Consider the following 111,726-nt stretch of genomic DNA (forward strand, 5'->3'; position numbering starts at 1 on the left):
CCCGTCTGCTCGCCGAGTTCGGCACGACGGCGCGCTGCGACAAGGGCCAGGCGCTCTACACCGGGGCCGAGGCGTTCTGGCAGGGCATGGCGGGCATCGCCGATGTCGACGGGGACCAGCGCGTCACCCGTGAGGAGTTCGTGGGCGGGGCCGTGAAACGGCTGCGCGACAACCCGGAGCGCTTCGCGGAGATCGCCCGCCCCTTCCTGCGCGCGGCGATCGCCGTGGCGGACCGGGACGGCCAGGGCGCCGCTTCGGTGGCCGCCATGGAGCGGGCGCTGCGGGTGCTGGGTGCCGACGCCGGGACGGCCGAGCTCGCGGCGCGGAGCCTGGACGCGGACCGGGACGGCCGGATCACCGAGGACCAGGCGGTGTCGGCGTTCGCCGACTACTTCACGGTGTTCGCCCCGGACGCGTAGGACCGGGAGGGGCGGGGCGGCGTCGGTCCCGGAGGCGCGCCGCCCCCGCCCCTCCCGTCAGGCGAACTGTTCGCGCAGCCGGTACTTCAGCACCTTGCGCAGGGTCTCGTTGCGCGGCAGCGCCACCACCACCTCCAGCCGCTCCGGCAGCTTGTGCACGGAGAGCCCCTCGGCCCGCAGATACCCCGTCACCTGCGCCAGCGTCAGCGGCGTGGCACCCGCCGGCTGTTCGACGACCGCGCAGACCAGCTCGCCCCGTTCCGGGTCCGGGAGCCCGATCACCGCGGCGTCCCCGACGTCCGGGTGCCCGTGCAGCAGGTCCTCTATCTCCTTGGCGGAGATGTTCTCGCCCTTGCGGATGATGATGTCCTTCAGGCGCCCGGTGAGCACCAGGTGCCCGCTCTCCCGGACATGGCCGACGTCGCCGGTGATCAGGAAGCCCTCCGCGTCGAACGCCGCCGCGGACGCCGCCGGGTCCAGATAGCCCGAGCAGACGGCCTCCCCGCGCAGCCGCACCTCGCCGTCCGTGCCGTGGGGCAGCGGCTTGCCGTCCTCGTCGGTGATCCGGATCTCCATGCCCGCCGGTGGCCGCCCCTCCGTCTCGGCGAGGTGTTCCACCGTGTCGTCGGGGGCGCCCATCGTGATCATGGGGACCTCGGTCATCCCGTACCCGTGGGTGAGCTGGACGCCCAGTTCCCGTACCGCGGCGTGGTAGATCTCCGGCGGCTTCGGCGCCCCGCCGCCCGCCAGCAGCCGCAGGGTGGGGATCAGTCCGCGGTCCGGGTCCTTGCGCTGCTCGGTCAGGAACATCGAGTAGAACGCCGTGGAACCGCCCGCGACCGTCACCCCGTGCCGGCGGTAGCCCTCCAGCGCGTCCGGCATCGCGAAGTGTTCGAAGAGGACCGCCGGGAAGCCGTACAGGAGCAGCATCACCGAGTAGTCGGGCCCGGCGACATGGGCGAAGGGGAAGGCCATCGAGCCGATGTCGTCGGCCGACAGGTGCAGCGCGTGGGCCAGACAGGAGCCGCCCGCGATCAGGCTGCGGTCGGTGTGCAGGACGCCCTTCGGGTCGGAGGTGGTGCCCGAGGTCCAGTAGATCCAGCGGATCGCCGTGCCGTCCGAGGGGGGCGGCGGGAGCACCGACGGATCGGCGTCCGGCAGCGAGGTGTACGCCTCGAACACCGTCAGCGGCCGGTCCGCCGCCAGCCGTGCGGCCATCGCGGTGTGGTCGAAGCCGCGCCAGGTGCCCGGTACGGCGAGGAACTCCGCCTTCGACTCGCGCAGCGCGAACCCCACCTCGCGCTCCCGGTAGAACGGGATGACCGGCGACTGCACCGCCCCGATCCGGGTCAGCGCGAACGACAGCAGCACCGTCTCGATCCGGGTCGGCAGCTGCCAGGCGACGACGCCGCCGGGGCGCACGCCCATCTCCCACAGCCCGGCCGCGACCCGCTCGCCGCGGGAGCGCAGCTCGCCGAAGGTCAGGGTGCGGTCGTCCTGGATCAGGAACGGACGGTCCGGGGTCAGGGCGGCCCGGCGTTCGACGAGTTCCCAGAAGGTGCCCGATGCACCCAGGGCGTGCGCGGTTTCGGTCACGGCAACCCCTCACAGCTGACGGAGAGTCAGATAGTGCGGAGAGCGTAGAGCGCTGCGCCTTGTCGGTCCAGGGGTGCGGGGCTAGCCTGAGGTCGACCGTATCTGACGGGTCATCAGAAAAGTGCGCGCCGAAGGGGACACCATGACGGAACTGCCTCGGATCGTCAGCGTCGACGACCATGTGATCGAGCCGCCGCACCTCTTCTCGACCTGGCTGCCCGCCAAGTACCGCGAGCGCGGCCCGCAGCCGCTCACCGCGGGCATCGGCGAGCTGGCGTACACGGGCGGCAAGTACGTCATCACGATGGACCCGGACGGCCCGCCCACCGACTGGTGGATCTACGAGGACCTGAAGTTCCCGTACAAGCGCAACATCGCCGCCGTCGGCTTCGACCGTGACGACATGACGCTGGAGGGGATCACCCGGGCGGAGATGCGGCCCGGCTGCTGGGACCCGGCCGAGCGGCTCAAGGACATGGACCTCAACCATGTCGAGGCGAGTCTCTGCTTCCCCACCTTCCCGCGCTTCTGCGGCCAGACCTTCGCCGAGGCCCACGACAAGGAGGTCGCGCTCGCCTGCGTGCGCGCCTACAACGACTGGATGGTGGAGGAGTGGTGCGGCGACAGCGGCGGCCGGCTCATCCCGCTCTGCATCATCCCGCTCTGGGACATCGACCTGGCCGTCGCCGAGATCAGGCGGAACGCGGCACGCGGGGTGCGGGCGGTGACCTTCTCGGAGATCCCCACCTACCTCGGGCTGCCGTCGATCCACACCGGCTACTGGGACCCGTTCTTCGCCGTCTGCCAGGAGACCGGCACCGTCGTCAACATGCACATCGGGTCCAGCTCCCAGATGCCCGCCGCCTCACCGGACGCCCCGCCCGCCGTGCAGGCCAGCCTCTCCTTCAACAACGCCATGGCCTCGATGATGGACTTCCTGTTCAGCGGGGTCCTGGTGAAGTACCCCCGCCTGAAACTCGCCTACAGCGAGGGCCAGATGGGCTGGATCCCGTACGCCCTGGAGCGCGCCGACGACGTCTGGGAGGAGCACCGGGCCTGGGGCGGGGTGCGCGATCTGATCCCCGAGCCGCCGTCCACGTACTACTACCGGCAGATGTTCTGCTGCTTCTTCCGCGACAAGCACGGCGTCGCCTCGCTCGACGTCGTCGGACGGGACAACGCCACCTTCGAGACCGACTACCCGCACGTCGACTCGACCTTCCCGCACACCAAGGAGGTCGCCCTCGACCACGTCAAGGGACTGGACGACGAGACCGTCTACAAACTGATGCGCGGAAACGCGATCCGGATGCTCGGTCTGGACCTGGACCGGGACCGCGAGAAGTAGGCCCGCGATGGACCTCGCGTACACGGAGGAGGAACAGGAGTTCCGGGCGCGGCTGCGCGAGTGGCTGGCCGCGGTGCTCCCCGGACTGCCGGCGAAGCCCGCCCCGGACGACTGGCCGGGGCGCCGCGCGTACGACACGGCCTGGCAGCGGATGCTGTACGACGCGGGCTACGCGGGTCTGCACTGGCCCGTCGACGCGGGCGGCCGGGGCGCGACCCCGACCCAGCACCTGATCTTCCTGGAGGAGACGGAGTTGGCCGGGGCCCCGTACGTCGGCGCGAACTTCGTCGGGCTGCTGCACGCCGGCCCGACGATCGCCGCCGAGGGCACCGCGGAGCAGCGGGCCCGCTGGCTGCCGCCGGTGCTGCGCGGCGACGAGATCTGGTGCCAGGGGTTCAGCGAGCCCGACGCCGGGTCGGACCTCGCCGCGCTGCGGACCAGGGCGGTGCGCGACGGCGACCACTACGTGGTGAGCGGCAGCAAGATCTGGACCTCGCACGCCGAGGTCGCCGACTGGTGCGAGCTGCTGGTGCGTACGGACCCGGCGGCGCCCAGGCACCGCGGGATCAGCTGGCTCGCGATGGAGATGGACACCCCCGGGGTCACCGTCCGCCCGCTGCGCACCCTCGCCGGGTCCACCGAGTTCGCCGAGATGTTCCTCGACGAGGTGCGGGTGCCGGTCTCCCACCGCGTCGGCGCGGAGAACGACGGCTGGCGGGTCACCATGGTCACCCTCTCCTTCGAGCGCGGCACGGCCTTCGTCGGCGAGGTCGTCGCCTGTCGTCGCACCCTGGCGGCACTGGCGGCCGAGGCCCGGCGCACCGGAGGCTGGGACGACCCGGTGCTGCGCCGCAGGCTGGGCAGGCTGAACGCCGAGTTCCGGGCGCTGTGGCGGCTCACCCAGTGGAACGTCGGCGAGGCGCAGCGGGCCGGGGCCGGCGGCGTGCCCGGGACCGGCGGCTCGGTCTTCAAGCTGCGCTACTCGCACGCCCGCCAGGAGCTGTACGAGGCGGCGGCCGAGGTGCTCGGCGCGGACGGCGCGGACCTGGACCGGGAGTGGGTCCTGGACCGGCTCTCCTCGCTCTCGTACACCATCGCCGCAGGCACCTCGCAGATCCAGCGGAACATCGTCGCCGAACGCATACTCGGCCTGCCGAAGGGGCGCTGACGCACTCATGGACTTCCAGCTCTCGGACGACCAGCGGGCCCTGCGCGCGGGGGTGCGGGAACTCCTCGCCGGGCGGTTCGGCAGGGACCGGATGCGGGCCGCGCTCGACGCCGGCGCCGGCACCGACCGGGCGCTGTGGCGGGAGCTCGGCGAAGCCGGGTTCTTCGCGCTGCGGCTGCCGGAGGCACAGGGCGGTGTCGGTCTCGGGCTGCCCGAAGCGGTCCTGCTCTTCGAGGAGGCGGGGCGCTCGCTGCTGCCGGGGCCGCTGATCGCCACCCATCTCGCCGCCGGTTCGGCGAAGGGCGCGGCGAGCGGCGAGACGGTGGTCGCCGTGCTCGACGCGGGGCGGCCGGTGGCGCACCTGGGGGAGGCGGACGCGCTGCTCGTCCTCGCCCCGGGGTACGCGCCGCGGGCGGCGGGCGGCACGCTGCGGGACGCCGCACCGGTGCGGGACGCGGCCGGCCCCGTACGGTCGGCCGACCCGTTCACCCCCCTGTGGCGGGTCACCGAGCCGGTGGAGGCGGGCGAGCCGCTGCCCGGGGGCGGGCGGCTGCGCGAGGAGGGCGCCCTGCTCGCCGCCGCCGAACAGCTCGGCAGCGCCGCCCGGACGACCGAGATGGCGGTCCAACACGTCGGTACGCGCGAACAGTTCGGCGCGCCCATCGGCTCCTTCCAGGCGGTCAAACACCTGTGCGCCGGAATGCTGGTCCGTGCCGAACTGGCCCGCAGCGCCGTGTACGCGGCGGCCGTGACCGCGGACCCGGTCGAGATCGCGGGCGCCAAGCTGCTCGCCGACGACGCCGCGGTCCGCAACGCGCGCGACTGCCTCCAGGTGCACGGCGGCATGGGCTTCACCTGGGAGTCGGACGTGCACCTGCACCTCAAACGGGCCTGGCTGCGGTCCGGGCAGTGGCTGACGGCCGCGGCGGCCGAGGAGGTGCTTGCGGGGGACCTGTGCTGAAGCCGGACGGGTTCCGTGCAGGTCTCCGGCGCCCGGACGCGGGTCACCCCCCGACCCACGCATGTCACAGGCAGCGGTAGGAGCCTCACGCTGCGGAGTTACGCAGTGCAGTCGGCGGGCGCGGGCGCCGTCCCGCGCCCTTCACGTATTTCCGTCACGGGGTGGAGTCGGTGCCCGGCTCGGGTACGCTCCGTTGGATGCGACAGGAACTGGAACCGGGCGATCCGGGTGTTGCCCGTGCGGCGACTCCGGTCCGGGAGAGGTGCCCTGCTCGCGTTCCAGGCAGAAGCGCCGGGCGTGCCCGGGAGGCGGCTCCCGCGGCCTCGACGCGCCTCTGTTCGACTCCCCGCAACGTGCGTCGCACAGTATGCACCACGCGTACTCCTTCGCGCTGGAATATGCCCGAAGCGCTTGTTGCGGTGACTGTACGTCAACCATGCTGTCTCGCAGGGGAGTCACGTTCCGTGACCCCGAGGAGGCGCGAGGCGATGTGTCCGCCGGTTCGGATGGTGTGAGCGGTGCAGGTGCTTCAGGTTCAGCTGGAGGTCGGGCCGGATCCCGCGGAGGTCGGGCGGGCCCGTAGATGGGCCCGGTCGAGACTGGTCGGGTCCGGGATAAGGGACGACGAGCCGCTGGCCGAGACGCTCATCCTGCTGATCTCGGAGCTGGTCACCAACGCGGTGGTGCACACCGGGTGTCCGGCCGTGCTGCGCATGCTGTTCGGCCCGACCGGCGCGGCCGGTGCGGCCGGCACCGTCCGGGTCGAGGTGGCCGATGCCAGCTGCCGCCCGCCGCAGCAGCGGCACGCGGCGGGCGAGGACACCAACGGCCGGGGCCTGGAGCTGGTCGACGGCCTCGCCGACCGCTGGGGCTGGCAGCCGGAGGGCGCGGGCAAGCGCATCTGGTGCGAGGTCGACCGGGGTGCGCCGCTGATCCAGCTGCCGTCGCACCCCGGCGCGCAGGGCGCGGGCGACGCGGACCGCGAGGTGCGCAAGGTCTCGCGCGCCGTGACGCATCTTGCATAAAGGTTAAAGCAGTTGCTCCCGGCGGGTCAGAGGATCGCGACGGGCGCCACCGGAGTGCCGGTCGCGCCGACGAACGGCTCCGGCATGGCGGAGAGCAGGAAGGCGTACCGCCGCTCCTGCGCACAGGCGGTGGACAGCGCCTCCAGGTTCCAGTTCTGGCCCTGGAGCATGCCCATCTCGACCAGGTGCAGCGCGTGCACCCCCAGCCACAGATCGTCGATCTCCGGCGGGAAGATCTCGAAGGTCAGGGTGTCGTTGGCGACCGCCGCCACATCGCGGGCGCGGAACCACTCGGGCGTCCGGACCGAGAGGCCGGGCGAGGGATAGCCGTACGCGTGCCTGTCGCCCGCCAGCAGGACCTGCACCTGCCCGGTCCGTACGAGCACGATGTCGCCGGACCGCACGCGCACCCCCGCCAGCTCCTCGGCGGCCTCCAGGTCCTCGGGGGTCACGGCGTGGTCGCCGGGCAGCCGGTCCGCGCCCAGGGCGCGCGCCACGTCGAGCAGCACCCCGCGCGAGACGATGTGCGGTGCCTTGTCGATCCCGCTGAACTCCGCGCCGCCGTGTGCGGTGATCGTCGTGGCCGGGCGGCCGTTGTAGATCTTCCCCGAGTGCGAGGCATGGGTCAGGGCGTCCCAGTGGGTGGCCGTCTGCAGGCTCAGGACCGCGGTGTCGTCGCTGGTGGCGACGGTGCCGGGGCCGAAGAGCTCCTGGTTGATCTGGACCATGGTGTGCAGCGGATTGATCCGCCCGGGGATCAGCCCGCTCTGCACGCCGTCCTGCCGGAGGGGGAGCGCGAGCGGTATCCGCAGGCCGCTGCGGACGGTGGCGGCGGCCTCACGCACCACGGCGTCGGTGATCAGGTTGAGCGTCCCGGTCTCGTCGTCGGCGCCCCAGCGGCCCCAGTTGTTGACCCGCTTCGCGATGTCGTGGAACTCGGCCGGCAGTGACATGGCGCCTCCTGGGGCTTGTGCTCGTGGACCTGATGGCCCATAAAATCTAACGGTCCGTCAGAAACCGCGGGAAGGGGCCGGGCATGGGGAACTTCTTGGCAGGCAAGGTGGTGGCCGTGACGGGTGCCGGACGCGGCATCGGGCGGGCGGTCGCGCTCGCGGCGGCGGCCGAGGGGGCGCGGGTCGTCGTCAACGACTACGGCGTCTCCATCGAGGGCGGCGAGCCCAGCAGCGAGGTCGCCGAGTCCGTCGTGAAGGAGATCGAGGCGGCGGGCGGCGAGGCGGTGGCCGTCGCCGACGACATCTCCACGATGGCGGGCGGGCAGCGGATCGTCGACACGGCGCTCGCGCGGTACGGGCGGATCGACGGGGTCGTCTGCGTGGCCGGCATCCTGCGGGAGCGGATGTTGTTCAACATGTCCGAGGAGGAGTGGGATCCGGTCGTCGCCACCCACCTCAAGGGCACCTTCACCGTCTTCCGGGCCGCGTCGGCGGTGATGCGCAAACAGGACGGCGGCGGCACCCTGATCGGCTTCACCAGCGGCAACCACCAGGGCAGCGTCGCCCAGGCCAACTACAGCGCAGCGAAGGGCGGGATCATCTCGCTGGTGCGGAGCGCGGCGCTCGGCCTGCACAAGTACGGCGTCACGGCCAATGCCGTCGCCCCGGTCGCCCGGACCCGGATGTCCGCCAACGTCCCCATGGAGCTCAAGGAGATCGGCGAGCCGGAGGACGTGGCGGCGCTCGTCGTCTACCTGCTCAGCGAACGGGCCCGCCAGGAGAAGATCACCGGTCAGGTGTACACCGTCGCGGGGCCGAAGATCGCGGTCTGGGCCCAGCCGAGGGAGCTGCGGGCCGGATACGTGGAGGGGGCGTGGACCCCGGAACGGATCGCGGACTTCCTGCCGGGGACGGTGGGCACCGACCCGATGCCGATGCTGGCGCGGCTGGAGGAGATGGCCGCGGCGGCCGCGGCGAAGGCCCGGCCGAACGCGTGAACACCATCGCCGAGCGGGTGCTCGGCCTACCGAGGGAGCCGAGATGAGAGGCGTCGTCTTCGACGGCAAGCGGACCGAGGTCGTCGACGATCTGGAGATACGCGACCCGGGCCCCGGCGAGGTGCTGGTGGCGGTGGCCGCGGCCGGGCTGTGCCACAGCGACCTCTCGGTGATCGACGGGACGATCCCGTTCCCGGCGCCGGTGGTGCTCGGGCACGAGGGCGCGGGCGTGGTCGAGGCGGTCGGCGCGGGCGTCTCCCATGTGGTGCCCGGCGACCACGTGTCGCTGTCCACGCTGGCCAACTGCGGGGCCTGCTCCCAGTGCGACCGGGGGCGCCCGACCATGTGCCGCAAGGCGATCGGGATGCCGGGGCGGCCGTTCGCACGGCGCGGGAATCCGCTGTACCAGTTCGCGTCCAACTCGGCCTTCGCCGAACGGACCCTGGTCAAGGCCGTGCAGGCGGTGAAGATCCCGGCGGACATCCCGATGACCTCCGCGGCGCTGATCGGCTGCGGGGTGCTGACGGGTGTCGGAGCCGTGCTCAACCGGGCGAAGGTCGACCGGGGCGACACGGTCGTGGTGATCGGCACCGGCGGCATCGGGCTCAATGTGATCCAGGGCGCCCGGATCGCGGGCGCGCTGACGATCGTCGCCGTCGACGCCAACCCGGCGAAGGAGGCGGCGGCCCGGCAGTTCGGCGCGACGCACTTCCTGACCTCGGCGGACGGCGTGCGGGAGATCCTGCCGGGAGGCGCCGACCACGCCTTCGAGTGCGTGGGCCGCACGGAGCTGATCCGTACCGCGATCGACCTGCTGGACCGGCACGGCCAGGCGATCCTGCTGGGCGTCCCGGCCGCGACGGCGGAGGCCTCGTTCCTCGTCTCGTCGATGTACCTGGACAAGTCGATCCTGGGCTGCCGCTACGGCTCCTCGCGCCCGCAGCGGGACATCGCCCTCTACGCGGAGCTGTACCGGGAGGGCCGGCTGCTGCTGGACGAACTCGTCACCGAGACCTACCCGGTGGAGGACTTCGCCAAGGCGGCCGAGGACGCGCATCAGGGGCGCGTGGCGCGGGGCGTGCTGGTGTTCTAGCGGCAGTGCCGTGCAGTTGGCGCCGGGTGTCCGCTGCCAAGAAACGCGGGTGGCCGGCCGGGTGGCTCCGTGGGGCGGAGCCTCGGCACACCACCGGCACGGCGGTGAGACACCGCCGTGCCGTGGGGGCCGCGGAAGAGAGCGGCCGGTGCGGCCGCCCCCGCCGGACGGCGTTCCGTGCGGGGCGTGACCCGGACGGAACGCCGTTCGCCGGGCAGGGGCGCGGAGCCGAGGACCGCTACGGCCGGCCGCCGCAGCCGCAGGCGTTGTGTCGTCCGCCGTGCACCGCCGCGTAGGCCGACGGGCGGGGCCCGGTGGCGGCCCGGTCGAGTCGCGCGGCCGCGGCCCGGCCCGCCGGAGTGCGCGCGTCGTGGACGACCCGGCCGCCCACCAGGGTCAGTTCGACACGGGTGTCGCTGATGTCCGCCACCGGGCAGCGCGTCACATCACGGTCGAGAACGATCAGATCCGCGGCCAGACCGCGCCGGACCGTTCCCGTCAGATGGTCCATGCCCAGCTGCCATGCCGTCCCCCGCGTGTGCATGCGCAGCGCCGACGTACGGCTCAGCCCCTCCAGCTCCCGGTAGAGCGGCCCGTCGCCCTCCGCGCCCGTGCGATCGATCGCCGTACGGACCTGGTTCCACACCTGGAGCGGGTCCACCGGCCAGTCCGAGCCGCCCGAGAGCCGGGCCCCGTGCCGCTCCAGGGAGCGGGCGGGGTACATCCACCGGTGCCGCTCGGGCCCGATGTACGGCAGGAGGGCGTCCATCGTCCACGTGTCCTGTTCCGCCCACTGGAGCTGCATGCAGGCCACCACGTCCAGTGCGGCGAACCGCCCCAGATCCGCCGGGTCCACCAGCTGGAGGTGTGCGACGGCGTTCCGGGTGTTGCGCAGCCCGGTCGTGCGCCGGGCGTACGCATATCCGTCGAGTGCCGTGCGCACCGCGCGGTCGCCGAGCCCATGGGCGTGCATCTGCCAGCCGGCCCGGTTGAAGGCCGCGGTCAGCCGCCCGTAGTCCTGCCCGGAGACATACAGTTCGCCCCGGTTGTCCGTCGGGTGTCCGGAGCCGTCCAGATAGGGCTCCAGGAGCGCCGCGGTCTGCGCCGGGTACTCGATCACCCCGTCGAGGAACACCTTGCTCGTCCCGAACCGCAGCCCGGGTACGTCCCGGAACGCGTGCTGCAGCCCGCGCGCGTAGGCGAGCGCCGCCGCCGGGTCCTTCGTCAGGTCCGTGTCGAGCTTGATCGCGGGGACGATCCGCTGCGGCAACTTCCCTGCCTTCGCGAGGGCCTGATACGTCATCAGCTCACCCCGCCCGACCGCCGCGTCCATCATCGTGGTCACCCCGGAGGCGGCCGCCTGGGCGAGGACCCGTGAGCAGGCGGCGACCAGTTCGGCCTCGCTCGGCTCCGGGATGTGGCGGGTCACCAGGACCTGGGCGTCGTCCTTGAGCACCCCGCTGGGCTTGCCGTCCGGCCCCTTCACGATCTTTCCGCCCACCGGGTCGGGGGTCGTCGCGGTGATGCCTGCGATCTGAAGGGCGCGGGCGTTGACCCAGGCGTTGTGGCCGTCGCCCCCGAGGAGGGCGATCGGGCGACGGGTGGGGAGGGCGTCGAGCAGGGAGTGGTGGGGCAGGGTGCCCTGCGGCAGCAGCCCGACCGGGTTCCAGTCCGAGACCACCAGCCAGCCGTCGGGCTCCTGGCCGGGCGTGTCCTTGAGGAAACCCGTGAGGATCGCCAGGAGTTGCTCGGCGGTCGTCTCGGCGCCCTCCAGGGAGGGGCGCAGCGAACGCTCGCCCGCGCCGAGCGGGTGTACATGGCCGTCGTGGATGCCGCTCATCACGGTGGCCCCGCGCGCATCGACGACCTCGGTGTCCCGTCCGGCGAGGCGGCGCAGTTCGCGATTGCGGCCGGTGGCGAGAATCCGGCCGTCGCGCCCGACGGCCACGGCCTCGACGGGGCGGGCGCCGGGCAGCCCGGTGAACACCCGCGCGTTGTGGATGACCATGGCCGCGGAACCGCGGTGCGCGGCGCCCCGCTGCGCGGCGGCCGCGGGGCCGGCCGCCGCACCCACCAGTCCGGCCGCACCCGCGGCGAGCACGCTCCGCCGCGCAAAAGTAGAAGTCATGACTGCTCCAAGGGTTGGGCTGCGTTAACCGTGGCCGGACCCTCATTGATTAACGCCGTAACCAGAACCCACCCCGTACGACGGAATCCGCACCGCGATCCCTACGATGGCGCCATGTCAGGGCCCACCCTCGCCGATGTCGCCCGTGCCGCGGAGGTCTCCACCGCCACCGTCTCGCACGCTCTCAACGGAACCGGCCGGCTCGCCGACGCCACGCGCCGCCGGGTCCGCGAGGTGGCCACCGCGCTCGGCTACGGCGCCCGGCGGACCCCGCAGACCGGAGGGGCCCTGGGCGTGGCCGTCACGACCTACGCCGGGTCGGCCTGGAACTTCCTCGAAGTCCCGTACTTCGCCCGGCTCCTGACCGCCGCCACGGCCACCGCGCACGCCCACGGCTACGCCCTGACCATCCTCCCCGCCGCCCGCGGTGCCGAGACGCTGTGGCACACCCTCACCGTGGACGGCATGCTGCTTCTCGACAGCCCCGCGGGCGACCCGGTGCTGCGTGCTCTGCGGGCCCGAGGCATCCCGCTCGTCTTCGACGGCCGGCCCGTCGATCCGAGGCCCGGGGACGTCTGGGTCGACAACGACCACACCGCCACCACTCGCGAGGTCCTCGGCCACCTGGCGGCCTCGGGCGCCCGACGGATCGCCCTGCACGCCGGGTACGGCGACGAGCACTACACCCGGGCCGTGACCCGCGCGTACGAGCAGTGGTGCCGCGAGCACGGCCACCGGACGCTGTTCCTCACCTGCGACCCGTACGACACCCCGGGCCACGCCTTCGACGCCGTCTTCGCCGCCCGCGCCTGCGACGCGGTCTACACGATCTACGACCCCGGCGGCCGCCAGGCTCTGGCCGCCGCGGCCCGTTACGGCCTGCGGATCCCCGACGACCTCCTCCTTGTCTGCGCCAGCGAGGACCCGGCCTACGCCGAGAACGATCCGTCGGTGAGCACCGTGACCCTGCGCCCCACGACGATCGCCGAGACCGCGGTGACGGCCCTGGTCTCCCGTCTTTCTCCCACCGCCACGCCACCAGCCCCTGGCGCCCTGACCGTTCCGGCGGTCCTGCGGCCCCGAGGCTCCTCACGCCGCCGCACCCGGCCCGGCCGACAAGGGCCACCGTGATCCCGAAGGACGGCCCGGACACGACCGGAGCGCCGCGACTCCCGCCACCTGGCCGATCGACGGGTCCGTCGACTCCAGCAGCTGCCGGGCCCGCTCGACCCGCTGCCGGGCTCGCGTGTCCCGGCACCGCGCCCGGCAGTGTTGCCGTCGGTCAGCCGCCGAAGGCGCCGCTGTCGCGCGGGGTGACGTCGGGGCGTGTGTTCACGGACCACATGTGGGTGCACTGCGGACACTGGAGATGGACGACCGGTCCGTTGTTGGAGATCAGGTAGCGCCAGTGCTCACGGCAGTTACGGGGGCCGGCGCAGTTCTCGCAGTGACGGGCGTCGTCGCAGACGGGGCAGGGCATCCAGGCGCGTCGGGCCACGTCCGCCTGCGGATCAATGGGCAGTCGCACGGCCCGGCCCCCTTCCCGGCAGGACGCCGGCCGCCACCAGCAGGTCGTAGGTGCGCTGCTGTTCGGCGTCCAGGCCCGAGTAGAGGAGCGCGTACGCCTCTTCCTCGCCCTGGAGGGCGGCGATCGGGTCCCAGTCGGGCCCGAGCGCGGTCACGACCTCGGCCCGACGCCGAGCTTCCTCGAACGTCAGGTCGATGGTGAAGGGTATGAGGCTGTCTGGATTTCCCTTTTTCATGGCGAAACTCCCGAAGTGCCGGTGATGCTTCACATGCCTATCAGGCGGAAGCGGTGGCAGGGAAGGGTGACCTAAGTCGCTCCGGGGCGGAGTGGCCCCCGGCCCCTGGGGAAGAAATCCCCGGATCGGTGGGGCGGGGTGGGGCGTTGCCGGCGACGGGCCCCGACGGCGGATGCGGTCCACGAGCGGCGCTGTGACGCACTTCATGGGGCCGTCCAGGACGTGGGGGCGGGGCGGTCCGAGCGGTGCGGAGGGGCGACGGCCCGCGCGCCCGGTCAGGCCTTCCCTGCGCGGAACGTGCGCCGGTACACCGTCGGCGACACCCCCAGCGCCGCCTGGAGATGCTGCCGCAGTGACGTGGGCGTCCCGAAGCCCGCGTCCCGCGCCACCTGGTCGATCGACAGATCCGTCGACTCCAGCAGGTGCCGGGCCCGTTCGACCCGCTGCCGGGTCAGCCACTGGACGGGGCTGACCCCGACCTCCTCCCGGAACCGCCGGGTGAAGGTGCGCACGCTCATCGACTCCTGCTGCGCCATGTCGCGCAGCAGGATCGGACGCTCCAGCCGCCCGAGCGCCCAGCTGCGCGCGGTGGTCGTGGTCGCGAACCGGGCCTCGGGAAGGGGACGTTGGATGTACTGCGCCTGACCGCCGTCCCGGTGCGGGGGCACGACCGTGCGGCGGGCGACGTCATTGGCTACGGCGGTGCCGTGGTCCCGGCGCACGATGTGCAGGCAGAGATCGATCCCGGCGGCGACCCCGGCGGAGGTCAGGACGTCCCCGTCGTCGATGAACAGGACGTCCGGGTCGACCCGCACCTCGGGGAAGACCTGCTGGAAGTGGTCGGCGTGCGACCAGTGGGTAGTGGCGGGGCGCCCGTCGAGATATCCGGCGGCGGCCAGCACATAGCTGCCCGTGCAGATCGAGACCATCCGGGTCCCCGGCCTGATGCGGGCGAACGCGGCGGCCAGTTCGTCGGTGAGCCTGCCCTCGTCGAAGACGGGGCCGAGTTCGTAGCTGGCGGGAATCACCACCGTGTCGGCGGTGGCGAGTGCTTCGGGGCCGCGTTCGACGGTGATCGTGAAGTCCGCGTCGGTACGGACCGGGCCCGGCGGGCGGACGGAACAGGTCACGACTTCGTACAGGCTGCGGCCCCGTTCGTGCGGCTCGATGTCGAACGCGCGGCCGAATATCCGCTGGGGGATGCCCAGTTCGAAGGGCAGCAGCCCGTCGAGGGCCAGGACGGCGATTCGGTGCGGCATTGGCGGACTCCCTTCACCCCTAGTGGTATAGACCTCAACCCTGATACATGTCACTCCTGTGAAGGAAAAGTCAGCGCAATACCTGCGCATTCCCGCCGCCGAACACGATGGCGTGCAGCCCCTTCCGACCGGTTCCCACGAGGTGCGCGCAAAGGGCGGCGGACTCGGTGGCGACCAGGCGGAGGGGCTCTGGAGCCGCAACTTCCGGTTCTTCTTCGTCGCCCGTACCGCCGCGCTCTTCGGCGACGGCATGATCCCGGTGGCCCTCACCGCGGGACTGCTGGGCGCGGGGCGCCCGCACTCCTCGGTGGGGTTCGCGCTCGCGGCCTGGATGGGGCCGCTGGCGCTGTTCGTGCTCTTCGGCGGCGTACTGGCGGACCGGTTCACCCCCCGCCGGATGATGATCATCGCGGATGCGCTGCGGCTGGTCGGGGCCTCGGTGCTGGCGTTCTCCTTCGCCACCGGGAACCCGCCGCTGTGGGCGGTGTACACGCTCAGCGCGGTGGCCGGTGTGGGCGCCGCGCTCTTCCAGCCGGGCGTCGCCTCGACCGTGCCCCGGGTCGCCTCGGACGTGCAGCGGGGCAACGCCGTGCTCAGGGTCTCCGAGGCGCTGATGACCATGGCGGGTCCGGCCTTCGCGGGCATGCTGGTCGGACTGGCCAGCGCCGGCGCGGTCTACGCGGCGAACGCGTCGACGTTCCTGGTCTCCGGTCTCTGCCTGTTCCTGATGAGGCTCGCCCCGGCCCCGTCGGACGACGCGCAGCGCGGCGGCTTCGTCGCCGAACTGGTCGACGGGTGGCGGGAGTTCCGGGCCCGCAGCTGGCTGTGGGGGGTGATCGCGATCTGGACGGTGTACGGCTTCACGGTGCTCGGCCCGATGCTGCCGCTCACCGCGGTCGAGGTCACCGAGGCGCACGGCTCGGGGACGTACGGCCTGATGATGGCGGTGAACGGCGCGGGCAGCGTCGTCGGCGGGCTGCTCGCCCTGCGGCTGAGACCCCGCCGCCCGCTCGCGGCGGGCGCCGTCGCGCTGACCGGGGTCTGTGTGAACCTGCTGGTGCTGGGCCTCGGGCTGCCGGTGCCCGCGCTCGGGGCGGGGCAGTTCACGGCGGGCGCGGCATTCGCGTTCTGGCTGGTGATGTGGTCGACGACGGTCCAGACCCATGTGCCGCCCGAGGCGCTGAACCGCCTGCACGCGTACGACGTGGCGGGCTCGCTGCTGATGCTGGCGGCGGGCCGGGCCCTGGCCGGACCGGTCGCGGACCGGGTGGGCGCGCCCGAGCTGCTGCTGGCCGGAGCGGTGATCAACCTGATGGTGGTGGGGGTCCTGCTGGTGGCCCGGCCGATCAGCCGGCTGGAGCGGATCGCGTGAGCGGGGGCCGGGGAGTCCGGACGGCCCTGGGCGCCCGTGCGGTCGCGGCCGGCGCCGCGGCGCTGACCGTGCTCGCCGGGCTCGCGGTCAGGGCGTTCACGGAGGGAGACCTCGCCAAGTACGCCGGGGACGCCCTCTACACCGTGCTGATCTGCGCCCTGGTCGCCGTGATCGCCCCCGGCGCGCGGCCGGCCGTCATGGCGGGGACGGGGCTGGCGTTCAGCTGGGCGGTGGAGCTGCTGCAACTGACCGGGGTGCCCGCGGAGCTCTCCCGCCACAGCACGGCGGCGCGGCTGGTGCTCGGCTCGACCTTCAACGCACCCGATCTGCTCTGGTACGCGGTGGGCGCCGGGTGCGCCTGGGCGGTGGCAACGCTGGTCACTTCTCCCGGCTGCGCTCCTCGGACTTCTGCATCTCGATGACCTCGAAGACATGGGAGCTGGTCTGCCTGCGCACACTGCCGGCGACCAGCAGCCCCGCACCGAGGACGGACAGGGGCGCGGAGATCCCGAGGACGGTCAGCTGCTTCGGCACCTCGGTGTCCACCTCGCACATGGACGACATGGTGCGGTAGCAGTACATGTCCCGCTGGTCCGCCAGCAGGAAGCCCAGCCAGACCCAGAGGCCGCAGGCGATGAGCAGCAGTACGGCGCCCCAGGTCTGCATCAGCGCGGAGCGGTGGTGGAAGTGCTGGCGTGCTGCCCACTGCATGGAATCCCCCGGATCGGTGCGTGACGGGCCCGGCGGGCCCGGCCCGTCGGCCGACTGGCGATCGTACGCGCATACGGGCCCGTGGGCGGGCCCGTCCGACCGGGCCGGAGAGCGGCGATCCCGATGGCCGCGTCCGGGCCGGAAAGCGATGCCTCCGATGGCCCGATTCCTGCGAAGGGTGTCCTTCCGGCCACTCGTGAGGAGTCCTGCCGGAGCCCGATGCTGAGTGACGTGACCCAGACAACCGAAAGCGCCGCCCGGGACGACGAGCGGCAGGCCACCGCCCCGGCAGCCCCCGGGCGCCCCTCCCGCCGACGTGTTCACCGCGCCTGGATCGTCGCTGTCGTCACCTTCGTGACGATCATCGGCGGCGCCGCGTTCAACTCCCTCCCCGGCCTCCTCATCGACCCGCTCAACACGGAGTTCGGCTGGTCGCGCGGGGAGATCGGACTCGCCGTCTCCCTCGACATGGCGCTGTACGGGCTCACCGCACCGTTCGCCGCCGCGCTGATGGACCGCTTCGGCATCCGCCGGGTGGTCGTGGTCGCCCTCAGCGCCGTGGCGGCCGGGGCGCTGGCCTCCGTATGGATGACGGCCTCCTGGCAGCTGCTGATCTACTGGGGCCTGCTCGTCGGCCTCGGCACCGGCTCCATGGCGCTGGCGTTCTCCGCCACCGTCACCAACCGCTGGTTCGTGGCCCGGCGCGGCCTGGTCACCGGCATCCTCACCGCGGCCGGCGCCTCCGGGCAGCTGGTCTTCCTGCCGCTGTGCGCCTGGATCGTCGTGAACCACGGCTGGCGCCCCGCCTCGGTGACGGTGGCGCTCGCGGCCCTGGTCGTCGTCCCGTTCGTCTGGTTCCTGCTCCGTGACCACCCGGCCGACGTGGGCCTCGCCCCGTACGGCGGCGGCTACGTGGAGAAGCCGGCGCCCGCGCGCGGGGCGGCGAGGCGGGCCGTGCGCGTGCTGGCCGACGCGGCGCGCACCGGGCCCTTCTGGCTGCTGGCCGGTTCGTTCGCGATCTGCGGGGCCTCGACCAACGGCCTGATCCGTACGCACTTCGTGCCCTCGGCCCACGACCACCACATGCCCGTCACCGCCGCGGCCTCGTTGCTCGCCGTCATCGGCGTCTTCGACATCATCGGCACCGTCTTCTCCGGCTGGCTCACCGACCGCTTCGACGCCCGGCGGCTCCTCGCCGTCTACTACGCGCTGCGCGGCGTCTCGCTGCTCTTCCTGCCGATGCTGATGGAGCCGACGGTGCGGCCGCCGATGGTGTTCTTCATCGTCTTCTACGGCCTGGACTGGGTGGCCACCGTCCCGCCGACGCTGGCCCTGTGCCGCGAGCAGTACGGGGAGGACAGCGCCATCGTCTTCGGCTGGGTGCTGGCCTCCCACCAGGTGGGTGCGGCGCTGGTGGCGTTCCTGGGCGGAGTGGCGCGCGACGCCTTCGGCTCGTACGACGTGGTCTGGTACGCGTCCGGGGCGCTGTGCGCGATGGCGGCACTGATGGCACTGGTGATCCGCCGGGTGCGGGAGCCCTCGGCCCCCGTCGCCGGGCTCGGCTGACCGGCGGGGGTGTCCGGGCGGTCCGGGCCGCTCACCCGTCGAGCGGCCCGAACCGTCCGAACACCCCCCGGTGGAACAGCAGCGGATCCGCCCCGTCCACCGCGCCCAGCGCCTCCACCCGGCCGACGACGATCAGGTGGTCGCCCCCGGTGTGGACGGCCTGGATGCGGCAGTCGACCCAGGCCGGTACGGAGTCCAGCAACGGTGACCCGGTCACCGGGGCGGGCGCGTACGCCACCCCCGCGAACTTGTCCGCGCCGCTCACCGCGAAGCTCCGGCACAGCGCTCCCTGGCCCGCGCCGAGGATGTTGACGCAGAAGGCCCCGGCGCGCGCGATGCGCGGCCAGGTCGTCGACGTACGGGCGACCATGAACGTCACCAGCGGCGGGTCGAGGGAGAGCGACGCGAACGACTGGCAGGCGAAGCCCGCCGGGCCCCGCGCGTCGTCCGGGTCGTGCGCGGTGACGATGGTGACTCCGCTGGCGAAGCTCCCCAGCACGCGGCGGAATTCGCCCGGGTCGACGGGCGGTCGCTCACCGTCCGACACGGCGCGCAGATGCGGGCGCGGCAGCGGATCGACCGGTGCCGGCCCGGCGGTGGTGGCGGCGCCGACGGACCTGAGGTACCGGACGGCGATGGCGGCCATGCCTGCGTGTCCCATCACCCTTCGATTAGAGCTGACACCCCATCAGATGGGAAGGGCCGCGGACCGGCAGCTTGGACCTGCCGGTGCGCGGCGGTCCCGGGCGGGTCCCACCCCCGACGATCGTCGGGGGTGGGACCCGCCGGTCGGCCCGGGTGCGCCGCCACCGCCGCTTCTAGGTTCACGTTCCATGAGACGAGAAACCGGAAGCAGAACCCGGCCCCGACGGATCATGAGTCCGCTGCTCGCCTGCGTCGTCCTGGCCTCGGGGGCGGCGGCCGTCCTGGCGCTCGCCCCGGGCGGGCTGGGCACGGACCGCGCCGTGGAGGTGACGGACGGCGCCTCGGCCTCCGTCTACCGCTCGGTGACCCGGGCGGTGGCCGACGCACCCTCCTGGACCGGACCGCTGCTGGAGGCGGCGACCGACGGCACCCTGGTGGTCCTCGGTCTGCTGCTGGTGTGGGCCTGGTGGAGCGCCGTACGCCGGGGGGACACCCGGATGTCCGCGGGCACCGTGCTCACCGGCGTCGCCACCGTGCTGGCGTACGCGGTCAGCGAGGCCGTGAAGCTGGTGGTGGACGAGGAGCGCCCCTGCCGGGCCCTGCGCTCCATCGCGGAGACGGCCGCCGAGTGCCCGCCGCCCGATGACTGGTCCTTCCCGAGCAACCACGCGACCCTGGCCGTCGGCCTCGCGGTGGGCCTGGCCGTGCTGCGCCCGCGCCTGGCCGCCGTCACCCTGCCGGTGGGTGCGGCGGCGGCCCTGCTGCGGGTCGTGGTGGGGGCGCACTACCCGCACGACGTGCTGGCCGGCGCGGTCCTCGGGGCCTCGGTGGTGGCGGCCGTACTGCTCGCGTTCCTGCCGCTCGCCCGGCGTGCGGCGTCAGCGGTCGAGCGGCGGCTGCGCGGGCGCGACGATTCCGGCCTCATGGGCGACGACGGCCGCGGCGGCCCGGTTGTCCACGCCCAGCCGGGCCAGGATGGAGCTCACATGCGCCTTGACCGTCCCTTCCACCAGATGCAGCCGCCGGGCGATCTGACCGTTGGACAGCCCGCTGCCGAGGAAGGCCAGTACGTCGCGTTCCCGGGCGGTGAGAGCGCCGACCCGTTCCCGGGCGGCGGCGCGCCGGCCGGCCAGGGCACCCGCGCCCGTCGCCGAGAGATGAGCGACGACCCGCGCCGCGACCTTCGGTGACAGATAGGCGGCTCCGTCGGCCACCGCACGGACCCCCGCGATCAGTTCCTCGGGCTCGCCCGACTTGATCAGGAAACCGGCGGCGCCGCCTCCGAGCGCCTGGAGGATGTAGTCGTCCTCGCCGAAGGTCGTGAGCATCACGATCCCCGTCCCCGGCACGGTGCGTCGGATCTCGGCCGCGGCCTCGATCCCGTTCGTCCCGGGCATCCGGATGTCGAGCACGGCGACGGCCGGGCGGTGGCGGCGTACCAGCTCCACCGCGTCGTGTCCGTCGGCGGCCTCGGCGACGACGTCGATGTCCGGGGCGGTGGCCAGCACGGAGCGCACTCCCGCGCGGATCATCGGCTCGTCGTCGGCGATCAGCACCCGGATCACCGTCCGCCCGCCGTTCCTCGTGCGTGGGGCGTGCTCATGGGGTCAGGGCCTCCTTGGACATCAGCCGGCCGTCCCGGAAACAGAGCCGGTAGGCGTCCCCGGACCGGTCGTCGAAGCGGTCCGCCGTCATCGCGTAGTACGTGCATGCGATGCCCTCTCCGCTCGGTTCCCCGGCCACCGGCCGCTGTGTGGTCTCCCGGTCGGGCAGCAGCCGCTCGACCGCCTCCCGATCCTGACCCACCCGCAGCCGGGCGTAGTCGCCGGGGTCCAGCACGGAGAGCCGGGCCGAGCGGATGTCCCAGGCCATCAGGGCTCCACTCAGCCCCGCCCATGCCACCAGGGGCAGCACCACCGCGAGGGCCAGCGCCCGGCGGGCGCGGCTGCGGGCGTGCCGGTGCTCCGGGGGCAGGGCCGGGGGAGCGGGCCTCGGTGCGGCGGGCGGCGGTTGGGCGGGCGGTGCGTGCGGAATCCGTGCGGTGACCGCGAAGCCGCCCTCGTACGGGCCGTGGGCGAAGGTGCCGCCGGTCAGCCGCACCCGTTCGTCGAGCTCGATCAGCCCCCGCCCGGTGCCCGGTACGTCCCCGGCGTGGTCCGGTGCGGGGGCGGGGCCGTTCTCCACCCGTACGGTCGTCTCCCCGGCCGTATGCGTCATCCGCACGTCCACCGGCGCCCGTGGCGCGTGCTTGGCGGCGTTGGTCAGGGCCTCCTGGACCACCCGGTGGGCGGCGCGCGCGGCTGCCGGGGGCAGGGCGCCGGCGTCCCCCTCGACCCGCAGGTCCACTGCGAGCCCGGCGGCCGCGGCCTCCTCGACCAGCCGGGGAATGCCGGTGCCGGGCGGCTGCGGCGGCCCGTCGTCCGCCTCCTCGCGCAGCAGGCCGATCACCTCGCCGAGCCGCTCCACGGACGCCGCCGCGCGCGCCCGGATCTCCCCGGCCGCGGCCCGGTGTGCCTCGTCGAGCCCGGGGGCCAGCTTGAGGGCGCCGGCCGACAGGGCGATGAGACTGAGGTCGTGCCCGAGGACGTCGTGCATGTCCTGGGCGATCCTGGCCCGCTCGCGGGACCGGGCCTGCTCGGCGACGAGCCGCTGTTCGCGCTCCAGCCGGGCCGCCCGCTCCCAGCCCGCCCGGACGAGCTCCTGGTACTGGCGCCAGAAGCGCCCCGCGAACCACGGCAGCATCGCCGCCACCGCCACCACCGCGACGAACCGCCCCGCCATCAGCAGCCAGGAGGGCACCAGGGCCACCGCCACCACCCCGCCGGCCACCACCGCGACGAGCACGAGGACCACGGGCCCGGTCCTTCCCGGCTCCCGGCCCGCGAAGAACGCCGCCGCGGCCGCGGGCAGCGCCCACCACGGGCTGACCGCGCTCAGCCCGACACAGACCGCCGCGCCGACGGCCAGAAGACTCCCCGGTGCGACGACGGCCCGCCGGACCGCACCACCGGTCACCGCCCTGTCCACCCCGGTCACCCCGCTCACCCTCGCCCCGTTCGCCCTGCTCACCCGCACGACCGTACGCAGCCGGACAGCGCCCCGACACTGCCGAAAGTCACCGTTGCCAATTCCCCTGGCGCCGGGCGGGACGGGTCGGTTAAGGTCTCAGCGAGACGGAACGATCCGTCTCGTTAGAACGAGGGAAGACCTCGCCGCCGCAGAACGCGCGGCGTTCCCGCGGACGAAGGAGTGGGTTTCCGTGCTCTCTGCGCCGAGTGCCAGGACGTGGTTCATCACCGGTGCCTCCCGCGGTCTGGGGCGCGCCTTCACCGAGGCCGCCCTGTCCGCCGGGGACCGGGTCGTGGCGGCCGCCCGCGATGTCGGGCCGCTCGCCGATCTCGCGGAGAAGCATCCGGACGCGCTCCTGCCGCTCTCCCTGGACGTCTCCGACCGCCGGGCCGTGTTCGAGACCGTGGAACGGGCGGCCACGGCCTTCGGCGGTCTGGACGTCGTGGTCAACAACGCGGGCGGCCTGCTGTACGGCATGGTCGAGGAGGCCGCCGAGAAACAGATCCGCGACCACTTCGACGTCAACTTCTTCGGAGCGGTCTGGGTCGCCCAGGCCGTGATCCCCCACCTGCGCGCCCGGGGCGGGCGCCTCCTCCAGATCACCTCGATGGGCAGCGGCGGCGGCATGGCCTCCGTCGGGTTCTACGGAGCGGGGAAGGCGGCGCTCGACTCGGTCAGCGAGGCGCTGGCGATGGAGGTCGAGCAGTTCGGGATCAAGGTCACCATCGTGCAGATGGGCGGCTACGCCACGGGCTTGTTCACCTCCGGCACCACGGCGACCGCACCCGACCCCGCCTACGACGAGCTGCGCGCCCGCCTGACGGAGATGTGGGGCGACGACGCGGGCCCGGACCCGAGCGAGGCGGCTCCCGTACTCCTGGAACTGGCCGCCCTGCCCGACCCGCCGCGCCGCCTGATCCTCGGCGACCGGTCGTTCGACATCGTCCTGGAGATGGACCGTGCCCGCGAGGAGCAGTACCGCGCCTGGGAATCCCTCAGTCGCATGGCCCCCGGGTGAGCGCGCACGACGACGACCGCACCCGGTCGCGGGCCGCTACTCTGAGTGGCCGGAGCGGCTGAGCGGGAGGGGCACCGCATGACCGGCGCGCCCGACCACAGCCAGGGCATCGATTCCGAACGCGCTCTGAAGTTCGCGGTGCAGCGGATCCGCGGAGACCGTGTCCAGATCATCGGAGTGACCGGCCCGATCCGGACGAAAGAGCCTAGATCCCCCGGTACTTGGGCGCCCGCCGTTCCACGAAGCTCGCCACGCCCTCGTTGGCGTCCTGCGTCGTCATGTTGATCTCCTGAGCCATGGCCTCGGCGGCGAAGGCCGTCGACCGGTCGGCGTCCATCGACGCGTTGACGAGCTGCTTGGTGAGGGCGATCGCGCGGGTCGGCCCCTCGGCCAGCCGCTGCGCCCAGGCCCGTGCCGTCTCCGTCAACTCCCCGTCCGGGACGACCCGGTTGACCAGCCCCAGGCGTTCCGCCTCCGTCGCCGGGAGCGAGTCGCCGAAGAACATCAGCTCCTTGGCGCGCTGCGGGCCGATCAGCCGAGGCAGCAGATACGCGCCGCCGCCGTCGGGCACGAGACCCCGGCGTACGAACACCTCGATGAACTTCGCCGATTCGGCGGCCAGCACCAGATCGCAGGCGAACGCCAGGTGGGCGCCGATGCCGGCCGCCGTGCCGTTGACGGCCGCGACGACGGGCTTCTCACAGTCCAGGACCGCGGCGATGAGCCGCTGCGCGCCGAGCCGGATCGTACGGGCCACGTCGCCCGGCACCCGCTCGCCGGTCGCCGGGGCACCGCGCAGGTCTGCGCCCGCGCAGAAACCGCGGCCGGTGGCGGTGAGGACGACGGCCCGGACCGCCGGGTCGGCGGAGGCCTCGGCGAGCAGGCCGATGACGCGTTCCCGCTGGTCCCAGGTGACGGCGTTCATCGCCTCGGGACGGTTGAGCGTGATCCAGCAGACGCCGTTGTCAGTGGCGTGGAGTACCAATGAGTGGAGCGGGTCGGCGGACTCGGCGGACTCGGTGATGTCTTCGGGGGAGGACGGCATGGGGCAGCTCCTGGTCAGGTGGGTCGGGCGGTGGCGCCGACGGCGGCGCGGCCGGCTGGGGAACGGCCGGTCAGCGACAGACGGCGAGCGCGTCCAGCGCCACCGCGCCCTGCCCCCGGCCCAGCACCATCAGCGGGTTGATGTCGAGTTCGGTGAGGTCGTCGCCCAGCTCCAGCGCCATCCGCTGCACCCGCAGCACGACCTCGACGAGCGCGTCCACATCCACCGGCGGGCCGCCGCGCACGCCCTCCAGCAGTGCCCGGCCGCGCAGTTCGCCCAGCATCGACCGCGCCTGGTCCTCGCCGAACGGCGGCACCCGTACCGCCGCGTCGTGCAGCACCTCGACCAGTACGCCACCGAGCCCGACCGTCACCGTCGGCCCGAACAGCGCGTCCTGAGTGACGCCGACGACCATCTCGACGCCCCGTTCGACCATCTGGCAGACCAGGATCCCGTCCAGCTCGACACCCTCGTACCGCGCGATGTCGGTCAGCTCGCGGTACGCGTCGCGCACCTGGCTCGCGGAGGTGAGCCCGACCTTGACCAGGCCCAGTTCGGTCTTGTGGGCGAGCCGGGCGCCCGAGGCCTTCATGACCACCGGGTAGCCGACCAGCCCCGCGGCCCGGACGGACGCCGCGGCGCTGGTCACCAACTGCTCGCGCGGTACACGGATTCCGTACGCCCGCAGCAGCTGCTTCGCCGCGTGCTCGCTCAGCTGGTGGCCCGGACGCATCAGCGCCTGCGCCTTGCGGAACGAGGGCGACGGCGTGCGGGGCGCCTCGTCGAAGGGGGAGCGGTAGGAGGCGGTGAACCGGTGGTGGTCCAAGTAGGCCTTCACGGCGGTGATGCAGTTGCCGAAGGTGCGGAAGGTGGCGACGCGGGACGAGCCGAGCAGCGTCGTGCGGTACGCCTCCTCCGTCCCCACGGGCGAGCCCCACACCACGCACACCAGCTTGTCCGTGGTCTCCGCCGCGTCCACCAGGTCCTGCGCGAGCTTGTCGCTCATCGGGGGGAAGGGGCCGGTGATCGGACAGATCAGCACCCCGACGTCGGGATCGGCGAGGATCGCGTCGATGATCTTCCGGCCGCGCCAGTCGCCGACCGGATGGCCGCCGTTGTCGACCGGGTTCGCCACGTTCAGATAGCCGGGGATCCACTCGTGCAGCTCGCGCTGCTTCGCCTCGGAGAGGCTGGGCAGGCTCAGTCCGGCCCCGGTCGCCAGGTCCGAGAAGTGCGCGCCCGTGCCGCCCGAGATCGAATACACGACGACCCCCTCGGCCTGCGGCTTCCGTGCCCGCGCCAGCAGGGCCGCGGTGTCCTGGAGTTCGTCGAGCCCGTCCACCCGGATCACCCCGAACTGCCGCATCGCCGCGTCCACCACCTGGTCGGCGCCGGTCAGCTTGCCGGTGTGTGACGCGGCCATCCTGGCCCCCGTCTCCGTACGTCCCACCTTGACCGCCACGACCGGTACCCCGGCCCGCGCCGCCCGGTCCGCGGCCAGCAGGAAGGAGCGCCCGTCCTTGAGCCCCTCCACATAACAGGCGATGGCCCCGACCTCGGGGCGCTGCGAGAAGTACGAGATGAAGTCGGCGGTCTCCAGATCCGCCTCGTTGCCCGTGGGCGCCCAGTGCGAGAGCCGCACCCCCAGCTCCTGAAGGGTGTAGACGGGGCGGCCCTGGTGGCCGGACTGGGTGATCAGTGCGATGGCCGGCCCGTCCAGATCGTCCCGGAACTCCTCGAAGGCGTTGAGGTTGGTGTTCGGCCCGAGCAGCCGCAGCCCGGACCGTTCCACCGCCGCGGCGAGCCGCGCCTGGGCGGCGGCGCCCTCCTCCCCGGTCTCGGCGAACCCGGAGGCGAAGGCGACCGCGAACCGCACCTTGGCCTGCGCGAGTTCCTCGATGACCGGGAGCGGATCGCCGACCAGCAGCACCGCCAGATCGACCTGCTCCGGCAGGTCCGCGACGGAAGGAGAACAGGCCCGCCCGAACACGGACTCCCGGGTGGGGTGCACGGGATACAGCCGCGCCCCGACCCGCTCGGCCCAGGCGATCAGCTGCCGGGTGATGCCGGTGTTGGGCCGTCCCTCGGTGTCGGACGCGCCGACGACGGCCACGGACCCGGGCCGGAAGAACCGGTCCAGGTCCGGTACGTCCGCGTGCAGCGGCCGGCCGCTGACGTCCAGGACGGACGCCGTGGCGGCGTCGACCGTCATGCTGTGGACGGCGGAGTGCGGCTCTTCGCCGCAGGCCACCACCCTGGCGCGGAAGTCGGTGGTGAGGGTGCCGTGAGTCGATCCAAGCATCGTTCCGCCCACTCCTGCTCTAGGTCCGTCGGGTGATCGTGCCCGTGCCAGCCAAAAGCTGACGCTCTGTCAGGTTACTGAACTGACGGCGCGTCAGGAATGGGCGTGCAGGCAAAGCCTGAGAGAGGGGGCGTGTCCGCGACCGGAGCCGTACAACCTCGGGGTGATCTTGAACGTCCAACGTACGGGCCGGACACACCGGCCGTCGTTCGTCATCCACGGCTCACACCTGGGGAAAACATGAGACCTGTCGGACCCGTCAGACCCGTCTCCGCCGGGCGCACCGTACGCCTCGGCGTCCGTGCCGCCGCGGCTGCCGCGGCCGCCGGACTGCTGACCGCCGGACTCGCGGCTCCCGCGTTCGCGCAGGAGCAGACCGATCAGCTCTGGATACAGGCGCCCGGCGAGCAGAAGCTCCAGCTCGGCGGCGACACGTCGGAGGGCAGGCCGCTCGACATCGGGCTCTACCACGACAACGACAACTTCACCGTCACCGACGGCCGGCTCTCGGTCGACATCTCCGGTGTCGCCGGCGTGGCCGACGTGACCTGGCCCGACAACTGCGCACCGACCGGGACCACGGCCCTGTGCACCGTTCCCGACGTGCCCGTCATCGGCGACGCCTACAGCCCGCAGGTCCACCTCACGCTCCGCGCCGCCGACGGCGCCGCGGTCGGAGCCCAGGGCCGGATCACCTACGCCGCCGTCGCCACCGGCGGCCACGAGGGCACCCTGGAGGCCCCGCAGGACTCCTTCGACACCACGGTCAAGGTCGGCTCGGGCCCCGATCTGTCCCTCGGGGAGATCGCCCCGGCGAAGGGCCTCCAGCCCGGCGACGTCCGGACCGTCCCCTTCGCGGTGACCAACAAGGGCGGCGAGCGGTCCGAGGGCCTCACGGCCACCTTCACCGCTTCGTACGGGCTCGACTTCCTCACCAAGTACGCCGAGTGCACGTACACGACGCTCGGCGGCGACTACGCCCCGATGTCCCAGGCCACCTGCTCCTTCGACCAGGTCATCGAGCCGGGCGACTCCTTCGCCCTGCCGACGCCGCTGCGGGTCGCCCTCGCCGCGCACGCGTACGCCGAGCGGCTGGACATCAGCATCGAGCCCGGCAACGGAGCCACCGACCTCTCGGACGAGGACAACTACACCATCGCCGCCTTCACCGCGGTGAACACGGCGGACTTCGAGGCGCGGGGCGCCCAGGTCGCGGGCGGCGCCGGGGAGACCGTCACCGCCGAACTCGGCTTCCGCAACAACGGCCCGGCCTGGATCGGCAACCTCGGCTCCGGCGACCCGGTCGCGGCCGTCAACTTCACCGTCCCCGAGGGTGCCACCGTCACCTCCGTTCCCGCCGACTGCGAGCCGCGCACCCTGAGCGGCGGCTACTACCCGCAGCGCAACGGCGCCCCGCGCTACAGCTGTGAGATGCCGTACTGGGCCCTGCCGGACACGACGCGCTCCCTCCCGTTCAAGCTGCGCATCGACCGGGTGGTCCCGGACGCGACCGGCCGGGTCATGCTCACCACCGGCGGCTCCAGCCCCGCGACCTTCCCGTTCGACCCGCAGCCGGCCAACAACACGACCCAGCTCGTGCTGAACGCCACGCCTGCGGTCTGACCGACGTCCCCGAAGCATGAGTACGGGGCGCGGCCGGTCCTCCCGGCCGCGCCCCGCGCGGGGCAAGCATTGATGCCCGTCAGCTCGTGGTCGTGTAGTTCACGAAGTCCGTCCATGCCGTGGGGGTGACGGCGAGCCGGGGGCCCGGGGTGTTCTTGGAGTCGCGGACGTGGACTGCCCCTGGAGTGGTCGCCACTTCGACGCAGTCGTTTCCGTCGCCGCTGCTGCTGTAGGTGCTCTTGAACCACTTCAGCTTGGTAGCGTCCCGGGGGGAGGGGGCGTGGATCATGTCTCTCCCAACAGTTGCGTTGCGGGTGCGGACTGTGTCGGTCAGTTCGTGGTCGCGTAGTTCACGAAGTCCGTCCATGCCGTGGGGGTGACGGCGAGCTGGGGACCCGGGGTGTTCTTCGAGTCGCGGACGTGGACCGTGCCCGGGGTGGTCGCGACCTCGACACAATCACTGGGGTTACTGCTGTCGCTGTAGGTGCTCTTGAACCACTCCAGCTCGGAAGTGTCCCGGGGGGAGGGGGCGTGGATCATGTCTCTCCCAGCACTTGCGTTGTGGGTGCGGACTGTGTCGGTCAGTTCGTGGTCGCGTAGTTCACGAAGTCCGTCCATGCCGTGGGGGTGACGGCGAGCTGGGGACCCGGGGTGTTCTTGGAGTCGCGGACGTGGACTGCCCCTGGAGTGGTGGCCACTTCGACGCAGGAGTCGCCTTCGCTACTGCTGCTGTAGCTGCTTTTGAACCACTGCAGTTCGGAAGCGTCCCGGGTGGAGGAGGTGCGGATCATGTCTCTCCCAGCACTTGCACGATGAAGGCCAGCGACTCTCGCGGCGAGAGAGCCTGAGCCCGGATCATCCCATAGCGCAGTTCGAGGATCCTGAGCTGTTTCGGATCGGAGACCGGGCGGCCGTTGAAGGCTCCATCCGAGCGTCCCACTGCCGTGCCGTCCTCGAACTTCAATACCTCGACCGCGCCACCCATCCCTGCGTGGTCCTCGCGGTTGGTGGGCATGACCTGGATTTCAACATGCCGCAACTGACTTACGTGCAGCAGACGTTCAAGCTGCTGCCGCAGCACCGCCGTGCCTCCAATGGGGCGCCTCAGCGTCACTTCTTCCTGGACGAAGCTGAGCGCAGGCGCAGGGGCTCTCTCAAAGACGGACTGCCTGGCGATGCGTGCGGCCAGTACCGTCTCCACCTCGTCCTCCGAGTACGAGGGCCTCCTCATCTCGAACAAGGCGCGCGCGTACTCGGGCGTCTGCAGAAGCCCGTGGATGTTGTGGTTGCTGTACAACCCAATCTCAGCCGCCCGCTTCTCCAGCTTGGCCAACTCGCGAACCTTCTTCGGGTACCGGACCTCCGCCACGTCCTGCTTCATCGCGGCGAGCTTCCCGCCCGCGCCCAGTACCCCGTCCGCTCTGTCCAGAACTCCGGCCGGGGGATGCGGCGGCCGCCCTCCACCTTGTAGACCAGGTCCTCCCCGTACCCGATCGCCGTGCCGAACTCGCAGGCCCGCAGGCCGGCCGACTCCCGCCACGCCTTGATCTGGCGGCCCACCGTGGCGAGGACGGCCAGGCCCGACTCGTCATCGGGGTCGACATCCCAGCCGGACTCGTCCGCTCCGCCGTCGGTGTGTTCCGTACCTGCCGCATCCACGCTCATCCGTGCCCCATCTCTGCTGTGCGTGCCGTTCTTCCCCGACCCCCTCTGTCCCCGGCCCGTCACCCCGGACAGCCAGGACAGCACTGGACAAGCCCGGGACAGTTACCGTACGCAAGGGCTTTGTCACTGTTCACGGTATGCAGACCCGATCACGCTGAGTGATGTGAATCGAGAAATCACTCCACCTCAACTCGCCGCCCCCACCCGCGCGTTCACCGTGCTGCTCTCGCCCACGCGTCGGGGTGCCCATCTCGCCCGGCTGCTGGCCACGGCGCATCTGGGGGACTGGGGAATCGCCTGCGAATCGGCCGCGCACATCGTTGCCGAACTGGCCGCGAATGCCACGTTCCACGGCCGAGTGGTGGGCCGGGACTTCCGGTTGGGCCTCGCGGTGCACGGTGACGCGCTGCTGCGGATCGAGGTGAGCGACGCCCGGGGCGAGCGCCTCCCGCCCGGCCCCGGCGCTACCGCCGTTCCCGCCGAGGACGCCGAGCACGGGCGCGGTCTGCTCATCGTCGAGGCTCTCGCGGACCGTTGGGGCGTCGTCCCCGGCCCGTTCCCGCGCAAGACGGTCTGGGCCGAACTCGACCTCGTACGGTGACCGGCCGCACCGGATCGCGGCAGCCGCGACCCGGTGGACCGCGACCCGGTGGACCGCGACGTGGGAGACCGCGACGCGGTCGTGCGCGACGTCAAAGATCCAAGAACCGGGGAGAAAACCTTCCCAACCCCACCCCACCCCGCCCGTCACTCACACGGGTGAGCTTCCTCAACTCGACTGGAAGTGTCGCCGGTTGGCTGGCATATGCTCGCCCCACTACCCCAGACGCGCGACGGCCCTCGCCAGGACGGCAATCCTGAACGAGGGCCTGACCAACGAGGAAGAAGAGACCTTCCTGATGGATACCCCGCAGATTAGCGCGCCCCGGCGCGCCCCGTCATCCGGTGTCGTACACCGCAACACCCGGCACACCAGCCGTTTCACGGTCGTGGGCAATCACCTCACCCAGCACGGCGAGCTGTCCCTCACCGCGATCGGGCTCGCCGCCCACATCCAGTCGCTGCCCGCCGGGGCGCGGATCGGCATCAAGTTCCTCGCCGCCCGTTTCCCGGAGAGCGAGGCCCGGATCGCCGTCGCGCTGCGCGAGCTGGAGGCCCATGGCTATCTGAAGCGCACCAGGGAACGCCTGCCCAGCGGACGGGTCGTCACCCGTACGGTCTCCTGCAACCAGCCCGTCAGCGATGCGTGCCCCGCCGCAGCACCGAAGCCGCACCCCCGGCCGGTACATCCGACCCCCGAGCCTCCGCCTCCGCCTCCGCCTCCGCCCCCGCTCCCGGCTTCGACTTCGGTTTCCGTCCCCGCCGCTCCGTCCGCCGTACCTTCCGTCCCCGTCCCCGCCGCTCCGTCCGCCGTACCTTCCGCCCCCGCGCCCGCCCCCACCGCTCCGTCCCCCGCGCCCCGGCCGGAAGCCGGCGAGTCCGCCACCGTGCCGCCGCGCCCTCCGCTTCCCCGCCCGCAGGCCCACGATCTCGACCGCCACCGTGCGGCCGCCGGTCTCCTCGCGGACCTGCGCCGCCATGAACCCCGGCTGCTGCTGGGCGAGGACGACATCCGCCGACTGGCCCCCGCCGTCGCCGCCTGGCTCGAACGTGACGCCCATCCCGATGCCGTACGCCGCACCCTCGTCGCGGACCTGCCCGAACCGCTGACTCGCCCGGCGGGCCTCCTCGCCCACCGCCTCACCACGCTCCTGCCACCGCCCCTGCCCACCGCTCCGGCTCAGGAGGCCGCGCCGCGCCGCGACCCCCTCCAGAACTGCGACGGCTGCGACCGGGCCTTCCGCGCCCCCGAGCCGGGCCACTGCCGCGAGTGCCGAAGCGACCTGAAGAAGGCCGCCTAGTGCTCTGACCGGGAAGGTTCGCGGCCCAAGGCAAGGAACGCACCCTCACCCGCACTCGCAGCGAAAAGGGCATCCGCCGGGGCGGACGCCCCCTCAGCACCGCAGCCTGACCGACCGCGAACAGCAGCCCCCGAACGCCGACGGGGCAAGTTCAGGAGAAGGACAGCGACAGAAGGACAGCGACAGAAGGACAGCGACAGAAGGATGACTCAGGAGGCGGACGGCTCGATCTCCCCCGCGAAGACGATGACCTGGTCGATGAGGCTCCGTCGCAGATGGACGACATCCGTTCCCGCCAGGCGGGGGCCTCCATCAGGCGTGGTGAAGACCCACTGGTACCGGGCCCACTCGTCAGGCATGTCCACCGCTGAGCAGCGCACCATCGTGCCGGTCCCCGCCGGGTGGCGCCGGATGTCCAGCACGAACTGCTCGACCGCCGCGATTCCTTCGCTGCGGCCCAACGGTCCCCAGAAGACCACGTCCGAGGTCAGGGCCTGGGAGAGCAGGGCAGTCACATAGCTGTCGTCCGAGGCGTTGAACGCGGAGATGAACGTGTCGATCGCGGAACGTGCGGTCTCTTCCTGCATGTCCCAGTAATACCAGCCGTTTCGCGTGCACTCGCCCCACTGGCCGCCTTCCGGTCACGTTGAACCATCCCGGTCGCAGTCCGCACCGGCATGAGCGTGACGCCGATGCGGGTGACAGAAGCCCCCGCCCCACGCGGCCTCAGCCCCGGCGCGCCACCCGCTTCGCGATCTTCCGGGCGTCCAGGGCCAGTTCGCGCAGCATCCCGCTGATCGGGTTGGTGAAGCCGGTGAAGTACAGGCCGGGGGCCTGCTTGGGGGTGCGGGCGCCGTGGACCACCGGCCGGCCCCGGGCGTCCAGTACGTCCAGGTGGCCGACCAGGCCCTCCAGGCCCCGCCGGTAGCCGGTCGCCGCGATCACCGCGTCCGGGGTGATCCGTTCGCCGTCGGCCAGCACCACCGCGTCCCCGTCGAACGACTCGACGGCCGCCACGGGCACCACCCGGCCGCGCTTCACCGCGTCGATCAGCCCCACGTCCTGCACCGGGATGGCGCCGTCCTTGACCCGTGAGTACAGGCCCGTGTCCGGGCGCGGCAGGCCCTGTTCGGCGAGGTCGGGCACGGCGACCCTGGCCATCAGGCCCGCGGCCCGGTCGACCAGCCTCACCGGCAGCCTGCGCACCAGGACGGCGGTCGACTGGGCGGGCCAGCCCGCGGTCGAGCGGCGCACGATGTGCGGCACGGTGCGCACGGCGATCCGTACCCGGGACGCCCCGCCCTCGACCAGGTCGACGGCGATCTCCGCGCCCGTGTTGCCGATGCCGACGACCAGGACGTCCTTGCCCGCGTACGGGGCGGGGTTGCGGTACTCGGAGGCGTGGACCAGATCGCCGGTGAAGGAGTCGCGGCCGGACCAGTCGGGGACGCGCGGGGTGTGGTTGAAGCCGGTGGCGACGACGACGGCCCGGCCGGTCAGCACCCGGCCGCCGGTCGCGGTCAGCTGCCAGCTCCTGCCGTCCGGGGCGCGGTCGATCCGGGACACCTCGACTCCGGTCACCACCTCCAGCTCATGGTGCTCGGCGTACTTGTCCAGATAGCGCACCACATCGTCCCTGGACACCCAGCGTCCGAACCGGCGCGGCATCGCGAGCCCCGGCAGCGCCGACCGGCGCCGGGTGGTGTGGAGGTGCAGCCGGTCGTAGTGGCGGCGCCAGGACGCCCCCACGTTGCCGGACTTCTCCAGTACGACCGCCCGTACGCCCTGTTCGCGCAAGGCCGCGGCGGCGGCGAGGCCGCCCGGACCGCCGCCGATGACGTACACGGGCCGGTCCTCGGTCAGGTCGGTCTGGGCCGATATGGAGCTACCGGCGGTAAGTGCGCTGTCGGGCATGGTTCGGAGCGTAATCGCGCACCCGGTTGATGGGTCTCGGTCAAGACCGGAATCGATTGCGAATTGATCACGCGTGTAAGTCTTTTGCCGAATGGCGGCCACCTTCTGCTCACTTCCTGGGTACTCCTTGCGCGCCTCTTGCGCGAGTCGCTCACCATCGGGTGAACTGACGTACCGTCAGATTCAGTGAACGGGAGGCCATGGGAGGCCCCATGCAGACGATCTGGCTCGGTGGAGCCGAGTGGCTCGCCGTTCTCCGGATAGGCCTCGGCCTGTGGTGGCTGGAGAGCTGGCGGCACAAGGACAAGAAGGGCTGGTTCGAGCGCGGTACGGGCATCGCCTGGGCCGCGGACGTCGCGGGCAAGCACCGTTGGGCGGCCGTACGCACCGGCTTCCGGCAGATCGTCGCCCCGCGCCCCAAGGCCATGGCCTACCTCGTCGTGTACGCCGAACTCGCCCTGGGACTCGGCCTGGTCACCGGCTTCCTCACCCCCGTCGCACTGGTCGCGGGGCTCCTCCTCAACCTTCTCTATCTGGTGCTGATGATCCACGACTGGGCCGAGCAGGGGCAGAACGCGATGATGGCGCTCATCTCGCTCGTCGCGCTGTTCGCGATGTCCTGGCAGACCTGGTCCCTCGACGAGGCGATCGGACTCTTCCTGTGACCGCGGCCGCCGTACGTTTCGACCTCCCCGAGCCCGATGCCTTCAGCCGCCCGTACTGGGACGCCGCCGCCCGGGGGCAGTTGCTGCTGCGCCGCTGCCGCGCCTGCGGGCGCGCGCACCACTACCCGCGCGAGTTCTGCCCGCACTGCTGGAGCGAGGACGTCGCCTGGGAGCCGGCGAGCGGGGACGCCACGCTCTACACCTGGTCCGTCGTCCACCGCAACGACCTGCCGCCGTTCGGCGCCCGCGTCCCGTACGTCGCCGCCGTGGTCGACCTGGCCGAGGGGCCGCGGATGATGACGGAGATCGTGGGGTGCGAGGAGTCCGCTCTCGCCATCGGCATGGCGCTGCGGGTGGACTTCCGGCAGGAGGAGGGGGCGGAGGCCGTCGCGGTCTTCCACCCCGGGGACTGCTGAGGGCGTGTGGTCCAGGGGCGGCTCACCCGGCGGACGGCGCCGACGGTCTCGTCCGCCGCCCCGAGCAGGCCCCGGCCCGGTTCAGGATTCGATGGCGCGCAGCTTGCGCCGTTCGCGGAAGTTCGGGTGGCGTACGACCACACCGCCCATGCCGCAGGAGCCCGTCAGCCTCAGGAGCGGGGCGCCGGGGGTCCGTGCGTCGGTGGTCTTGTCCTTCAGGCCGCCGAGTCCCAGGTCCAGGTTGTCGCTGTGCACGGTCCAGCCCTCCGGGATCACTATCTTCACCCCGGCGATCTCGCCGCGCACTTCCAGGGCGATCTCGCGCAGCCGGCACTCGGCGCGGGTGAAGTCGATCCGGACGCCGCCGATGCCGCCCTGGGCGCGTATCGCCGGGGGGACCTTCCAGACGCCCGAGCGCGTCACGCCGTGTATGCCGCCCTTGAGGACCAGCGGCTCACCGATGGCCACCTCGATGGGGACCAGGTCCTCGGTGAGGGGTGCCAGTTCGGCGTACGTCTTGGCCGAGAGCGCCTGCCCGAGCCGGGTGTCCAGCTCGTCCATGTCGATACGGCCCTCGGCGGCCGCCTCGCGCAGTTGCTCGACCACCGCCTCGCGATCGGCATCCGAAGCGCGCATGCGGGCGGCGGAACGGGCGGGCTCGGCAGTCATGGAAGCGATGATACGGGCGGGGGAGCCCCGGATCCCAGTGGTGGAGCCCCCTGGCGGTCCAGGTGGCCGGGTGGGGGGAACCAGGTATCCGGCGACCGTGCGGCCGGGCCGCTCGGTCGGGACGAAAGACCCCGGAGCGCCACTGCCGTCACAGCCCCGGCGCACCCCACACCGGGAACCACCGGGCCAGGTCCTTCTCCATCCGCAGGTCGTCCCCGAGTACCGCCCTGACCTGCAACTCCAGCTGGTTGTCCCGCCTCTCGCCGCCGCCGGGCAGCGGGGCGAAGGGGTAGAAGGTGCCGCGCTTGTAGAGGTAGACCAGGGCCAGCGGGCGGTTCCGCTCGTCCCGGAAGCCGACCAGTGAGCAGAGCAGGTGCGGGCCGAACCCGCCCTCCTGGAGCATCGTGTTGACCGCGTGCAGGTCGTTGACCAGGGTGGCGGTGTCGTCGGCCGGACGGCGGGAGAGCAGCCAGGTGTAGCCGTACGTGTCCTGGCTGAACTCCACCGGGAGGCCGCCGCGGCCGCTGTCGGCGTCGAGCAGATCGCGTACGTCCTGCTCCAGGCGGGCGAAGGCGCCGCCCTCGACGCCCGCGAAACAGACCGAGCCGAGACCGGTCGGTGTGAAGCCCGCGCCCGCCTGGAGGGTGAGGGCGGCGGACGGTACGGCGAAGAGCTGGTCGAGGTCGGGGCGGACCGGCTTGCTGCGGCCGAGGATGGTGTCGAGAAGACCCATGGAGTGTTCCTTGCGGACGGGGGACGGCGTTCCTCAGGGCGCCGCTTCGGCGTCGCTCAGGGCCTCGTCCCCGGGGTCGCTTCGGGCGTTGCTCACGGACGGGCGAGGTCGGCGGAGATGCGGGCCAGCTGGTCCAGGCGCTTTTCGAGGGTCGGGTGCGAGGAGAGCAGCCGGCTCAGGCTCTCCTTGGAGGAGAACGCGGGGACGAAGTAGAAGGCGTTGTACGGCTCCGCCTTGCGCAGGTCCTCGGTCGGGATGCGGGCCATCTGGCCGGTGACCTTGGTCAGGGCGGAGGCGAGCGCGGAGGGGCGGCCGGTGAGCAGGGCGGCGGTGCGGTCGGCGGAGAGCTCGCGGTAGCGGGAGAGCAGCCGGGTCAGCAGGAAGCTCAGCGCGTACACGACCGCGCTGATCAGCGGGATCAGCATGATCGCGATGCCGATCGGGTCGTTGCTGCGGCTGTTGCGGGAGAGCCCGCCCCACAGGGCGACCCGGGTGATGATGCCGGCGAGCACCCCGAGGAACGAGGCGATCGTCATGACGGCGACATCGCGGTGCGCCACATGCGACATCTCGTGCGCGAGCACACCCTCCAGCTCCGGGGGCTCCAGCCTGCGCAGAAGCCCGGTGGTGGCGCAGACCAGGGCGGTCTTCTCGCTGCGGCCGGTCGCGAAGGCGTTCGGCACGTCGCTCTGTGCGATGGCCACGCGTGGCTTCTGCATATCGGCAAGAGCGCAGATCCGGTCGACCGCGCCGTGCAGTTCCGGCGCCTCCTCCGGGGTGACCTCACGGGCCCCCATGCTGAACGCCGCGATGCGGTCGCTGAACCAGAACTGCGCGATGAACATGCCGCCCACGAAGATCAGAACGATCGGCCAGGCGCCGCGCAGCACGGCGAGCAGTACGCCGACCAGGACCACGTACAACAGGCCGATCAGAAACATGGTGCCGACCATGCGCGTGGTCAGCCCGCTGTCCGCGGCGTAACGGGAACGGGGACGCGTACCGGCGCGGGTGCGAGAAAGGGTTCGGCTCATTTTCGCCTCCAGTCACCCTGATGCCTTCCATCTTGCCCCTTTCGCAAGGAACGCGGAGGCAATCGGGTGGCTCGAAATGCCCGCTCGGTCCGGCGGGCGGAAAATGGATCTCCCCGAGGACATTTGGCCGAACATCACCTAGACCCATTAGATGCCCGAGGCATCTAGTGGGCGGAGATCGGTAGGACTCCCCCATCTCTTTGCGAGGTCCGCCATGGCAGACGCCGAGACCGTCTCCTTTCCGCAGAACCGCACCTGTCCCTACCACCCGCCGACGGGATATCGCGAGCACCGGGGGCAGCAGCCCGTGTCTCCCGCCAGGCTCTTCGACGGCCGCACGGTGTGGCTGGTGACCGGGCACGCCGAGGCGCGTTCGCTCCTGGTGGACCAGCGGCTGTCGTCCGACCGGGAGAACCCCGCGTTCCCGTTCATCGCCGAGCGGGTGGCTTCGAGCAGCCTGCGCCGCGTCGAACTGATCGGCGTCGACGACCCGGAGCACAACGTCCAGCGCCGGATGCTGATCCCGAGCTTCACGGTCAGGCGGACGGCCGCGCTGCGGCCGCAGATCCGGAAGACCGTGGACCGGCTGCTCGACGCGATGGCGGAGCAGGGCCCGCCGGCCGACCTGGTCGACGCCTTCGCCCTGCCCGTACCGTCCATGGTCATCTGCGCCCTGCTCGGGGTGCCCTACGAGGACCACGAGTTCTTCGAGGCGCAGTCGCGCAAGCTGCTCCGCGGTCCGGCGGCCGCGGACATCGAGGCGGCGCGGGACGAGCTCGACAACTACTTCGCGGCGCTGATCGAGCAGAAGCGGGCCGCCCCCGGCGAGGGGCTGCTCGACGAGCTCATCGTCAAGCAGCTGGAGACGGGCGGGGTGGACCACGAGGAGCTGGTGCGGCTGGCCCAGATCCTGCTCGTCGCCGGGCACGAGACGACCGCGAACATGATCTCGCTCGGTACGTTGACGCTGCTCCAGCATCCCGGTCAGCTGGCCCGGATGCGCGAGTCCGAGGAACTGATGGGTTCGGCGGTCGAGGAACTGCTCCGCTTCCTGTCCATCGCCGACGGAATTTCCCGGGTGGCCGTCGAGGACATCGAGGTGGGCGGGGTGACCATCCGTGCGGGGGACGGTGTCATCCTGAGCACGTCGGTGATCAACCGGGACGAGTCCGTCTATCCGTCCCCGGATGAATTGGACCTCGGCCGGAACGCGCGCAATCACGTCGCTTTCGGCTTCGGAGTCCATCAGTGCCTGGGCCAGAATCTGGCAAGGGCCGAGCTGGAGATCGCGCTGCCCGCGCTTTTCGACCGCCTTCCCGGTCTGCGGCTCGCGGTACCCGCCGAAGAAATCCCGTTCAAGCCCGGCGACACCATCCAGGGGCTGCTCGAACTGCCCGTGACCTGGTGATCGGAAAATGGTGATCGGAATGCGACCGGAAGGTTCTGCCGGAATGCGGATCAGTATCGACAAGGACCGGTGTATCGGTGCGGGCCAGTGCGCGCTCACCGCCCCGAAGGTGTTCACCCAGGACGACGACGGGTTCAGCGAGCTGCTGCCCGGTTACGAAGAGTCCCTGGACGGCGCCACGGTCAAGGAGGCCGCCCGGGTCTGCCCGGTGCAGGCGATCACCCTCGGCTGACGTGCCGCCGGGCCGTGCCCGTACGGCGGGTTCCGTGCGGGCACGGGCATGGGCGGGCACGGGGCGGCCGGGGCGGGCCTTCGGCCCTACGGCCAGAGCAGTTCCCGGGTCCAGGCAGCGTCCTGCCTGCGGTAGCGCAGCCGTACGTGCCGGCGCGACGCGTCGCCCTGGAAGAACTCGACCTCCCGCGCCCCGACCACGTACCGGGTCCAGCTCGCCACCTCCGCGTCCGGTTCGGACCGTGCCCGCTCCCAGGCGGCGTCGGCGGTGCGGGTCAGCTCCTCCAGCGAGCCCAGCACCTCGCTCTGCGAGCCGGTCAGCGCCGAGGCCAGCGCACCGGTCGAGCGGGCGTGCAGATCGGCCAGGCTCTCGTCGGGTGCGCACGCGGTGACCGGCCCCCGCACCCGCACCTGCCGGCCCTGCGCCGGCCAGTAGAAGCCGAGCGCCGCGTACGGCCGGGCAGCGAGCTGGCGGCCCTTCGCGCTGGTGCGGTGGGTGGCGAAGTGCCAGCCGCGCTCGTCCGCGTCGTGCAGCATCAGCGTCCGCACATCGGGGTGCCCCTCGTCGTCCGTCGTGGCCAGCGACATCGTGTGCGGCTCCACCTGCCCGGCGGCCACCGCCTCGGCGAACCAGCGGTGGAAGAGGGCGAGCGGGGCGGGCGGTGCGGCGGCCGGATCGAAGCCGGGAAGTTCCACGTCCCAGACACGCTGGGCATGGAGCAGGTCCAGGAAGCTCTGATGTGCGTCGGTCATGCCCCCATTGCAGCGCATGGCCCGATGCGGGGCGGGTCCCGCCCGGGTGCCGAACCGGGGAGCGGACGCGTGGCGCATCGCCCGACGCGGCGGCCCGCCCTCACCCCCGCCCCAGCACCACCGTCCCCGACGAGCAGAACCAGCCGCCCGTCCCCGACGCCACCGCCAGTTCCGGGAGCCGGCCGCCCGCCTTGCGCACCTGGCGTTCACCCGCCTCGCCGCGCAGCTGGCGCACCGCCTCCACCAGCAGGAACAGCCCGCGCATCCCGGGATGGCAGGCGGACAGGCCGCCGCCGTCGGTGTTCACCGGCAGCTCGCCGGTGAGCCCGGTCCGGCCCTTCTCCACGAACGCGCCGCCCTCGCCCTTGGCGCAGAAACCCAGGTCCTCCAGCGTCACCAGCGTCATGTAGGTGAACGCGTCGTAGAGCTCGGCGAGATCGATGTCCGCGGGCCGCACCCCGGCCCGCTCGAACGCCAGACGGCCCGAGACCGCCGCCGGGGAGACGGTGAAGTCGTCCCACTCGGACATGGTGGAGTGCGAGACGTGCTCGCCCGTGCCGAGGATCCACACCGGTGCCTTCGCCGTGTCCGGTACGTACTCCTCGGCGGCCAGCAGCACCGCGCAGCCGCCGTCGCTGCGGATGCAGCAGTGCAGTTTGGTGAACGGGTCCGCGATCATCGGCCCCGACAGCACCTCGTCCACCGTGACCGGGTCCCGGAACATCGCGTCAGGGTTGGCCGCCGCGTTGGCCCGTGCCTGGACCGCGACCTCGGCGAGCTGCTCCAGGGTCGTCCCGTACTCGTGCATGTGACGGCGGGCGGCCATCGCGTACTTGGCGATCAGCGAGTGCCCGTACGGCACCTCGAACTGGAGCGGGCCGCGCGCCCCGAAGGAGAGGTTGGAGGTCCGGCGGCCCGCCTTGATGTCCGCGCGCGCCGTCGAGCCGTACACCAGCAGTACGGCATTGGCGTGACCCGCCGCGATGGCGTCCGCCGCATGGGCCGCCATCACCTCCCAGGTCGAGCCGCCGACCGCGGTGGAGTCCACCCAGGCCGGCTTCAGGCCCAGGTACTCGGCGACCTCGACCGGGGCGAGCGTGCCCAGCCCGGCGGAGGCGAAACCGTCGACGACGGACCGGTCCAGCCCCGAGTCGGCCAGCGCCCGGCGGGCGGCCTGGGCGTGCAGGGCGTACGGCGTGGCCGTCTCGACGCGCCCGCAGTCGGCGAGGGATATGCCGACGACAGCGACCTTGCGGTGGGAAGAAGGCATGAATCTGACGGTACATCAGATCGGGTTGCGGGGGCACCGCCCGGTGCGGTGGGGATCTTCCGCCCCTCCCGTGCGCGACTCTGGGCATCTCGGGGATTCGGCCCTAGCATGACGCACCGTCAGATCAGGGGTTCCGGGCCCCTGAGGGGAAGGAGTCCGTCGATGGATGCCGCCTTCACCGCGGAACAGGACGAGATCCGCCGCACCTTGCGCGAACTGCTGGCCGCGCACTGCACACCCGACGACGTCAGGAACGCCGTGCGCACCGCCGACGGGTACGACGCGGAGCTGTGGCGGCGCCTGGCCCAGGACCTCGGGCTGCCGGGCCTCGCTCTCCCGCAGGAGTACGGAGGCGTCGGCCGCGGCCTCACCGAGCTCGCCGTCGCCTGCGAGGAGACCGGCCGCGCCCTGCTGCCCTCGCCCCTGATCGCCACCGCCGCGCTCGCCGCGCCCCTGATCTCCGCACTCGGCACCGACGCCCAGCGCACCGCCCTGCTGCCGCGCATCGCGGCCGGTGAGCTGACCGCGACCCTCGCCGTCCCCGGCGGCTCGCTCGTCACCGCCCTCGGCCTCACCGGCGACCCCGCCGACGGCACCTGGGCGGGCGGCGGCCGGGCGGGTGGCATGCAGGCCAGGCCGGTCGCCGGTGCACGGGGCTGGCGGCTGTACGGGGAGGCCGCCCAGGTCCTCGACGGGCACAGCGCCGGGCTCCTCCTGGTCGCGGCCCACACCGGAGGCTTCCCGCGCAGCCGTACGCTCCTCTTCCTGGTCCGCCCGGACACGGCGGCCGGAGTCGTCCGCACCCGCCTCACCTCGCTCGACGAGACCCGCACGGCGGCCCGGATCGAACTCCGCGACACCGAGGCCGAACTCCTCGGCGCGGACGACGCCGTGGACATCACCGGCGCCCTGGCCTCGGCCGGTCACCCGGCTGCCGCGCTGCTCGCCGCCCAGGCGGTGGGGGCGGCGGCGAGCGCGCTGGAGCGGACGGTCGAATACGTCGGGGCGCGCGAGCAGTTCGGCCGGGCGATCGGCTCCTTCCAGGCCGTGAAGCACCGCCTGGCGGACCTGTACGTACAGGTGCGGGCGGCCCGCTCGGCGGCGTACTACGCGGCCGGGGACCCGGCCGATGCCGGGGGGATCGCCCTCGCCCAGGCCCTGGAGGTGCTCCGGACCACCACCGCCGAGGCCGTCCAGCTGCACGGCGGGCTCGGCTTCACCTGGGAGCACGAGGCGCATCTGTACTTCAAGCGGGCCGCGGCCGACGAACTGCTCTTCGGCCCCGTCCACCGGCTCCGCGACCACGCGGCGCAGCGGGCCGGGCTGTTCGAGGGACCGGCGACGCAGCCGGCTGCTTCGGGGCCCACTGCTCCGGGGCCGGCCGGAAGGGTGGCGGTCTGATGGCGCCCGGCGTCCGGCTGATCCAGAAGGTCTCCTCCACCCGCGCGTTCGCGAGGATCGCCCCGCATGTCGTCCCTGTCATGGACCGTACGGTGCACCGGCTCACGCGGGGCAAGGTGCTGCTCAGCTCCCGGATGCTGCCGGGGCTGATCCTGACGGTGCCGGGGGCGAGGAGCGGTCAGCTCAGAACCACTCCGCTGGCCTGCATGCCCGAGGTCGGGGCGGAGCAGAGCTGGATCCTGGTCGGCAGCAACTTCGGCCGTACGGGGCACCCGGCCTGGACCGCGAATCTGCTGGCCGGTCCCGACAAGGCGGTCGTCAACTGGCAGGGCCGGGACATTCCGGTGCACGCCACGCTGCTGGAGGGTGCCGAGCGGGACGAGGTGTGGCGGGCGGCGCTGAAGTTCTGGCCGCCTTACGCGACTTACCAGGAGCGGATCGACCGGGAGATCCGGCTCTTCAGGCTGCGCCGGCGCGGCGGTTCCTGAGCGGGGCGGCTCCCCGTCGGTCTCCGGGCGGGGCGGCTTCCCGGCGGTTCCTGAGCGGGGTGACGCCTGGACGCGGCGGAGCCCGAAACGGTCCGGGTGCACCGACGGCGGACCACATGCGTGGCCCGCCGTCGGTGAGACAGGACCTGGGGCGCCCGGGACGGCCGCGATACCCCGGTGGGGGCGGGGCCGTCGGCGCCGGTGCTACCTCGTCGGCTTCCTGCCGGTGATGCCCAGATGCACCAACAGGGCGAGGTTCGGCTTGAGTTCGGCCTGCTTCACGCCCCAGGTCGTAAAGCCCTTCTGGTGCGAGGCCACGGCGGCCAGCATCGCGACCAGCGAGCCCGCCATCGCCGCGGCGCTGACGTCCTTGTCGACCTTGCCCTTGGCCTGGAGTTCCTTGACCGAATCGGTGAGGGAGTTGGTGACCGAGTTCAGGATCTTCATACGGATCTTGTAGAACCGCTTGTCGCCCTCGGCCGCACCGAGGTCGACCACGCGCAGGATCGCGTCGTGGTGCCGCCAGAAGTCGAGGAATCCCTCGACCAGTTCTTCGGCTGTCTGCCAGCCGGCCTTGCCGACCCAGGAGCGGCCGGCGACCAGTTCGGTCAACCCGGCTCCCTCCTTGGCCATTTCCTCGGCGATCTCGAGGACGGCGCCCTCGACATCGGGGAAGTACTGGTAGAAGGTCGCGGGTGAAGTCCCCGCCTTCCGGGCGACGTCGATGACTTTGACGTCCCGGTACGGTGAGGAGCTGAGCATCTCGCTGAGGCAGTCGAGCAGCTTCTGCCGCGTCGCCTGTCCGCGTCGACCGGCCACGCGGCCGTCGACGGTGCGCACTTGTCCTGTCATGCCGTCAGCTTACCGAGGGGTGATCGGAGCGCGATTCGGCCGACTGCAAATGGGGATCACCGTAGACACGGTGGGGGGAGTGGCCGGATTTCGACGTATGCGCACCCGGACTGAACCACAGAGCGATAAGTCTTATCAACAGCCTGTGGATAACTTCGGTGGATAACTTTCCGTGATGCCGTGAGCATCGAAGTCTTCCGTCGAGGTTTATCGAAAATCAGTTCGATGATGACGGGTCGGGGCGCGACGAGCGCGACCCGCGGTTACGTTTGCTGTGACGAGCGTCACTGCCATGAATCGCGAGCGACGCGTGATCACGGAAGGACCCGGGCCCATGGCCGCATTCGCACGATCCGCGCCGTGCTGGGTGGATGTGCAGCTTCCCGACCTGGAAGCGGGCAAGCGCTTCTACGGCGAGCTGTTCGGCTGGACCTTCCGGGCCGGCGAGGGGCCGTACGCGGACGCCTACAGCGGCGGGAAGCTCGTCGCCGCGCTCGCCGCCAAGCAGGACGGCCGGATGCCCACCGCCTGGGGGATCTACTTCGCCACCGACGACATCGTCGCGTCCGTCGCCCGGATCAGGGAGGCGGGCGGTCAGGTGATCACCGAGCCGGTCCGGGCCGGCCGGGCCGGAGCCCTCGCCCAGGCGGCCGACCCCGGCGGAGCGGTCTTCGGGCTCTGGCAGGCCGGTGACCGCGAGGGTTTCCAGAAGCAGAACGAACCCGGCTCCTTCTGCTGGACCGAGGTCTACACCCGCCAGAAGGACCAGGTGGATGCCTTCTACGAGGAGGTCTTCGGCTTCCAGGGCACCGACCTCGCCTCGGACACCGACCTCGCCTCGGGCACCGACCTCGCCTCGGACACCGGACCCGGCGAATCCGGTGCGGCACCCGGCGAATCCGGTGCGGCCGGGCCCGCCCCCGCCTTCCGGATGTGGTCCCCGGCGGGCACCGAGCCCGGACCGGACACCGCGGTCGGCGGCCGCAGCGTCATCACCGACGCCTTCCCGGCGGAGCTGCCCAGCTACTTCCTCAGCTACTTCGCCGTGGAGGACTGCAACAGCGCGGCCGGGCACGCCGTACGCCTCGGCGGCCGGATCTCCGCGCCGCCCTTCGACATCCCGTACGGGCGGATGGCGGTCCTCCAGGACGATCAGGGCGCCGTCTTCGCCGTACTTCAGCCCCCTGTGTCCGGGATCGGGGCAGAGTGAGCTGTGACACCCCGATCCGCCCCCGGGTTCGCAACCGGGGCCTCAGCCAGGAAGAATCGGGGTGCGCACCGCCGGGTGGTGCCCAGTGGTGAGACGCCGTACAGGGCGGGTTTTCGCGGGCTTCTGTTCCTGAGGCCCGTACGGGGAGGTGGCAGGGCAAGTGGTGGAGCAGCTGACGCAGCACGACCCGAGGCGGATCGGCCCGTTCGAGGTGCTGGGACGGCTCGGGGCCGGCGGCATGGGGCTGGTCTATCTCGCCCGCTCGGCTTCGGGCCGGCGCGTGGCGATCAAGACGGTCCGTACGGAGCTCGCCGAGGACCAGCTGTTCCGGGTCCGCTTCACGCGCGAGGTGGAGGCCGCTCGCGCCGTCAGCGGCTTCTACACGGCCGCGGTGGTGGACGCCGACCCGCGCGCCGCCGTGCCGTGGCTGGCCACCGCCTATGTGCCGGCGCCCTCGCTGGAAGAGATAGTGAGTGAGTGCGGGCCCATGCCGGCCCAGGCGGTGCGCTGGCTGGCCGCCGGTATCGCGGAGGCCCTGCAGTCGATCCACGGAGCGGGGCTCGTCCACCGCGACATGAAGCCGTCGAACGTGCTCGTGGTCGAGGACGGCCCCCGGGTGATCGACTTCGGGATCGCGTCCGGCGTCTCCAACACCCGGCTGACCATGACGAACGTCGCCGTGGGCACGCCCGCCTACATGTCGCCCGAACAGGCCAGGGACTCGCGCAGCGTCACCGGGGCCAGCGACATCTTCTCGCTCGGCTCCACCCTCGTCTTCGCCGCCACCGGCCATGCTCCCTTCCACGGCGCCAACCCCGTCGAGACGGTCTTCATGCTGCTGCGCGAGGGCCCCGACCTGGAGGGCCTGCCCGGCGAACTGCGGCCGCTGATCGAGTCCTGCATGCAGATGGACGCCGGGCTGCGGCCCACCCCCGCCGACCTCCAGGCCCAGCTCGCCCCGCACCTCTTCGCCTCCGGCGGCGACGACAGCGGTACGGCCTCCGCGTGGCTGCCGACCTCCGCCACCGCGATGATCGAGCAGCGCCGCGGCGGCCGGAAGACCGCCGCGCCCGCCCCGGTGCCGCCACCGCCCCCGCAGCCGCCGGCCCCCGAGCGGGACGCCGCCTGGCGCAGCGGCGGAGACCTGCGCTCCCCGGCCGCCGGCCCGCAGCCCGGCCCGGCTTCCGCGCCCGACGCGGGCGGTCCGGTGCGGCTGCCCGGTGCGAAGGTGCCGATCGGCCCCGGCCCGCGCGCCCAGGACGTACGGGCCGCCGCCACGTCCACCGCGGACGCCGGCCCCGCGACGGGCTGGGTGCGCCCGCCCGCCGGGGTGAACGGTTTCGTCCCGGCCGCCCCCGTGCCCGGACCCGCGCAACCGTCGGAGCCCCCGCCCGGCCCGGACCGCTGGCGGCCCTGGCGGTTCCGGATGTCCAACGACGTCTGGGGCACCCCCGTCGTCGCCGGGGACCTCCTCTACGTCACGTCGTTCGAGGTGCACGCCCTGGACGTCGGCAACGGGCGCCGCCAGTTCAAGACCCGGGACGTGGCCTGGGTGATGGCCGTCGAGGGCGGCCGCATCCACGCCTCCGACGGACCGTCCCTGTACGCCCTGGACGCGGCGACCGGCGCCGAGCGGTGGCGGCTCCAGACGGATGCCTGGGTCTACTCCCTCAAGGCCGACCGCGGCACCGTCGTCACCGGCACCCGGGGCGGCGGCGTCCAGGCCTGGGAGGCCTCCACGGGCGAGAAGCTGTGGGAGAGCGGCGGTGTGCAGACGGACTTCGAGACGGCGGAGGCCGGACCCGTGGTCCACGACGGCACGGTCTACCTCTGGCAGGACGCCCGGCTGCGGGCCGTCGACGCCCGTACCGGCATCGAGCGCTGGTCGTACCCCATCGGTGACGCGGCCTCCTGCGGCGGTGTGCCGGTGCGGGTGACCGCGGCCCCGGACGGCTTCGTCTACGTCAGCGCCGGGGCCCGGGTCCTGGCCGTGGACAACATGTCCGGGCATGCGCGCTGGCACTTCGAGTCGCCCGCCGTCTTCCTCTCCCCGCCCGCGTTCGCGCCCGGCCCCGCCGTCACCGGAGGCGGTGTGTACCTCGCCGACTACCTCGGCACGGTGTACGCGATCGACGCCTCGACCGGCAAGGACCGCTGGCGCATCGCCACGGAGGCCCGCCAGTCGATCGAACCGGTCCTGGTGACGGCCGGGAACGTCCATGTCGGCAGCGGCAGCGCGCTGTACACGCTCGACGCGGTCACCGGCACCCCGAAGTGGCGGTTCGCGGCGGGCGGCGAGGTGGTGGGCGCCCCGGTGGTCGCCGACGGCCGGGTCCACTTCGGTTCCGCCGACCACGTCCTGTACACCCTGGACGCGGCGGGCGGCCAGCTCCGCTGGAAGCTGGCGACGGGCGGCGAGATCACGGGGTCGCCGGTGGCGCAGGGCGGTGTCGTGTACGCGTGCAGCAAGGACCGCTGCGTGTACGCGCTGGACGCGCTGAAGGGCACGGGTACGGGCGGCCGGGCCAGGGCGTAGACCGCGGCGGGCCGTCCGCCGCGAAGCCGGGGTGCGACGGGCCTCAGAGGCGCGGGCGCCCGTCCTCGTCCGGGCCCGCGCCGGGGCCCGGGTCCGGGCTGTTGTCCTGGCCCGAGGGGCGGTGGGCCGCCGGGTCCGGCCCCGTGTACGGCTCCGGTTCGGGCTCCGGCAGCGTGCTCGTCTGCACGGACGGCCCCGGCTCCTGCGTCGGCGGCCAGGTGTCCGGGTTCTCCGAGCCGGGCGCCGCGTACGGCTGGGTGCGCGTCCTGCGAGCGGGCCGCCGCCCGGACATCACCGCCGCACCCACCAGCAGCAGCACCCCGCCCGCCGCCGCCTCGGCCACTCCCCACCGCAGCCCGGAACCGTCGCCCGCGACGGCCAGACTGCCCAGCGCCTGCCCCTGGCGCACCATCCACAGCACGGTGAAGCCGAGCACCACCACACCCGCGGCCGCCACCAGCAGCCGCGACCGCAGCACCACACCGACCACCGTCAGCAGGGCGGCGAAGAGGAACGCGAGCAGGATCGAGCCCAGCGGACCGGGCCGGCCCGGTCCGATGCCGGTGAACAGCTCCTCGATCCGGTAATGACGCCCGAGGCGACCGTCGTACCAGTCACGGAAGGGGCTCAGCACGGCGGCCGCCGCTCCGGCGAGAGCGAGCACCGAGCCCAGGACGTTGCGGATCATCATCGGCCTCCTGCGCGTGCGCGGACCGGCGTCACAGCTCTGCACCGCTCTCGGCCTCGACGCTACGCCGGGGCCCTGGCCCTCGCCACCTTGGGCTACCGTGACGCACGGTCGTTCGACAACTGCAGAAATGGACAACAACACAAGGGGGGCTGCATCGATGATGCGGCAGCACATAAAGCTTTCCGCGGTACTGGTCGTGGTGGTACTCGCCCTCACCGGCTTCTCCACCTCCAGCCACGGCGGCCGCAGCGGCAAGAGCAAGAGCCACGGGTCGGGCAGCAGCGGCGGTGGCTGCTCCAACTCCAAGAAGAGCAACGGCAGCTACCACAGCAGCGACTACGACGACGATGACTACGACTCGTCGAGCAGCTCCTCCGGCGGTACGGACTACGCGACGGCGACCCCGAGCGCCACGGCCTCCGACGCGCCCCGGGCGTACGTCTTCCGCTGCGCCCAGCCCCGCAAGGGCAAGCGCAAGGCCGTCACCACCTCCGCCGTCAGGCTCACCGCCAACACCTCCGGCTCGCACACGTACACGGTCGAGGTGGCCTTCCTCGACGCGCGCGGCAAGACCGTCGACACGGGTTACGACACCGTGGACGCCGAGGGCGGTCAGACCGTGACCCTCTCCGTGGCGATGGACAGCCCGCGCAAGGTCTCCCAGGTGAAGAAGTGCCGGGTCGAAGCCGAAATGAGCTACTGACCCACTGACCTACTGACCTGCCGGCCCGTCGGCCGGCCCGTCGGCCGGCCCGTCGGCCGGCCCGTCGGCCGGCCCCTCGGCGGTCCGTCAGCCGTCCGTCAGCGTGTCCGGAAGTCGCCCGCGCCCCGCCCCCGGAACAGTTCGGCCTGCCGCTCCGGCGGCAGATTGCCGAGTGCGATGAGGTGCGGGGCGTGGGCCATGGCCTGCGTCCTGGCCGCCTCCCGTGCGGACCACACCGCCCGCACCGTCCCCTGCACCGCCCGAGTCGGGTACGAGGCGATCACACCCGCCGCCCGCAGCGCCGCGTCCACCGCGCCGCCGGGCGCCGTCACCTCGCTGACCAGCCCGGTCTCGTACGCACGACGGGCCGAGACCCGCTCGGCGGTCCCCATCAGCGACATCCGGGCCACCTCGCCGAACGGCATCCGCTGCGCCATGGAGATCGCCTCGTACGCGCTGACCATGCCGTACGTCGTGTGCGGGTCGAAGAACGTCGCCTCCTCGGACGCGATCACGAACTCCGCCTCGCCCAGCAGATAGAACGCCCCGCCGCAGGCCATCCCCTCCACGGCCGCGATCACCGGTTTCCACAGGTCGTTCGCCTTCGGCCCGATCGTGAGCAGCGGATCGTCGACCGTGTACGGGGACGAGGGCTGCGGCACGTCCACGTCCCGGTCGATCCCCGTGCAGAAGGCCCGGCCGCCCGCACCGGTGAGGACCACCGCCCGCACCTCGTCGTCGAAGCGGAACGCCCGCCAGACGGCCGCCAGTTCGGCGGCCGTGGCCAGGTCGATCGCGTTGAGCCTGGCGGGCCGGTCGAGGGTGACGAGCGCGACCCCGGTCTCCTTGTCCGTCTCCGTGCGCAGCGCCATCGCCCTCACCGCTCCAGCTGCCAGCGCACCAGGGTCACCCCGGGACCGGCCGGGCAGAACACCGCCCGCACCGGCGCGCCTATCCGCAGCCGCCCCGGATCGACCGAGTCCAGCGGGGCGTCCGGACCGCTCACCACATTCCCCACCAGCCGGATCCGCGGCGCGTCCGCCAGCTCGACCACGACGGCGTTGTACGGGGCCTGTGCGGCGTACGCGGGCAGCAGCGGCGGATGCGGCAGCACATAGGACCAGATGCGGCCGCGTCCGCTCATCGGCCGCCACTCGCTCTCGAAGGACTGGCAGTGCGGGCAGCACGGCCGGGGCGGGAAGCGGAGCCGTCCGCACTCCTGGGCGGCGCACGCCTGGACGCGGAGTTCGCCGCGGGCCGCGTACTCCCAGAAGGGGGCGCCGTCCTCGTCCACGACGGGCAGCAGCAGTCCATCCATGCCGGTCAACTCCTCAACTCCTCAGCAGTACGGCGGATGTGGGCACGCCCTCACCGGCGGTGACCAGGCACGTCCCGGCGTCCGGGACCTGGGCGGTGGAGACGCCGCGCAGCTGCTTGACGCCCTCGTTGATCAGGTTGAAGCCGTGCACATACGCCTCGCTGAGCCCGCCGCCCCCGGTGTTGATGGGCAGCCGCCCGCCGCTCTCCAGCGCCCCGCCCTCGGTGAACGCGGCGCCCTCGCCGCGCCCGCAGAAGCCGTAGCCCTCCAGTGAGAGCGGGATGAGCGGGGTGAACGCGTCGTAGATCTGCGCGACATCGACGTCGTCCGGGCCGAAGTCGGCCTGCTTCCACAGCTGCCGGGCGGCCGTCCAGGCGGGTCCGCCGAGCGGGTCGTCGTTCCAGTAGTTGACCATCCCGTGGTGCTGGGCGGGCAGCCCCTGGGCGACGGAGTGGATGTAGACGGGCTTCTGCCGGCAGTCCCGGGCCCGCTCGGCGGAGACGATGACGCAGGCCAGTGCCCCGTCCGTCTCCAGGCAGTTGTCGAAGAGGCAGAGCGGCTCGCTGATCCAGCGCGAGGTCATATACATGTCGCGGGTCAGCGGCCGCTCGTACATCACCGCGTCCGGGTTCTGGTTGGCGCGGTTGCGGCAGGCGAGGGCGACGTTGAAGAGATGGTCGCGGGTCGCCCCGTACTCGTGCATGTACCGCCGGGTCAGCATCCCGATCTCGTCGGCCGGCCGCAGCAGCCCGTACGGGCGGGTCCACTGGGCGGGGGTGGGCAGCTGCACCGCGGTGTTCTTCCAGGGCCGGGGCCCCGAACCCCGCTTCCGGGACCGCCAGGCGACCCCGACGCCCGCCTGCCCCGTCGCCACCGCGGCGGCGAGATGCGCGATCGTCGCGCAGGAGCCGCCGCCGCCGTATCCCACCTTGCTGAAGAAGGTGACATCGCCCGCGCCGATGGCCTTGGCGACCTCGACCTCGTCGGTCTCCTCCATCGTGTACGAGGCGAACGCGTCCACCTCCGACGCGGCGATGCCCGCGTCGTCGAGCGCCGCGACGATGGCCCGGCAGGCCAAGGTCTTCTCGGACTCGGGCAGTTGTTTCGCGAAGGCCGTCTGTCCTATGCCGGCTATCGCCGTCGCGTCCTTGAGTGCCGTCACCGCCACCTCCCAGGCCGTCATGACTGCTGACAGCGGCTGAGGCTACAGCTAATCTGACGGATAGTCAGCTACTGCGTCAGGGAGGCGAACGATGCGCGGCGACGAGGAGTGGGGCAGCATCCCGAAGCTGGTCCGGGCGGCGGCGCGGCGGTACGGGGGCCGGGAGGCGGTCGTCGAGGGCCGCACCCGGATCTCGTACGCCGAACTCGGCGAGCGCGTGGACCGGGCCGCCGCCGCGTGCATGGCCTCGGGCGTCGAGCCGGGGGACCGGGTCGCGGTCTGGGCCCCGAACACCCTGGACTGGATCGTCTCCGCGCTGGGGGCGGTGACGGCCGGAGCGGTCCTCGTCCCCCTCAACACCCGCTTCAAGGGCAGCGAGGCGGCGTACATCCTGCAACGCAGCCGGGCGAAGCTCCTCTTCGTCACCGGCACCTTCCTCGGCACCTCGTACGTGGCGTCGCTGCGCCGGGCGGAGGCCGAACTCCCATGCCTGGAGAAGGTGGTGGTGCTGGCGGACGCCGCCCCCGACGACTACGTCACCTGGAAGGACTTCCTGGCGGCGGGGGAGGGGGTGTCCGGTGCGGCGGTACGCTCCCGGGCCGACGCGATCGCCCCCGCGGCCCCCTCCGACATCATCTACACCTCGGGCACCACGGGCCGGCCCAAGGGCGCCGTCATCACCCACGCCCAGACGCTGCGCTGCTACGCGATCTGGAGCGAGCTGGCGGATCTGCGCGAGGGCGACCGCTATCTGATCGTGAACCCGTTCTTCCACACCTTCGGCTACAAGGCGGGCATCATCGCCTGCCTGATGCGGGGCGCGACGATGGTCCCGCAACCGGTCTTCAACGTGGACACGGTCCTGGCCAACATCGCCGCCGAACGCATCTCGGTGCTACCCGGCCCGCCCACCCTCCACCAGTCCCTCCTGGACCACCCGGCACGCTCCGCCCACGACCTCTCCGCCCTGCGCCTGGTGGTGACGGGCGCGGCGGTGGTCCCGCTGAAACTGGTCGAACGCCTGCGCACCGAGCTCCACATCACCACCGTCCTCACCGCGTACGGCCTCTCCGAGGCGAGCGGCATCGTCACGATGTGCCGCCGCGGCGACCCCGCCGGGACGATCGCCTCGACGTCCGGCCGGGCGATCCCGGGCACCGAGATCCGCGTCCTGGCCGACCCCGGCATGCCCGGCGAGGTGCTGGTCCGCGGCTTCCACGTGATGCAGGGGTACTTCGAGGACCCGGAGACCACGGCCGCCGCGATCACCCCCGACGGCTGGCTCCGCACCGGAGACGTGGGCGTCCTCGACGAGGCGGGCAACCTGCGGATCACCGACCGGATCAAGGACATGTTCATCGTCGGCGGCTTCAACGCGTACCCGGCCGAGATAGAACAGCTCCTCGGCCTGCACCCGGACGTCGCCGACGTCGCGGTGATCGGCGTCCCCGACCCGCGCCTGGGCGAGGTCGGCAAGGCGTACGCGGTGCGGCGGCCGGGTACGACGCTGACGGCCGACGACCTGATCGCCTGGTCCCGCCGCGAGATGGCGAACTACAAGGTCCCCAGGGCGGTGGAGTTCGTGACCGAACTCCCGCGCAACGCGAGCGGCAAGGTGGTGAAGGGGGAGCTGCGGGGGCGGGCGGGCTGACGGGGCGGGCTGCTCCGGGGCTCTCGACGGGCAGTCCCCAGCGACCGTGTGGATTCGATGAGCCGTTTGTCATATGCGGCGAAGGCGACGAGGGTCTGCCCCAACCCTTTTGCCGCGGAAGGGTCTGCCCCAACCCTTTTGCCGCGGAGAGGTGCAGCGCGTCGGGTGAGCAGAGGCGGTTGCCTGGGGACAACTGTCACCGTCTCCCCGTGTTCCAGTCGCACAAGTACGGCGGCGGCAGTCCGCGGCAGATCTCGGACGGCGATCCGGGTCGGAGAACGCGGAGAGAGGGGCCCGATTGGTGGCTCGGGCCCCTCTCTCTGCGCGCGGGTGTGGCTCAGCCGGCGTGGTTCTCGTCCTGCGGGGTGACCACGGTGGCGTGGGTGTCGCCAGTCGCATGCGTGTCGCCAGTCATGTGGCTGTCGGCCAGCGCCGGAGTGGCCGCGCCGAGGCCGAGAGCCACGGCGAACGCGGCGGCGACGAGCGTCTTCTTCGTGCGGGTCATTCCAACTCCTGGGGTGGAAACAAGCATCTGGACGTGAAGTGACGCTAGTGACAGCGGGGGTGATGGCGGTACCCCCTGGCGAAAAGTATTCGAACATTGGCGCGATTATGTTGACCGTGTCCATGCAGACATGCAGCGGCCGCGACGGCTCCCCCTCCGCGCCGCCGCGGCCGCTCCCCGTGCGGGTTAGGTCTATCGAACCGGCTTGAACGGTTCCGACGTGGCGTGCTGGTCCAGAGTGGTTACCTCTTCGCCCGTCGCGTGCTGGTCCTGCGTGGTGACCGGAGTCTCCGGCTCGCCGGTCGCGTGCTGGTCAGCCGGCTTGGTGATCGGGTCCTGCTTCTTCGCGTTGGCCATGGTGGTCAACTCTCCATCTCTGGGTGCTGTGTGCAGCGGTTGCCGAGGCCCGTCCGGCTGTTCCCCCGTGGACTGCCGGACGGGCCTCTCGGGCCGCTCACCTTAATGGCGAGGCCCCTGTCGCCCCCGTCTGCCCCCCGACGCGACGGATCGACTGGTACGAGAATGGCGGACTGCGATAAACGAACGATGAACGTGTCGTTCGTCAGGTTGCGGCCGGAGCCAGGAGCGACCGGACGTCCTGGGCCTCGGGAGAGCCGAGTTCCTCGTAGATGCCGAGAGCTTCACGCCAGCAGACTTGGGCGCGCCCGGTCTGCCCTATGCCGTCAAGCGCCCGTCCGAGGACGGTCAGTACGTTTCCACGCCGCCAGTCGCCACCGATTCCGCGGAGGACGGTGAGCGCCGACTCGGAGTACTGGGCCGCCTGGGCCGGGCGGCCGGAGGCGATCTCCACCTCGGCCAGTCGGAACAGCGTCATTCCTTCCCACAGCCGTTGCCGACTGTCGCGGAAGACCTCCAAGGCGTGGTTCAACTGGTTCGTGGCGTCCGAGAGCTTCATGCTCTGAGTGAGCGCGAGGCCCAGAGCGTACCGGCCGTTCGCGCCGCGCAGCGCGTGCCTCAGGGAGTCATAGATCTCAATGCCCGACTGGGCCAGAGTGATTGCACTCTCTGTTCGCCCTGTGGCGAGGTGTATGCGGGACAGGTTGCACAGGGCACTGGCCTCGCCCGGTCGGTTCTCATCATTCCTGAACGCTTCGATGGCCTGCGTGAGGAACGCCTCGCCGTCGGTGTGACGGTTCTGGTAGAGGGCGATGATGCCTCGGGCGTTCGAGGCCCAGCAGGCAGGCAGGAGATCCTTGACCGTGTCGGCCAGCCGCAGGGCCTCCTGGGCCTCGCGGTCGGCGTGATCGAACCGCCCCGCCAGTTGGTGCACATTGGCCAGGGACATGACGGCCCGGCCCTCTGCCCTGGCGTCGCCACAGCCCCTTGTGGCTTCTCGAACCGTGACCGCTGCTGCCTCGTACTGCTTGGAGTTCGCTCCCGACTCGCCCAGATCGAGGGCGGCGTACAGGAGGTCGACGGCGCGGCGCAGAGTGTGAGGATGCGACGACTGACACACGCAGGAAAGGAGGTTGGTCGCCTCTGCGTAGAGCCAGTCCAGAGCGGCGTGCCGGCTCTTGAACGACAGCCCCGCGCACTCCGTCGGCTCCAGATGGTCCACCAGCCGGTCCCCCGGCCGCTCCAGCGCGTACACCCCCGCCGCCGTCGCCAGGTAGAAGTCCAGCAGCCGCGACAGCGCCGCCTCCCGCTCCTCCGGGGGCTCCTCGTCCCGCTCGGCGCACGAACGCGCGTAGAGGCGCACGAGGTCGTGGTAGCGGTAGCGGCCGGGGGCGGCCGACTCCAGGAGGCTGGTGTCCACCAGGGCCTCCAGGAGGTCCTCCGCCGTGTGGGCCTCCAGGTTGAGCAGGGCCGCCGCCGCGGCGAGGGAGATGTCGGGGCCGTCGGCCAGGCCGAGGAGGCGGAAGGCGCGGGCCTGGGCGGGTTCCAGCTGGCCGTAGCCGAGTTCGAAGGTGGCCTTCACCGCGAGGTCGCCCGCCTGGAGCTCGTCCAGGCGGCGGCGTTCGTCGGCGAGCTTGGCGGCCAGGACGGAGACCGTCCAGGTGCGGCGGGCGGCCAGGCGGGAGGCGGCGATGCGGATGGCCAGGGGGAGGAAGCCGCAGGCGGCGACCACGTCCAGGGCGGCCTCGCGCTCGGAGTTGATGCGCTCCTCGCCCACGATGCGGGTGAAGAGCCGGAGCGCCTCCTCGGGGGACATCACGTCCAGGTCGACCAGATGGGAACCGGCCAGGTCGACCATCCGGACGCGGCTGGTGATCAGCGCCGCGCAGCCCGCTGTGCCGGGGAGCAGGGGGCGGACCTGCGCCGCGTCGTGGGCGTTGTCGAGGAGGACCAGGATGCGGCGGCCGTCGAGCGTGGAGCGGTACAGGGCGGCGCGTTCGTCCAGGGAGTCGGGGATCGCCGAGTCCGCGGTGCCCAGCGCGCGCAGGAACGCGCCGAGGACCGTCTCCGGCTCCGCCGCCCGCGCGCCCGCCCCCTGGAGGTCCACGTACAGCTGGCCGTCGGGGAAGTGCTGGCGTGCCCGGTGGGCGACGTGCACGGCGAGGGTGGTCTTGCCGACGCCGCCGATGCCGGCCAGCGCCGAGACGGCCATCACCGAACCCTCGGCGGTCGCCAGCCGGTCGCCCAGGTCGCGGACGAAGGAGGCGCGGCCGGTGAAGTCCGGGACGGTGGCCGGGAGCTGGGCGGGGCGTACCGGCGCGGGGGCCGGCGCCGGTTCGTCCGCGGGGCGGGCGAGTTCCTCGTCGGCCCGCAGGATGCGCTGCTGGAGCTGGGCGAGCTCGGGGCGCGGGTCGACGCCCAGTTCGTCGGCGAGCAGCCGGCGGGTGTCCGCGTAGACGGCCAGCGCCTCGGCCTGACGGCCGCTGCGGTACAGGGCGATCATCAGGAGTTCGCGCAGCCGTTCCCGCAGGGGGTGCGCGGCGGTGAGCGCGGTCAGCTCGGAGACCGCCTCCGCGTGGCAGCCGACCTCCAGGTCCAGGTCCAGGCGGGTCTCGGTGAGCTGGAGGCGCCATTCCTCCAGCCGGGTGCGCTGGTTCTCGGCGTACGGTCCGGGCACGGAGGCCAGGGCCTCGCCGTCCCACAGCCCGAGCGCCTTGTCGAGGAGGGCCCGGGCCTGGCCGCGGTCGCCGGAGGCGCGGGCCTTGTCCGCGTCGGCCGCCAGTTCCCGGGCCACCGTCACGTCGAGGGCGTCGTGGCCGGCCCGGATCGCGTACCCGCCGGCGTCGCTGACCAGCGTCTGAGGGTCGAGCACCTTGCGGAGCCGGGAGGCGTACGTGCGTATGGTGGCGAGTGCCTGCGAGGGCGGCTCGTCGCCCCAGATGGCGTCGATGAGTTCGGCGGCGGTGGCCGTGCGGCCGTCGCGCAGGAGCAGCGCAGCCAGCAGGGCCCGCTGCTGCGGGGAACCGGACGGCAGCGCCTCGCCGTCCCGCCGTGCCCGCACCGGACCGAGCACGGAAAAACGCAGATCGACGTTGCCCGCCGACCGCTGATGCGGAGCGCGCTGCTCCGGAACACGCACGTGTGGCCCGTCGTCACGGTCCATTGCCGCCTCCTGCCCTGCTCGCCCCGCCGGTGTCGCCCATCGTTCTGTCGCTGCCTGCCTGGATATGCCCGCCCATGTGCCGGTCCGGGGCGGGTGGATCCGGATTGCTCGGTACCGCTGGTATCGCGCTCAACAGTCTGCCTTGTCTTGGGCGGACACGTCAGCAGTGGGTGACTCTCTGCACAAGCCCTCGACAACGATTGAGGAACGGGGTCCGGTCGAGATTACTGACGGTTCGTCAGATCGGCGCTACCGTGGAGAACATGGAGACCTTCCCGAAGATCATCTCGGTGGACGACCACACGGTGGAGCCCGCTCATGTCTGGCGGGACCGGCTCCCGTCCAAGTACCTCGACCGCGGCCCGCGGATCGTCCGCGCACCGCTCAAGGAAATGACCTTCATGGGCGGGAAGTTCGCGCCCGTGATGGGTGCGAAGGGTGACGACGGGCCGATCGGCGACTGGTGGGTGTACGAGGATCTGCACCGCCCGCTCACCCGGCTCGACACCGCGGTCGGCTACGACCGGGACGAGATCAAGCTGGAGATCATCACGTACGAGCAGATGCGTCCGGGTTCGTTCTCGGTGCCCGAACGTCTCGCGGACATGGACGTCAACCACGTCCAGTCCGCGCTCTGCTTCCCCACCTTCCCGCGCTTCTGCGGCCAGACCTTCACCGAAGCGAAGGACCGCGAGCTGGGGCTGCTCGGGGTGCGCGCGTACAACGACTGGATGGTCGAGGAGTGGTGCGGCCCCGAGGCGCGGGGCCGGCTCATCCCGCTCACCCTGATCCCGCTCTGGGACGCGCGGCTGGCCGCGGAGGAGGTCCGGCGCAATGCGGCGCGCGGCGTGCGCGCGGTGGCGTTCTCCGAGATACCCCCGCACCTCGGACTGCCGTCGATTCACACGGACGAGTGGGATCCGTTCCTGCAGGCATGTGACGAGACGGGGACGGTGATCGCGATGCACATCGGCTCGTCCTCGCGGATGCCGTCCACCTCGGCCGACGCCCCGCCCGCCGTCGGATCCACCATCACCTTCGCCAACTGCTGCTTCTCGATGGTCGACTGGCTGATGAGCGGCAAGTTCGAGCGGTTCCCGAACCTCCGGATCATGTACGCGGAGGGCCAGATCGGGTGGATCCCGTACATCCTCGAACGCGCCGACGTGGTCTGGGAGGAGAACCGGGCCTGGGGCGGCGTCGCCGACAAGGTCCACCGCCCGCCGTCCGAGCTGTTCGCCGAGCATGTCTACGGCTGCTTCTTCGACGACGCCTTCGGGCTCAAGAACCTGGACTCGATCGGCGTCGGGAACGTCCTGTACGAGACGGACTACCCGCACTCCGACTCCACCTGGCCCGAGTCGCGCGAGGTCGGCGAGGCGCAGATGGGGCATCTGGACGCCGATGTGGTGGACCGGATCGTGCGCCGCAACGCGATCGACCTGCTCGGACTGACGGACGACGGGCTGTGGGCCGGACCCGGCGGCGGACACTAGGCGGTGGAGGAGAACGTGACACTTCAAGAGTCGGGTGTCACGTTCTCCTCCTGCCGCGGGTGTCCGGAGCGGGTCAGACCTTGATGACCGGCTCCTGGATCTCCGTCACCCACTTGTCCCGGTCCTCGGGGCACTCCAGGCTGACCTCGCGGGCGTATCCCGCGGACCGGTAGCCGTTGGCGTCGATCCAGCGGGCCAGGGCCTGGGTCGTCGGCAGCACGCCGTCCATCGAACCCCGGTGGACGATGGCCGCCGCCTCGAACGGGGGCAGTTCGACCACCGTGATCCCGGTGTCGCCCAGCGGGCCCACCGGGGCGGACACCGTGACCCCCGCGTGGACGACGACGGCGCCGCCGCCTTCCGGGGCATCCTCGTAGTACGCGATCCCCGGCCCGCTCTGGCCGACGCCCGTACCGTCCAGCAGCGGGAACAGCCGGTCGTACAGCGGGCCGATCACCGGAGTGATGTCCTCCGGTTCATAGCTCGCCGCGGTGCCGGCCAGCTCTGCGACCCGTACGGCGGCGACGTTCTTGATGACGGCATCGTCCATGGACATGCGTCCCTCGCTCTCGATCGACCGGAGCCTCGCCTCGACCTGCGCCAGCCGTGCGGCCGCCGCCCTCATGGCCTCCTCCAGCTCGGCCCGGCGCAGCCGCAGCATCCCGCGCAGCTCCTCCGGTCCCACCTGCTCGTCGAGGACGGCCCGCACCTGCTGGAGCGTGAAGCCGAGATCCTTGAGGGCGATGATGCGGTTGAGGCGGGCGAGCTGGGCGGCGCCGTAGAAGCGGTAGCCGGTGGCGGGGTCGGTGCGGTCGGGGTGCAGCAGCCCGATGGCGTCGTAGTGACGCAGCATCCGGGCCGACACCCGCCCGTACCTGGCGAAGTCTCCGATGGTGAACATGATGTCTCCCAGCGCACCCCTTCACGCGGTGTCAAGGTCAAGCGTCGCCGCCCCGCGGCCGGGAACCGGAGGAAAAGGCGGACGTCGGAAGATGAGGAGGAACGGAAAAGGCAGGAGCCCCGTTCCCCGCCGAAGCGGAGGAGCGGGGCTCCTTGGGTACTGCTAGCCGGCCGCGATCGGCCGACCCGGGCAACTAGGCCGGGGTGACGTTCTCAGCCTGCGGACCCTTGGGTCCCTGAGTGACGTCGAAGTTCACGACCTGGTTCTCCTCGAGGGAGCGGAACCCGGACGCGTTGATCGCGGAGTAGTGGACGAAGACATCCGGGCCGCCGCCGTCCTGGGCGATGAAGCCGAAGCCCTTTTCAGCGTTGAACCACTTGACGGTTCCGGTAGCCATAAGCCCTCCTTGGGCCAAAGGGTTGCCCTGCTCCAGAACCTGCAAAGAAGTCTGAAAACTACAAAAGCCTGCGGGTTACATGCTCCGCAGGCTCTGTACTGCAAGGGAAACCAAACTGCAACTTGCGTCGAGCCTAGCACGCAGCGTGTATCGAACGGTAGAGGGAAAGATCACTTCACTCGGATGTTTGATTGGTGTGCTGATGAGCTGACGAAGTGGGCGTACCGGAGGGTGTCGCGAAGGCGACTTCCAGGGGTACGGAGGGCGTCTTCGAGGCGCCCCGCAGGCGGCTCCACAGGCGGCTCCGGACGGGCTCCGGACGGGCTCCGGACGGGGCCGGGGCGGCATCCGTGTTTCCGTACGGTGGGATGCGGGCTCCCGCGGGGTGAGACCGGGCGCCCCGCGCCCCCGGTGCCGTACGGATCGCGCCACGGGTCTAGCCTCGCGATGTGGACAATTCAACCGTCTCAACCGTCGCAGGCGACGGCCGTCGCAGCCGGCCGCGCGTCGGCCACATCCAGTTCCTGAACTGCCTCCCCCTGTACTGGGGCCTGGCACGCACCGGGACCCTGCTCGACCTGGAGCTCTCGAAGGACACCCCGGAGAAGCTCAGCGAGCAGCTGATCCGGGGCGATCTGGACATCGGCCCCGTCACCCTCGTGGAGTTCCTGCGCAACGCCGACGACCTGGTCGCCTTCCCCGACATCGCGGTGGGCTGCGACGGGCCCGTCATGTCCTGCGTGATCGTGTCGCAGGTGCCGCTGGACCAGCTGGACCGGGCCCGGGTGGCGCTCGGCTCGACCTCGCGCACCTCCGTACGCCTGGCCCAGCTGCTGCTCGCCGAGCGGTACGGGGTCGACCCGGACTACTACACCTGCCCGCCGGACCTCGGCCTGATGATGCAGGAGGCGGACGCCGCCGTGCTGATCGGCGACGCCGCGCTGCGCGCCAACCTGCACGACGCGCCGCGGCTCGGCCTCCAGGTCCACGACCTGGGCCAGATGTGGAAGGAGTGGACCGGGCTGCCGTTCGTCTTCGCTGTCTGGGCGGCCCGCAAGGACTACCTGGCGGCCGAGCCCCACCACGTGAACAAGGCGCACGAGGCCTTCCTGGCCTCACGGGACCTCTCCCTGGAAGAGGTCACCAAGGTCGCGGAGCAGGCGGCGCGCTGGGAGGCCTTCGACTCGGAGGTGCTGGAGCGGTACTTCACGACCCTGGACTTCCGCTTCGGCCCGGACCAGCTGGCGGGTGTGCGGGAGTTCGCGCGCCGGGTCGGTCCGACGACCGGCTTCCCGGCGGACGTGAAGGTCGAGCTGCTCGGCGGCTGACCGTGCGGCGGGCCGGGGAGAGGGGCCGGGATATGCGGGATATAGGTGAATCCTGTACTTCTTCGGCCGGGACTTCTTTCGAGCGGGGCTTCTTCGAGCGGGGCTTCTCCGGCCCGGGCCACTTCGGGCTCTTAATCCCCGCTCGCCCTTCTCCCGGCTTCCCCGGCATCTCCCGTTCCTTCTCCTCCTTCTCCCGGTTCCGCCGATCCGGCCTCGATTCGGGTTATTACGTCTCGAATAGCCGATTCCCGGATGGTGACGGCGGCGTGCCCCGGCCGGAACCCGGAATCGCTCGGGTGAACGACGCATTCACGCCTTTTGTTGTGTCGAAAGCTGTTGTTCGTTCCCTTAGGAGCGAAATAGGCGGATGGTTTCCTCTGTGACCCGATGACCTTCGCCCCCTAGGCTTCGGTCGGAGGTCAGGCCGGTCCACAGGGGGAGTCCATATGCAGCCGCTGGAAGCCGGCGAACCGCTGAGCATCGGTGCCTACCGATTGCTCGGCAGGCTCGGTGCGGGCGGCATGGGCCGGGTCTATCTGGGGCGCAGCGCCGGCGGGCGCACCGTCGCGGTCAAGGTGGTGCACCCGCATTTCGCTCTCGACGAGCAGTTCCGTGCGCGCTTCCGCCGCGAAGTGGACGCGGCACGGCGGATCGGCGCGCAATGGACGGCCCCCGTTCTGGACGCCGACCCGGATGCGCCCATTCCCTGGGTCGCCACCGGCTACGTGGCCGGCCCGCCGCTCTCCGCCACGGTCGCCGAGCACGGACCGCTGCCCGAGAACGCGGTACGGACACTGGGCGCCGGACTCGGCGAGGCACTGGCCGCGGTGCACGGGCAGGGCGTCATCCACCGCGATGTGAAGCCGTCCAACGTACTGCTGGCCCTGGACGGCCCCCGGCTGATCGACTTCGGGATCGCGCACGCCATCGGCGCCACCGCCTCGCTCACCTCCACCGGGGTCTCGGTCGGCTCGCCCGGCTACATGGCGCCGGAACAGATCCGGGGCACCGACATCTCGGGTGCGGCCGATGTCTTCTCGCTCGGCGCGGTGCTCGCGTACGCGGCGACCGGTACCGCTCCCTTCCTCGGCGACTCCTCGGCCGTACTCCTCTACAAGGTGGTGCACGAGGAGCCCGAGCTGGGGGAGCTGGAGGGTGACCTGCGGGAGGTCATCGCCGGCTGTCTGGAGAAGGAGCCCGAGGACCGGCCCACGCCCATGGAGCTGGCCCGGCGGCTGGCGCCGGGCGGGGCCGCCGCGCTGGTGGCGGCCGGCTGGTTGCCCGGGCCGCTGGTGCGCGAGGTCAGCCAGGCGGCGGTCGCGCTGCTGGACCTGGAGCCGCAGGACGCGCCGGCGCAGTCGGGGCCGGTGCCGTTCAGCAGCGCGGCGTGGGGGGCCGGTGGCGCCACCGACATGAACGGGGTGAACGCGGCGGGGACCGCGGGCGTGGGCGGCGGGTTCGGGACGCCGGCCGAGCCCTTCCCCACGCACGACCCGACCCGGCTGTCCCACCCGGGCGTCCTGCCCTCGTGGCCGGCGACCGCGGGCGCGGCCCAGTCGGCCAGGACGGCGGGGGCGTCCGGGCCGCCGTCGCGGACCGACGCGTCCGGGCTGCCCGGACCACGCGCGTCCGACCCCCATTTCTCCGTCACCGTCAGCGCGGACTCAGGCCCGGCCCGGCCGGATGCGGACCGGGGCCGGAGGCTGAGCTGCACCGTCGCCCTCGCGGTGGCGGGTGCGCTCGCCGCAGTGACCGTGGGCGGCGCGTTCCTCTTCGACCTGATGCCGGGCGGCGGCGGCCGGAACAACGCCGATCACGGCAACGTCGGCGGCACCCCGCCCGCCGCCACCCCGTCCGGCGGGCCCTCACAGCCCGCGGACTCGGACACCGGGAGCCCGGAGCAGATCACCGAACTCCCGAAGGAGTTCATCGGCACCTGGAGGGGCCCGGTCACCGAGAAGACCACCGGGGAGCCGCACGGCACGCTCACCGCCGTCTTCACCGCGGGGAAGAAGGGCACGGACGTGGTCCGGATGAACACCGAGCTCAGCAGCCTCGGGGTCACCGTCAGCTGCAACAGCGTCGCCAGCCTCACCTCCGGCACCGCCGAGGAAGTGACCCTGCACGAGCGCGTCGACCCGGACCGGCCCAGTACCCCGGCCCTGTGCACCTCCACCACCACCGATGTCCACTTCACCCGGGCCGCCGACGGAACCCTGCGTTTCCGGTCCGAGGAGCGGGGCGCGGGCCTGCCGTACGGCACGCTGAGCCGGTCCGGCGGCTGACCCCGCAAGGGGCTGGCGTACGCTGAGCCGGTCCGTAGATCCGTTGAAAAACCGCCGAAAGGTGACAGCCCGGTGACCGAGAAGGCCGACCTTCAGCCCATCCTCGACCGAGCCGCCGAGGGCGGTCGGATCTCTCCGGAGGAGGCGCTCGACCTCTACCGCTCGGCGCCGCTGCACGCACTGGGCGCGGCCGCCGACGCCGTACGCCGCCGCCGTTACGCCGGTACGGAACACATCGCGACGTACATCATCGAGCGCAACATCAACTACACGAACGTCTGTGTCACGGCCTGCAAGTTCTGCGCCTTCTACGCCGCGCCGAAGGACACCGCCAAGGGCTGGTCCCGCGACCTCGACGACATCCTGCGCCGCTGCGCGGAGACCGTCGAGCTCGGCGGTACGCAGATCATGTTCCAGGGCGGGCACCACCCGGACTACGGCGTCGAGTACTACGAGGAGCACTTCTCCGCGATCAAGAAGGCGTTCCCGCAGCTGGTCATCCACTCGCTGGGCGCCTCCGAGGTCGAGCACATGGCCCGGATCTCCAAGGTCTCCGTCGAAGAGGCCGTCCAGCGCATCCACGCCGCCGGTCTCGACTCCTTCGCGGGAGCCGGCGCCGAGCTGCTGCCCGCCCGGCCGCGTACCGCGATCGCCCCGCTCAAGGAGTCCGGCGAGCGCTGGCTGGAGATCATGGAGATCGCCCACCGGCTCGGTGTCGAGTCCACCTCCACCATGCTGATGGGTACCGGCGAGACCAACGCCGAGCGCATCGAGCACCTGCGGATGATCCGCGACGTGCAGGACCGCACCGGCGGCTTCCGCGCCTTCATCCCGTACACCTACCAGCCGGAGAACAACAAGCTGAAGGGGCAGACGCAGGCCACGCTCTTCGAGTACCTGCGGATGATCGCCATCGCCCGGATCTTCCTCGACAACGTCGCCCACATCCAGGGCTCCTGGCTGACCACCGGCAAGGAGGTCGGCCAGCTGTCGCTGCACTACGGCGCCGACGACCTCGGCTCGATCATGCTGGAGGAGAACGTCGTCTCCTCGGCAGGTGCCAAGCACCGCTCCAACCGCCTGGAGATCATCGACCTGATCCGCAAGGCGGACCGGGTGCCGGCCCAGCGAGCCACCACGTACGAGCACCTCGTCGTGCACGACGACCCGGCGAACGACCCGGTCGACGAGCGCGTGGTCTCGCACATCTCGTCCACCGCCATCGAGGGCGGCACGGCGCACCCGGAGCTGAAGCTCCTCAACGCCAACTGAGGCCGTCTTGCTGACGGTTCATGCCGCCGACGCGGTGCACGGCGCCCCGGAAGGGGCGGACTCCGTGGCCGTGGACGGCGGCGTGGTCGTCGCCGTCGGCCCGTACGGGGAGCTGACCGCCGCCCGTCCGCGGGCCCGGATCCGGCGGTGGTCCGGGCTGATCACCCCGGGGCTGCTGAACGCGGCGGCCCCGGCGCTGCTGGAGGCCGCCTACCACCCGGACCCGCGCGAGGCGGACGAGCTCGGCACCGAACCGCTCACCGGCGGCGCGCTCACCGCACTCGGCATGGACGACGCCCGCTGGGGTGCCAGTGCCCGGCGCGGCCTGCAACGGATGCTGCGGCACGGCACGACCGCCGTGCGGGGTCCGTTCACCCGCCCCGCCGTGCGTACTGCGGTCGCTCGCTCGGGCCTGCGCGTCCTCGCCCCCGGCCCGGTGCCGGAACACGTGTCGCTCGACCCACTGGCTTCGGTGCCGGAGCCGGGCGAGGCGTTCGCGGCGGCCCTGACCGTCGGCGGGCCCGCGGATCTGGCGGTGTTCGCCGTACCGGACCTCGCGGCGCTGCGGGCCGAGGGTGCCGGGAGCTGCGTGGCTACGGTGCTCGGCGGCCGGCTGGTCTTCCGCCGCAGCTGACGCGTACGTACGGCGGGTCGGGCCGGCTCACGGTACCGCGGGGCCGCCCAGATAGCGGCCCTGCGCGTCGTACGGCCAGGCGTTGGAGACACACCCCTTCAGCCCGTAGATCTGCTGCATCATCGCGGGGGCGGGGCGGCCCTTGCCCGGGCAGGTCTCGTGGCCGTGGCCCAGCCAGTGGCCGACCTCGTGGTTGATGATCAGGGCCCGGTACTCGGCGAGCGGGCCGTGGAACTCGGGCGATCCGTGCTGCCAGCGCTTGAGGTTGACCATGACGTCGGTGCCGACCCGGCAGTTGACCTCGCCGTGGGTGTCGAGGCCGCCCTCGCCGCAGAGGGCGTCGGTGGTGGCGGGGGTGGCGATACGGATGACGAGTCCCGCCGGTCCTGCGGCGACCCGGCGGAAGGTCTGCTCGCCGTGGTGCGACCAGCCCCGCGGCGCGGCCAGGATCCGGGCGATCTCGGCGGCGGCCCGGTCCGGGTCGACGCCCGAACCGTTCTCCACCTCGACCCGGTACGCCCTGCCCCTGCCTCCGCCCTTGCCCTTGCCCTCGGCGGTGTCCTGGGCGTGGGCGACGGTGAACGCGCCGGTGCCCGGCGAACTCGCGGGTGCGGACGGCGCGGACGGCTTCTCCTCGGCGCCGGTGCTCCACCGGGGCCCCAGCACGGCCGCGGCACAGATCAGCGCCGCCGGGACCACCACGGCGGCGGACAGGCGTCTTCGGCGGCCCTCTGGCCCTGAACCTCGTGCGGACATCTGGGCTCCCCTGGATCCCGGCGGCTCGGTGCCCCCTTCTGTACTGACCGTCGGGGGAACCGATCGGTTCAGTCCACCCGGGTCACGACTTGCGACCGGCGCGGAGCGGCGCGGACCGGGCTGCTTGAATGGACGGGTGACCCGAGCCTCCCTGGAAAAGCAGCCGCACGAAGTAGCCACGATGTTCGACGACGTGGCGGCGAACTACGACCTCACCAACGACGTGCTGTCACTCGGCCAGGCCCGGCTGTGGCGCAAGGAGGTCGCGAAGGCGGTGCACGCCAGGCCCGCGGAGAAGATCCTCGACCTGGCCGCGGGCACCGCGACGTCGTCGCTGCCGTTCGCCGCGACGGGCGCGTACGTCGTGCCGTGCGACTTCTCCCTCGGCATGCTCCGGGAGGGCAAGAAGCGCCACTCCTGGCTGCCCTTCACCGCGGGCGACGCCACCAGGCTGCCGTTCCGCGACGAGACCTTCGACGCGGTGACGATCTCCTTCGGGCTGCGCAACGTCCAGGACACGGACGCGGCGCTGCGCGAGCTGCACCGGGTGACCAAGCCGGGCGGCCGGGTGGTGATCTGCGAGTTCTCGCAGCCGACCTGGGCACCGTTCCGCACCGTCTACACCGAGTACCTGATGCGGGCGCTGCCGCCGACCGCGCGCGCGGTGTCGTCCAACCCCGACGCGTACGTCTACCTCGCCGAGTCCATCCGCGCCTGGCCCGACCAGCCCGGACTCGCGGCCGCGCTCCAGCGGGCCGGCTGGTCGAAGGTCGCCTGGCGCAACCTCACCGGCGGCGTGGTGGCGCTGCACCGGGGCGTGCGCCCCTGAGGGCGACGCCCCGCGCGGTCACGGCGTCAGGGCCAGCCGGTAACAGACCGCCTCCCGGCCCGTCCCCGGCGTCGTGAAGCTCTCGGCCCGCTCCATCCCCAGCCGCCGGGCCACGGCCACCGACCGTTCGTTCCCCGCGTCGATTGCCGCCACCACCCGCTCCACCCCGGCCGCGCGCAGCCGCTCCAGCGTGAGGCGCGCGGCGGTGGTGGCGTAACCCCGACCCCAGGCGGTCCGGGCCAGCCGCCAGCCGATCTCGATCTCGCCGACCGGCCCGTACTCGGTCCGCGGCCACGGCTGGGCGCCGGTGAAGCCGGCCACCTCGCCGTCCTCGCCCAGCACCGTCCACAGGCAGTAGCCGAGTTCGGCGTCGAACCTGCGCTGCCGGGCGGTCCACTCCTCGTACAGCGAGAGCTCCTCCGGCGCACCGCCGAAGAACTCCATCACCTCGGGGTCGTCGAAGGCGCGGTGCCAGGAGAGCGCGTCCTCGTCGGTCGGGACGCGCAGCTGTACGGAGGGAGCGCCGGGAAGCACGGTCGACATCTGGGAGCCCTTCGGAAAGTTGATCAGCCAACCCCCCTAGACTGCATGGGACAGGTGCCGCGCGGCACGCGATTTCGAGTCTTCGGGAGATCCGACCGTGACCGAGCAGCCCCTCTCCGAACACAGCGCGGATGTGATCGTCGTCGGGGCAGGCCCGGCCGGCTCCACGACCGCGTACTACCTCGCCAAGGCCGGACTGGACGTTCTGCTCCTGGAGAAGACGGCCTTCCCCCGCGAGAAGGTCTGCGGCGACGGTCTCACCCCGCGCGCCACCAAGCAGCTCGTCTCCATGGGCATCGACATCTCCGAAGAGGCCGGCTGGCTGCGGAACAAGGGCCTGCGCATCATCGGCGGCGGCGTCCGCCTCCAGCTGGACTGGCCCGATCTCGCCTCGTACCCGGACTACGGACTGGTCCGCAAGCGCGACGACTTCGACGAGCAGCTGGCCCGCCAGGCGCAGAAGGCGGGCGCGCGGCTCTACGAGCGCTGCAACGTCGGTGCCCCGATCGTCGACGACCGCACCGGCCGCATCACCGGCGTCAACGCGAAGCTCGGCGAGGAGAAGACCCCGGTCACCTTCCACGCCCCGCTCGTCGTCGCCGCCGACGGCAATTCCACCCGGCTGTCCCTCGCCATGGGCCTGCACCGCCGCGAGGACCGCCCGATGGGCGTCGCCGTGCGTACGTACTTCACCTCGCCCCGCCACGACGACGACTACCTGGAGTCCTGGCTGGAGCTGTGGGACCGGCGCGGCCCCCAGGACCGGCTGCTGCCCGGCTACGGCTGGATCTTCGGCATGGGCGACGGCACGTCCAACGTCGGCCTCGGCATCCTCAACTCCTCCTCCGCGTTCAAGGAGCTGGACTGGCGCGAGGTCCTCAAGGCGTGGTGCGCATCGATGCCGGAGGACTGGGGCTACACCCCGGAGAACATGACGATGCCGATCCGCGGCGCCGCCCTCCCGATGGCCTTCAACCGCCAGCCGCACTACACCAAGGGTCTCCTGCTCGTCGGTGACGCGGGCGGCATGGTCAACCCGTTCAACGGCGAAGGCATCGCGTACGCCATGGAGTCGGGCCAGATCGCCGCGGACGTCATCGTCCAGGCCCACGCCCGCGCGACCCCGGCCCAGCGCGAACTGGCCCTGAACAACTACCCGAAGGTGCTCAAGGAGACCTACGGCGGCTACTACACGATGGGCCGCGCCTTCGTGAAGCTGATCGGCAACCCCAAGGTCATGAAGGTCGCCACCCAGCGCGGTCTGACGCACCCCTTGCTGATGAAGTTCACCCTGAAGATGCTCGCCAACCTGACCGACCCCACGGGCGGCGACGCGATGGACCGCATCATCAACGGCCTGTCCAAGGTGGCTCCGAAGGCCTGACGGGCCCGATCCTCGCAAGCAGGCCGGCTCCCGCACCGCCGGCCGTGGCACAGGTGTGCCCAGGGACTGTCCCGCGCCCGGGCGCGTCCGGGCGCGTCCGGGCGCGCCCGCCGGCACCGTCACGCAGTGCGCCGTGCCGGGGGCCGGTCGGTGGCCGGCCGGTGGCCGCCATCCGCAACTTCTGTGTCCGGGCGCTCAGTTGTGCGCCGAACCGCCCGCCCGCCCCCGTGCCGGAGGATCGTTGCCTGGCTCCTGCATCGTCCGTACCATGAATTGAACGAGGGTTCATGGCTTGATCTGGACGTGGGGGGACAGATGCAACACGGGGAACAGGTAGACATGCTCAAGCGCCTTCTCGCGCTGCGCGAGACGCGCCGCGACGAGAAGATGCTCGACGAGGTCGTCACGCTTCCGGTGACCAAGTACACGGACGAGGGGCTCCTGGAGCAGGAGATCGCCTCGGCCTTCTCCCGGTACCCGCTGATCGCGGGTCACGCGTCGGCGCTCGCCGAACCCGGGGCCTATCTGACCAGCGACTGGGACCAGTTCCCGTACTTCGTCGTGAGGGGCGAGGACGGCCGGGTCCGCGCCTTCTACAACCAGTGCCGCCATCGCGGCGCCCGGATCGCCGAGGCGCCCGCCGGCACGGTGAAGAACTTCGTCTGCCCCTTCCACGGCTGGGTCTACGGGCTCGACGGCGCCCTGAAGGGCATCACCCGGGCGCACGACTTCCCCGGCGTGAACCCGTGCGACTACGGACTGGTGGAACTGCCGGCCACGGAGGCGGGCGGCCTGATCTGGGTTGCCCGGACCCCCGGGGCCTCGCTCGACATCCCCGGCTTCCTCGGGACGTTCTACGACGACCTCGTGAACTTCGACGTGGCCTCGCTGATCCAGTACAAGAAGACGAAGGTCGTCAAGGAAGCCAACTGGAAGCTGCTGATCAAGACGTACCTGGAGGGTTACCACGTCCCCTACCTCCACCGGGAGACGCTCGCGGCCGCCTTCAAGAGGGGCGTGATCGCCCACGACAGCGACGGGCCGCACATCCGGCTGTCCGCGGCGCGCACCAACGTAGGCGAGACCACCCTCAAGCCGGAGGAGGAGTGGCGCATCCTCGACTACGCCTCGGTGTACTACACGCTCTTCCCCAACACCTTCTTCATCCTGCATCCCGACTACGTGTCCATCAACACGTTCTGGCCGCTGAGCCCCGACCGGACGATCTGGACCCACGAGATGCTCTACCGGGCCGAGGACTTCGCCGGTTCCGCCGGGCAGAGCGCCCTGGAGAAGCGGTTCCGGTTCACCAACGACACCGTGTTCGACCAGGAGGACTTCGCCATCGCCGAGGACGTGCAACGCCACCTCGTGCACGGCGGCAGCGACCACCACGTCCTGGGGCTCGCCGAGGGTCTGCTCGCGATGTTCCAGAGCAACATAGACGAGCGGCTCACCGGTCCGGGCGAGGCCGCCGATACTCCGGTCACCACCCGCGCGACGACAGGACGGCACTCATGACCACGGACATCAGCGATTTCGCGCACGGCATCTTCAAGGCACAGCCCTTCAGCATGTTCCTGGGCGCCGAACTCACCTCGGTGGGGCCCGGTTCGGCCGAGATCCGCATTTCCAACCGGCCGGAGATCCAGCAGCAGCACGGCTTCGTGCACGGAGGTGTCCTCAGCTATCTGGCGGACAACGCGCTGACCTTCGCGGGAGGACTCGCCCTCGGGGGCGATGCGCTCACCGCCGAATACAAGATCAACTACATCAAGCCGGCGGTCGGCGACGTCGTCGTCGCCCGCGCGCAGGCCACGGCCACCACCCGGCGGCAGGCCGTGTGCCAGTGCTCCATCTACGTCACGTCCTCGGAGGGGGCCGAGCGCCTGATCGCCGTGGCGCAAGGGACGATCGTGACGGCGGGCGAACGCGCGGCGCAGGAGAACTGACGGCGGGCGAGCGCGCGGCGCAGGAGGACTGACGGCGGACGGCCGCCCACCGACGCCCACGGCCGCCCACCCGTGCGGTCCTTCGGCGCTTACCGCCGTCTCTCCGGCCCCCCGGCGGGAGAGACGGCGTCTCCCCGGCCCCCGGCGAGAAGACACCCGTCCTCGCGTCAGGGGCCGCCCTGTTCACCCGTGTGGGGTGCTGCGCGGTGCGGTCAGTGCGCACTCGGTAGGGCCTGCTCGCGCAGGACGTGTTTCATCACCTTGCCGGAGGGCGTGCGGGGGAGGGACGGCAGCACCACCAGTTCCCGCGGGATCTTGTACTTGGCCAGCGTCGGGGCGAGGAACCGGCGCAACTCATCGAGGGTCACCGCCGCGTTCGCCTCGACGACGGCCACGACGGTCTCTCCCCATTCCTCGTGCGGCCGGCCGATGACGGCGCAGTCCTGGACCGCCGGATGCTGGCGCAGCGCCTCCTCCACCTCGGGGGAGAAGACGTTCTCGCCACCGGTGATGACGACATCCTTGAGCCGGTCGACGATGAACAGGTAACCGTCCTCGTCGACGCGTGCCAGATCCCCGGACTTGTACCAGTCGCCGTCGAACGCGCGCTCCGTCGCCGCCGGGTCGTCGAGGTAGCCGATCATCCGCGTGCCCGAGCGCAGCCACAGCTCCCCGGTCTCGCCGGCGCGGGCGTCGGAACCGTCGGACCCGACCACACGGATGTCCACGCCGGGCATTCCCCCCGCGCCGATCGACCCGGCCTTGGTGACCTGCTCCTCGGGGTAGAGAGCGGAACCGACGGGGCCCATTTCGGTCATCCCGTACACCTGGTAGAAGCGGTCGGATCCGTAGGCGTCCTGGAGCATCCGTACGGTCCGCGCTCCCAGCGGCGCACCGCCGTAGGCCCACAGCCGCATGCTCGACAGATCGAAGCCGGACAGGTCACGTCCCGCCGCTTCCAGTGTCTTCAGCGGGGCGAGGTAGGCGATGGGGGCGCCGAAGAAGGCCGTGGCCCGATGCTTCTGGACGGCTTCGAGGAAGGCGACGGGCTGGTACTCCTTGAGCAGGACCACGGTGCCGCCCAGGTAGATCATCGACAGGAACCAGTTGTTCAGCGGCGCCGCGTGCCAGATCGGCATCGCGATGAGGAACCGGTCGTCGCGGCGCAGACCCGTGGCCGCGGTGGTGTAGGCGGGCACGCTGGACAGACCGCGGTGCGAGTGGAGGCACCCCTTGGGCGCACTGGTCGTCCCGGAGGTGTACAGCACCTGTGCGACGGCGTCGGGCCCGACGCCCACGCCGTCCCACTCCTGCGCCTGTGCGACGCCCAGGTCGAATTCGCCACCGCCGGCATCACCCGAGGTGAGAGCGGTGACGCCGGGCGCACCTTCGTGCATGCGCGCGGCCAGCTCCTCCGCCACGACCGCCACACGCACCTTCGCGTGCCCGATGACGTACGCCACCTCGTGCGCGGTGAGCTTGTGATTGATGGGCACCAGGGCCGCACCGGCCCGCCAGATGCCGAACGCAGCCACGGCGAAGGCGGGAGTGTTGTACATCATCACGCCCACGCGGTCGCCCGGCCGCACACCGCGCTCCCGCAGTACGGCAGCCGCACGCTTCGAGGCCGAGAGCAGCTCGGCGTAGGTCATCGAGCCCAGGTCGGAGACCACGGCGGGCTTCGCGGCAGAGGCGCGAGCCGACTTCTCCAGCATCCACGTCAGGTTCACTGCAGGACTCTCCACATCCCGTCGCGGCCGTGGCGCGACGAAGCGCGGTCCTGCCGCGACTCCTGGGTGGCGCTCCAACCGGCCCAGCAAGGATTGAATCATTGTTCAATATTCTGCGGAAGCCTCAACAGCCCCTGGTACGAAGGTGAATGAGCGCGGCCCCGTCGCCCGGACGACACCCGTCAGCGGCGGCCCGCATCCGTGGCGGGTAGGTACGGATACTCAGGGTCCGCCTGAGTGACCGTACGGACGTGACACTGCGCACACGTTCTGTAACGTCTGGAGCGACAATCTCCGGCGAGCACGGCAGGCATGGCCGGAGAACTCACCCGGGCGGTGGCCCGGGTCACGGGGGAGGGCGTGTGCATGGCGTGGGACGAGTGGGAACAGGTCAAGGCGCAGGTGGCCGAGCGGCACACCGTTCAGTTACAGCTCAACGGCCTTCCGGGGGAGGGCGGCCACGCCGAACCGTCCGGTGGCGGGGGCGGTGGCGGAACGCTCAGGCACAAGGGCGGCCCGTGGACGAAGGCGGCCGGGACGGCGGACGATCTCCAGACCGGCACGATCACCGCAAAGGTGGACCTGCGCAGGGCCCACGACGGCACCGTCGGCGGTCTGACCGGGCTGTCCAGCCTCGCAGCACTCAAGTCCGTGCTCACCTCGTGGGACGAACGCCTCGGCCGTGTCCGTGAGGAGTGCGGCTCTCTGGAGCCGAAGCTGCGGCAGGTTGCTGTGGACCTCGCCGAAGTGGACGCCGAGGTGGGGGAGAGAGCGAAGGCGGTCGTGGTACCGGGCACGCGGAGGGGCGAGTAGACCATGACCACAGAACTCGGTCTGACATGGCAGCGGTTCCGCGACCTCAGGCTCTCGGAGCTGACCGATGCCGCCGACGGCTGGCGTGCGGCCTCCGCGTTCGCCGACGCTGCTCGTGAACGCGTCGACGGCGACATGAGCGGCAAGCTCGCCAAGACCCAGGACAGCGAGTCCGCCCGGTCAGCCGTGAAACGACTGAAGCGGCTGAGCGAGAACTACCACTACATCCACACCGAGACCGGTCTCGTCCGAGGCACCCTCGACGGTCTCGCCAGTGAACTCGGCCCCCCGCAGCGCCGGTTGCGCGCGGCTCTTGAGGACGCTGCCTCGCTCGGATACACCGTCCACGAGAACGGCAGCATCGACTACCCCGCCGGCGGCAGGAACGAACTGACCGGCGACGCGATCCCCGGCGGCTCCGTGGTGGGCGACAACGGCCTCATCGGTGCCGGGAACCCGGGTCTGTACCGCGATGCCGACGGCATGCTGGACCCCGCACCGGGCCCGGGTGCTCCCGAGCTGAAGAGCCCCAATCCGCACCGCGCCAAGGCCCAGGACGTCGCCGACCGCGTCGCCCACGCCATGCGGGAAGCGCACGAGATCGATGCGCGCTACAGCTCGGCACTCGGCAAGCTGAGGGCGGCCCCGGGCCTCACGGTCGACACCAAGACGTGGGCGGACGTGGGCTCGGATGTGGATGCGGTGAGCGAGGCCGCCCACAACTACCTGGAGAAGCACCTTCCGCTCGACAAGTCGCCCGCCGAACGCAAGGAGTGGTGGGACCACCTCGGTCAGGAGCAGCGCGAGGAGTACCTGTCCGCGTTTCCGGGGGTGATCGGGAACTTGGACGGGATTCCGGCACTGGTGCGCGATGAGGCGAACCGCGAGAATCTTCAGCTGCTCATCGGGCAACTCGGCGTGAAGCACGATGACGCTTCCCGGGACATGCTGGGTGGTCTGAAGGGGATCCAGGAGAAGCTGGAGAGAGGCAGCGAGCCGCCGATGTACTTGCTGGGCATCGGAGACAAGGGAAACGGTCGCGCGATCATCGCTTATGGCAACCCCGACACCGCCGACAACGTTTCGGCATATGTTCCTGGGCTCGACACCAAGCTGGATGCGAAATTCGCTGACGGAACGGTGAATCGGGCGTTGCAGACGGCCATCGGTGCGCAAGAAGCCGACTTGTCCAGCAGAACCTCTTCGATCGTATGGCTCGGATACGATGCGCCGCAGGTGACACCGAGTGACCTGGCCAGCGGTAGAAGCGTGATGTTCACGAACGATGCCGAGGCGGGAGCCCCTGACTACAACGCGTTCATGGCGGGAATCTCTGCAACGCACGAGGGCAGCGCCCCGCATGTCACCGCGATTGGACATTCCTACGGCTCCCTCACGGTCGGGCTCGCAGCTCAGGAGAAAGGTGGCATCCCCGGCGCGGACGACATCATCCTGGTCGGAAGCCCCGGCACTGGCGCGGACAACGCTCAGGACCTCAACGTGGGTAAGGGGCACGTGTTCGTGGGTGCAGCCGACAACGACATCGTCACCAAACTCCCAAACCATCAGGAAGCATCTGGCATGGCCTCCGGGGCGGTCGGCGGAGGGTCGACCGGATTTGTTTTGGGAGCCGGCATGGCCGGCCCGCCGGGAGCGGTTATCGGCGGTGGTGCCGGAGCCATCGTCGGAGGGATCGCCGGCTACAGGGCCCAGGACGCACAATCCGACCCCAATGAACGTTGGTTCGGCACCGACCCCGCAAGCGAGAATTTCGGAGCAACGCGGTTTGCGGTGAAGGATGGGGAAACCATCTTGGAAGACCACGGAAAGATGTCAGCGCATTCGAATTACTTCAATCCGAGGAAAGATCAGATCTCGGCCGACAATATTGCCAATATTGTGGTTGGTAATTCCGACAGGATCACCTTGGAGGCGCCTCGATGAGGATTTCTGGAGCTATGGCGCTGATGGCTGGAGCGCTGCTCCTGGCCGGATGTGGCACATCGGGCGAATCGGCCGGGCGGGAGGTAAAGATGAACATGCAGGAGGCGGCATTGCGAGCGGATGAAATCCTCGACGGGACATTCGCTGCCATCAAGCCGGCGGTGCACTGGACGCATGGGGAGTCGACCGAAGGTGGCTGTGATGTGCAAAGGCGGCGGGCGGTCATGACGATCATCTCGGAGGAGCGTCGAGGGAGCTTCCTGGGGGTGATCGAGCGCTACTGGGATAGTAAGGGATACGAGCAGCTTGCAGTGAATAAATCGAAGAGTCCGGCTATATACTACAGGACTCCTGATGGATTCAATGTTCGCGTTCTTGTCGGCGGTAACGGGCAAGCCTTTTTTGAAGTCGCGACGCCTTGTGTGGATGCTTCCGAGGTGTCTCCGCCGAAGGCGCAGACGGTTGGCCCGAACTATGCCGGAAAGAGGATTCCTTTTCCCGATATCAGGTCGGATTTCTGGTCTGTGAAGAGTTCTCCTTCTCACCATGCGTGACCTTTCGGGGCAGGGTGCCGACATTGTTGATGCCAGCCAACCCGACCGATCTTCACGGGGGCGACGCGGCGGATCGCGTAATCGACGGTCTCTCGAAGGGGCCCCCGAGCCCAACATCACGACGGATCGTCAGGGACGGCGGACAGGAGGCTGTGCAGGATCGGGCCTGCCGAGCCGCCGCCCGTGACGCCCTGTTCGACGACGCATGCCATAGCCACATTGCCGCGCCGGGCGACGAGCCAGCCGTTGTTGGGCTCGCTCTCGGAGACCTCCGCGGTGCCGGTCTTCGCGCCGATGGCACCGGGCAGATCGGCGAGCGCATGCGCCGTCCCGTCGGTGACGGTGGCCCGCATCATCGTGCGCAGCTGGGTCACCACGGACGACGGGAGCGGCTTCGTCGAGGTGCTGTCCTCGGCTCCGGGGAGGATGGTCGGCTGATGGAACCGGCCGGACGCCGCGGTCGCCGTGACGGATGCCATGATCAGCGGGTTCGCCTGGATCCGGCCCTGCCCGATCATCGAAGCGGCCTTCTCCGTCTCGTCCTTGGGTACCGGAACCGAGCCGTCGAACGACGGGATCCCCACGTGCCACTCCTGCCCGACTCCGAAGTACTCCCGGGCCACGTCGCCGAGTTCGGCGTCACCGAGCTTGCCCCGCAGACTGATGAAGGCCGTGTTGCAGGACTTCGTGAAGTCCTGCCGGAAGGTGGCGCCCGGGAACTCGGACGTCTCCACGTTGTGGAACTCCTTGCCGACGGTGAGGTACTTGGGGCAGTCCACGACATCGTCGGGCGCGACGGCGTTCTTGAGCAGCAGTGCGCTGCTCGTCACGATCTTCCAGGTGGAGCCGGGCGCGTACGTACCGGAGACCGCCCGGTTGAAACCGGTGGCGGGGGAGTTGGCCATCGCGAGGATCTCGCCGTTGTCGACCCTCAGGGCGACGAGCGAGGCGTTCTTGCCGTCGGACGTGCCGGCCAGGGCCTTGTCGGCCGCTGCCTGCCAGGTGGCGTCGAGCGTCGTGGTCACGGGTCCGTCGGACGGCTGCCCGTCCTTCTTCCCGAACGCGGTCTCCGTGCCCTCGACCTCGCCGGTGACCCGGTCGACGAGCCGGATCGCCCCGCGTGGCCCGGAGCCGCCCCCGGCGAACCGGCTCAGCACCGGCTGCAGGGACGGATGGGCGTCGCCCGTCAGGGACTTCCCGTTCCGGTCGGTGACCTCCGGTTCAGGAGTGTCCTCCCGCTCCAGGCGGAACTTGGCGGTGTCACTGAGATGTGGATGGACGAGCGACAGGGACCAGTCGACCTTCCAGGCCCCGTTCTTCTGTTCCCTGACGGGGAGCCGGGACCGGTAGGTCCAGGTGCCCAGCCCCTTGACGGGCATCTTCGCCGTGAAGGCGACCCGGACCGTGCCGTCGTCCTCCTTCGTGGCGCGCGCCGGGGTGAGCTCCGGCCCGCTGATGTCGAGACCCGAGGTGAAGTTGCTCAGCACCTCCTGAGCCTTCGCGGGACTCGTGGTGCGGGAACCCGCGCTGTCGAGCCGGCCGCCCGCCCAGTCCGCGAGGAACGCCCGGGCCTGAGCGGTCGCCGCGGGAGCGGGGGTGCTGTCGTGCTCGTCCCGCTCGAAGGGGCCGAGTCCGGCCGCGTACACGCCGCCCGCGGCGACGGCGATCACGACGGTCACGGCGATGCCCGCCCGGAGGCCGGGGCGACGGTTGCGGTGGCGGTGGGGGGCGGTGTGCCCGAAGTCCGCGTCGGGAGATGAGGAAGGGCGTGTCATGCCGTGAGGAGAGCAATCGGCTCAGGCATCTGTCCAAGTCCAATATCGGTGATTCATCAATCAAAATTGCATATGATTGCTGCTCGTGGACCTGATCAGGCACCTGGAGTGCTTTGTGGCTGTTGCAGAAGAGTCACACTTCGGACGTGCCGCGGCCCGCCTCGGAATGGCCCAGCCGCCCCTGTCGCAGCGCATCCAGCGGCTGGAGCGGGAGCTGGAGGTGCGGCTCTTCGACCGGTCCAGCCGCCAGGTGGCCATCACCAAGGCGGGCCTGCTGCTCCTGCCCGAGGCGCGCGAGCTGCTCGCCCGGTCCGAGTCACTGCGGGCGGCCGCGCGCCGGATCAGGGACGGGGAGAGCGGACTGCTGCGGGCCGGGCTGCCGCCCGACATCGCCGGTGACACCGTCGCCGCGCTCCTCACGGGCTTCCAGGACCGGCGCTCCGGCGTGGAACTGGAGCTGCACGAACTGTCCACCACGGACCAGCTCACTCGCTTCGCCGCACACGAACTCGACGTCGGCCTCATCCACCACCCCTGCGACGTGACCGGCCTCGAACTCGGCCCGGTGCTCCGGCGCGATCTCGGCGTGCTGCTGCCGCGCGACGCCGAGGCGGCCGCACTCGCCGAGGTGCCGCTCTCCGCGCTCGCCGGATCCGACCTGATCCTCTTTCCACGGGCCGGCGCCCCCGTGCTCTACGACGACCTGCTCACCACCTGCGCCCGCGGCGGCTACACACCGCCCGCGGTCCGGCACGGCCAGGGCGCCAGCTTTGTGCGCGGCCTCGTGCTCTCCGTCGGCGCCGTCGCCTTCGGCCCGCGCGACGCACACGCCGCCGAACCCGACGCCGACCTGGTGTGGCGCCCGCTCGCGGGCGCCCCGCTGGCCTGGCGGCACTCCGTCGCCTGGCCGCGCGGGCACGGCGACACCGCCGTACGAGCCTTCGCCGACGCGGCCACGCACGCGCTGCGCACCACCGCCGACGCCCGACCCGACACCCCCACCCGCCCGATGCATCTGCGCCCGGCAGCGGAGTACTGGCTGTGACCCGAACCGTGAACGTGCCCGACGCCCCCGACCGTATCCGTGCAGCCTTCGCCGACGCCGGAGTCACCGGGCGGCTGCACGCCCTCGACATCGATTCCGGTGCCCGGCTCGGCGTCGACGCCGACCACCTCGTCTGCACGGCGAGTGTCCACAAACTGTGCCTGCTGGTCGCACTGCACGATCTCGCCGCGGCCGGCGACCTCGACCTCACGGAGCAGGTCGAATGCCCGCCGGGCGGTCGTACCCCGGGGCCCACCGGGCTCGCCGCGATGCTGGACGCCACCAGGCTGTCGCTGCGCGATCTCGCGTACCTGATGATGGCCGTCAGCGACAATGCCGCGGCGGATCTGCTCCTGGCCCGGGTCGGTCTCGACGCGGTCAACCGCGCGACCGCTCGCCTCGGCCTCGACGCGACGCGGGCCGTGCACACCTTCGGCGCCATGCTCGCCTCGGTCAAGGAGGACGCGGGACCCGCCGGTGCCCGGGCGCTGGCCGACCCGCACGTCGTCGCGCGGCTGCGCGCCCTCGACCCGGCCCGCTCCAACCACAGCACCCCGCGCGACATGACCCGGCTGCTGCGTGCCGTCTGGCGCGACGAGGCGTGTACGCCCGAACACGGGGCAGCCATCCGGCGGGTGATGGGTCTCCAGGTGTGGCCGCACCGCCTGGCCTCCGGCTTCCCGTTCGACGACGTGCACGTCGCGGGGAAGACCGGATCGCTGCCGACGCTGCGCAACGAGGTGGGCGTCGTCGAGTACCCCGACGGCGGCCGTTACGCCGTCGCCGTCTTCACCCGCACCGCCCACACCGCGGCCACGCTCCCCGCCGCCGACGCCGTCATCGGCACGGCCGCCCGCATCGCCGTGGATGCGCTGCGCAGCCGATAGCGCGACGGGCCGGCCGCCACCTCCCGCGTGCCGCTCCGGACGACGCGCGTCAGCGGCGCCCCGCTCGTCCGTAGCACCGTGCCAGGGCGTGGAAGGCCTGCTTCGGCTCCCAGTGCCAGTCGGACTCCGGGTCCTCGAACCGGTCCTTGACCGGCTTCACCACGGCGTAGCTCGCCATGTCCAGGTCGTAGCGCGGGACGGGTGAGTGCGGGGCGTCGGCGGTGACGAACTCGAAGGCCATCGCGGCGTACAGGCCCATCTCCTCGAAGACGCCGAGGAGTTCGGTGAGATAGGCGGCCTGGGTCCGTTCACTGCGTACCAAGCCGCCTTTGATCTCCGGCGGTTGCTTGGTGTGGTCGACCGTTTCCCACCCCATGCCGCCCTGCTCGGGCGCGCCCGCGTACGTGCACGTGCCGAACTCCGTGATCGCCAGCGGCTTGCCCCAGCGCAGGTACGAGCGCAGCTCGCGCGCGTAGTCCGCGCGGTCGGGGAAGTACGAGTAGTAGTCGATCCCCACGATGTCGAAGAGGTTCCAGTCGACCTCGTCGTCCTGCGCGGCCGCGTACGAGAGCTTGCCGCCGAAGACCGACCGCCCGACCGCGGCGGCCCGCGCCGTGAACGCGGACAGGCGGCGCATCATCCGCTCCGGGTCGACGTTGCCCTCCAGCAGGTTGCGGATCCGCTCCTGCGCGTTGTCGCCGGGCACGATTCCCGGTACGAACAGCCAGAACTCGCACCCCACGCTCAGGTCGGCCCGCGCCCCCTGACGGCGCAGCCGCTCCAGGTGCCGGCCGGTCTCCGCGAGATGGCCGAGGATCTCCGAAGCGGGACGGTCGCCCAGGGTCGGCTGGAGCCAGATGTGCAGGCCGAGTTCGGCGGCCTCGGACGCGGTGGCGTCGAGACGGTCGACGCCGTCGCCCGTCACCTCGATCGACGTGGCGTGCAGGTCGTTCCTGATGGCGCGGAGATCCTTGCGCATACGGGCGGTGCTCCACGCGGTGCCGGGGGTCTCGCCCGCGCCGACGGTGTAGCAGACCCCTCGGTGTTTCAGTCCGCTGCTGCCCGGGCGGTCGGCCGTGGCGGCCGCCGAGGCCGACGGCCCGGTCAGGAGCGATCCGGCTGCCGCCGCGGCCCCGACCGCCCCGGCCCCGGCCAGGAACCCCGCCCGGCTGATGCCCCTGCTGCGCTCGTCGCGATGCACTCTGACTCCCCGATGGGTCGGCGGTTCGTGTGTTGCCGCCAGTCTGTGGAGCGGGGGCGGGGGAGGGCGTCCGCCGAAAGTCTTCGGGTGCGCGACCAAGGGATGAACCCGGCGTCCGTAACGGCTGCTTCAGTCGCCGAGGATCCGCTCCCACAGCAGCCCGTCCCGCCAGCTTCCATCGAGAAGGATCGAGGAGTGCGCGACGCCGTACGGGCTGAACCCGTTGCGGCGCAGTACCCGCTGCGACGGCAGATTCTCCAGGCTGGTGGACGCCTCGGCGCGGTGCAACCCGAGTTCCTCCGTCATCACCCGGAGCACAAGGGCGACGGCGTGGCCGGCGTGCCCCTGATTCTGGACGGCGCCGGCGATCCAGTATCCGACGGAGCCGCGGCGCAGGTGCGGCTGCGAAAGGATGCCTCCGACGGTGACCTGCCCGATCACCTGGTCGTCGGCGAGCACCACGCCCGGCCAGACCGTGCCGGCCCGGTATCCGGCCAGCAGGCTGTCGATTCGCTCCGCCTGGCCCTCCGGGGTGAAGAACGCGGCGGGCTGGGCCGGTTCCCACGGCCGGAAGGCCTCGAAGTCCCGCACCCGATGCGCGGCTATCGGGGCGGCGTCGGTGGGCTCGATCAGGCGGATCACGGTGCTGTTGCGCATGGGCTGATCCTCGTCGCGGTGCGTCGGATGAAACGGTCAGCCTATGCGGGCCGCGAGAGCCGCCACCGTGTCCGACGGCCCGGCCCGCGTGACGCCGGATACCGCAGGCGCTGCCGACGCGGCCCCGCAGCGCAATCCGCCCCGGGGCCCGGTCCTGCCCCGATCCGCCGGACAGGCCCCGGGCCGTACCCTCGGCGGCCGGAGCACCGCGCTCACCCGGACGGAACCCGGTGCTCCTCCTCGGCTCCGGCGCGCATCCCGCCGGAGGCGACCACGCGGCCCCTGGACCGGCGCCGCAACAGCCGTCGGGTGAGGCCGGACGCGTAACGGGGCTGGAGCAGCAGGAACAGGCCCACCGCGCAGACGGACGCGACCCCGAAGAGCATCCAGGACTTGGCGCCCCGCGCCGAGTAGGCCACGATCCCGAACGAGAACAGCGCCGACCAGAAGTACATGAGCAGCACGGCCCGGCGGTGCGAGTGGCCGAGCTGGAGCAGACGGTGGTGGAGGTGGCCCTTGTCTGCGGCGAAGGGGGACATCCCGTTCCAGGTACGCCTGATGACGGCGAGCACCAGGTCCGCGACGGGCAGCGCGATGACGGACAGCGGCAGCATCAGCGGAATGTAGACGGGCACCATCGCGGCCGACCCGGACGTGCCGTCCACCGACTGCTTGAGGAGGCTCGGGTCGACCTCACCCGTCACCGAGACCGCGCATCCGGCGATGAGCAGGCCGAGCAGCATCGAGCCCGAGTCGCCCATGAAGATCCGTGCCGGGTGGGAGTTGTGGACCAGGAAGCCCAGGCACATGCCCGCCAGGATCGCGGAGATCAGCGTGGTGGACGCGGCGGCCTCGATGCCGTAGCCGTACCAGAGCCGGTACGCGTACAGGAAGAACGCCGACGCCGCGATGCCCACCGTGCCCGCCGCCAGGCCGTCGAGCCCGTCGACGAAGTTGACCGCGTTGATGGACACGACGATCAGTCCCACGGTCAGCAGGGTGCCCTGCCAGTCGGAGAGGTAGATCCCGTCGGTGCCCGGCACCGGGAGCCAGAGAATCGTCAGTCCCTGGAAGACCATCACTCCGGCGGCCAGCACCTGGCCGCCGAGCTTGACCAGCGCGTCCACGCCCCATTTGTCGTCGAGTACGCCGAGCAGACAGATCAGTGCCGCGCCGGACAGCAGCGCCCGTGGCGTCGAGCTCTGGGTGAAGATGTCTTCCAGGTGCGGCAGGTGGGAGGCGACCAGCAGCCCGGCCAGCAGCCCACCGAACATGGCCATGCCGCCCAGACGTGGAGTGGGCTCGCGGTGCACGTCGCGTGCCCGGACCTCGGGGACCACCCCGATGGAGATCGCGAACTTCCTTACGGGGCCGGTCAGGAGGTGGGTCACGGCCGCCGTGATGAACAGCATGAGCAAGTAGTCCCGCACGGGCGGCCTCACATTCCGGCCCAGCGGGCCGATACCTGAGCCCGATCGATGCCCTCGCTGCGCCCCGGCGAGCCTAACTCATACGTAGTTCTGTGCGATGGGGAGCGGGGTGGGACGGTGCCGGGTGAGGGCGTCGAGCGATACGTACGTCAGTGGGCGGACGTGCCATTCGATGTGCCGGCCGCCGCGCAGCATGAGCGTGAACCCGCAGGGTTCGCCGCGACGGAGCGCCCCCAGGGCCTGCACCCGGCCGCCCTGGTCCGCCCGGTGGTGGGCGCGGATCAGTTCGCGCGGCGTGAGACCGAGGAGATGGTTCGCCCGGAGCCGGACGCGGATGGCACGGACGGCCTCCTGCGGTGTGGCGAGGATGCGGAGGTCGATCGGCTCGGGGACGAAGCCGGTGGCGGGGCCGTGGCGGAGGGCTTCGAACCGGTAGCCGTGCTCGACGACCGGCCGTAAGGCGGCGAGGGGGGTGCGCAGCGGTGTGACGTCCCTGTGTTGCGCCTGGTGTGCAAAACGCCCCCCGGTGTTCGAACCGGAGGGCGCTTGCGGGCGGTGCTCACATCAGGTGGTCGAACTCCCCGGCTTTCACGCCGAGCACGAACGCGCGCAGCTTGGCGACGCTCGTGGTGACGACGATGTCGGGGTCATCGCTCTCGCGCATCTTGATCGAGCCGTCGACGGGTGCCAGCTCGATGCAGCTCTGATTGTCGCCTGCCCCGGAGAAGGAAGACTTCTGCCAGTTGATTGCGTCGGTCATGCGGGTGGACTCACATTTCCTGTGCGATGCGTTGAATGAATTGTGCGGACTCCTCCGTGTCGAGAGAGACGGACTCGATGGAGTCGAGGAGGGCTCGGTATCGCGCCAACTGGGCCTCGGCGTCCAGGAAGCCTGCGTCGAAGGCGCTGTCCAGCTGGACGGTGTCCAGTGCCGGGATGCTGGCACCGGCGTACAGCGTCGAGTCTACTGAACCGGTGATCTGCCTGGCGAACGGGATGATGCGGATCGTCACGGACGGCCAGGTGGAAACCTCGTGCAGGAAGGCGAGTTGCGCCCGCATGGTCTCTGGGTCGCAGTACCGCATGCGCAATGCGGCCTCGTGGATGAACGCCTCGAACGGGGTTGGCCTGGGGCGGTCGAAGATGTCGCGCCGTCTGGTGCGGTGTTCGACGCGGGCGCTCAGCTCATCAGCGGGAAGGTCGGTGATTCCGCTCCGGATGATGGCTCGTGCATACGACTCCGTCTGAAACACGCCAGGGATGTTGAGCGTCTGGATGGCGCGAATGTAGGACGCCTTGTGCTCAAGCTCCGCCAGGTCCAGGAATCCGGGCGAGAGTATTCCGCGGTAGTCGTCCCACCATCCCTTGGTGCGTTCCTCGGCCATCTCGGCCAGGGCGTCGACCAGGTGCTTGTCGGTGGCTGAGTAGTGAGCTGCGAGCCGGCGTACCCGTTCGCTGCTCACTCCGTACCGGCCGGACTCGATGTGGCTGATCTGGGCCCGCTCGCCGCCCAGGTATGCGGCCGCTTCACTCCCGGACATCCCCGCACGCTCGCGCAGCTTGCGAAGTTCCGCACCCAGCCGCCTCTGTCTGGCGGTCGGATAGCTCCTCGGTGGCATGGGCCCTCCCCTTCGTGCGGGTACGAGTGTGCCGCCCAACCGTGCTGCTGGTCCACTCGTATGGGTGCTACGGCCGTCCCATTGTTGCGCCGTCCCATTGTTGTGCCCTAACGTCCGGTTGTGTCGAGCCCAGGGCTGATCAGGCCCGAAGTGCAGCCGACCGTAAGCGAGTTGAGCGCTTATGGAGCTCGGTCAATGCCACGGACCACGCCCACCGCACGACGCCCCGGAGACCGCCGCACGCAGGGAGACCGCGCCATGCCGCCCGTAACCGCTCCTCCAGCACCCGTCCCCTACCTCCCCCAGCGCGGCGAGCGATACCGGCTTGTCGCGCCAAACGCACCCACCGCCCCCAGGATCGTGCGCGACTTCGTGGCGACGGTGCTGTGGGCCTCCGGGCACCCGGGCCTCGTCGACGACGCCCGGCTCTGCGTGAGCGAGGTCGTCTCCAACGCGTACTGCCACACCGCCTCGCCACAGGTGCGGGTGGAGGTCACCGTCAACCACCGACAGGTGACGGTGTACGTGACGGACGACGAACCCGGCCGCCTCCCCGTACCGCAGCCCGCGCGCACTCCCTCGCCGGAGGACGGCGCGGACGAGAACGGCCGGGGGCTTCTGCTCGTGGACGCTCTCGCCGCCCGGTGGGGGACCACCGCGTACGGGGACCGCTCGCCGCACTCGAAGACCGTGTGGTTCACCCTCGCCGCAGCCGGACGCTGAGGCGCCCGGCGTACGTACCGGAGCAGCGGGACCCGTGAGCGGCGCTCACCTCTCCATTTGATTTGGACGACCGTCCAGGTCTATCGTCCAAACAGAAGGCCGATTGCTGCACAACACGTATCGGAGAGCGTGATGAACCAATCCTTGTTGGGGACCGTGATCGCGGCACTCCTGGTCTGGGAGGCGCTTCTGCTGATTCCCATGGTCCCGGGGAAGCTGATCGACACGAGGGACTTCTCCCCGCTTCCCCGGTGGCAGTTCAACAGCTTCAACGTCTATCTGACCTCTCTCGGGCTCGCCGGCTTCGTGGTGGCCGGGTTCGCCATGGCCGGGGAACACTGGGCCTTCGTGGCGGCGCTGGTGCTGAGCATCGGCTACATCGCGGTGTTCGCGGCCGACCTCGGTGCGGTCTTCCCGGTCGTGCCCGACCCCCTGCCGGTGCAGTTGCTCGTCCTCGAAGCGATCGCACTGGCCTCGGCCGGCGTGATCGCCGTGGTCGCGATCCAGGGAGTACGGCTGTGAGCAACGGGTCCACGAATCCCTCGCGCGGGACGGACACGCGCGAGAAGATCATCGAAGCCGCCGCCTCCCTCATCCCCGAGCTCGGCTGGGGCGGTGTGAGCAGCCGGCGGGTGGCGGAGCGCGCGGGCGTGAACACCGGGGTGATCCACTACCACGTGGGGAGCATCGGCGAACTCCGGCGCATCGCCGCCGTGCGGAAGATCCGGACGTTCTTCCTCGACCGGATCGACGATGCCCTCTCGCAGGCGGATCCGGCCGTGGCCGTGGAAACCATGCTCCGCGCGCTGTCCGCCAACGACCCGCGTGACCCGGAACTGCTGCTGTTGTACGAGTCCCTCGTCGCCGCGAGCCGGGACGACGAGCTGCGCGCCGAAATCGCCGCCCTGCTGGCCGAGCTGCGGCAGCGGCTGTGCGACTGGTTCGGGGCCCGAGGGGTCGCGCGTCCGCTCACCGTCGCGGTGACCCTGACGGCGGCGATCGACGGCTACCTGCTCCAGCGGTCGCTCGACCCGTCCGTCGAGCCAGGTCCCCTCATCGACGGCCTGGTCGGCCTGGTCCGGCTGCAGCTCGCAGTCGACGGGGCATGAGGTGCAGAAATGCGGGGACCGCGCGGTGGGCCCCCCACCGCGCGGTCCCCGCTCCGGGAGCGGCGCTCATCCGCTGCCCTGCCCGGCGAGGACCCGGGCACCCTCTTGGCGGCCGGCCGACTGAACGGGCACAGTGCGAGCGCCTTGCGCGACAGCGGTCCTCGGGGCGTTCCTCTCCCGTACGACGAGCAGTCCCGCCAGCACCAGCGTTACCCAGAGCACTGGACCGATCGGATTTCCGGGGGAAATGAATCCCTGCGCGGCAAGTCCGAGGAGGCCACCGGCGGAAAGAACCGCCGCGAGAACGACCTTGCCGAGGCCCATTTCCGATGCCGCGGAACGGCGACGGAATTCGAACCGGCCGAACATCCTGGTGAAGCACACCAGGAACAGCCCCGAAACGCCGACCCACAGCGGTGCCACCGCGAACCACATCGGGCTGCCGGGCGTCGGTGTCGAAAAGCCGAGTCCGACAATTGCGATTCCCGCCGTCATCACGAGCGCGGGCATGTGCCAGAGATACAGCGTCATGAAGCGGGTTCCGCACCACTGAAGTACGGCGGTGGCCATGGGGCGTTCGGCGAATCGCGTTATCACCGGCCTGAGCGTCAGCCAGAGTCCGAGCTGGCCGATGGTCAGCGACAGCATCAGCGCGGTCGGAGGGCTCATGTTGGAGACCGGGGCCCCGGGCATTCCGATCATGGACGCCGGATAGGGCCCGAAGAACACAGCGGCCGCGGTGAGTCCGAAGCCGACCGCGGACAGCCCCGCCGATGCCCATCCGCTCCGCATGCGCAGGCCGCCGTCGGCGTAGTGGAAGCCGAGCTGGTGGGCCGCCAGCCAGACGAACAGGGCGTTCACGAAACCGATCGCGGAGCCGACCTCGAAGCGCAGCACATCGACGACCAGGGCGCAGACGGCGAGCACACCGATCACACGCCAGCCGTACCGGCGGTACAACGTGAACATCACCGGCGTGAGCGCGACCACGAGCACATAGACGGCGAGGAACCAGAGCAGCTGCCCGGCTATTTTGCCCGCCATCAGCACCGGCTGCTCAGGCACCCCCGCACCGATCAACGCGTGGGGCAGCAGCAGCCATACGGCTGCCAGGGGTATGACCGGCACCAGGAGACGCGCAATTCTGCTCCGGAGCCAGGTGTTCACCGATTTCACCGACCGGAACGAGAAGAAATTGGCGGCGCCACCGGCGAAGAACACCATGGGCATGACCTGCGTCAGCCAGGTGACAATCCACCAGCCGGGACTCGCGAGCGCATTGCCGGTGCTCAAATGCCCATTCTCATAGGCCAGTACGGGCATGAGCCAGTGCTGGGAAATAACGGCCAGCACGCATAGCGCTCTGATGACGTCTATGAATGGATCGCGACCGCGACCGGGCGAATGAGCCTGCGTCTGCTGCATGTAATCATCGTGCAGTCAGCAGACGATTCGGGCAGTAAAGCGGTCCCCCGAATTCATTGGGGTGCCAGCACCGCGCGCCATGGTGGGGCTCTCCCCACCATGGCCGCGATCGTGCTCGGTCCGCAGTGCGCGGAGGGCGCTTGTGGGGCGGACTCGGATCAGGTGGCCGAACTCCCGGCTTTCAGGTGCGCTGCCCCCGGACGCATCGGGGCCCCGGGCCCGTCCCCGTCACCACGACCACCGCGAGAGCAGCGACCGCGCCGCCGAGCAGCATGACCGCGGACACGGACACATGGTCGAGTACGGCTCCGCCCGCCAGGGCGCCGAGGGCGAAGGTCGCCTGGAAGGACGCGGTGAACAGGACGGACGCCGCTTCGGGCGCTTCGGGCGCGGCCCTGGCGAACCAGGTCTGCGAGCAGACCGGCACCGCACCGTACGCGACTCCCCACACAGCCAGCAGCGCGACGGCTCCGGCGTCCCACCTGCCCAGGACCGGGAGCAGCGCGGTCGCGGCGGCGATCAGGCCCGCGGCGAGGCAGACCGCGGCGCGCGGGCGGCGCGTCACGAGTGCGCCGCCGGCGAAGTTGCCGACGATCCCGGCGGCGCCGTAGACCAGCAGGAACACCGTGATCAGCGCCGGACCGGCGTGCGTGACCCGTTCCAGGAAGGGGGTGACGTAGGTGTACGTCGCGAAATGGGACAGAACTATGAGGAAGGTGAGAACCAGGGCGAACCGGGTGCCGGGTCGGTCGAGCACGGTGCGCAGCAGGCTCGCGCGGGTGACCCGGGCCGGCGGCAGGGGTGGAACCACCAGCAGCATCAGGGCCAGTACGCCCACGCTCAGCACCCCCATGACCACGAACGCCGTCCGCCAGCCGGCCAGGCCGCCGATGAACGTACCGGTGGGGACACCGAGTACGGAGCCCAGCGGGACGGCCGAGAAGATCACCGCTGTCGCCCGGCCGGCCGACGCCGGTCGGACCAGCCGGCCGGCCAGTCCTGCCCCGATGGACCAGAAGCCGCCGATCGTTATGCCGACCATCACCCGGGCGACCAGGACGAGGCGGTAGTCGGTCGCGGCGGCGGTGAGGAAGTCGGCCAGGGTCAGCAGGAGCATGAACGCGCAGAGCATCACGCGCCGGTCGACACGCGCCGTCGCCACGGTGACCAAGGGGGCGGAGACCGCCGCGAGGAGTCCGGGCATGGTCATCATCAGCCCCGCCGTGCCGTCCGAGACGGCGAAGTCGGAACCGATCGATGTGAGCAGGCCGATGGGCAGGATCTCGGCGGTGACGATCGAGAAGATCCCCAGCATCACGGAGACGACGGCGAGCCGGCCGCGCAAGGGGGTGCAGGGAGGGAGGGCGATGCGTTCGGAGGGGGTGGTGGCCGCGCTGGTGGTCATGGCGGGAGCCGTCCTGTGCTCGGTGACGCGAGGGCTGTTCGCCCCAGTTCACAAGCGACGGTGGACGGTGTCCGGCAGGTTCGCGACGTCAACGCTGCCGGCCGGGGGTGGTGTCGCTTTTCCGCCGCGGGGCCGGAGATTTCTCGCCAGGACCGGAAACGGCGAAGGGCCGTCGCTCCCGAGCGGGGAGAGCGACGGCCCTTCATCGCGCGCCGCGACGGCGCTTGTGAATCAGAGAACGCGGACCGCGCCCGACGGCGGGTCGTAGGACAGCGGGCGCTGCACCACACCGGTGCTGGAGTTCTGCGCACCGACGAACTGGCCGTTGCCCACGTAGATCCCGACGTGGTACGCGCTGCCCGCACCGCCCCAGTACAGGATGTCGCCCGGCTGGAGGTTGCTCAGGGAGACCTGGGTGCCGGCGGTGGACTGGGCCTGGGAGACGCGCGGCAGGTCGACGTTGACCGAACGGAACGCGGCCTGGACGAGGCCGGAGCAGTCCCACGAGTTGGGGCCGGTGCCGCCGGAGACGTACGCGTCGCCGACCTGGGCCTGCGCGAAGGCGATGACGGCCGCTGCGGAGCCGGTGGCGCTCGACGAGGAGGACGAGGCGGACACGGCCGTGCCGGCGGTGGAGCCGGAGGTCGCGCTGAGCGTCGTACGGGCGGTGGAGCGGGAGGCGCGCTCGGCGGCCTCCGCCTTGGCCTTGGCTGCGGCCTCCGCCTTCTTCTTGGCCTCTGCCTTGCGGACCGCCTCGGCCTTGGCCTTCTTGGCGGTCTTGGCCGCGGTGGCGGCTGCGGCGTCCTCCTGGGCCTGCGTCTGCAGGTCCTCGGCGACCTGCTGCGTGGCCTGGGCGGACGCGGCGACGGCGGTGGAGAGCCCGGAGGTGATGGTGGGCATCTCGATGGTCTGGGTCACCGGCTCGGCCTGGGCCGGACCGGCGGCGCCTGCGACCGCGATGGTGCTGAGGACGCCACCGGCAACTCCGGCCCGCAGCGCCGTCTTCGAGGCGTTTCGGCGGGGCTTCCGGTGGCTGGGTATGTGAGCGGTGTGGGACATGAGTACTAGCGCTATCAGGGCCCCGGGGCTCCCATCAAGAAACGTGTGTTGCGACACAGTTACGTACGGAACCTGTGAATCCGCTTTCTGTCGGCCCTTATTGACGCCGTAACGCGCAAAACGGGCATGCCCGATCACCGCTGTGATCACGGTCTTTCGGCAATACGTCCGAATTGCCCGCCACTTACCATCCGTTCACACCGATGGCCAAGCCCGCTTTTGTTGAAGCCTTGATGGAGTGACGCAGGTCACAGCGCGATCATCGCGCGGGGGTCGGGAATGCGCCATGCGCCCAAGGCGGTGCCGGGTGGGGGGAGATGTCCCGTTCAGTCGGTTGATCGCAAATGTTCGCGTGTGTCCACTTCGCTCCCCGCAGCCCCTCTCCCGGGTGAGGTTCGAGTGGCCCCGGGTGGGGGTGGGGTGAGCGGTGGGCAGTCGATCGGGGTCGAAAGCGGAAGATCCTTTATCACCCCGGGATGTCCATCGCCAATTTGCTTGGTATGGCCATCTCTTGATAGGGCAACAGCCGTTTGACCAGCGGTAACGGCATCAGATGTCACGTCTCGTGATCACTCGGCCGCTTCGCGTGTGAAGATCACCGCTCATCCGACTTCATGATCCTTCGTCAGGTGGTGGAGATCACAAAGGCGTTGTCGTACCCCGTGTCGCAGATCACAGGACGGCGGGCATAGGATGCGGGGCAGTCGGGCTTGTGAACTGCCTCACATGTGCACGATCTTGGTGGGGTGGTGAGCCGGTCGCCCGATGCGGTCCAACGGTCAAGGACGACTGGAAGGAGCGAGGAGCGTGAATGCCTACGCGCCCATCCTCGTGCTCGGCGCCCTCGGGGCAGGGTTTGCGATCTTCTCCGTGGTCATGGCCACGCTTATCGGCCCCAAGCGGTACAACCGGGCAAAGCTCGAAGCGTACGAGTGCGGTATCGAACCCACACCCACTCCGGCCGGAGGCGGCCGCTTTCCCATCAAGTACTACCTGACGGCGATGCTCTTCATCGTCTTCGACATCGAGATCGTCTTCCTCTATCCCTGGGCGGTCACCTTCGACGCCCTGGGGATCTTCGGGCTCGTGGAGATGCTGCTCTTCGTGCTCACCGTCTTCGTCGCCTACGCCTATGTGTGGCGTCGCGGCGGCCTGGAATGGGACTGAGGGGCTGAGGGGCACACCATGGGACTCGAAGAGAAGCTGCCCAGCGGCTTCGTGCTGACCACTGTCGAGCAGGCCGCCGGCTGGGTACGGAAGTCCTCCGTCTTCCCGGCCACCTTCGGCCTCGCCTGTTGCGCCATCGAGATGATGACGACCGGGGCCGGGCGTTACGACCTGGCCCGTTTCGGGATGGAGGTCTTCCGCGGATCGCCGCGGCAGGCGGATCTGATGATCGTGGCAGGACGGGTCAGCCAGAAGATGGCTCCCGTCCTGCGGCAGGTCTACGACCAGATGCCCAACCCCAAGTGGGTCATCTCCATGGGAGTTTGCGCATCATCGGGCGGAATGTTCAACAATTACGCCATTGTTCAAGGTGTTGATCATATTGTTCCCGTTGACATCTATTTGCCCGGCTGTCCGCCGCGGCCCGAGATGCTGATGGACGCGATCCTCAAGCTCCACCAGAAGATCCAGGGCTCCAAGCTCGGGGTCAACGCGGAGGAGGCCGCCCGCGAGGCGGAGGACGCGGCGCTCAAGGCACTGCCCCTGATCGAGATGAAGGGGCTGCTGCGATGAGCGGGAACGACAACCACGACGAACAGGGCAACAACAACGGGGTGCCCGCCCCGCGCGCGGACACCGGCGAGGTCATCGGCGTACGCAAGGGAATGTTCGGCGCCGACAACGGCGGTGACACCTCCGGCTACGGCGGCCTCGTCCGCACCGTGACCCTGCCGGGCGCCACGTCCCGTCCGTACGGCGGCTGGTTCGACGAGGTCGCCGACGAGCTCGAAGGGGCTCTGGAGGAGCAGGACCTGCTTCCCGGGAACGCCATCGAGAAGACCGTCGTCGACCGCGGCGAGCTCACCTTCCACATCGCCCGCGAGCACCTCGTCCGGGTCGCACGGACCCTGCGCGACGACCCGGCGCTGCGCTTCGAGCTCTGCACGGGGGTGAGCGGCGTCCACTTCCTCGGCGACAAGGGCCGCGAGCTGCACGCCGTCTACCACCTGCGCTCGCTCACGCACGGACGGCTGATCCGCCTGGAGGTGTCGGTCCCGGACAGCGATCCGCACATCCCGTCCCTCGTCGAGGTCTACCCGACCAACGACTGGCACGAGCGCGAGGCCTACGACTTCTTCGGGCTCGTCTTCGACGGGCACCCCGCCCTCACCCGGATCATGATGCCGGACGACTGGCAGGGCTTCCCGCAGCGCAAGGACTACCCGCTCGGCGGCATCGCCGTCGAGTACAAGGGCGCCCAGATCCCGGCTCCGGACCAGCGGAGGTCGTACTCCTGATGTCTACTCCCCACGCAACGCCCCGGGCGACCACCGAGGGGACTGTATATACAGTCACCGGCGGTGACTGGGACGAGGTCGTCGAGTCCGCGGTCAAGTCCGACGACGAGCGCATCATTGTCAACATGGGCCCCCAGCACCCGTCCACGCACGGTGTTCTGCGGCTGATCCTGGAGATCGACGGCGAGACCGTCACCGAGGCCCGCTGCGGCATCGGCTACCTCCACACCGGCATCGAGAAGAACCTCGAATTCCGGAACTGGACGCAGGGCACCACCTTCGTCACGCGCATGGACTACCTGACGCCCTTCTTCAACGAGGCGGCGTACTGCCTCGGCGTCGAGAAGCTCCTCGGCATCGAGGACCAGATCCCCGACCGGGCCACCATCCTGCGCGTGCTCCTGATGGAGCTCAACCGGATCTCCTCGCACCTGGTGTGCATCGCCACCGGCGGCATGGAGCTCGGCGCCACCACGATCATGATCTACGGCTTCCGTGATCGTGAACTCGTTCTCGACCTCTTCGAGCTGATCACCGGCCTGCGCATGAACCACGCGTTCATCCGACCCGGCGGACTCGCCCAGGACCTGCCGCCCGGCGCGATCGACCAGCTGCGCGAGTTCGTGAAGACCATGAAGAAGAACCTGCCGGAGTACGACAAGCTCGCCACCGGCAACCCCATCTTCAAGGCCCGCATGCAGGACGTCGGCTATCTCGACCTGACCGGCTGCATGGCCCTCGGCGCCACCGGCCCGATCCTGCGCTCCGCCGGACTCCCGCACGACCTGCGCAAGACCGACCCGTACTGCGGGTACGAGAACTACGAGTTCGACGTCCCCACCGCCGACAGCTGCGACGCCTACGGCCGCTTCCTCGTCCGCCTGGAGGAGATGCGCCAGTCGCTGCGGATCGTCGAGCAGTGCATCGACCGGCTCGCGCCCGGCCCGGTGATGGTCGCCGACAAGAAGATCGCCTGGCCCGCCCAGCTCGCGCTCGGCCCCGACGGCCTCGGCAACTCGCTCGACCACATCAAGAAGATCATGGGCACCTCCATGGAGGCCCTGATCCACCACTTCAAGCTGGTGACCGAGGGCTTCCGGGTCCCGGCCGGACAGGTGTACACCGCGGTCGAGTCGCCCAAGGGCGAACTCGGCGTGCATGTCGTCTCGGACGGCGGCACCCGCCCCTACCGGGTCCACTTCCGCGACCCGTCCTTCACCAACCTTCAGGCCATGGCGGCGATGTGCGAGGGCGGCCAGGTCGCCGACGTCATCGTCGCCGTCGCGTCCATCGACCCCGTGATGGGAGGCGTCGACCGGTGACCGAAGCACGTCAGGAAGTCAGTCTGGGGATGCCGCAGCTCCCCGCCCCCGCCTACCCGGCCGAGGTGCGCGCCAGGCTCGAAGCGGACGCGAAGGAGGTGATCGCCCGCTACCCCGACAGCCGCTCCGCCCTGCTGCCGCTGCTGCACCTGGTGCAGTCCGAGGAGGGCTACGTCTCCCGTACGGGCATGGCGTTCTGCGCCGAGCTCCTCGGCCTCACCACCGCCGAGGTCACCGCGGTCGCCACCTTCTACACGATGTACCGGCGCAGGGCCGGCGGCGACTACCAGGTCGGTGTCTGCACCAACACGCTGTGCGCGGTGATGGGCGGCGACGCCATCTTCGACCGGCTCAAGGAGCACCTCGGCGTCGGCAACGACGAGACCACCGAGGACGGGAAGATCACCCTCGAACACATCGAGTGCAACGCGGCCTGCGACTTCGCCCCCGTGGTGATGGTCAACTGGGAGTTCTTCGACAACCAGACGCCCGAGAGCGCGACCCGCATGGTCGACGACCTGATCGCCGGGCGCACCGTCGAACCCACCCGCGGCGCCCCGCTCTGCTCGTACAAGGAGACCGCCCGGATCCTGGCCGGCTTCCCCGACGAGCGCCCCGGCGCCGTCGAGGCCTCCGGCGGCGCGGGCCCCGCCTCGCTGATCGGCCTCCGCCTCGCCAAGGGCGAGGAGACGCACCCGCGCGTCGTCGCCCCGCGCGGCGAACGCCCGCATGCCGAGGAGGGGGAGTGATGACGTTGACGACCGAGATCAACGACAACGGAGGCGGCAACGGGGACAGCCCCGAGAAACTGCTCGCCCCCGTCCTCTCCGCCTTCTGGGACCAGCCGGAGTCCTGGACCCTGGAGACCTACCGGCGCCACGAGGGATACGAGGGACTGCGCAAGGCCCTCGCCATGGCGCCGGACGACCTCATCGCGTACGTCAAGGACTCCGGTCTGCGCGGCCGCGGCGGCGCCGGCTTCCCCACCGGGATGAAGTGGCAGTTCATCCCCCAGGGAGACGGCAAACCGCACTATCTGGTTGTCAACGCCGACGAATCGGAACCGGGCACCTGCAAGGACATCCCGCTCCTGTTCGCCAATCCGCACAGCCTCATCGAGGGCATCGTGATCGCCTGTTACGCGATCCGTTCGTCGCACGCGTTCATCTACTTGCGCGGTGAGGTCGTCCCCGTGCTGCGACGTCTGCACGAGGCCGTACGAGAGGCGTACGAGGCGGGTTATCTGGGGACGGACATCCTGGGCTCAGGGCTCGATCTGGAACTCACGGTGCACGCCGGTGCCGGCGCGTACATCTGTGGTGAGGAAACCGCGCTGCTCGACTCTCTCGAAGGACGGCGTGGCCAGCCCCGGCTGCGACCCCCCTTCCCCGCGGTCGCCGGTCTGTACGCCTGCCCCACTGTGGTGAACAACGTCGAGTCCATCGCCTCGGTTCCCGCGATCCTGAACCGGGGCAAGGACTGGTTCAAGTCGATGGGCAGCGAGAAGTCCCCCGGCTTCACGCTGTACTCGCTCAGCGGGCACGTCGCGGGCCCCGGCCAGTACGAGGCGCCGCTCGGCATCACGCTGCGCCAACTGCTCGACATGAGCGGCGGCATGCGCCCCGGCCACCGGCTGAAGTTCTGGACCCCGGGCGGCTCGTCGACCCCGATGTTCACCGACGAGCACCTCGACGTACCGCTCGACTACGAGGGCGTCGGCGCCGCCGGATCCATGCTCGGCACCAAGGCGCTCCAGTGCTTCGACGAGACGACCTGCGTCGTGCGGGCCGTCACCCGCTGGACCGAGTTCTACGCCCACGAGTCCTGCGGCAAGTGCACGCCCTGCCGCGAAGGCACCTACTGGCTGGTCCAGTTGCTCCGCGACATCGAGGCCGGCAAGGGACAGATGTCCGACCTCGACAAGCTGAACGACATCGCCGACAACATCAACGGCAAGTCCTTCTGCGCCCTCGGCGACGGCGCCGCCTCGCCGATCTTCTCCTCGCTGAAGTACTTCCGCGAGGAGTACGAGCAGCACATCACGGGCAAGGGCTGCCCCTTCGATCCCGCCAGGTCGACCGTCTGGGCCGACGACAAGAACGCTCACCAGGGGGTGAACGCATGACAGTCACCACGAGTGCGCCCTCCGGGGGCGGCGAGGCGGCCATCCCGCCCGAGGACCTGGTCACGCTGACCATCGACGGCATCGAGATCAGCGTGCCCAAGGGCACCCTGGTCATCCGGGCCGCCGAACTCCTCGGCATCGAGATCCCGCGCTTCTGCGACCACCCGCTCCTCGACCCGGCCGGCGCCTGCCGCCAGTGCATCGTCGAGGTCGAGGGCCAGCGCAAGCCGATGGCGTCCTGCACCATCACCTGCACCGACGGCATGGTGGTGAAGTCGCAGCTCACCTCGCCGGTCGCCGAGAAGGCCCAGAAGGGTGTGATGGAGCTGCTGCTCATCAACCACCCGCTGGACTGCCCGGTCTGCGACAAGGGCGGCGAGTGCCCGCTGCAGAACCAGGCGATGTCGCACGGCGACGCGGACTCCCGCTTCGACGGCAAGAAGCGCACGTACGAGAAGCCCGTCCCGATCTCCACCCAGGTGCTGCTGGACCGTGAGCGGTGCGTGCTCTGCGCGCGCTGCACCCGGTTCTCCAACCAGGTGGCGGGCGACCCGATGATCGAGCTGATCGAGCGCGGCGCGCTCCAACAGGTCGGTACGGGAGAGGGCGACCCGTTCGAGTCGTACTTCTCCGGGAACACCATCCAGATCTGCCCGGTCGGGGCGCTGACCTCGGCGGCGTACCGATTCCGCTCCCGCCCCTTCGACCTGGTGTCCTCGCCGTCGGTCTGCGAGCACTGCGCGGGCGGCTGCGCGACCCGCACCGACCACCGGCGCGGCAAGGTCATGCGGCGGCTCGCCGCCAACGACCCCGAGGTCAACGAGGAGTGGGTCTGCGACAAGGGCCGCTTCGGCTTCCGCTACGCGCAGCAGAGGGACCGGCTCACCACCCCGCTGGTGCGCAACGCGGACGGCGTCCTGGAACCGGCGAGCTGGCCCGAGGCGCTGGCCGCCGCGGCCGCAGGCCTCTCCGCCGCGCGCGGCCGGACCGGCGTGCTCACCGGCGGCCGGCTGACCGTCGAGGACGCCTACGCGTACAGCAAGTTCGCCCGGGTCGCGCTGGACACCAACGACATCGACTTCCGGGCCCGGGCCCACAGCGGCGAGGAGGCCGACTTCCTGGCCGCCCGCGTCGCCGGGCGCGGCCGGGACCTGGACGGCGCGGGGGTCACGTACACCTCGCTGGAGAAGGCCCCGACGGTGCTGCTCGTCGGGTTCGAGTCGGAGGAGGAGGCACCCGGCGTCTTCCTGCGGCTGCGCAAGGCCAACCGCAAGCACGGACAGCGCACCTTCGCCGTCGCCTCGCACGCCACCCGCGGCCTGGAGAAGGCGGGCGGCACGCTGCTTCCCGCCGCCCCCGGCACCGAGACCGAGTGGCTGGACGCGATCGCGGGCGGTGTCGGGCTCGACGGCGACGGAGCCACGGCGGCCGAGGCGCTGCGGAGCGAGGGCGCCGTCATCGTGGTCGGCGAGCGGCTGGCCGCGGTGCCGGGCGGGCTCACCGCCGCGGTACGCACGGCGACCGCGACCGGGGCCGCGCTGGTGTGGATCCCGCGCCGGGCCGGCGAGCGCGGCGCGGTGGAGGCGGGCGCGATCCCGTCACTGCTGCCCGGCGGCCGCCCGGCGACCGACCCGCGGGCCAGGGACGAGGTGGCGGCCGTCTGGGGCGTCGCCGAACTCCCCTCCCGCTTCGGCCGCGACACCGGCCAGATCGTCGAGGCCGCGGCCACCGGCGAGCTGGGCGCGCTGGTCGTCGCCGGGGTCGAGGCCGTGGACCTGCCGGACCCGGCGCGAGCCCTGGAGGCCCTGGACCAGGTCGGCTTCCTGGTCTCGCTGGAGCTGCGGCCGAGCGAGGTCACCGAGCGCGCCGACGTGGTCTTCCCGGTCGCCGCGGTGGCCGAGAAGTCCGGCACCTTCCTCAACTGGGAGGGCAGGGCGCGGATGTTCGAGGCGGCGCTGAAGCCCGAGCAGATGACGCGCACGCTCGCGCCGGGCGATGCCCGGGTGCTGCACATGCTGGCCGACGCGATGGCCCGCACCGCCGGCGCCGGGGACCCCGGTCGCTTCGCGCTGCCGGACCTGAAGTCCGTACGCCGTGAGCTGGACCGGCTCGGCGGCTGGAGCGGGGCGCGCGCCACCGAACCGAACGAGCCGGCGCAGCCGCTGCCCAGGCCCGGCGACGGCGAGGCCATCCTCGCGGGCCACCGGATGCTGCTCGACCTGGGCCGGCTCCAGGAGGGCGACGAGGCGCTGGCCGGCACCCGGCACGCGGCGGTCGCCCGGCTGTCCGCGGCCACCGCGGCCGAGACGGGCGTGAAGGACGGCGATCTGCTCGCCGTCACCGGCCCGGCGGGCAGCGTCGCATTCCCGTTGAAGGTCACCGACATGCCGGACCGGGTGGTCTGGGTGCCGCTGAACTCCGTCGGGCGGGGCGTCCCGGCCGACACCGGCGCCCGGCCCGGCGGTCCGGTCCGGATCGGCCCCGCCGCACCGGGTACTTCCGACGTCACACCGGAGGTGGGGGCGTGAGTGCCTTCGCTCAACTGGCCGCGGCACCGCACAGCGCCGTGCTCGCCGCCGAGGACCTGTCGATGTTCGGCACCGACCCGTGGTGGCTCGTCGTCATCAAGGCGGTGTTCTGCTTCGCGTTCCTGATGGTGACCGTGCTCTTCTCCATCGTGTGGGAGCGCAAGGTCGTCGCCTGGATGCAGCTGCGCATCGGCCCCAACCGGCACGGCCCCTGGGGCATGCTCCAGTCCCTCGCCGACGGCATCAAGCTGATGCTGAAGGAAGACGTCATCGTCAGGCGGGCCGACAAGGTCGTCTACGTGCTCGCCCCGATCGTCGCCGCCATCCCGGCGTTCATGGCGATCGCGGTGATCCCGTTCGGCCCGTCCGGCAACGAGGTCTCGATCTTCGGGCACCGCACCTCGATGCAGCTCACCGACCTGCCGATCGCGATGCTGTACATCCTCGCGGTGGCCTCGGTCGGGATCTACGGCATCGTGCTGGCCGGCTGGTCGTCCGGATCGACGTACCCGCTCCTCGGCGGTCTGCGCTCCTGCGCGCAGATGATCAGCTACGAGATCGCGATGGGCGCCGCGTTCGCCTCGGTCTTCCTCTACTCCGGGTCGATGTCGACCTCGAAGATCGTGGAGGCGCAGCAGGACCGCTGGTTCATCATCCTGCTGCCGGTCTCCTTCATCATCTACATCGTCACGATGGTCGGCGAGACCAACCGCGCACCGTTCGACATGCCGGAGTCCGAGGGCGACCTGGTCGGCGGCTTCAACACCGAGTACTCGTCGATCAAGTTCGCGATGTTCATGCTGGCCGAGTACGTCAACATGGTCACCGTCTCCGCGGTCTCCACGACCCTGTTCCTGGGCGGCTGGCGGGCCCCGTGGCCGATCAGCACCTTCTGGGAGGGCGCGAACCACGGCTGGTGGCCGATGCTCTGGTTCGTCATCAAGGTCCAGCTGCTGCTGTTCTTCTTCATCTGGCTGCGCGGCACGCTGCCCCGGGTCCGCTACGACCAGCTGATGAAGCTCGGCTGGAAGGTACTGATCCCGGTCTCCGTGGTCTGGCTGATGCTGGTCGCGACGGTGCGGGCGCTGCGCAACGAGGGCTACGACTTCACGAAGATCGTGCTGTACGTGGCCGGGGCCGTGATCGCGATCCTGCTGATCTCCTTCGTCGCCGACATCTTCCGCGACAAGAAGGGCCGGGCCGCCGAGGCGGAGGCCGGACCGGAGCCGGAGTTCGACCCGATGGCGGGAGGGTTCCCGGTGCCGCCGCTGCCCGGACAGACCCTCCCGCCGGTGCCGCGCCGCAGGCCGCGGGGCGAGCGGGAGCTCGTTGTCAGTGGCGGGTCGGATACTCAGAGTGACGAGCACGCGAGTGACGGAAAGGAGGCCGACGGTGTCTGAGTCATCGGAGTCCTCGGGGTCCCCGGGATCCTCGGAGGAGAAGTTCCAGAACCCCGTCGCCGGCTTCGGCGTGACCTTCAAGGCCATGTTCAAGAAGCGGCTGACCGAGCAGTATCCGGAGACGCCGAAGGTGACGGCGCCGCGCTTCCACGGCCGGCACCAGCTCAACCGTCATCCGGACGGGCTGGAGAAGTGCGTCGGCTGCGAGCTGTGCGCCTGGGCCTGCCCGGCGGACGCGATCTACGTCGAGGGCGCGGACAACACCGACGAGGAGCGCTACTCCCCGGGTGAGCGCTACGGCCGCGTCTACCAGATCAACTACGCGCGCTGCATTCTCTGCGGACTGTGCATCGAGGCCTGCCCGACCCGGGCGCTGACGATGACCAATGAGTTCGAGCTCGCCAACACCACCCGCGAGAGCCTCATCTACACCAAGGACGAGCTGCTCGCGGGCCTGGAGGAGGGCATGGTCGACACCCCGCACGCGATCTTCCCGGGGATGGACGAACAGGACTACTACCGGGGTCTGGTCACCGAGGCCGCACCCGGTACGGAGCGTCAGACCGCCGTCTCCAAGGGCGAGAAGCCGGACGACGCGCACCGCGGGAACAACGGCTCGGCGCAGGAGGTGGGCGCATGACCGCCCTGGCCGCCGCGGCCTCCCAGACCTCGACCGGTGAGGCCGTCCAGTTCTGGGTGCTCGGGATCGTCGCCGTCATCGGCGCACTGTCCACCGTACTGATGAAGAAGGCCGTGCACAGTGCGCTGAGCCTCGCCGGGACCATGATCGTCCTCGCGGTGTTCTACCTCGCCAACGGGGCCTACTTCCTCGGCATCGTCCAGATCGTCGTCTACACCGGCGCGATCATGATGTTGTTCCTCTTCGTGGTCATGCTCGTCGGTGTCACCGCGGCCGACTCGCTGAAGGAGACCCTGAAGGGGCAGCGCTGGCTGGCCGCCGGCTGCGGGCTCGGCTTCGGCGTCCTGCTCATCGCCGGCATCGGCAACGCCTCGCTGAACAGCTTCAACGGACTCGGCACCGCCAACACCGAGCACGGCGGGAACGTCGAGGGGCTGGCCAGCCTCATCTTCACCAAGTACGTCTTCGCCTTCGAGATCACCGGCGCCCTGCTGATCACGGCGACGGTCGGTGCGATGGTGCTCACCCACCGGGAGCGCACCGAACGGGCCAGGACCCAGCGGGAGATGTCCGAGGAGCGCGTACGCGGGAAGCAGCTGCCGCCGCTGCCCGCCCCCGGTGTATACGCCCGGCACAACGCCGTGGACATCCCGGGCCTGCTCCCGGACGGTACGCCCTCCGAGCTCACCGTCATGCAGACGCTGCGCAAGCGCGGCCAGATCCGCGATGTGTCGGACGAGTCCCTGGAACAGCTCAGGGCGCTGGAGCAGCGCTCCGAGGAGCGGCTAGGCCGTGACAACGAAGAAGAGGAGGTCGCCAAGTGAACCCGGTCTACTACCTCTATCTCGCAGCCCTGTTGTTCACCATCGGCGCGGCCGGGGTGCTGATCCGGCGGAACGCGATCGTGGTGTTCATGTGCGTGGAGCTGATGCTCAACGCCTGCAACCTCGCGTTCGTGACCTTCTCCCGGATGCACGGCAATCTCGACGGCCAGATCATCGCCTTCTTCACGATGGTCGTCGCCGCCGCCGAGGTCGTGGTCGGGCTCGCGATCATCGTGTCGGTGTTCCGTTCCCGCCACTCGGCCTCGGTCGACGACGCCAGCCTGATGAAGCTGTAAGGGGACGTTGAATCGTGGAGAACCTGATCGCGCTGCTCGTCGCGGCGCCTCTGCTCGGAGCGGCGGTCCTGCTCTGCGGCGGCCGGCGGCTGGACCGGGCCGGGCACTGGCTCGGCACCCTGCTCGCCGCCGCGTCGTTCGTCATCGGTGTGGTGCTCTTCCTCGACATGCTGGGGAAGGGCGCGGAGGACCGGGCACTGCACCAGAAGCTGTTCAGCTGGATCCCGGTCGAGGGCTTCCAGGCCGATGTGGCCTTCCAGCTCGACCAGTTGTCGATGACGTTCGTGCTGCTGATCACCGGTGTGGGCACCCTGATCCACATCTACTCGATCGGCTACATGGAGCACGACGAGCGCCGGCGCCGCTTCTTCGGCTATCTGAACCTGTTCCTCGCGGCGATGCTGATCCTGGTCATCGCCGACAACTACCTGCTGCTGTACGTCGGGTGGGAGGGCGTCGGTCTGGCGTCGTACCTGCTCATCGGTTTCTGGCAGCACAAGCCCAGCGCGGCCACGGCCGCCAAGAAGGCGTTCCTGGTCAACCGGGTCGGCGACATGGGCCTGTCGATCGCGATCATGCTGATGTTCACCACCTTCGGCACCTTCGCCTTCGGCCCGGTCCTCGGAGCCACGGGGGAGACGAGCGAGGGCAAGCTGACGGCGATCGGCCTGATGCTGCTGCTCGCGGCCTGCGGCAAGTCGGCCCAGGTGCCGCTGCAGTCCTGGCTCGGTGACGCGATGGAGGGCCCGACCCCGGTCTCGGCCCTCATCCACGCCGCGACCATGGTGACCGCGGGTGTGTACCTCATCGTCAGGTCCGGCGCGATCTTCAACGCCGCGCCGGACGCGCAGCTGGTCGTCGTGGTGGTCGGAGCGGTCACCCTGCTCTTCGGTGCGATCGTCGGTTGCGCGAAGGACGACATCAAGAAGGCCCTCGCCGGGTCGACGATGTCGCAGATCGGCTACATGATCCTGGCCGCCGGGCTCGGCCCGATCGGCTATGTCTTCGCGATCATGCACCTGGTGACGCACGGCTTCTTCAAGGCCGGGCTCTTCCTCGGCGCCGGTTCGGTCATGCACGGCATGAACGACGAGGTCGACATGCGGAAGTTCGGAGGCCTGCGGAAGTACATGCCGGTCACCTTCATCACCTTCGGCCTCGGCTATCTGGCGATCATCGGCTTCCCCGGTCTGTCCGGCTTCTTCTCCAAGGACAAGATCATCGAGGCGGCCTTCGCCAAGGGCGGCACCGAGGGCTGGATCCTCGGCTCGGTGGCCCTGCTGGGCGCCGCGATCACCGCCTTCTACATGACGCGCGTGATGCTGCTGACGTTCTTCGGCGAGAAGCGCTGGCAGCCCGACGCGGAGGGCCATGAGCCGCATCCGCACGAGTCGCCGAAGTCGATGACCATCCCCATGATCGTCCTCGCGTTCGGTTCGGTCTTCGCCGGAGGCTTCTTCTCCATCGGTGACCGCTTCCTGAACTGGCTGGAGCCGGTCACCGGCCACAGCCACGGACACGCGCCGGTCAGCGCCACGACGGTCACCGCCGCCACCATGGTGGTGCTCGTCATCGGCGTCGCCATCGCCTGGGCGATGTACGGACGCAAGCCCGTACCGGTCGTCGCCCCGCGCGGCTCGCTGCTCACCCGGGCCGCCCGCCGCGACCTCCTCCAGGACGACTTCAACCATGTGGTCCTGGTCCGAGGCGGCGAGCACCTCACCCGCTCCCTGGTGTACGTCGACCACACCCTGGTCGACGGAGTCGTCAACGGCACGGCGGCCACGATGGGCGGGCTCTCCGGCCGGCTGCGCAAGCTGCAGAACGGCTACGCCCGCACCTACGCGGTCTCGATGTTCGGCGGTACGGCGGTTCTCATCGCCGCGACCCTGCTGATGAGGGCGGTCTGATCACGATGTCCTTTCCCCTCCTGACAGCGACGGCGGCGCTCCCGGCGATCGGCGCGGTCGCCACCGCCGCCGTCCCGGCCGCCCGGCGCACCACAGCCAAATGGCTGGCGCTGGTCTTCTCGCTGGCCACACTCGTACTGGCGGGCATCGCGCTCGCCCGCTTCGAGCCCGGCGGCGACCGCTACCAGCTCACCGAATCGCACGCCTGGATCAAGGACTTCGGCGTCCGGTACGAACTGGGCGTGGACGGCATCGGGGTGGCGCTCATGGCGCTCACCGCCCTGCTGATCCCCTTCGTCATCCTGGCCGGCTGGCACGACGCCGACCCCCTGGAGACGAAGTCCTCCCGCTGGCGCCCGACCCAGGGCTTCTTCGCCCTGATCCTGATGGTCGAAGCGATGGTGATCCTCTCCTTCGAGGCCACCGACGTCTTCCTCTTCTACATCCTCTTCGAAGCCATGCTCATCCCGATGTACTTCCTCATCGGCGGCTTCGGGGACCGGGCCCACACCGGCAGCGACGAGAACGCGGCGGCGCAACGCTCTTACGCCGCGGTCAAGTTCCTGCTCTACAACCTGGTCGGCGGGCTCATCATGCTGGCTGCCGTGATCGGGCTCTACGTCGTCGCGGGGACGTTCTCGCTCTCCGAGATCGCCGAGGCCCGCGCGAACGGCTCGCTGTCCATGGCGACCAGCACCGAGCGCTGGCTCTTCCTCGGGTTCTTCTTCGCCTTCGCGGTGAAGGCCCCGCTGTGGCCGCTGCACACCTGGCTGCCCAACGCGATGGGCGAGGCGACCTCCCCGGTCGCCGTCCTGATCACCGCGGTCGTCGACAAGGTCGGCACCTTCGCGATGCTCCGCTTCTGCCTCCAGCTCTTCCCGGAGGCCAGCAAGTGGGCGACGCCGGTGATCGTCGTCCTGGCGCTGATCAGCATCGTGTACGGGGCGCTGCTCGCCGTCGGCCAGCGCGACATCAAGCGTCTGATCGCCTACGCGTCGATCTCGCACTTCGGCTTCATCATCCTGGGCATCTTCGCGATGACCAGCCAGGGCCAGTCCGGTGCCACGCTCTACATGGTCAACCACGGCATCTCGACCGCCGCGCTGATGCTGGTGGCGGGCTTCCTGATCACTCGGCGCGGTTCACGGCTCATCGCCGACTACGGCGGGGTGCAGAAGGTGGCGCCCGTCCTGGCCGGCACCTTCCTGATCGGTGGCCTGGCCACCCTGTCGCTGCCGGGACTCGCCCCGTTCGTCAGTGAGTTCCTGGTCCTGGTCGGCACGTTCAGCGCCTACCCGGCGGCGGGCATCATCGCCACGACCGGCATCGTGCTCGCCGCGCTCTACGTCCTCGTCCTCTACCAGCGGACGATGACGGGCCCGGTGAAGGCCGAGGTCCAGGGCATGGCGGACCTCAAGGTCCGGGAGCTGGTGGTGGTCCTCCCGCTGATCGCGCTGCTGCTCTTCCTGGGGGTCTATCCGAAGCCGCTGACGGAGATCGTCAACCCGGCGGTGCAGCACACCATGTCGGACGTCCAGAAGAAGGACCCCCAGCCTGAGGTGGAGGCCGCCAAGTGAGCGCAACAGCTGTCCACAGCTTGTGGACAACGGCGGGCGGGGTGACATCGGCCGCCCCGGTCGAGAAGTTCAAGGCGCCGGTCATCGAGTACACCCAGCTGGCCCCGGTCCTCATTGTGATCGGTGTCGCCGTCGTGGGCGTACTCGTCGAGGCCTTCGTGCCGCGCCGGGCCCGTTATTACACGCAGGTCTTCCTCACGGTCGTCGCCCTCGCCGCCGCGTTCGCCGCGGTCGTCGGACTGGCGGCCGGCGGATACGGCACGACGAAGGCGCACATCGCCGCGATGGGCGCCATCGCGATCGACGGGCCGACGCTGTTCCTGCAGGGCACCATCCTGCTGACCTCGCTGGTCGCCGTCTTCACCTTCGCCGAGCGGCGGCTCGACCCCGCCGCGCACGGCAACCACGTGGACTCCTTCGCCGCCCAGGCCGCCTCGGTCCCCGGCAGCGAGAGCGAGAAGGAGGCGGTCAAGGCCGGATTCACCACCACCGAGGTCTTCCCGCTGGTCCTCTTCTCGGTGGCCGGCATGCTCGTCTTCCCCGCGGCCAACGATCTGCTGACGCTCTTCGTGGCCCTGGAGGTCTTCTCCCTCCCGCTCTACCTCCTGTGCGCCGTCGCCCGCCGCAAGCGGCTGATGTCGCAGGAGGCCGCGGTGAAGTACTTCCTGCTCGGCGCCTTCTCCTCGGCGTTCCTCCTCTTCGGGATCGCCCTGCTCTACGGGTACGCCGGCTCCGTCTCGTACGCGGCGATCGCGAACGTGGTCGACGGCTCCGTCACCCAGATCGACCCGGCACTCGCCGACACCATGGGCAACGACGCGCTGCTGCTGATCGGCGGCGCGATGATCCTGACCGGCCTGCTCTTCAAGGTCGGCGCCGTCCCGTTCCACATGTGGACGCCGGACGTCTACCAGGGCGCCCCGACCCCGGTCACCGGCTTCATGGCCGCGGCCACCAAGGTCGCCGCGTTCGGCGCGCTGCTGCGCCTGCTGTACGTGGTGCTGCCGGGCCTCGCCTGGGACTGGCGCCCGGTCATGTGGGCCGTCGCGATCATCACGATGCTGGGCGGTGCGATCGTCGCCATCACCCAGACCGACATCAAGCGGCTGCTGGCCTACTCCTCGATCGCCCATGCCGGATTCATCCTCGCCGGTGTGATCGCGACGACCCCGGACGGCATCTCGTCGGTCCTCTTCTACCTGGGCGCGTACTCCTTCGTGACGGTCGGCGCGTTCGCCGTCGTCACCCTGGTGCGCGACGCGGGCGGCGAGGCCACGCACCTGTCGAAGTGGGCCGGGCTCGGCCGGCGCTCGCCACTGGTCGCCGCGGTCTTCGCGGTGTTCCTGCTGGCCTTCGCCGGTATCCCGCTCACCTCCGGCTTCTCCGGGAAGTTCGCGGTCTTCAAGGCCGCGGCGGACGGCGGCGCGGGCGGACTGGTCGTGGTCGGTGTGATCTCCTCGGCGATCGCCGCGTTCTTCTACATCAGGGTCATCGTGCTGATGTTCTTCAGCGAGCCGAAGGCGGACGGCCCCACGGTCGCCGTCCCGTCCCCGCTGACGATGACGACGATCGCGGTCGGTGTCGCGGTCACGCTGGTGCTGGGCCTGGCCCCGCAGTACTTCCTGGACCTGGCGAGCCAGGCCGGAGTGTTCGTGAGGTAGCGCACACGCCGCACAGCTGGGACCCCGCCGGACGGGCTTGAGAAGTCAAGCCCGTCCGGCGTTGTCGTACGCGGCGCCTATCGTGGCAGGGGACGGCGGCAGCACGGACGGAAAAAGCGGGACGGACCCGGGGGAAAGAGCGATGGGCACGACGGGCGGGACCATGGATGTGACCGAGAGCGACGCACGGCGGACGCTGCACAAGGTGTTCGGGTACGAGGCCTTCCGCGGCGAGCAGGAAGCGATCGTCGACCATGTGGTGGCCGGCGGCGACGCCGTCGTGCTCATGCCGACCGGTGGCGGCAAGTCCCTCTGCTACCAGATCCCGGCCCTCGTCAGAGCGGGTACGGGCATCGTCATCTCCCCCTTGATCGCCCTCATGCAGGACCAGGTGGACGCGCTGCGGGCGCTCGGGGTCCGGGCCGGCTTCGTCAACTCCACACAGGACTTCGACGAGCGCCGCTCGATGGAGGCCCAGTTCCTCGCCGGTGAGCTCGACCTGCTCTACCTGGCCCCGGAGCGGCTCCGGCTGGACTCCACGCTCTCGCTGCTCTCGCGCGGGGAGATCTCCGTCTTCGCGATCGACGAGGCGCACTGCGTGGCCCAGTGGGGTCACGACTTCCGCCCGGACTATCTGGCCCTCTCCGTCCTCGGCGAGCGCTGGCCCGACGTACCGCGCATCGCCCTGACGGCGACCGCGACGGACGCCACGCACCAGGAGATCACCCAGCGTCTGGGCATGCCCGACGCCAAGCACTTCGTCGCCAGCTTCGACCGGCCCAACATCCAGTACCGGATCGTGCCGAAGGCCGACCCGAAGAAGCAGCTGCTCTCCTTCCTCAAGGACGAGCACGCCGGGGACGCAGGCATCGTCTACTGCCTCTCGCGCAACTCGACGGAGAAGACCGCCGAGTACCTCTGCCGCAACGGCATCGAGGCCGTCCCGTACCACGCGGGGCTCGACGCGGGCACGCGTGCCGTCCACCAGTCCCGGTTCCTGCGCGAGGAGGGGCTGGTCGTCGTCGCGACCATCGCCTTCGGCATGGGCATCGACAAGCCCGACGTCCGCTTCGTCGCCCACCTCGACCTGCCGAAATCCGTCGAGGGCTACTACCAGGAGACCGGCCGCGCCGGCCGTGACGGACAGCCGTCCACGGCCTGGATGGCGTACGGCCTCCAGGACGTCGTCCAGCAGCGCAAGCTCATCCAGGGCGGCGAGGGCGACGAGGCCTTCCGTCGCCGGGCGGCCTCCCACCTGGACTCGATGCTGGCCCTGTGCGAGACGGTCCGCTGCCGCCGCGCCCAGCTGCTGACGTACTTCGGCCAGGAGCCCACCACCGCGGACTGCGGCAACTGCGACACCTGCCTCACCCCGCCCGAGAGCTGGGACGGCACGGTGGCCGCGCAGAAGCTGCTGTCGACCGTGGTGCGGCTCAAGCGGGAGCGCGGGCAGAAGTTCGGCGCGGGCCAGATCATCGACATCCTGCTCGGCCGCAGGACCGCGAAGGTCATCCAGTTCGACCACGACCAGCTCTCGGTCTTCGGTATCGGCGAGGAGCTGTCCGAGGCCGAATGGCGCGGCGTCGTACGGCAGTTGCTCGCCCAGGGGCTGCTCGCCGTCGAGGGTGAGTACGGCACGCTGGTGCTCACGGAGGAGAGCGGCTCGGTGCTCGGACGGCAGCGCGAGGTGCTGCTGCGCAAGGAGGCGCCGAAGCCCGCGTCGCGCTCCGCGAAGGCCGAACGCAAGCCGAAGTCGCAGGCGGCCGCCGCCGAGCTGGCCCCCGAGGCCGTCCCGGTCTTCGAGGCGCTGCGGGCCTGGCGGGGTGCCCAGGCGAAGGAGCAGGGCGTCCCGGCGTACGTCATCTTCCACGACGCGACTCTGCGCGAGATCGCCGCGGTGCGACCGGACTCGGTGTCCGCGCTGAGCGGGATCAGCGGCCTGGGCGAGAAGAAGCTGGCGACGTACGGGGAAGGGGTGCTGGAGGTGGTCGCGACGTTCGGGGACGCCTCTGCGGAGCCCGTCCCGGCAGGCGAAGCCGCACCGGCCCCGGCTCGCGAAGCCGCCCCCGCACCGGCCCCGGCGACTCCAGCGGCCCCCGAGGCCGACCCCGAGTTCGGCTGGGACGAGGAGCCGCCCGAGTACGAGTGAGGAGCACCGACCGGGCGGCGGGCGGACCTACTGGGAGTCCGCTGCCCGGCGGCGCGCGGTGATCGCGGTGAGGTCGAGATCGACGGGGAAGGGGACGGAGACCTTCATCCGGTCGTGGAAGATCCCGGTGGAGGTGTAGGCCCCGGTCGACGGCTCCAGCTCGAAGACGTACACCACCACCCTGTCGTCGTGGTTCTCCACCCGCCAGTAGTGCGGGATCTTCGCCCGCGCGTACTTCACGGGCTTGGTCTCCCGGTCCCGGGTCAGGGACTCGTCGGAGACGACCTCGATGGCCAGCTGTACGGACTCGGCGGGGAAGCGGGTCTGCCGAAGACCTTCGACCACGTCCGCCCGCACAACGACCACATCGGGTTCGGGCCGGTTCTGCAAGTCGACATCGATGGTGAATTCGCGAAACACTTCCAAGTCGCTTGGCGCGAGCGATTGCAACTGCCACTTGAGATAGTCGATTGCGCGCTCGTGGAATACCGTCTGCGGACTCACGAAAACAAGACTCCCGTCGATCAGCTCCGTGTGCGGAGGCAGATTCGGGAGTGTGTCCAGGTCATCGGCGGTCCAGCCGCCCACGGGCGGAACCGCCCACCGCGGCTCGGGGGCCTCGGGTTCGACGCTCATCAGTGCTCCCATGACGCAGAGTCTCGTGGGACTTTCCAGCGTATCCGCCAGGAACGGGACACGGCTCCCCCGAACGTGTGAACGCCCCGAGCACCGCTGACCAGCGGTCCCGGGGTGCCCCGGGACCGTCCGCCCCGTCAGTCGCCGCCGGAGCTGCTGCTGCCGCCGCCGAAGCTCCTCCCGCTGTTCCGCTTCGCCCGGTCCTGGCGGACGTTCCGGTACACCGCGTGTGCGGTCCACTCCTCGTCGACCAGGCCGTGCATCGCCCAACGGTCCCGCAGGCCGCCCCGGGCCACCGCGCCCGACAGGCCGACCGCCGAGACCAGGGCGGCCAGGGTCCGGCCGCGCGGATCCGGGAAGCCGGCGGCCTCGGCGGCCGCGAAGCGGTCGCGGACGGCGAGCGAGAGGCCCGGGTCCACCGGCGGGTGCCGGTGGTACGGCAGCAGACCGAGGAAGCGGTGGGTCTCCCTGCGCAGGACGGAGCGGCGCACCAGGTGTTCCAGGCAGAGTTCCTGGACGTGCCGGCCGGTCTGCCGGATCCACCGCCGGGTGTCGACGCCTCCCGCGAGCCCGCCCGTGCCCGGGTCCGACAGGCTTCCCAGGACCTGGGCGAGCAGCGGGTCCGGGGGAGCGAGCGGGCTCACCACTCGTATCCTGCCGCGCTGTCCGGTGACCCGGCCCTGGAGCTCCAGTTCCCTCAGGACCGCGCCCGCCGTCCCGTACTCCAGGGATCGGCCGGAGCAGTACGGGCTGCCGCGCCGCGGGTCCAGCGCGAGCAGCAGCAGTTCCTCGGGGAGCGTGAGCTCCGGGGCGGGCGGGATCATGAAGCGGGCACGATCCGTCCGGTGACCTCGCCGAGGCCGACCCGGGTGCCGTCCGGGCCCGGGGCCCAGGCGGTCATCGTCACCGTGTCGCCGTCCTCCAGGAAGGCGCGCTTGCCGTCCGGGAGGTCCAGCGGGTCGCGACCGTTCCAGGTCAGCTCCAGGAGGGAGCCGCGCTGGCCGGGTTCGGCGCCGCTGACCGTGCCGGAGCCGTACAGATCGCCGGTGCGCAGCGACGCGCCGTTCACCGTCATCTGGGCCAGCATCTGGGCCGCCGTCCAGTACATCGTGGCGAACGGCGGCTCGGCGACCACCTGGCCGTTGATCGCGACGGAGATCCGCAGGTCGAGGCCGCCGGCCTCCTCCTCGCCGGCGTCCTCCAGATAGGGGAGGAGCGGGAAGTCGCGGGCCGGGGGAGCGATGCGGGCCGACTCCAGGGCCTCCAGCGGGGTCACCCAGGCCGATACGGAGGTGGCGAAGGACTTGCCGAGGAACGGGCCGAGCGGGACGTACTCCCAGGCCTGGATGTCCCGCGCCGACCAGTCGTTGAGCAGGCAGAGCCCGAAGACGTGGTCGCGGAAGCCGCCGAGCGGGACCGGGCGGCCCTGCTCGGAGCCCACGCCGACGACGAAGCCGACCTCGGCCTCGATGTCCAGCTTGACGGAGGGGCCGAAGACCGGGGCCGCGTCGGTGGGCGCCTTGCGCTGGCCGGACGGGCGCACCACGTCCGTGCCCGAGACGACGACGGTGCCGGACCGGCCGTGGTAACCGATCGGGAGGTGCTTCCAGTTGGGCGTCAGCGCCTCGGCGTTCGGCCGGAAGATCTGTCCGACGTTGGTGGCGTGGTTCTCGCTCGCGTAGAAGTCGACGTAGTCCGCGACCGCGTACGGCAGATGGAGCGTCACGGAGCCGACCGGGTGCAGCAGCGGTTCGATGTCGGCCCGGTGCGCCGGGACCGTCACCCATGCGGTCAGCGCGCGCCGGACGTCGCGCCACGCGGTGCGGCCCGCCGAGAGCAGCGCGGTCAGGTCCGGCTGCGCGAGGAGCTGCGCGTAGGGGGAGCCGAGGGCGTGCGCCGCGGCTCCGGCGTCCAGTACGTGGTTGCCGATGCGGACGCCGACCCGGCGGTCCTCGGGGTGGTCGGGGGTGGAGAACACTCCGTAGGGAAGGTTGTGCGGACCGAAGGGGTCGCCCTCGGCCAGATCGAGCGGGCTGCTCTGCTCGGGCATGTGTTGCTGCCTCGCTTTCCAGGTCGCTTGGGGGACACGTTACGTCGATGCCACCCGCTCGCGGGAGTGCCCCAACCGCCCCTGATGCCCGGAAAGTTCCGCCGTGCCCCGGGTGTGCGGGGCACGGCGGTGGGTTCCGTTCAGCCCGCCGTGCGCGGGATCCGCTTCTCCCAGGTGCGGTGGAAGACGACCTCGCCGCCCTCCTTGCAGACCACCTCGTTGGAGGTGATGA

The 111,726-nt window shown here is 70.9% G+C and carries 107 protein-coding genes and 2 pseudogenes (2 of these 109 only partly in view); 59 read left to right on the top strand and 50 right to left on the bottom strand.

The features are described 5' to 3' along the window. Window positions 1-419, top strand: partial view of an EF-hand domain-containing protein gene (locus AB0D53_RS05015; RefSeq protein ID WP_329820594.1) — the 3' portion only. 103 nt of this gene lie to the left of the window's left edge; the window shows 419 of its 522 coding nt (coding positions 104-522); its start codon lies off the left edge, out of view; its stop codon occupies window positions 417-419. A 57-nt stretch (window positions 420-476) separates the two neighbouring features. On the opposite strand, the gene AB0D53_RS05020 is transcribed toward AB0D53_RS05015, so the two are convergent. Further along, a complete protein-coding gene (locus AB0D53_RS05020) occupies window positions 477-2,015 on the bottom strand; it encodes an AMP-binding protein (protein ID WP_362440263.1) in 1,539 nt (512 codons plus the stop codon). 142 nt (window positions 2,016-2,157) lie between these two features. Here AB0D53_RS05020 and AB0D53_RS05025 point away from each other — a divergent pair, with 142 nt between their 5' ends. The 4 genes from AB0D53_RS05025 (at window position 2,158) to AB0D53_RS05040 (ending at window position 6,517) form a co-directional block, all read left to right on the top strand. After that, window positions 2,158-3,363 (top strand): amidohydrolase family protein, encoded by a 1,206-nt coding sequence (locus AB0D53_RS05025; RefSeq protein ID WP_362440266.1) that lies wholly within the window; start codon window positions 2,158-2,160, stop codon window positions 3,361-3,363. Between the two features lie 7 nt (window positions 3,364-3,370). After that, window positions 3,371-4,531, top strand: a complete 1,161-nt coding sequence (locus AB0D53_RS05030) for an acyl-CoA dehydrogenase (protein WP_362440269.1) — start codon at window positions 3,371-3,373, stop codon at window positions 4,529-4,531. A 7-nt stretch (window positions 4,532-4,538) separates the two neighbouring features. Continuing rightward, window positions 4,539-5,492 carry an acyl-CoA dehydrogenase family protein gene (locus tag AB0D53_RS05035; protein WP_362440272.1) on the top strand — a complete coding sequence of 318 codons (954 nt, stop codon included), beginning with the start codon at window positions 4,539-4,541 and terminating at the stop codon, window positions 5,490-5,492. Between the two features lie 518 nt (window positions 5,493-6,010). Then, on the top strand, window positions 6,011-6,517 hold the full coding sequence (locus tag AB0D53_RS05040) for an ATP-binding protein (protein ID WP_362440275.1): 507 nt from the start codon (window positions 6,011-6,013) through the stop codon (window positions 6,515-6,517). Between the two features lie 26 nt (window positions 6,518-6,543). Here the strand turns inward: AB0D53_RS05040 and AB0D53_RS05045 are convergent, their stop codons facing one another. Next, window positions 6,544-7,470, bottom strand: a complete 927-nt coding sequence (locus tag AB0D53_RS05045) for a cyclase family protein (RefSeq protein ID WP_362440278.1) — start codon at window positions 7,468-7,470, stop codon at window positions 6,544-6,546. Window positions 7,471-7,553: 83 nt separating this feature from the next. Between AB0D53_RS05045 and AB0D53_RS05050 the strand changes: the two genes are divergently transcribed. Beyond that, complete coding sequence (locus AB0D53_RS05050) at window positions 7,554-8,468, top strand: SDR family oxidoreductase (RefSeq protein ID WP_362440281.1); 915 nt, start codon at window positions 7,554-7,556, stop codon at window positions 8,466-8,468. A gap of 43 nt (window positions 8,469-8,511) precedes the next feature. Beyond that, window positions 8,512-9,561, top strand: a complete 1,050-nt coding sequence (locus AB0D53_RS05055; protein ID WP_362440284.1) for a Zn-dependent alcohol dehydrogenase — start codon at window positions 8,512-8,514, stop codon at window positions 9,559-9,561. A 238-nt stretch (window positions 9,562-9,799) separates the two neighbouring features. On the opposite strand, the gene AB0D53_RS05060 is transcribed toward AB0D53_RS05055, so the two are convergent. Beyond that, window positions 9,800-11,689, bottom strand: coding sequence for an amidohydrolase (locus tag AB0D53_RS05060; protein ID WP_362440287.1), 1,890 nt, complete (start codon window positions 11,687-11,689; stop codon window positions 9,800-9,802). Between the two features lie 114 nt (window positions 11,690-11,803). Here AB0D53_RS05060 and AB0D53_RS05065 point away from each other — a divergent pair, with 114 nt between their 5' ends. Further along, entirely contained in the window at window positions 11,804-12,820 is a 1,017-nt protein-coding gene (locus AB0D53_RS05065; protein WP_362440290.1) for a LacI family DNA-binding transcriptional regulator, read from the top strand. A gap of 151 nt (window positions 12,821-12,971) precedes the next feature. On the opposite strand, the gene AB0D53_RS05070 is transcribed toward AB0D53_RS05065, so the two are convergent. From AB0D53_RS05070 to AB0D53_RS05080, 3 genes are all read right to left on the bottom strand, one after another. Beyond that, window positions 12,972-13,217 (bottom strand): hypothetical protein, encoded by a 246-nt coding sequence (locus tag AB0D53_RS05070; RefSeq protein ID WP_362440293.1) that lies wholly within the window; start codon window positions 13,215-13,217, stop codon window positions 12,972-12,974. After that, window positions 13,201-13,452 (bottom strand): DUF6400 family protein, encoded by a 252-nt coding sequence (locus AB0D53_RS05075; protein WP_362440297.1) that lies wholly within the window; start codon window positions 13,450-13,452, stop codon window positions 13,201-13,203. Before AB0D53_RS05075 ends, AB0D53_RS05070 begins: the two co-directional genes overlap by 17 nt. 275 nt (window positions 13,453-13,727) lie before the next feature. Then, window positions 13,728-14,711 carry a helix-turn-helix domain-containing protein gene (locus AB0D53_RS05080; protein ID WP_362440300.1) on the bottom strand — a complete coding sequence of 328 codons (984 nt, stop codon included), beginning with the start codon at window positions 14,709-14,711 and terminating at the stop codon, window positions 13,728-13,730. A 142-nt stretch (window positions 14,712-14,853) separates the two neighbouring features. Here AB0D53_RS05080 and AB0D53_RS05085 point away from each other — a divergent pair, with 142 nt between their 5' ends. Beyond that, window positions 14,854-16,083: an MFS transporter gene (locus AB0D53_RS05085; RefSeq protein WP_362440995.1), complete on the top strand. Its 1,230-nt coding sequence runs from the start codon at window positions 14,854-14,856 to the stop codon at window positions 16,081-16,083. Further along, window positions 16,080-16,505, top strand: coding sequence for a DUF2809 domain-containing protein (locus AB0D53_RS05090; protein ID WP_362440303.1), 426 nt, complete (start codon window positions 16,080-16,082; stop codon window positions 16,503-16,505). Before AB0D53_RS05085 ends, AB0D53_RS05090 begins: the two co-directional genes overlap by 4 nt. On the opposite strand, the gene AB0D53_RS05095 is transcribed toward AB0D53_RS05090, so the two are convergent. After that, window positions 16,462-16,794 carry a hypothetical protein gene (locus tag AB0D53_RS05095; RefSeq protein WP_362440306.1) on the bottom strand — a complete coding sequence of 111 codons (333 nt, stop codon included), beginning with the start codon at window positions 16,792-16,794 and terminating at the stop codon, window positions 16,462-16,464. The genes AB0D53_RS05090 and AB0D53_RS05095 overlap by 44 nt on opposite strands. A 219-nt stretch (window positions 16,795-17,013) precedes the next feature. Between AB0D53_RS05095 and AB0D53_RS05100 the strand changes: the two genes are divergently transcribed. Beyond that, complete coding sequence (locus AB0D53_RS05100) at window positions 17,014-18,360, top strand: MFS transporter (RefSeq protein ID WP_362440309.1); 1,347 nt, start codon at window positions 17,014-17,016, stop codon at window positions 18,358-18,360. A gap of 31 nt (window positions 18,361-18,391) precedes the next feature. Here the strand turns inward: AB0D53_RS05100 and AB0D53_RS05105 are convergent, their stop codons facing one another. Beyond that, window positions 18,392-19,006 carry a flavin reductase family protein gene (locus AB0D53_RS05105; RefSeq protein WP_362440998.1) on the bottom strand — a complete coding sequence of 205 codons (615 nt, stop codon included), beginning with the start codon at window positions 19,004-19,006 and terminating at the stop codon, window positions 18,392-18,394. A gap of 351 nt (window positions 19,007-19,357) precedes the next feature. After that, window positions 19,358-19,669, bottom strand: a complete 312-nt coding sequence (locus tag AB0D53_RS05110; RefSeq protein WP_362441067.1) for a hypothetical protein — start codon at window positions 19,667-19,669, stop codon at window positions 19,358-19,360. On the opposite strand from AB0D53_RS05110, the pseudogene AB0D53_RS05115 reads away from it, so the two are divergent. Further along, window positions 19,578-19,793: pseudogene (locus AB0D53_RS05115) on the top strand (phosphatase PAP2 family protein); the annotation flags it as partial. The gene AB0D53_RS05110 and the pseudogene AB0D53_RS05115 sit on opposite strands and share 92 nt — an antisense overlap. 90 nt (window positions 19,794-19,883) lie before the next feature. On the opposite strand, the gene AB0D53_RS05120 reads toward AB0D53_RS05115, so the two are convergent. Then, on the bottom strand, window positions 19,884-20,570 hold the full coding sequence (locus AB0D53_RS05120) for a response regulator transcription factor (RefSeq protein WP_362440312.1): 687 nt from the start codon (window positions 20,568-20,570) through the stop codon (window positions 19,884-19,886). A 34-nt stretch (window positions 20,571-20,604) separates the two neighbouring features. Then, a complete protein-coding gene (locus AB0D53_RS05125) occupies window positions 20,605-21,972 on the bottom strand; it encodes a histidine kinase (protein WP_362441001.1) in 1,368 nt (455 codons plus the stop codon). A 292-nt stretch (window positions 21,973-22,264) separates the two neighbouring features. Between AB0D53_RS05125 and AB0D53_RS05130 the strand changes: the two genes are divergently transcribed. Beyond that, a complete protein-coding gene (locus AB0D53_RS05130) occupies window positions 22,265-23,092 on the top strand; it encodes an SDR family NAD(P)-dependent oxidoreductase (protein ID WP_362440315.1) in 828 nt (275 codons plus the stop codon). 205 nt (window positions 23,093-23,297) lie between these two features. On the opposite strand, the gene AB0D53_RS05135 is transcribed toward AB0D53_RS05130, so the two are convergent. Together AB0D53_RS05135 and AB0D53_RS05140 are read right to left on the bottom strand one after the other, a co-directional pair. Further along, complete coding sequence (locus AB0D53_RS05135; RefSeq protein WP_362440318.1) at window positions 23,298-24,137, bottom strand: enoyl-CoA hydratase-related protein; 840 nt, start codon at window positions 24,135-24,137, stop codon at window positions 23,298-23,300. A gap of 70 nt (window positions 24,138-24,207) precedes the next feature. Next, on the bottom strand, window positions 24,208-26,439 hold the full coding sequence (locus tag AB0D53_RS05140) for an acetate--CoA ligase family protein (RefSeq protein WP_362440321.1): 2,232 nt from the start codon (window positions 26,437-26,439) through the stop codon (window positions 24,208-24,210). A gap of 240 nt (window positions 26,440-26,679) precedes the next feature. Here AB0D53_RS05140 and AB0D53_RS05145 point away from each other — a divergent pair, with 240 nt between their 5' ends. Further along, a complete protein-coding gene (locus tag AB0D53_RS05145) occupies window positions 26,680-28,062 on the top strand; it encodes a hypothetical protein (protein ID WP_362440324.1) in 1,383 nt (460 codons plus the stop codon). A 79-nt stretch (window positions 28,063-28,141) separates the two neighbouring features. Here AB0D53_RS05145 and AB0D53_RS05150 read toward each other — a convergent pair whose 3' ends face one another. The 4 genes and pseudogenes from AB0D53_RS05150 to AB0D53_RS05165 form a co-directional block, all read right to left on the bottom strand. Continuing rightward, window positions 28,142-28,351: a DUF397 domain-containing protein gene (locus AB0D53_RS05150; RefSeq protein ID WP_362440327.1), complete on the bottom strand. Its 210-nt coding sequence runs from the start codon at window positions 28,349-28,351 to the stop codon at window positions 28,142-28,144. Between the two features lie 41 nt (window positions 28,352-28,392). Beyond that, window positions 28,393-28,602 (bottom strand): DUF397 domain-containing protein, encoded by a 210-nt coding sequence (locus AB0D53_RS05155; protein ID WP_362440330.1) that lies wholly within the window; start codon window positions 28,600-28,602, stop codon window positions 28,393-28,395. Window positions 28,603-28,643: 41 nt separating this feature from the next. After that, the gene (locus tag AB0D53_RS05160; protein WP_362440333.1) at window positions 28,644-28,853 is read right to left on the bottom strand and encodes a DUF397 domain-containing protein; all 210 of its coding nucleotides are present in this window, start codon (window positions 28,851-28,853) and stop codon (window positions 28,644-28,646) included. Beyond that, window positions 28,850-29,727, bottom strand: a pseudogene (locus tag AB0D53_RS05165) (helix-turn-helix transcriptional regulator). Before AB0D53_RS05165 ends, AB0D53_RS05160 begins: the two are co-directional and overlap by 4 nt. A 163-nt stretch (window positions 29,728-29,890) precedes the next feature. On the opposite strand from AB0D53_RS05165, the gene AB0D53_RS05170 reads away from it, so the two are divergent. Both AB0D53_RS05170 and AB0D53_RS05175 read left to right on the top strand, forming a co-directional pair. Continuing rightward, window positions 29,891-30,328, top strand: a complete 438-nt coding sequence (locus AB0D53_RS05170; RefSeq protein ID WP_362440336.1) for an ATP-binding protein — start codon at window positions 29,891-29,893, stop codon at window positions 30,326-30,328. Between the two features lie 298 nt (window positions 30,329-30,626). Then, a complete protein-coding gene (locus AB0D53_RS05175) occupies window positions 30,627-31,628 on the top strand; it encodes a helix-turn-helix domain-containing protein (protein ID WP_362441004.1) in 1,002 nt (333 codons plus the stop codon). A 209-nt stretch (window positions 31,629-31,837) separates the two neighbouring features. On the opposite strand, the gene AB0D53_RS05180 is transcribed toward AB0D53_RS05175, so the two are convergent. Then, window positions 31,838-32,215, bottom strand: a complete 378-nt coding sequence (locus AB0D53_RS05180; protein WP_274346434.1) for a nuclear transport factor 2 family protein — start codon at window positions 32,213-32,215, stop codon at window positions 31,838-31,840. Between the two features lie 139 nt (window positions 32,216-32,354). Continuing rightward, on the bottom strand, window positions 32,355-33,542 hold the full coding sequence (locus AB0D53_RS05185; protein WP_362440339.1) for an NAD(P)/FAD-dependent oxidoreductase: 1,188 nt from the start codon (window positions 33,540-33,542) through the stop codon (window positions 32,355-32,357). 212 nt (window positions 33,543-33,754) lie between these two features. Between AB0D53_RS05185 and AB0D53_RS05190 the strand changes: the two genes are divergently transcribed. Both AB0D53_RS05190 and AB0D53_RS05195 read left to right on the top strand, forming a co-directional pair. Continuing rightward, window positions 33,755-34,207 carry a DoxX family protein gene (locus AB0D53_RS05190; RefSeq protein ID WP_362440342.1) on the top strand — a complete coding sequence of 151 codons (453 nt, stop codon included), beginning with the start codon at window positions 33,755-33,757 and terminating at the stop codon, window positions 34,205-34,207. Continuing rightward, window positions 34,204-34,623, top strand: a complete 420-nt coding sequence (locus tag AB0D53_RS05195; protein WP_362440345.1) for a Zn-ribbon domain-containing OB-fold protein — start codon at window positions 34,204-34,206, stop codon at window positions 34,621-34,623. Before AB0D53_RS05190 ends, AB0D53_RS05195 begins: the two co-directional genes overlap by 4 nt. Window positions 34,624-34,704: 81 nt before the next feature. On the opposite strand, the gene AB0D53_RS05200 is transcribed toward AB0D53_RS05195, so the two are convergent. From AB0D53_RS05200 to htpX, 3 genes are all read right to left on the bottom strand, one after another. Beyond that, window positions 34,705-35,292, bottom strand: a complete 588-nt coding sequence (locus AB0D53_RS05200) for a DUF1707 domain-containing protein (RefSeq protein ID WP_362440348.1) — start codon at window positions 35,290-35,292, stop codon at window positions 34,705-34,707. A gap of 148 nt (window positions 35,293-35,440) precedes the next feature. Further along, window positions 35,441-36,025, bottom strand: a complete 585-nt coding sequence (locus AB0D53_RS05205) for a hypothetical protein (protein ID WP_362440351.1) — start codon at window positions 36,023-36,025, stop codon at window positions 35,441-35,443. Between the two features lie 92 nt (window positions 36,026-36,117). Next, complete coding sequence (gene htpX / locus AB0D53_RS05210) at window positions 36,118-37,059, bottom strand: zinc metalloprotease HtpX (RefSeq protein WP_362440354.1); 942 nt, start codon at window positions 37,057-37,059, stop codon at window positions 36,118-36,120. 214 nt (window positions 37,060-37,273) lie between these two features. On the opposite strand from htpX, the gene AB0D53_RS05215 reads away from it, so the two are divergent. Next, window positions 37,274-38,467, top strand: coding sequence for a cytochrome P450 (locus AB0D53_RS05215; RefSeq protein WP_362440357.1), 1,194 nt, complete (start codon window positions 37,274-37,276; stop codon window positions 38,465-38,467). A 43-nt stretch (window positions 38,468-38,510) separates the two neighbouring features. Further along, window positions 38,511-38,699 carry a ferredoxin gene (locus AB0D53_RS05220; RefSeq protein ID WP_362440360.1) on the top strand — a complete coding sequence of 63 codons (189 nt, stop codon included), beginning with the start codon at window positions 38,511-38,513 and terminating at the stop codon, window positions 38,697-38,699. Window positions 38,700-38,785: 86 nt separating this feature from the next. Here AB0D53_RS05220 and AB0D53_RS05225 read toward each other — a convergent pair whose 3' ends face one another. Both AB0D53_RS05225 and AB0D53_RS05230 read right to left on the bottom strand, forming a co-directional pair. After that, window positions 38,786-39,451, bottom strand: coding sequence for a pyridoxal 5'-phosphate synthase (locus AB0D53_RS05225; protein ID WP_362440363.1), 666 nt, complete (start codon window positions 39,449-39,451; stop codon window positions 38,786-38,788). Window positions 39,452-39,551: 100 nt separating this feature from the next. Then, window positions 39,552-40,721, bottom strand: coding sequence for an acetyl-CoA acetyltransferase (locus tag AB0D53_RS05230; protein ID WP_362440366.1), 1,170 nt, complete (start codon window positions 40,719-40,721; stop codon window positions 39,552-39,554). A gap of 162 nt (window positions 40,722-40,883) precedes the next feature. On the opposite strand from AB0D53_RS05230, the gene AB0D53_RS05235 reads away from it, so the two are divergent. Continuing rightward, complete coding sequence (locus AB0D53_RS05235; RefSeq protein ID WP_362440369.1) at window positions 40,884-42,122, top strand: acyl-CoA dehydrogenase family protein; 1,239 nt, start codon at window positions 40,884-40,886, stop codon at window positions 42,120-42,122. Then, window positions 42,122-42,610 carry a nitroreductase family deazaflavin-dependent oxidoreductase gene (locus tag AB0D53_RS05240; RefSeq protein ID WP_362440372.1) on the top strand — a complete coding sequence of 163 codons (489 nt, stop codon included), beginning with the start codon at window positions 42,122-42,124 and terminating at the stop codon, window positions 42,608-42,610. Before AB0D53_RS05235 ends, AB0D53_RS05240 begins: the two co-directional genes overlap by 1 nt. Before the next feature lie 204 nt (window positions 42,611-42,814). Here the strand turns inward: AB0D53_RS05240 and AB0D53_RS05245 are convergent, their stop codons facing one another. Next, window positions 42,815-43,462, bottom strand: a complete 648-nt coding sequence (locus tag AB0D53_RS05245; RefSeq protein ID WP_362440375.1) for a TetR family transcriptional regulator — start codon at window positions 43,460-43,462, stop codon at window positions 42,815-42,817. Between the two features lie 334 nt (window positions 43,463-43,796). Between AB0D53_RS05245 and AB0D53_RS05250 the strand changes: the two genes are divergently transcribed. Together AB0D53_RS05250 and AB0D53_RS05255 are read left to right on the top strand one after the other, a co-directional pair. Continuing rightward, window positions 43,797-44,672, top strand: a complete 876-nt coding sequence (locus AB0D53_RS05250) for a VOC family protein (RefSeq protein WP_362440378.1) — start codon at window positions 43,797-43,799, stop codon at window positions 44,670-44,672. A 160-nt stretch (window positions 44,673-44,832) separates the two neighbouring features. Then, the gene (locus tag AB0D53_RS05255; RefSeq protein ID WP_362440381.1) at window positions 44,833-47,208 is read left to right on the top strand and encodes a PQQ-binding-like beta-propeller repeat protein; all 2,376 of its coding nucleotides are present in this window, start codon (window positions 44,833-44,835) and stop codon (window positions 47,206-47,208) included. A 43-nt stretch (window positions 47,209-47,251) separates the two neighbouring features. Here AB0D53_RS05255 and AB0D53_RS05260 read toward each other — a convergent pair whose 3' ends face one another. After that, entirely contained in the window at window positions 47,252-47,896 is a 645-nt protein-coding gene (locus tag AB0D53_RS05260) for a hypothetical protein (protein WP_362440384.1), read from the bottom strand. 160 nt (window positions 47,897-48,056) lie between these two features. Here AB0D53_RS05260 and AB0D53_RS05265 point away from each other — a divergent pair, with 160 nt between their 5' ends. Then, window positions 48,057-48,602 carry a hypothetical protein gene (locus AB0D53_RS05265; RefSeq protein ID WP_362441007.1) on the top strand — a complete coding sequence of 182 codons (546 nt, stop codon included), beginning with the start codon at window positions 48,057-48,059 and terminating at the stop codon, window positions 48,600-48,602. 98 nt (window positions 48,603-48,700) lie between these two features. Here AB0D53_RS05265 and AB0D53_RS05270 read toward each other — a convergent pair whose 3' ends face one another. From AB0D53_RS05270 to AB0D53_RS05280, 3 genes are read right to left on the bottom strand one after another with little or no spacing between them, the layout of a single operon-like run. Beyond that, window positions 48,701-49,474 (bottom strand): enoyl-CoA hydratase/isomerase family protein, encoded by a 774-nt coding sequence (locus AB0D53_RS05270; protein ID WP_362440387.1) that lies wholly within the window; start codon window positions 49,472-49,474, stop codon window positions 48,701-48,703. 5 nt (window positions 49,475-49,479) lie between these two features. Then, entirely contained in the window at window positions 49,480-49,920 is a 441-nt protein-coding gene (locus AB0D53_RS05275) for an OB-fold domain-containing protein (RefSeq protein WP_362440390.1), read from the bottom strand. A 13-nt stretch (window positions 49,921-49,933) separates the two neighbouring features. Further along, window positions 49,934-51,082 carry a lipid-transfer protein gene (locus tag AB0D53_RS05280; RefSeq protein WP_362441010.1) on the bottom strand — a complete coding sequence of 383 codons (1,149 nt, stop codon included), beginning with the start codon at window positions 51,080-51,082 and terminating at the stop codon, window positions 49,934-49,936. Between the two features lie 91 nt (window positions 51,083-51,173). Here AB0D53_RS05280 and AB0D53_RS05285 point away from each other — a divergent pair, with 91 nt between their 5' ends. Continuing rightward, window positions 51,174-52,733, top strand: a complete 1,560-nt coding sequence (locus AB0D53_RS05285) for a FadD3 family acyl-CoA ligase (RefSeq protein ID WP_362440393.1) — start codon at window positions 51,174-51,176, stop codon at window positions 52,731-52,733. Between the two features lie 337 nt (window positions 52,734-53,070). Here the strand turns inward: AB0D53_RS05285 and AB0D53_RS05290 are convergent, their stop codons facing one another. The 3 genes from AB0D53_RS05290 to AB0D53_RS05300 all read right to left on the bottom strand — a co-directional run bounded on the left by AB0D53_RS05290 (window position 53,071) and on the right by AB0D53_RS05300 (window position 56,758). Then, window positions 53,071-53,238, bottom strand: coding sequence for a hypothetical protein (locus tag AB0D53_RS05290; RefSeq protein WP_362440396.1), 168 nt, complete (start codon window positions 53,236-53,238; stop codon window positions 53,071-53,073). 192 nt (window positions 53,239-53,430) lie between these two features. Then, a complete protein-coding gene (locus AB0D53_RS05295) occupies window positions 53,431-53,595 on the bottom strand; it encodes a hypothetical protein (protein WP_362440399.1) in 165 nt (54 codons plus the stop codon). Window positions 53,596-53,800: 205 nt separating this feature from the next. Beyond that, entirely contained in the window at window positions 53,801-56,758 is a 2,958-nt protein-coding gene (locus AB0D53_RS05300) for a BTAD domain-containing putative transcriptional regulator (protein WP_362440402.1), read from the bottom strand. Between the two features lie 263 nt (window positions 56,759-57,021). On the opposite strand from AB0D53_RS05300, the gene AB0D53_RS05305 reads away from it, so the two are divergent. Then, a complete protein-coding gene (locus AB0D53_RS05305; RefSeq protein ID WP_362440405.1) occupies window positions 57,022-58,254 on the top strand; it encodes an amidohydrolase family protein in 1,233 nt (410 codons plus the stop codon). A 73-nt stretch (window positions 58,255-58,327) separates the two neighbouring features. Here AB0D53_RS05305 and AB0D53_RS05310 read toward each other — a convergent pair whose 3' ends face one another. Further along, window positions 58,328-59,155, bottom strand: a complete 828-nt coding sequence (locus tag AB0D53_RS05310) for a MerR family transcriptional regulator (RefSeq protein ID WP_362440408.1) — start codon at window positions 59,153-59,155, stop codon at window positions 58,328-58,330. Between the two features lie 193 nt (window positions 59,156-59,348). Further along, complete coding sequence (locus tag AB0D53_RS05315; RefSeq protein WP_003967102.1) at window positions 59,349-59,552, bottom strand: cold-shock protein; 204 nt, start codon at window positions 59,550-59,552, stop codon at window positions 59,349-59,351. Between the two features lie 449 nt (window positions 59,553-60,001). Between AB0D53_RS05315 and AB0D53_RS05320 the strand changes: the two genes are divergently transcribed. The 4 genes from AB0D53_RS05320 to AB0D53_RS05335 all read left to right on the top strand — a co-directional run bounded on the left by AB0D53_RS05320 (window position 60,002) and on the right by AB0D53_RS05335 (window position 65,071). After that, window positions 60,002-60,880: a menaquinone biosynthesis protein gene (locus AB0D53_RS05320; RefSeq protein ID WP_329818515.1), complete on the top strand. Its 879-nt coding sequence runs from the start codon at window positions 60,002-60,004 to the stop codon at window positions 60,878-60,880. A 446-nt stretch (window positions 60,881-61,326) separates the two neighbouring features. Then, complete coding sequence (locus AB0D53_RS05325) at window positions 61,327-63,165, top strand: serine/threonine-protein kinase (RefSeq protein WP_362440411.1); 1,839 nt, start codon at window positions 61,327-61,329, stop codon at window positions 63,163-63,165. Window positions 63,166-63,237: 72 nt separating this feature from the next. Further along, window positions 63,238-64,437, top strand: coding sequence for a cyclic dehypoxanthinyl futalosine synthase (mqnC, locus tag AB0D53_RS05330; RefSeq protein ID WP_266415686.1), 1,200 nt, complete (start codon window positions 63,238-63,240; stop codon window positions 64,435-64,437). 7 nt (window positions 64,438-64,444) lie between these two features. Next, window positions 64,445-65,071, top strand: a complete 627-nt coding sequence (locus AB0D53_RS05335; RefSeq protein ID WP_362440416.1) for a hypothetical protein — start codon at window positions 64,445-64,447, stop codon at window positions 65,069-65,071. 27 nt (window positions 65,072-65,098) lie between these two features. Here AB0D53_RS05335 and AB0D53_RS05340 read toward each other — a convergent pair whose 3' ends face one another. Continuing rightward, window positions 65,099-65,827, bottom strand: a complete 729-nt coding sequence (locus AB0D53_RS05340) for a DUF3152 domain-containing protein (protein WP_362440419.1) — start codon at window positions 65,825-65,827, stop codon at window positions 65,099-65,101. 136 nt (window positions 65,828-65,963) lie between these two features. Between AB0D53_RS05340 and AB0D53_RS05345 the strand changes: the two genes are divergently transcribed. Further along, window positions 65,964-66,656: a demethylmenaquinone methyltransferase gene (locus AB0D53_RS05345; protein WP_362440422.1), complete on the top strand. Its 693-nt coding sequence runs from the start codon at window positions 65,964-65,966 to the stop codon at window positions 66,654-66,656. Window positions 66,657-66,674: 18 nt separating this feature from the next. Here AB0D53_RS05345 and AB0D53_RS05350 read toward each other — a convergent pair whose 3' ends face one another. Then, window positions 66,675-67,199 carry a GNAT family N-acetyltransferase gene (locus tag AB0D53_RS05350; protein ID WP_362440425.1) on the bottom strand — a complete coding sequence of 175 codons (525 nt, stop codon included), beginning with the start codon at window positions 67,197-67,199 and terminating at the stop codon, window positions 66,675-66,677. Window positions 67,200-67,296: 97 nt separating this feature from the next. On the opposite strand from AB0D53_RS05350, the gene AB0D53_RS05355 reads away from it, so the two are divergent. The 3 genes from AB0D53_RS05355 to AB0D53_RS05365 all read left to right on the top strand — a co-directional run bounded on the left by AB0D53_RS05355 (window position 67,297) and on the right by AB0D53_RS05365 (window position 70,535). Beyond that, window positions 67,297-68,583: a geranylgeranyl reductase family protein gene (locus AB0D53_RS05355; protein ID WP_362440428.1), complete on the top strand. Its 1,287-nt coding sequence runs from the start codon at window positions 67,297-67,299 to the stop codon at window positions 68,581-68,583. A gap of 339 nt (window positions 68,584-68,922) precedes the next feature. After that, window positions 68,923-70,104 (top strand): aromatic ring-hydroxylating dioxygenase subunit alpha, encoded by a 1,182-nt coding sequence (locus tag AB0D53_RS05360; RefSeq protein WP_362440431.1) that lies wholly within the window; start codon window positions 68,923-68,925, stop codon window positions 70,102-70,104. Further along, window positions 70,101-70,535, top strand: coding sequence for a PaaI family thioesterase (locus AB0D53_RS05365; protein ID WP_362440436.1), 435 nt, complete (start codon window positions 70,101-70,103; stop codon window positions 70,533-70,535). Before AB0D53_RS05360 ends, AB0D53_RS05365 begins: the two co-directional genes overlap by 4 nt. A 212-nt stretch (window positions 70,536-70,747) precedes the next feature. Here AB0D53_RS05365 and AB0D53_RS05370 read toward each other — a convergent pair whose 3' ends face one another. Next, window positions 70,748-72,265: an AMP-binding protein gene (locus AB0D53_RS05370; RefSeq protein WP_362440439.1), complete on the bottom strand. Its 1,518-nt coding sequence runs from the start codon at window positions 72,263-72,265 to the stop codon at window positions 70,748-70,750. Between the two features lie 312 nt (window positions 72,266-72,577). Between AB0D53_RS05370 and AB0D53_RS05375 the strand changes: the two genes are divergently transcribed. Genes AB0D53_RS05375 through AB0D53_RS05385 form a run of 3 tightly spaced genes read left to right on the top strand, consistent with a single transcriptional unit; the run spans window position 72,578 to window position 75,576 of the window. Then, window positions 72,578-73,078, top strand: coding sequence for an amino acid ABC transporter permease (locus tag AB0D53_RS05375; protein ID WP_362440442.1), 501 nt, complete (start codon window positions 72,578-72,580; stop codon window positions 73,076-73,078). 3 nt (window positions 73,079-73,081) lie between these two features. Further along, window positions 73,082-75,022 (top strand): alpha/beta hydrolase, encoded by a 1,941-nt coding sequence (locus AB0D53_RS05380; RefSeq protein ID WP_362440445.1) that lies wholly within the window; start codon window positions 73,082-73,084, stop codon window positions 75,020-75,022. Window positions 75,023-75,036: 14 nt separating this feature from the next. Further along, window positions 75,037-75,576, top strand: coding sequence for a hypothetical protein (locus AB0D53_RS05385; protein WP_362440448.1), 540 nt, complete (start codon window positions 75,037-75,039; stop codon window positions 75,574-75,576). Between the two features lie 116 nt (window positions 75,577-75,692). Here AB0D53_RS05385 and AB0D53_RS05390 read toward each other — a convergent pair whose 3' ends face one another. Beyond that, entirely contained in the window at window positions 75,693-77,351 is a 1,659-nt protein-coding gene (locus AB0D53_RS05390; protein ID WP_362440451.1) for a penicillin-binding transpeptidase domain-containing protein, read from the bottom strand. Window positions 77,352-77,466: 115 nt separating this feature from the next. Here AB0D53_RS05390 and AB0D53_RS05395 point away from each other — a divergent pair, with 115 nt between their 5' ends. Together AB0D53_RS05395 and AB0D53_RS05400 are read left to right on the top strand one after the other, a co-directional pair. Then, window positions 77,467-78,396, top strand: a complete 930-nt coding sequence (locus AB0D53_RS05395; RefSeq protein WP_362440454.1) for a LysR family transcriptional regulator — start codon at window positions 77,467-77,469, stop codon at window positions 78,394-78,396. 14 nt (window positions 78,397-78,410) lie between these two features. Then, complete coding sequence (locus AB0D53_RS05400) at window positions 78,411-79,283, top strand: serine hydrolase (protein WP_362441013.1); 873 nt, start codon at window positions 78,411-78,413, stop codon at window positions 79,281-79,283. Window positions 79,284-79,332: 49 nt separating this feature from the next. On the opposite strand, the gene AB0D53_RS05405 is transcribed toward AB0D53_RS05400, so the two are convergent. The 3 genes from AB0D53_RS05405 to AB0D53_RS05415 form a co-directional block, all read right to left on the bottom strand. Then, window positions 79,333-80,484: an abortive phage infection protein gene (locus tag AB0D53_RS05405; RefSeq protein ID WP_362440457.1), complete on the bottom strand. Its 1,152-nt coding sequence runs from the start codon at window positions 80,482-80,484 to the stop codon at window positions 79,333-79,335. A gap of 129 nt (window positions 80,485-80,613) precedes the next feature. Beyond that, window positions 80,614-81,141, bottom strand: a complete 528-nt coding sequence (locus tag AB0D53_RS05410; protein WP_362440460.1) for a GNAT family protein — start codon at window positions 81,139-81,141, stop codon at window positions 80,614-80,616. Window positions 81,142-81,353: 212 nt separating this feature from the next. Beyond that, complete coding sequence (locus AB0D53_RS05415) at window positions 81,354-82,583, bottom strand: MraY family glycosyltransferase (protein WP_362440463.1); 1,230 nt, start codon at window positions 82,581-82,583, stop codon at window positions 81,354-81,356. Window positions 82,584-82,733: 150 nt separating this feature from the next. Between AB0D53_RS05415 and AB0D53_RS05420 the strand changes: the two genes are divergently transcribed. After that, window positions 82,734-83,030 (top strand): hypothetical protein, encoded by a 297-nt coding sequence (locus AB0D53_RS05420; RefSeq protein WP_362440466.1) that lies wholly within the window; start codon window positions 82,734-82,736, stop codon window positions 83,028-83,030. Between the two features lie 100 nt (window positions 83,031-83,130). Here the strand turns inward: AB0D53_RS05420 and AB0D53_RS05425 are convergent, their stop codons facing one another. Then, window positions 83,131-83,331 carry a DUF397 domain-containing protein gene (locus tag AB0D53_RS05425; RefSeq protein WP_362440469.1) on the bottom strand — a complete coding sequence of 67 codons (201 nt, stop codon included), beginning with the start codon at window positions 83,329-83,331 and terminating at the stop codon, window positions 83,131-83,133. 10 nt (window positions 83,332-83,341) lie between these two features. Next, window positions 83,342-84,190: a helix-turn-helix transcriptional regulator gene (locus AB0D53_RS05430; RefSeq protein ID WP_362440472.1), complete on the bottom strand. Its 849-nt coding sequence runs from the start codon at window positions 84,188-84,190 to the stop codon at window positions 83,342-83,344. Between the two features lie 258 nt (window positions 84,191-84,448). Here AB0D53_RS05430 and AB0D53_RS05435 point away from each other — a divergent pair, with 258 nt between their 5' ends. The 3 genes from AB0D53_RS05435 (at window position 84,449) to AB0D53_RS05445 (ending at window position 86,022) form a co-directional block, all read left to right on the top strand. Then, a complete protein-coding gene (locus AB0D53_RS05435; protein WP_362440475.1) occupies window positions 84,449-84,913 on the top strand; it encodes an ATP-binding protein in 465 nt (154 codons plus the stop codon). A 132-nt stretch (window positions 84,914-85,045) separates the two neighbouring features. Further along, window positions 85,046-85,435 carry a hypothetical protein gene (locus tag AB0D53_RS05440; protein WP_362440478.1) on the top strand — a complete coding sequence of 130 codons (390 nt, stop codon included), beginning with the start codon at window positions 85,046-85,048 and terminating at the stop codon, window positions 85,433-85,435. Next, a complete protein-coding gene (locus AB0D53_RS05445) occupies window positions 85,432-86,022 on the top strand; it encodes a TetR family transcriptional regulator (RefSeq protein ID WP_362440481.1) in 591 nt (196 codons plus the stop codon). The genes AB0D53_RS05440 and AB0D53_RS05445 overlap by 4 nt, the downstream gene beginning before the upstream one ends. A gap of 66 nt (window positions 86,023-86,088) precedes the next feature. On the opposite strand, the gene AB0D53_RS05450 is transcribed toward AB0D53_RS05445, so the two are convergent. The 3 genes from AB0D53_RS05450 to AB0D53_RS05460 all read right to left on the bottom strand — a co-directional run bounded on the left by AB0D53_RS05450 (window position 86,089) and on the right by AB0D53_RS05460 (window position 89,911). Further along, a complete protein-coding gene (locus AB0D53_RS05450; protein ID WP_362440484.1) occupies window positions 86,089-87,447 on the bottom strand; it encodes an acyltransferase family protein in 1,359 nt (452 codons plus the stop codon). A 181-nt stretch (window positions 87,448-87,628) separates the two neighbouring features. Next, window positions 87,629-88,852 carry an MFS transporter gene (locus AB0D53_RS05455; protein WP_362440487.1) on the bottom strand — a complete coding sequence of 408 codons (1,224 nt, stop codon included), beginning with the start codon at window positions 88,850-88,852 and terminating at the stop codon, window positions 87,629-87,631. Window positions 88,853-89,083: 231 nt separating this feature from the next. Further along, the gene (locus AB0D53_RS05460; RefSeq protein ID WP_362440490.1) at window positions 89,084-89,911 is read right to left on the bottom strand and encodes a C40 family peptidase; all 828 of its coding nucleotides are present in this window, start codon (window positions 89,909-89,911) and stop codon (window positions 89,084-89,086) included. 807 nt (window positions 89,912-90,718) lie between these two features. On the opposite strand from AB0D53_RS05460, the gene AB0D53_RS05465 reads away from it, so the two are divergent. The 15 genes from AB0D53_RS05465 (at window position 90,719) to recQ (ending at window position 108,808) form a co-directional block, all read left to right on the top strand. Continuing rightward, window positions 90,719-91,078 carry an NADH-quinone oxidoreductase subunit A gene (locus AB0D53_RS05465; RefSeq protein ID WP_003992243.1) on the top strand — a complete coding sequence of 120 codons (360 nt, stop codon included), beginning with the start codon at window positions 90,719-90,721 and terminating at the stop codon, window positions 91,076-91,078. An 18-nt stretch (window positions 91,079-91,096) separates the two neighbouring features. After that, window positions 91,097-91,651, top strand: coding sequence for an NADH-quinone oxidoreductase subunit B (locus AB0D53_RS05470; RefSeq protein WP_030926341.1), 555 nt, complete (start codon window positions 91,097-91,099; stop codon window positions 91,649-91,651). Then, window positions 91,648-92,376, top strand: coding sequence for an NADH-quinone oxidoreductase subunit C (locus AB0D53_RS05475; RefSeq protein ID WP_362440493.1), 729 nt, complete (start codon window positions 91,648-91,650; stop codon window positions 92,374-92,376). Before AB0D53_RS05470 ends, AB0D53_RS05475 begins: the two co-directional genes overlap by 4 nt. Then, window positions 92,376-93,698 carry an NADH-quinone oxidoreductase subunit D gene (locus AB0D53_RS05480; protein WP_362440496.1) on the top strand — a complete coding sequence of 441 codons (1,323 nt, stop codon included), beginning with the start codon at window positions 92,376-92,378 and terminating at the stop codon, window positions 93,696-93,698. The genes AB0D53_RS05475 and AB0D53_RS05480 overlap by 1 nt, the downstream gene beginning before the upstream one ends. Window positions 93,699-93,727: 29 nt before the next feature. Then, a complete protein-coding gene (gene nuoE / locus AB0D53_RS05485; RefSeq protein ID WP_362441017.1) occupies window positions 93,728-94,447 on the top strand; it encodes an NADH-quinone oxidoreductase subunit NuoE in 720 nt (239 codons plus the stop codon). Further along, complete coding sequence (nuoF, locus tag AB0D53_RS05490) at window positions 94,447-95,823, top strand: NADH-quinone oxidoreductase subunit NuoF (RefSeq protein ID WP_362440499.1); 1,377 nt, start codon at window positions 94,447-94,449, stop codon at window positions 95,821-95,823. Before nuoE ends, nuoF begins: the two co-directional genes overlap by 1 nt. Then, the gene (locus AB0D53_RS05495) at window positions 95,820-98,351 is read left to right on the top strand and encodes an NADH-quinone oxidoreductase subunit G (protein ID WP_362440502.1); all 2,532 of its coding nucleotides are present in this window, start codon (window positions 95,820-95,822) and stop codon (window positions 98,349-98,351) included. Before nuoF ends, AB0D53_RS05495 begins: the two co-directional genes overlap by 4 nt. Next, window positions 98,348-99,751: an NADH-quinone oxidoreductase subunit NuoH gene (gene nuoH / locus AB0D53_RS05500; protein ID WP_362440506.1), complete on the top strand. Its 1,404-nt coding sequence runs from the start codon at window positions 98,348-98,350 to the stop codon at window positions 99,749-99,751. Before AB0D53_RS05495 ends, nuoH begins: the two co-directional genes overlap by 4 nt. Further along, window positions 99,744-100,391, top strand: coding sequence for an NADH-quinone oxidoreductase subunit NuoI (gene nuoI, locus AB0D53_RS05505; RefSeq protein ID WP_362440509.1), 648 nt, complete (start codon window positions 99,744-99,746; stop codon window positions 100,389-100,391). The genes nuoH and nuoI overlap by 8 nt, the downstream gene beginning before the upstream one ends. After that, window positions 100,388-101,215: an NADH-quinone oxidoreductase subunit J gene (locus AB0D53_RS05510; protein WP_362440512.1), complete on the top strand. Its 828-nt coding sequence runs from the start codon at window positions 100,388-100,390 to the stop codon at window positions 101,213-101,215. Before nuoI ends, AB0D53_RS05510 begins: the two co-directional genes overlap by 4 nt. After that, window positions 101,212-101,511, top strand: coding sequence for an NADH-quinone oxidoreductase subunit NuoK (gene nuoK / locus AB0D53_RS05515; protein ID WP_072485616.1), 300 nt, complete (start codon window positions 101,212-101,214; stop codon window positions 101,509-101,511). Before AB0D53_RS05510 ends, nuoK begins: the two co-directional genes overlap by 4 nt. A 14-nt stretch (window positions 101,512-101,525) precedes the next feature. After that, window positions 101,526-103,421 carry an NADH-quinone oxidoreductase subunit L gene (gene nuoL / locus AB0D53_RS05520; RefSeq protein WP_362440516.1) on the top strand — a complete coding sequence of 632 codons (1,896 nt, stop codon included), beginning with the start codon at window positions 101,526-101,528 and terminating at the stop codon, window positions 103,419-103,421. Between the two features lie 5 nt (window positions 103,422-103,426). Next, window positions 103,427-104,998 (top strand): NADH-quinone oxidoreductase subunit M, encoded by a 1,572-nt coding sequence (locus AB0D53_RS05525; RefSeq protein WP_329818548.1) that lies wholly within the window; start codon window positions 103,427-103,429, stop codon window positions 104,996-104,998. After that, entirely contained in the window at window positions 104,995-106,659 is a 1,665-nt protein-coding gene (gene nuoN / locus AB0D53_RS05530) for an NADH-quinone oxidoreductase subunit NuoN (protein ID WP_362440520.1), read from the top strand. The genes AB0D53_RS05525 and nuoN overlap by 4 nt, the downstream gene beginning before the upstream one ends. A 163-nt stretch (window positions 106,660-106,822) precedes the next feature. Continuing rightward, window positions 106,823-108,808: a DNA helicase RecQ gene (recQ, locus tag AB0D53_RS05535; RefSeq protein WP_362441020.1), complete on the top strand. Its 1,986-nt coding sequence runs from the start codon at window positions 106,823-106,825 to the stop codon at window positions 108,806-108,808. A gap of 27 nt (window positions 108,809-108,835) precedes the next feature. Here recQ and AB0D53_RS05540 read toward each other — a convergent pair whose 3' ends face one another. The 4 genes from AB0D53_RS05540 to AB0D53_RS05555 all read right to left on the bottom strand — a co-directional run. Then, window positions 108,836-109,444 carry a Uma2 family endonuclease gene (locus tag AB0D53_RS05540; protein ID WP_362441023.1) on the bottom strand — a complete coding sequence of 203 codons (609 nt, stop codon included), beginning with the start codon at window positions 109,442-109,444 and terminating at the stop codon, window positions 108,836-108,838. A gap of 137 nt (window positions 109,445-109,581) precedes the next feature. Continuing rightward, window positions 109,582-110,268, bottom strand: coding sequence for a GPP34 family phosphoprotein (locus tag AB0D53_RS05545; RefSeq protein ID WP_362440523.1), 687 nt, complete (start codon window positions 110,266-110,268; stop codon window positions 109,582-109,584). Then, window positions 110,265-111,494 (bottom strand): fumarylacetoacetase, encoded by a 1,230-nt coding sequence (gene fahA, locus AB0D53_RS05550; protein WP_362440526.1) that lies wholly within the window; start codon window positions 111,492-111,494, stop codon window positions 110,265-110,267. The genes AB0D53_RS05545 and fahA overlap by 4 nt, the downstream gene beginning before the upstream one ends. A 140-nt stretch (window positions 111,495-111,634) precedes the next feature. Next, on the bottom strand, window positions 111,635-111,726 hold the final stretch of the coding sequence (locus AB0D53_RS05555) for a CocE/NonD family hydrolase (RefSeq protein WP_362440529.1). 1,903 nt of this gene lie beyond the right edge of the window; 92 of the gene's 1,995 nt are visible here — the last part of the coding sequence; its start codon lies beyond the right edge, outside the window — the gene reads right to left on this strand; the stop codon is at window positions 111,635-111,637.

The sequence above is a fragment of the Streptomyces sp. NPDC048295 genome (genome assembly GCF_040652135.1).
Classification (GTDB): Bacteria; Actinomycetota; Actinomycetes; order Streptomycetales; family Streptomycetaceae; genus Streptomyces.

Excerpts from the sequence above, each read along its gene's own strand:
- AB0D53_RS05450 (WP_362440484.1), bottom strand. The coding sequence starts at position 87,447 with ATGCAGCAGACGCAGGCTCATTCGCCCGGTCGCGGTCGCGATCCATTC.
- AB0D53_RS05100 (WP_362440309.1), top strand. The coding sequence starts at position 17,014 with ATGCTGAGTGACGTGACCCAGACAACCGAAAGCGCCGCCCGGGACGAC.
- AB0D53_RS05155 (WP_362440330.1), bottom strand. The coding sequence starts at position 28,602 with ATGATCCACGCCCCCTCCCCCCGGGACACTTCCGAGCTGGAGTGGTTC.
- AB0D53_RS05480 (WP_362440496.1), top strand. The coding sequence starts at position 92,376 with ATGTCTACTCCCCACGCAACGCCCCGGGCGACCACCGAGGGGACTGTA.
- AB0D53_RS05025 (WP_362440266.1), top strand. The coding sequence starts at position 2,158 with ATGACGGAACTGCCTCGGATCGTCAGCGTCGACGACCATGTGATCGAG.
- AB0D53_RS05295 (WP_362440399.1), bottom strand. The coding sequence starts at position 53,595 with ATGGCCAACGCGAAGAAGCAGGACCCGATCACCAAGCCGGCTGACCAG.
- AB0D53_RS05075 (WP_362440297.1), bottom strand. The coding sequence starts at position 13,452 with ATGAAAAAGGGAAATCCAGACAGCCTCATACCCTTCACCATCGACCTG.
- AB0D53_RS05540 (WP_362441023.1), bottom strand. The coding sequence starts at position 109,444 with ATGAGCGTCGAACCCGAGGCCCCCGAGCCGCGGTGGGCGGTTCCGCCC.
- AB0D53_RS05385 (WP_362440448.1), top strand. The coding sequence starts at position 75,037 with ATGGCGCTGATGGCTGGAGCGCTGCTCCTGGCCGGATGTGGCACATCG.
- AB0D53_RS05175 (WP_362441004.1), top strand. The coding sequence starts at position 30,627 with ATGGATACCCCGCAGATTAGCGCGCCCCGGCGCGCCCCGTCATCCGGT.
- AB0D53_RS05360 (WP_362440431.1), top strand. The coding sequence starts at position 68,923 with ATGCTCAAGCGCCTTCTCGCGCTGCGCGAGACGCGCCGCGACGAGAAG.
- AB0D53_RS05095 (WP_362440306.1), bottom strand. The coding sequence starts at position 16,794 with ATGCAGTGGGCAGCACGCCAGCACTTCCACCACCGCTCCGCGCTGATG.
- AB0D53_RS05030 (WP_362440269.1), top strand. The coding sequence starts at position 3,371 with ATGGACCTCGCGTACACGGAGGAGGAACAGGAGTTCCGGGCGCGGCTG.
- AB0D53_RS05285 (WP_362440393.1), top strand. The coding sequence starts at position 51,174 with ATGCGCGGCGACGAGGAGTGGGGCAGCATCCCGAAGCTGGTCCGGGCG.
- AB0D53_RS05435 (WP_362440475.1), top strand. The coding sequence starts at position 84,449 with ATGCCGCCCGTAACCGCTCCTCCAGCACCCGTCCCCTACCTCCCCCAG.
- AB0D53_RS05230 (WP_362440366.1), bottom strand. The coding sequence starts at position 40,721 with ATGCCTTCTTCCCACCGCAAGGTCGCTGTCGTCGGCATATCCCTCGCC.
- AB0D53_RS05290 (WP_362440396.1), bottom strand. The coding sequence starts at position 53,238 with ATGACCCGCACGAAGAAGACGCTCGTCGCCGCCGCGTTCGCCGTGGCT.
- AB0D53_RS05050 (WP_362440281.1), top strand. The coding sequence starts at position 7,554 with ATGGGGAACTTCTTGGCAGGCAAGGTGGTGGCCGTGACGGGTGCCGGA.
- AB0D53_RS05425 (WP_362440469.1), bottom strand. The coding sequence starts at position 83,331 with ATGACCGACGCAATCAACTGGCAGAAGTCTTCCTTCTCCGGGGCAGGC.
- AB0D53_RS05035 (WP_362440272.1), top strand. The coding sequence starts at position 4,539 with ATGGACTTCCAGCTCTCGGACGACCAGCGGGCCCTGCGCGCGGGGGTG.
- AB0D53_RS05265 (WP_362441007.1), top strand. The coding sequence starts at position 48,057 with ATGATGCGGCAGCACATAAAGCTTTCCGCGGTACTGGTCGTGGTGGTA.
- AB0D53_RS05365 (WP_362440436.1), top strand. The coding sequence starts at position 70,101 with ATGACCACGGACATCAGCGATTTCGCGCACGGCATCTTCAAGGCACAG.
- htpX (WP_362440354.1), bottom strand. The coding sequence starts at position 37,059 with ATGAGCCGAACCCTTTCTCGCACCCGCGCCGGTACGCGTCCCCGTTCC.
- recQ (WP_362441020.1), top strand. The coding sequence starts at position 106,823 with ATGGATGTGACCGAGAGCGACGCACGGCGGACGCTGCACAAGGTGTTC.
- AB0D53_RS05225 (WP_362440363.1), bottom strand. The coding sequence starts at position 39,451 with ATGACCGACGCACATCAGAGCTTCCTGGACCTGCTCCATGCCCAGCGT.
- AB0D53_RS05380 (WP_362440445.1), top strand. The coding sequence starts at position 73,082 with ATGACCACAGAACTCGGTCTGACATGGCAGCGGTTCCGCGACCTCAGG.
- AB0D53_RS05205 (WP_362440351.1), bottom strand. The coding sequence starts at position 36,025 with ATGGGTCTTCTCGACACCATCCTCGGCCGCAGCAAGCCGGTCCGCCCC.
- AB0D53_RS05150 (WP_362440327.1), bottom strand. The coding sequence starts at position 28,351 with ATGATCCACGCCCCCTCCCCCCGGGACGCTACCAAGCTGAAGTGGTTC.
- AB0D53_RS05375 (WP_362440442.1), top strand. The coding sequence starts at position 72,578 with ATGGCCGGAGAACTCACCCGGGCGGTGGCCCGGGTCACGGGGGAGGGC.
- AB0D53_RS05300 (WP_362440402.1), bottom strand. The coding sequence starts at position 56,758 with ATGGACCGTGACGACGGGCCACACGTGCGTGTTCCGGAGCAGCGCGCT.
- AB0D53_RS05240 (WP_362440372.1), top strand. The coding sequence starts at position 42,122 with ATGGCGCCCGGCGTCCGGCTGATCCAGAAGGTCTCCTCCACCCGCGCG.
- AB0D53_RS05065 (WP_362440290.1), top strand. The coding sequence starts at position 11,804 with ATGTCAGGGCCCACCCTCGCCGATGTCGCCCGTGCCGCGGAGGTCTCC.
- AB0D53_RS05180 (WP_274346434.1), bottom strand. The coding sequence starts at position 32,215 with ATGCAGGAAGAGACCGCACGTTCCGCGATCGACACGTTCATCTCCGCG.
- AB0D53_RS05080 (WP_362440300.1), bottom strand. The coding sequence starts at position 14,711 with ATGCCGCACCGAATCGCCGTCCTGGCCCTCGACGGGCTGCTGCCCTTC.
- AB0D53_RS05105 (WP_362440998.1), bottom strand. The coding sequence starts at position 19,006 with ATGGCCGCCATCGCCGTCCGGTACCTCAGGTCCGTCGGCGCCGCCACC.
- AB0D53_RS05270 (WP_362440387.1), bottom strand. The coding sequence starts at position 49,474 with ATGGCGCTGCGCACGGAGACGGACAAGGAGACCGGGGTCGCGCTCGTC.
- AB0D53_RS05260 (WP_362440384.1), bottom strand. The coding sequence starts at position 47,896 with ATGATCCGCAACGTCCTGGGCTCGGTGCTCGCTCTCGCCGGAGCGGCG.
- AB0D53_RS05475 (WP_362440493.1), top strand. The coding sequence starts at position 91,648 with ATGAGCGGGAACGACAACCACGACGAACAGGGCAACAACAACGGGGTG.
- AB0D53_RS05545 (WP_362440523.1), bottom strand. The coding sequence starts at position 110,268 with ATGATCCCGCCCGCCCCGGAGCTCACGCTCCCCGAGGAACTGCTGCTG.
- AB0D53_RS05055 (WP_362440284.1), top strand. The coding sequence starts at position 8,512 with ATGAGAGGCGTCGTCTTCGACGGCAAGCGGACCGAGGTCGTCGACGAT.
- nuoE (WP_362441017.1), top strand. The coding sequence starts at position 93,728 with ATGCCGCAGCTCCCCGCCCCCGCCTACCCGGCCGAGGTGCGCGCCAGG.
- AB0D53_RS05495 (WP_362440502.1), top strand. The coding sequence starts at position 95,820 with ATGACAGTCACCACGAGTGCGCCCTCCGGGGGCGGCGAGGCGGCCATC.
- AB0D53_RS05235 (WP_362440369.1), top strand. The coding sequence starts at position 40,884 with ATGGATGCCGCCTTCACCGCGGAACAGGACGAGATCCGCCGCACCTTG.
- AB0D53_RS05275 (WP_362440390.1), bottom strand. The coding sequence starts at position 49,920 with ATGGATGGACTGCTGCTGCCCGTCGTGGACGAGGACGGCGCCCCCTTC.
- AB0D53_RS05325 (WP_362440411.1), top strand. The coding sequence starts at position 61,327 with ATGCAGCCGCTGGAAGCCGGCGAACCGCTGAGCATCGGTGCCTACCGA.
- AB0D53_RS05140 (WP_362440321.1), bottom strand. The coding sequence starts at position 26,439 with ATGCTTGGATCGACTCACGGCACCCTCACCACCGACTTCCGCGCCAGG.
- nuoF (WP_362440499.1), top strand. The coding sequence starts at position 94,447 with ATGACGTTGACGACCGAGATCAACGACAACGGAGGCGGCAACGGGGAC.
- AB0D53_RS05250 (WP_362440378.1), top strand. The coding sequence starts at position 43,797 with ATGGCCGCATTCGCACGATCCGCGCCGTGCTGGGTGGATGTGCAGCTT.
- AB0D53_RS05190 (WP_362440342.1), top strand. The coding sequence starts at position 33,755 with ATGCAGACGATCTGGCTCGGTGGAGCCGAGTGGCTCGCCGTTCTCCGG.
- AB0D53_RS05350 (WP_362440425.1), bottom strand. The coding sequence starts at position 67,199 with ATGTCGACCGTGCTTCCCGGCGCTCCCTCCGTACAGCTGCGCGTCCCG.
- AB0D53_RS05340 (WP_362440419.1), bottom strand. The coding sequence starts at position 65,827 with ATGTCCGCACGAGGTTCAGGGCCAGAGGGCCGCCGAAGACGCCTGTCC.
- AB0D53_RS05410 (WP_362440460.1), bottom strand. The coding sequence starts at position 81,141 with ATGCGCAACAGCACCGTGATCCGCCTGATCGAGCCCACCGACGCCGCC.
- AB0D53_RS05160 (WP_362440333.1), bottom strand. The coding sequence starts at position 28,853 with ATGATCCGCACCTCCTCCACCCGGGACGCTTCCGAACTGCAGTGGTTC.
- AB0D53_RS05440 (WP_362440478.1), top strand. The coding sequence starts at position 85,046 with ATGAACCAATCCTTGTTGGGGACCGTGATCGCGGCACTCCTGGTCTGG.
- AB0D53_RS05470 (WP_030926341.1), top strand. The coding sequence starts at position 91,097 with ATGGGACTCGAAGAGAAGCTGCCCAGCGGCTTCGTGCTGACCACTGTC.
- AB0D53_RS05390 (WP_362440451.1), bottom strand. The coding sequence starts at position 77,351 with ATGACACGCCCTTCCTCATCTCCCGACGCGGACTTCGGGCACACCGCC.
- AB0D53_RS05135 (WP_362440318.1), bottom strand. The coding sequence starts at position 24,137 with ATGCCGTCCTCCCCCGAAGACATCACCGAGTCCGCCGAGTCCGCCGAC.
- AB0D53_RS05145 (WP_362440324.1), top strand. The coding sequence starts at position 26,680 with ATGAGACCTGTCGGACCCGTCAGACCCGTCTCCGCCGGGCGCACCGTA.
- AB0D53_RS05185 (WP_362440339.1), bottom strand. The coding sequence starts at position 33,542 with ATGCCCGACAGCGCACTTACCGCCGGTAGCTCCATATCGGCCCAGACC.
- AB0D53_RS05245 (WP_362440375.1), bottom strand. The coding sequence starts at position 43,462 with ATGACAGGACAAGTGCGCACCGTCGACGGCCGCGTGGCCGGTCGACGC.
- fahA (WP_362440526.1), bottom strand. The coding sequence starts at position 111,494 with ATGCCCGAGCAGAGCAGCCCGCTCGATCTGGCCGAGGGCGACCCCTTC.
- AB0D53_RS05060 (WP_362440287.1), bottom strand. The coding sequence starts at position 11,689 with ATGACTTCTACTTTTGCGCGGCGGAGCGTGCTCGCCGCGGGTGCGGCC.
- AB0D53_RS05430 (WP_362440472.1), bottom strand. The coding sequence starts at position 84,190 with ATGCCACCGAGGAGCTATCCGACCGCCAGACAGAGGCGGCTGGGTGCG.
- AB0D53_RS05455 (WP_362440487.1), bottom strand. The coding sequence starts at position 88,852 with ATGACCACCAGCGCGGCCACCACCCCCTCCGAACGCATCGCCCTCCCT.
- AB0D53_RS05215 (WP_362440357.1), top strand. The coding sequence starts at position 37,274 with ATGGCAGACGCCGAGACCGTCTCCTTTCCGCAGAACCGCACCTGTCCC.
- AB0D53_RS05315 (WP_003967102.1), bottom strand. The coding sequence starts at position 59,552 with ATGGCTACCGGAACCGTCAAGTGGTTCAACGCTGAAAAGGGCTTCGGC.
- AB0D53_RS05200 (WP_362440348.1), bottom strand. The coding sequence starts at position 35,292 with ATGACTGCCGAGCCCGCCCGTTCCGCCGCCCGCATGCGCGCTTCGGAT.
- AB0D53_RS05460 (WP_362440490.1), bottom strand. The coding sequence starts at position 89,911 with ATGTCCCACACCGCTCACATACCCAGCCACCGGAAGCCCCGCCGAAAC.
- AB0D53_RS05510 (WP_362440512.1), top strand. The coding sequence starts at position 100,388 with ATGACCGCCCTGGCCGCCGCGGCCTCCCAGACCTCGACCGGTGAGGCC.
- AB0D53_RS05220 (WP_362440360.1), top strand. The coding sequence starts at position 38,511 with ATGCGGATCAGTATCGACAAGGACCGGTGTATCGGTGCGGGCCAGTGC.
- AB0D53_RS05525 (WP_329818548.1), top strand. The coding sequence starts at position 103,427 with ATGTCCTTTCCCCTCCTGACAGCGACGGCGGCGCTCCCGGCGATCGGC.
- AB0D53_RS05310 (WP_362440408.1), bottom strand. The coding sequence starts at position 59,155 with ATGTTCACCATCGGAGACTTCGCCAGGTACGGGCGGGTGTCGGCCCGG.
- AB0D53_RS05305 (WP_362440405.1), top strand. The coding sequence starts at position 57,022 with ATGGAGACCTTCCCGAAGATCATCTCGGTGGACGACCACACGGTGGAG.
- AB0D53_RS05045 (WP_362440278.1), bottom strand. The coding sequence starts at position 7,470 with ATGTCACTGCCGGCCGAGTTCCACGACATCGCGAAGCGGGTCAACAAC.